The organism is Acetivibrio cellulolyticus CD2 (assembly GCF_000179595.2).
GTDB classification, from domain to species: domain Bacteria; phylum Bacillota; class Clostridia; order Acetivibrionales; family Acetivibrionaceae; genus Acetivibrio; species Acetivibrio cellulolyticus.
This window is the reverse complement of the sequence record NZ_JH556657.1, coordinates 532,288-647,630: the sequence shown is the minus strand read 5'-3', so window position 1 is coordinate 647,630 and position 115,343 is coordinate 532,288. Positions and strand designations below refer to the sequence as shown.

The 115,343-nt window shown below is 35.5% G+C and carries 59 protein-coding genes, 2 pseudogenes and 1 riboswitch (2 of these 62 only partly in view); of the genes and pseudogenes, 13 read left to right on the top strand and 48 right to left on the bottom strand.

Annotated features, from left to right (window positions below):
* Positions 1 to 728: the 3' portion of a sugar ABC transporter substrate-binding protein gene (locus tag ACECE_RS0214625; RefSeq protein WP_010248530.1), read on the top strand. Its footprint begins 343 nt before the window's first position; 728 of the gene's 1,071 nt are visible here — the last part of the coding sequence; its start codon lies beyond the left edge, outside the window; its stop codon occupies positions 726 to 728.
* Between the two features lie 173 nt (positions 729 to 901).
* Here the strand turns inward: ACECE_RS0214625 and ACECE_RS0214620 are convergent, their stop codons facing one another.
* From ACECE_RS0214620 to ACECE_RS0214560, 13 genes are all read right to left on the bottom strand, one after another.
* Positions 902 to 1,888, bottom strand: a complete 987-nt coding sequence (locus ACECE_RS0214620) for a Gfo/Idh/MocA family protein (RefSeq protein WP_010248528.1) — start codon at positions 1,886 to 1,888, stop codon at positions 902 to 904.
* A gap of 48 nt (positions 1,889 to 1,936) precedes the next feature.
* The gene (locus tag ACECE_RS27640; protein WP_010248526.1) at positions 1,937 to 13,027 is read right to left on the bottom strand and encodes a non-ribosomal peptide synthetase; all 11,091 of its coding nucleotides are present in this window, start codon (positions 13,025 to 13,027) and stop codon (positions 1,937 to 1,939) included.
* 26 nt (positions 13,028 to 13,053) lie between these two features.
* Complete coding sequence (locus ACECE_RS0214610; protein ID WP_010248524.1) at positions 13,054 to 14,214, bottom strand: Gfo/Idh/MocA family protein; 1,161 nt, start codon at positions 14,212 to 14,214, stop codon at positions 13,054 to 13,056.
* 151 nt (positions 14,215 to 14,365) lie between these two features.
* Positions 14,366 to 23,767 (bottom strand): non-ribosomal peptide synthetase, encoded by a 9,402-nt coding sequence (locus ACECE_RS27635; protein WP_010248522.1) that lies wholly within the window; start codon positions 23,765 to 23,767, stop codon positions 14,366 to 14,368.
* A gap of 82 nt (positions 23,768 to 23,849) precedes the next feature.
* Positions 23,850 to 25,562, bottom strand: a complete 1,713-nt coding sequence (locus ACECE_RS0214600; protein ID WP_010248520.1) for a B12-binding domain-containing radical SAM protein — start codon at positions 25,560 to 25,562, stop codon at positions 23,850 to 23,852.
* A 28-nt stretch (positions 25,563 to 25,590) separates the two neighbouring features.
* Entirely contained in the window at positions 25,591 to 33,990 is an 8,400-nt protein-coding gene (locus tag ACECE_RS0214595) for a non-ribosomal peptide synthetase (protein WP_010248518.1), read from the bottom strand.
* Positions 33,991 to 34,026: 36 nt separating this feature from the next.
* The gene (locus tag ACECE_RS0214590; RefSeq protein ID WP_010248516.1) at positions 34,027 to 35,733 is read right to left on the bottom strand and encodes a B12-binding domain-containing radical SAM protein; all 1,707 of its coding nucleotides are present in this window, start codon (positions 35,731 to 35,733) and stop codon (positions 34,027 to 34,029) included.
* A gap of 124 nt (positions 35,734 to 35,857) precedes the next feature.
* On the bottom strand, positions 35,858 to 48,163 hold the full coding sequence (locus ACECE_RS29455; RefSeq protein ID WP_010248513.1) for a non-ribosomal peptide synthetase: 12,306 nt from the start codon (positions 48,161 to 48,163) through the stop codon (positions 35,858 to 35,860).
* Between the two features lie 50 nt (positions 48,164 to 48,213).
* Complete coding sequence (locus ACECE_RS0214580) at positions 48,214 to 54,603, bottom strand: non-ribosomal peptide synthetase (protein ID WP_010248511.1); 6,390 nt, start codon at positions 54,601 to 54,603, stop codon at positions 48,214 to 48,216.
* A 38-nt stretch (positions 54,604 to 54,641) separates the two neighbouring features.
* Positions 54,642 to 55,388 (bottom strand): thioesterase II family protein, encoded by a 747-nt coding sequence (locus ACECE_RS0214575; RefSeq protein ID WP_010248509.1) that lies wholly within the window; start codon positions 55,386 to 55,388, stop codon positions 54,642 to 54,644.
* A gap of 60 nt (positions 55,389 to 55,448) precedes the next feature.
* Positions 55,449 to 57,062, bottom strand: coding sequence for a serine hydrolase (locus ACECE_RS27625; RefSeq protein WP_010248507.1), 1,614 nt, complete (start codon positions 57,060 to 57,062; stop codon positions 55,449 to 55,451).
* A gap of 32 nt (positions 57,063 to 57,094) precedes the next feature.
* On the bottom strand, positions 57,095 to 61,603 hold the full coding sequence (locus ACECE_RS0214565) for a non-ribosomal peptide synthetase (protein WP_010248504.1): 4,509 nt from the start codon (positions 61,601 to 61,603) through the stop codon (positions 57,095 to 57,097).
* A 252-nt stretch (positions 61,604 to 61,855) separates the two neighbouring features.
* The gene (locus tag ACECE_RS0214560) at positions 61,856 to 63,709 is read right to left on the bottom strand and encodes a sensor histidine kinase (RefSeq protein ID WP_010248502.1); all 1,854 of its coding nucleotides are present in this window, start codon (positions 63,707 to 63,709) and stop codon (positions 61,856 to 61,858) included.
* Between the two features lie 208 nt (positions 63,710 to 63,917).
* Between ACECE_RS0214560 and ACECE_RS0214555 the strand changes: the two genes are divergently transcribed.
* Positions 63,918 to 64,574: a response regulator transcription factor gene (locus ACECE_RS0214555; protein ID WP_010248501.1), complete on the top strand. Its 657-nt coding sequence runs from the start codon at positions 63,918 to 63,920 to the stop codon at positions 64,572 to 64,574.
* Positions 64,575 to 64,601: 27 nt separating this feature from the next.
* Here the strand turns inward: ACECE_RS0214555 and ACECE_RS0214550 are convergent, their stop codons facing one another.
* Both ACECE_RS0214550 and ACECE_RS0214545 read right to left on the bottom strand, forming a co-directional pair.
* Positions 64,602 to 65,228 carry a class I SAM-dependent methyltransferase gene (locus tag ACECE_RS0214550; protein ID WP_010248499.1) on the bottom strand — a complete coding sequence of 209 codons (627 nt, stop codon included), beginning with the start codon at positions 65,226 to 65,228 and terminating at the stop codon, positions 64,602 to 64,604.
* A gap of 89 nt (positions 65,229 to 65,317) precedes the next feature.
* Positions 65,318 to 65,500 carry a DUF6472 family protein gene (locus ACECE_RS0214545; RefSeq protein WP_010248497.1) on the bottom strand — a complete coding sequence of 61 codons (183 nt, stop codon included), beginning with the start codon at positions 65,498 to 65,500 and terminating at the stop codon, positions 65,318 to 65,320.
* A gap of 411 nt (positions 65,501 to 65,911) precedes the next feature.
* Here ACECE_RS0214545 and ACECE_RS0214540 point away from each other — a divergent pair, with 411 nt between their 5' ends.
* The 3 genes from ACECE_RS0214540 to ACECE_RS0214525 all read left to right on the top strand — a co-directional run bounded on the left by ACECE_RS0214540 (position 65,912) and on the right by ACECE_RS0214525 (position 68,335).
* A complete protein-coding gene (locus ACECE_RS0214540; protein WP_010248496.1) occupies positions 65,912 to 66,133 on the top strand; it encodes a hypothetical protein in 222 nt (73 codons plus the stop codon).
* A gap of 381 nt (positions 66,134 to 66,514) precedes the next feature.
* Entirely contained in the window at positions 66,515 to 67,810 is a 1,296-nt protein-coding gene (locus ACECE_RS0214530) for a 3-isopropylmalate dehydratase large subunit (protein ID WP_010248494.1), read from the top strand.
* Positions 67,811 to 68,335 (top strand): 3-isopropylmalate dehydratase small subunit, encoded by a 525-nt coding sequence (locus ACECE_RS0214525; RefSeq protein WP_010248492.1) that lies wholly within the window; start codon positions 67,811 to 67,813, stop codon positions 68,333 to 68,335.
* A 107-nt stretch (positions 68,336 to 68,442) separates the two neighbouring features.
* On the opposite strand, the gene ACECE_RS0214520 is transcribed toward ACECE_RS0214525, so the two are convergent.
* The 19 genes from ACECE_RS0214520 to ACECE_RS0214415 form a co-directional block, all read right to left on the bottom strand.
* Positions 68,443 to 69,972 carry a condensation domain-containing protein gene (locus tag ACECE_RS0214520; protein WP_010248490.1) on the bottom strand — a complete coding sequence of 510 codons (1,530 nt, stop codon included), beginning with the start codon at positions 69,970 to 69,972 and terminating at the stop codon, positions 68,443 to 68,445.
* A 137-nt stretch (positions 69,973 to 70,109) separates the two neighbouring features.
* Positions 70,110 to 72,509 carry a DNA translocase FtsK gene (locus ACECE_RS0214515; protein ID WP_117385853.1) on the bottom strand — a complete coding sequence of 800 codons (2,400 nt, stop codon included), beginning with the start codon at positions 72,507 to 72,509 and terminating at the stop codon, positions 70,110 to 70,112.
* 409 nt (positions 72,510 to 72,918) lie between these two features.
* The gene (locus ACECE_RS0214510) at positions 72,919 to 73,362 is read right to left on the bottom strand and encodes a GreA/GreB family elongation factor (protein WP_010248484.1); all 444 of its coding nucleotides are present in this window, start codon (positions 73,360 to 73,362) and stop codon (positions 72,919 to 72,921) included.
* Between the two features lie 581 nt (positions 73,363 to 73,943).
* Entirely contained in the window at positions 73,944 to 74,711 is a 768-nt protein-coding gene (locus ACECE_RS0214505) for an MEDS domain-containing protein (protein WP_010248482.1), read from the bottom strand.
* Between the two features lie 222 nt (positions 74,712 to 74,933).
* Positions 74,934 to 75,461: a hypothetical protein gene (locus ACECE_RS0214500; RefSeq protein ID WP_010248478.1), complete on the bottom strand. Its 528-nt coding sequence runs from the start codon at positions 75,459 to 75,461 to the stop codon at positions 74,934 to 74,936.
* Between the two features lie 539 nt (positions 75,462 to 76,000).
* On the bottom strand, positions 76,001 to 76,861 hold the full coding sequence (locus ACECE_RS0214490; RefSeq protein WP_010248474.1) for a hypothetical protein: 861 nt from the start codon (positions 76,859 to 76,861) through the stop codon (positions 76,001 to 76,003).
* Between the two features lie 29 nt (positions 76,862 to 76,890).
* On the bottom strand, positions 76,891 to 77,040 hold the full coding sequence (locus tag ACECE_RS30220) for a hypothetical protein (protein ID WP_162862549.1): 150 nt from the start codon (positions 77,038 to 77,040) through the stop codon (positions 76,891 to 76,893).
* 788 nt (positions 77,041 to 77,828) lie between these two features.
* Positions 77,829 to 78,275 carry a DUF5104 domain-containing protein gene (locus ACECE_RS0214485; protein ID WP_235715952.1) on the bottom strand — a complete coding sequence of 149 codons (447 nt, stop codon included), beginning with the start codon at positions 78,273 to 78,275 and terminating at the stop codon, positions 77,829 to 77,831.
* A gap of 379 nt (positions 78,276 to 78,654) precedes the next feature.
* Positions 78,655 to 79,512, bottom strand: coding sequence for a hypothetical protein (locus tag ACECE_RS0214475; protein ID WP_010248472.1), 858 nt, complete (start codon positions 79,510 to 79,512; stop codon positions 78,655 to 78,657).
* A gap of 255 nt (positions 79,513 to 79,767) precedes the next feature.
* Positions 79,768 to 81,591: a glutamine--fructose-6-phosphate transaminase (isomerizing) gene (gene glmS / locus ACECE_RS0214470; RefSeq protein WP_010248471.1), complete on the bottom strand. Its 1,824-nt coding sequence runs from the start codon at positions 81,589 to 81,591 to the stop codon at positions 79,768 to 79,770.
* Positions 81,592 to 82,342: 751 nt separating this feature from the next.
* A complete protein-coding gene (gene glmM, locus ACECE_RS0214465) occupies positions 82,343 to 83,692 on the bottom strand; it encodes a phosphoglucosamine mutase (protein ID WP_010248469.1) in 1,350 nt (449 codons plus the stop codon).
* 171 nt (positions 83,693 to 83,863) lie between these two features.
* On the bottom strand, positions 83,864 to 85,447 hold the full coding sequence (locus ACECE_RS0214460; RefSeq protein ID WP_010248467.1) for an NAD(P)/FAD-dependent oxidoreductase: 1,584 nt from the start codon (positions 85,445 to 85,447) through the stop codon (positions 83,864 to 83,866).
* 14 nt (positions 85,448 to 85,461) lie between these two features.
* A complete protein-coding gene (locus ACECE_RS0214455) occupies positions 85,462 to 86,673 on the bottom strand; it encodes a CdaR family protein (RefSeq protein ID WP_010248466.1) in 1,212 nt (403 codons plus the stop codon).
* Positions 86,670 to 87,545 (bottom strand): diadenylate cyclase CdaA, encoded by an 876-nt coding sequence (gene cdaA / locus ACECE_RS0214450; protein WP_010248463.1) that lies wholly within the window; start codon positions 87,543 to 87,545, stop codon positions 86,670 to 86,672. Before cdaA ends, ACECE_RS0214455 begins: the two co-directional genes overlap by 4 nt.
* Positions 87,546 to 87,726: 181 nt before the next feature.
* The gene (amrS, locus tag ACECE_RS0214445) at positions 87,727 to 88,596 is read right to left on the bottom strand and encodes an AmmeMemoRadiSam system radical SAM enzyme (protein ID WP_010248461.1); all 870 of its coding nucleotides are present in this window, start codon (positions 88,594 to 88,596) and stop codon (positions 87,727 to 87,729) included.
* A gap of 36 nt (positions 88,597 to 88,632) precedes the next feature.
* Positions 88,633 to 90,033, bottom strand: coding sequence for an AmmeMemoRadiSam system protein A (gene amrA / locus ACECE_RS0214440; protein WP_010248459.1), 1,401 nt, complete (start codon positions 90,031 to 90,033; stop codon positions 88,633 to 88,635).
* Positions 90,034 to 90,631: 598 nt separating this feature from the next.
* Positions 90,632 to 90,726: riboswitch (cyclic di-GMP riboswitch) on the top strand.
* Between the two features lie 167 nt (positions 90,727 to 90,893).
* Positions 90,894 to 92,021 carry a serine hydrolase gene (locus tag ACECE_RS0214425; protein ID WP_010248457.1) on the bottom strand — a complete coding sequence of 376 codons (1,128 nt, stop codon included), beginning with the start codon at positions 92,019 to 92,021 and terminating at the stop codon, positions 90,894 to 90,896.
* Between the two features lie 74 nt (positions 92,022 to 92,095).
* On the bottom strand, positions 92,096 to 92,425 hold the full coding sequence (locus tag ACECE_RS0214420; RefSeq protein ID WP_010248455.1) for a cyclic-di-AMP receptor: 330 nt from the start codon (positions 92,423 to 92,425) through the stop codon (positions 92,096 to 92,098).
* A 139-nt stretch (positions 92,426 to 92,564) separates the two neighbouring features.
* Positions 92,565 to 93,815, bottom strand: a complete 1,251-nt coding sequence (locus ACECE_RS0214415) for a D-alanyl-D-alanine carboxypeptidase family protein (protein WP_010248453.1) — start codon at positions 93,813 to 93,815, stop codon at positions 92,565 to 92,567.
* A gap of 327 nt (positions 93,816 to 94,142) precedes the next feature.
* On the opposite strand from ACECE_RS0214415, the gene ACECE_RS31165 reads away from it, so the two are divergent.
* Complete coding sequence (locus ACECE_RS31165; RefSeq protein ID WP_162862548.1) at positions 94,143 to 94,313, top strand: hypothetical protein; 171 nt, start codon at positions 94,143 to 94,145, stop codon at positions 94,311 to 94,313.
* A 123-nt stretch (positions 94,314 to 94,436) separates the two neighbouring features.
* On the opposite strand, the gene ACECE_RS0214405 is transcribed toward ACECE_RS31165, so the two are convergent.
* Positions 94,437 to 95,051 (bottom strand): PilZ domain-containing protein, encoded by a 615-nt coding sequence (locus ACECE_RS0214405; protein WP_010248451.1) that lies wholly within the window; start codon positions 95,049 to 95,051, stop codon positions 94,437 to 94,439.
* Between the two features lie 368 nt (positions 95,052 to 95,419).
* Here ACECE_RS0214405 and ACECE_RS0214400 point away from each other — a divergent pair, with 368 nt between their 5' ends.
* On the top strand, positions 95,420 to 96,244 hold the full coding sequence (locus tag ACECE_RS0214400; RefSeq protein WP_010248449.1) for an RMD1 family protein: 825 nt from the start codon (positions 95,420 to 95,422) through the stop codon (positions 96,242 to 96,244).
* Positions 96,245 to 96,257: 13 nt separating this feature from the next.
* Positions 96,258 to 97,121: an RMD1 family protein gene (locus ACECE_RS0214395; protein ID WP_010248446.1), complete on the top strand. Its 864-nt coding sequence runs from the start codon at positions 96,258 to 96,260 to the stop codon at positions 97,119 to 97,121.
* Between the two features lie 189 nt (positions 97,122 to 97,310).
* Here the strand turns inward: ACECE_RS0214395 and ACECE_RS0214390 are convergent, their stop codons facing one another.
* Positions 97,311 to 97,502, bottom strand: coding sequence for an H-type small acid-soluble spore protein (locus tag ACECE_RS0214390; RefSeq protein WP_010248445.1), 192 nt, complete (start codon positions 97,500 to 97,502; stop codon positions 97,311 to 97,313).
* A 1,535-nt stretch (positions 97,503 to 99,037) separates the two neighbouring features.
* Between ACECE_RS0214390 and ACECE_RS0214380 the strand changes: the two genes are divergently transcribed.
* Together ACECE_RS0214380 and ACECE_RS31160 are read left to right on the top strand one after the other, a co-directional pair.
* Positions 99,038 to 99,328 (top strand): CD3324 family protein, encoded by a 291-nt coding sequence (locus ACECE_RS0214380; RefSeq protein ID WP_010248443.1) that lies wholly within the window; start codon positions 99,038 to 99,040, stop codon positions 99,326 to 99,328.
* Between the two features lie 71 nt (positions 99,329 to 99,399).
* The gene (locus tag ACECE_RS31160; RefSeq protein WP_162862547.1) at positions 99,400 to 99,558 is read left to right on the top strand and encodes a hypothetical protein; all 159 of its coding nucleotides are present in this window, start codon (positions 99,400 to 99,402) and stop codon (positions 99,556 to 99,558) included.
* 70 nt (positions 99,559 to 99,628) lie between these two features.
* On the opposite strand, the gene ACECE_RS0214370 is transcribed toward ACECE_RS31160, so the two are convergent.
* Together ACECE_RS0214370 and ACECE_RS0214365 are read right to left on the bottom strand one after the other, a co-directional pair.
* Positions 99,629 to 100,021 (bottom strand): zinc-ribbon domain-containing protein, encoded by a 393-nt coding sequence (locus ACECE_RS0214370; RefSeq protein ID WP_010248441.1) that lies wholly within the window; start codon positions 100,019 to 100,021, stop codon positions 99,629 to 99,631.
* A gap of 433 nt (positions 100,022 to 100,454) precedes the next feature.
* On the bottom strand, positions 100,455 to 103,319 hold the full coding sequence (locus ACECE_RS0214365) for a glycoside hydrolase family 9 protein (protein WP_010248440.1): 2,865 nt from the start codon (positions 103,317 to 103,319) through the stop codon (positions 100,455 to 100,457).
* Between the two features lie 292 nt (positions 103,320 to 103,611).
* On the opposite strand from ACECE_RS0214365, the gene ACECE_RS0214360 reads away from it, so the two are divergent.
* Positions 103,612 to 104,535: a methylenetetrahydrofolate reductase gene (locus tag ACECE_RS0214360; protein WP_010248439.1), complete on the top strand. Its 924-nt coding sequence runs from the start codon at positions 103,612 to 103,614 to the stop codon at positions 104,533 to 104,535.
* Between the two features lie 134 nt (positions 104,536 to 104,669).
* On the opposite strand, the gene ACECE_RS0214355 is transcribed toward ACECE_RS0214360, so the two are convergent.
* Positions 104,670 to 105,944: a DUF6348 family protein gene (locus ACECE_RS0214355; RefSeq protein ID WP_010248437.1), complete on the bottom strand. Its 1,275-nt coding sequence runs from the start codon at positions 105,942 to 105,944 to the stop codon at positions 104,670 to 104,672.
* Positions 105,945 to 106,588: 644 nt separating this feature from the next.
* Positions 106,589 to 107,023, bottom strand: coding sequence for a DNA adenine methylase (locus ACECE_RS27620; RefSeq protein ID WP_010248435.1), 435 nt, complete (start codon positions 107,021 to 107,023; stop codon positions 106,589 to 106,591).
* A gap of 50 nt (positions 107,024 to 107,073) precedes the next feature.
* On the opposite strand from ACECE_RS27620, the gene ACECE_RS27615 reads away from it, so the two are divergent.
* Complete coding sequence (locus tag ACECE_RS27615) at positions 107,074 to 108,255, top strand: IS4 family transposase (protein WP_010248434.1); 1,182 nt, start codon at positions 107,074 to 107,076, stop codon at positions 108,253 to 108,255.
* Positions 108,256 to 108,563: 308 nt separating this feature from the next.
* Here the strand turns inward: ACECE_RS27615 and ACECE_RS0214340 are convergent, their stop codons facing one another.
* From ACECE_RS0214340 to ACECE_RS27590, 8 genes and pseudogenes are all read right to left on the bottom strand, one after another.
* Positions 108,564 to 108,989 carry a hypothetical protein gene (locus ACECE_RS0214340; protein WP_010248433.1) on the bottom strand — a complete coding sequence of 142 codons (426 nt, stop codon included), beginning with the start codon at positions 108,987 to 108,989 and terminating at the stop codon, positions 108,564 to 108,566.
* 185 nt (positions 108,990 to 109,174) lie between these two features.
* The gene (locus ACECE_RS0214335) at positions 109,175 to 110,056 is read right to left on the bottom strand and encodes a topoisomerase DNA-binding C4 zinc finger domain-containing protein (protein WP_010248432.1); all 882 of its coding nucleotides are present in this window, start codon (positions 110,054 to 110,056) and stop codon (positions 109,175 to 109,177) included.
* A gap of 286 nt (positions 110,057 to 110,342) precedes the next feature.
* Positions 110,343 to 110,930, bottom strand: coding sequence for a hypothetical protein (locus ACECE_RS29450; RefSeq protein WP_010248430.1), 588 nt, complete (start codon positions 110,928 to 110,930; stop codon positions 110,343 to 110,345).
* Positions 110,931 to 110,953: 23 nt separating this feature from the next.
* The gene (locus ACECE_RS29445; RefSeq protein WP_010248428.1) at positions 110,954 to 111,499 is read right to left on the bottom strand and encodes a zinc metalloprotease; all 546 of its coding nucleotides are present in this window, start codon (positions 111,497 to 111,499) and stop codon (positions 110,954 to 110,956) included.
* A 348-nt stretch (positions 111,500 to 111,847) separates the two neighbouring features.
* Positions 111,848 to 112,600, bottom strand: a pseudogene (istB, locus tag ACECE_RS27600) (IS21-like element helper ATPase IstB).
* Positions 112,601 to 112,610: 10 nt separating this feature from the next.
* Positions 112,611 to 113,542, bottom strand: a pseudogene (locus ACECE_RS31815) (Mu transposase domain-containing protein); the annotation flags it as partial.
* A 513-nt stretch (positions 113,543 to 114,055) separates the two neighbouring features.
* On the bottom strand, positions 114,056 to 114,412 hold the full coding sequence (locus tag ACECE_RS0214310) for a hypothetical protein (RefSeq protein ID WP_026073849.1): 357 nt from the start codon (positions 114,410 to 114,412) through the stop codon (positions 114,056 to 114,058).
* Positions 114,409 to 114,663, bottom strand: coding sequence for a hypothetical protein (locus ACECE_RS27590; protein WP_010248420.1), 255 nt, complete (start codon positions 114,661 to 114,663; stop codon positions 114,409 to 114,411). Before ACECE_RS27590 ends, ACECE_RS0214310 begins: the two co-directional genes overlap by 4 nt.
* Positions 114,664 to 114,933: 270 nt before the next feature.
* On the opposite strand from ACECE_RS27590, the gene ACECE_RS0214300 reads away from it, so the two are divergent.
* Positions 114,934 to 115,343, top strand: the 5' end (the start) of a protein-coding gene (locus ACECE_RS0214300; RefSeq protein ID WP_010248419.1) for a site-specific integrase. The gene runs 844 nt beyond the window's last position; the window shows 410 of its 1,254 coding nt (coding positions 1-410); the start codon lies at positions 114,934 to 114,936; the stop codon falls past the right edge of the window.

Below are 115,343 nucleotides of genomic sequence, written 5' to 3'. Positions count from 1 at the left end.
CTAAAAGCTCTGCTTCAATAGTAGACAAGGCGCATAAAGCTGGAATAAAAGTTATTTCTTACGATAGACTTGTAATGGGAACTGATGTGGATGTTTATCTTTCCTTTGACAATGTAAAAGTTGGTGAACTTCAAGGAGAATATATAACAAAACTGGTACCAAAGGGAAACTATGTAGTTCTTGCAGGGTCGCCATCTGATAACAATGCAACCTTGTTCAAAAAGGGAGCCATGAAGTACATACAACCTCTTGCTGATAAAGGCGATATAAAAATTGTATTGGAAGATGCAATAACTGATTGGCAGCCAAGTGAAGCTATGAAGAAGATGCAAACTGCATTGTCAGCTAATGGTAATAAGATTGATGCTGTACTGGCACCAAATGACGGAACTGCCGGGGGCTGTATTCAAGCTTTGGCTGAACAAAAGCTTGATGGAAAAATTCCTATTACAGGTCAAGATTCCGAATTGCAAGCTGCACAAAGAATTGTGCAAGGAACACAAACCATGACTATATTTAAAGATACAAGAGAATTAGGTAAGGAAGCTATCAAGATAGCGAAAAAAATACTGAATGGAGAAGATCTTGGAGCAACCCAAACAGTAAACAACGAAAAAATAGATGTTCCATCAATACTTCTTACTCCAGTAGTAGTTGATAAAAATAATATTGATGATGTTCTAATTAATAGCGGATATCTCAAGAAAGACGATGTCTACAAGAAGTAATTAAAAGTCTGACTTTTAGAGCAATTGGCTATTACAATTAAAGTTGCTATTTTATAGTCCAAGAAATTCCACTCAAAAAGGAAACTCTTCAAGTGGAACTTCTTGGACTTTTTACATATATCATAGAATAATACAAGCGTCAACCCGCATGTCTTTCATAAGTACACATGCTTTCAAAAATCATTTTCATTTGGATATGTCAAATAAGCTTCTCTTAAAGAATCCAAGATTTCCATTATTTTAAGGGTATCATAAAAGGTTTGCTTATCGCTCTGCGTCTTATTTTGAAGGATACACTCCATAACTTCTATTGCCTCGTAATTCTTCCCGTTTGACTCATAAGGCACACTAATAATTTCTTCAGTTTTACCGTTTTTCATTAATATAAGTTTTGCCGGAAAATAAAAGTTAGGAACCACAATTCGCCCTTTAGTACCGTATATTACAAAATCTATAGGTGCTGAATATGTACATGCTGAAGAAAGCAACGCTGTTTCACCTTTATCAAATTTCAAAAGGTAGTGCGATTCTTGATCCACACTAGTTTTTCCAATATTTAAGGTACCGGTTATTTCCACCGGGTATCTTTCAAGAATCATACAGGCAAATGTTATGGGATAAATCCCCAGATCCAAAAGAGACCCTCCTGCTAAATTAATATTATACAGTCTGTGTTTGGGGTCAAAAGGAACATCGATACAAAAATCTCCTTTTAGTGTTTTTATTTCTCCTATAACACCAGCTTTTATAACGCTTATTAATTTGGCAAGTGCAGGTGAAAATCTTGTCCACATAGCCTCCATCAAAAACAGCTTTTTTGATTTTGCTATTTCAATAAGCCTTGACGCCTGCTTTGCATTTAATGTAAACGCCTTTTCACAAAGTACATGCTTATTATTATTAAGGCACAGCATAGTATTTTCGTAGTGAAAATTGTGAGTTGTCGCCACATATACTACATCGATTTCTTCATTTCTTACAAACTCTTCATAATCATCATAATAATAAGCCAAATTAAAATCCTCTGCAAATTGTTTCGCTTTACCCGATTTTGAAGCTGCTGCTATTAAATTGGCACCCTCAACAGCTTTTAACGCATCTGCAAATTCCCTTGCTATACCACCGCAGCCCATAATTCCCCAGTTTATATTTTTAGTCATTCTTATCCCTCACATTTGGGTTATTTCCTTTTAATTTTATCATATTGGTTAGGAACTTTTTAAAATTTCATAAATCTCTCCCAATAAAACAGATTCTTTCTTTTTAGCAGCAATTATTGAGTCAACCATTTCACTAATGTTCCTAACCACTTCTTGAGGATCAATATTTCCCGAAGCATCAGATGCTATTGACTCAAACTCATACGCCTTTAAACGGATTTTATTTACCTGCTCAGCAAAAGCAACGTATTCATTATACAGAGTTACAATTCTACCTTCTAATCCAAACTTTGATATAATATATTCAAACCTCTTTGCAAGTACTTTTTTATGTTCAGCCAACAAATGAATTGCACGATAATCAACGGTAACCTTTCCATAAATAGCTTCTTTCAAATGCTTCGCAAGTTCATCATATACATCCATCCCGTAATGTACTTTTTCCTCGTTTTGAGCCCAGGCATAAATAACAGATCCATCGCCAACACAATTAATATAATTGCCCAGTTTATTCAAAAACCTTTCCATACTAAACGGATATGGCTGCTTAAAGCCTTTATGATAAAACAAGTGTACTGCAACCTCACGCGCCCATGGTGCTGCCTCTGCATAATACTGTTTTCCGTTTTCATAAGCTCTTTTAAAATCTTCATAGCTATAATGAATATTATTAAATATTCCCGATTCATCAAAGCCTACAGTTTTGAGCTTCCTCTCCAGATTATCATATCCATATACCAACACCTCATGTATATAATGAATTTTCTGATATTTTTGTTTTCCTGGGAGGTAGAATTCATCTACAGCAATATTCACATAATATTTTTTATCAAGCCTTTGAGTAATAAAGTTTATTATGTCTTTTTCATTTTCAATAATATCCGCTCCAAGTGATACTTCCCCTAAAACTGTAGAATAGTTAGCCCACAACTCAAGATAGTCCAGTGAAATAAGCCCGTTTCTGTTTGTAGAGGAATAAATATTTACATAGTTTTCAAAAAACCATGAGTGGAGTCCTGGATCTGAAAGCAATACACATAAAGGCAGCGACCGATACAAATATATCGTAACGTCCCTTTGCATTTCAATTTGGAGTTCCTTGACCTCCTCCGTATAAATCTCATAAAAATCTGGAATTTCTCTTAATTCCTCTACCTTAACTACTTTAGCTTCATGTGAACTCTCTGAAACTTGTTTATCCTTTTGGTTTTTTGACTTACTAATATTCTTTAATACATTCTCAATGGTTTTATATTTAAATATGTCCTGAACTGCCAGATCAATATTATGTTTTTTAGCTTCCGTTATAACTTTCAGCGCTTTCATTGAATCTCCGCCGGCATTTAAAAACTCATCATTTATACCGATTCTTTCTACCTGAAGAACATCCTCCCATATCTTTGCCAAAATAATCTCTTCACTCGTTCCAGGTGCTACATATTCAGCGCCGGTATTAATTTTCCCATCCGGCTCCGGCAATGATTTTTTATCAATTTTACCATTTGATGTTACCGGCATATTTTCAACCTGGATAAAGTATGCAGGTATCATATAATCCGGCAGCTCATTTGAAAGATGTTCCCTCAATTCAGCTACTGTAAGCTCTCGTTCTGCGGTAAAATACGCACATAAGTATCTATTTCCCCTTTTATCTTCTTTATCGCTTACAGCTGCTTCTTTCACTGATGCATGCTTTAATAGTTGAGTCTCAATTTCACCGATCTCAATTCTGTATCCCCTTATCTTCACCTGCTGATCTATTCTTCCCAAGAACTCTATATTACCATCAGGCAGCCACCTTACAAGGTCGCCGGTTTTATACAGTCTTTCTTTCGGATTAAACGGACATGTGATAAACTTCTCATGTGTCAGCTCTTCTCTATTCAAATATCCCCTTGCCAAGCCATCACCGCATATGCATAATTCTCCCGGGACGCCTTGTGGAACAAGATTATTATTCTCACCCAAAACATATATTTTGTTATTTGCTATCGGTTTGCCAATAACACTGGATTTCTCAGCTGTCAATCCAACTAATGATGTTGTTGTTATTGTGTTTTCAGTTGGTCCATATTCATTGATCAGTGTAGTGTGAGGCAGAACACTATTGCTTAAATTCAATAATTCTCTGTCTGATTTTTCTCCTGCCAGTATCACTGATTTTAATGAAGCCAAATCTTCTTTATCTGCACCCTCTAAAATTGATCTCAGCATTGCCGGCACAACACTCATATTTGTAACTTTGTGTTCTTTTATAATAGCTCTTATGCTACTGTAATCATAACGAACTTCAGCAGCGGGAAGTACAAGACATCCTCCACAAAGTAAACTGCTGTATAAATTGGCACCAAAGCCGTCAAAAGATACCGAAATAAGCTGTAGTATCTTATCCTTTGGTCCAATTTCATACCTTCTGATTCTCCACTCAATAAAATTAATCAAACTTCTATGTTCAACCATTACCCCTTTAGGATTTCCAGTAGAGCCAGACGTATATATTATATAAGCAAGATTCCTTGATGAATTTACGCATGGGAGATTTTCAACGTCTTCATCATCCCAAAGTAGGTTTTTGATGTCTATTATCTCACCTTCAAATCCAAGTTCCTCACCTGGGTCTATTGTCGTGAGCAATATTTTTGAGCCACTATCGTTTAGCATATATCTGATTCTGTCATCTGGATAGTCCGGATCAATAGGCAAATATGCTCCTCCCGACTTCAATACTGCCATTATGCTTATAATCATTTCAATAGAAGGCTGGGCCATTAAAGCTACAATACTGTCAGGCTTTACTCCTTTTTCTCTCAATACTTTTGCAAGTAAATTAGCTTTATTGTTTAGTTCATTGTATGTAATCTGATCCTCGTTAAATATAACTGCCGTATTATCCTTAAACTTCCGAACTTGCTCTTCAAACAACTCATGAATAGTTTTGTCGTTTGAATAGCTGCTTTTCGTTTCATTAAACTCAAATATCAGCTGCCTCTTTTCATCTTCTGACAGCATTTCAATTTCTGACAGCTTTGTATTAGGATTCTTTGTTAACTCCTTTAATAAATTGATAAAATGCTTAGCCATTCCCTCTATAGTCTGCTTTGTGAAGAGCTTTGTACAGTACTCCAGCCTGAAATACATCCTGTCCTTACCTTCAGCTGAAGTCAGTGAAAGATCATATTTAGACACCTTATTTTCTGTCCTGTATGGTTCTATCGAAAGACCTTCAAGCTCTATAACTTCACTTCCGGCATTCTGTGGTATCAGCATTACGTCAAACAGAGGATTTCTGCTGGTATCCCTCTTGATATCAAGCTTTTCAATCAGTTCTTCAAACTGGTAATCTTGATTTTCATAGGCACCTAACGCATTTTCCTTAACTTCGTAAAGGAATTCTTTAAATGTCTTCTCTGCTTTTGGTCTGTTTCTCATTGCAAGAGTATTGACAAACATACCTACCATGCTTTCGAGATCTGCATGAGGTCTTCCGGCTATTGGCGATCCGACAATTATGTCATCTTGACCTGTGTATTTCATCAAAAACACATTGAATGCTGCCAGCATTACCATGTATATAGTTGCTCCGGTTTCCCCTGCTATTTTATCTATACTCTTCTTTAATTCAATGTCTGTATCAAATTCCAAACTATCTCCTTCAAAACTTTGTAATACCGGCCTTATAAAGTCAGTATGGAGATTTAGAACCGGAATTTCTTCCTTGAAGGTTTCCTTCCAGAACTCTTCCTGTTTCTTTATTACACCTTCCTCAAACAACCTTTTCTGCCATAGAGTGTAGTCACGATACTGGATTCTCAATTGTGGGAGCTCTTTTCCCCTGTAAAGCTCAGCGAACTCCCTGGTTATAACATTCAAGGATACACCGTCAGATATTATATGATGCATATCGTACAACATAATATGTTTGTCTTCCTTCACCTTAACAAGTGCAACCCTGAAAAGAGGGGCTTTTCTTAAGTCAAATGGCTTTAACAACCCACTAATTATTTCTTTAGCACCCTCTTCATAAGCTTCATAGTACTCTACATGGAACTCAACATTTTGATGGATTTTTTGTACCGGTTCACCGTCTATTATGTCAAAGGAAGTCCTCAGTGTCTCATGCCTTTCAATTAATTTAACAAATGCACTTTCAAACTGTTCTCTATCCATTTTCCCTTTAAATACAACTGTCCCCGGCAAGTTATAGGCGATAGAGTCCTCATCCAACTGATTAAGAATAAACTGCCTCCTCTGCGCAGATGATAAAGGATAGTATTCTCTCTTAGCAGAAAGCTCAATAGAGGTATATATACTTTCCTCAGCCTCTTTTATATACTCTGCCAGACCTTTTACAGTAGGTCTTCCAAACACTGCTTTAAGCGGTATTTCTACACTCATTTCCTTATGGATCTTCGATACCAATATCGTTGCCTTTAGTGAATGTCCTCCAAGCTCAAAGAAGTTGTCGTTTATCCCAATTTTGTTTTTGCCAAGGACTTCCGACCAAATTGCTATAAGCCTTTCCTGTATCTCATTAGTAGGTGCTTCATATTCCGTTCCCACAAATGTACCATCCCATGGCTCGGGAAGTGCTTTTCTATCAAGCTTCCCATTTGATGTAAGAGGGAGTTTATCAAGCTGTACAAAACATGTTGGTATCATATATTCTGGTAGTTCTCTCGACAAATGCTCTCTTAAGCTGCTCACATTAATCTCTTCTCTCAAAACCATATATGCGCAAAGATATTTATCGCCAGAGTTATCCGTCCTATCAATTACAACAGCTTCTTTTACTGATGGATGTTTCATTAAAAGGGCTTCTATCTCTCCCAATTCAATTCTAAATCCTCTTATCTTGACCTGATGGTCCAATCTCCCCAAATACTCAATATTCCCATCAGGCAGCCATCTTGCAAGATCTCCCGTGCAGTAAATCCTTTCACCTTCAGCCCATGGGTTTGGTAAAAACTTCTCCGCTGATAATTCAGGCTTATTTAGATATCCCCTTGCGACCCCATCTCCCGATATCAGAAGTTCTCCAGGAATACCTACAGGCTGTAGATTTTTGTTCTTATCTGCAATGTAAAGTTTAATATTATCAATAGGCTTGCCTATAGGAACCATTTCCAAATCTTCATCCAAAGAGCAGTCAAAGTAAGATACATCCACGGTAGCTTCAGTTGGTCCATAAAGATTATGCAGCTTTGTATGATACTTTTTATAAAGCTTTTTGTTAAACATTTTTACCTGCTGCAGAGTCAAAGCTTCTCCACTTGCAAATACCTGCCTCAATGTTGACAAATTATCAATTCGCCTGTCATCTAAATAATGCAGAAATGTACTTAGCATTGATGGAACAAAATGAATTGTTGTAACCTTATGCTTTTCTATAGCATCTATTATATCTTTGGGATCTTTTTCCCCGCCTGCTTTGAGCAAACATACCTTTGCACCTGTTAATGACCACCAAAACAGTTCCCACAGTGAAACATCAAAAGTATAGGGGGTTTTCTGCAATATTACATCTTCTTCACTTAATTTGTATTGTTTCTGCATCCAGTTTAATCTGTTTATGAGGGAATAGTGTTCAATCATAACTCCTTTTGGCTTTCCTGTCGAACCGGATGTATATATGACATATGCAAGATTCTCAGGTCTATTAACGCAACCCGGATTTTTACTCTCTCCACTATACAGCGTATCATTATTAAGATCTATTATTTCCACTTCACCTTTAATACCTTTGCTGACACCACCCTGAGTAAGTAAAATAGCCGCCCCGCTGTCATCAATCATATATTGTATTCTATCATCCGGATAATCAGGATCTATTGGCAAGTATGCTCCTCCTGCCTTTAATATTCCCATTATACCAATCATCATCTCAAAAGAGCGTTTTACCATAATGCCCACTATGCCATCAGGTTTTACTCCCTTTTCTCTCAATACCCTAGCAAGTTGATTTGACTTTTCATTTAGCTCCCTGTAAGTCAGCTGATTGTCCTCAAAAACAACCGCAACATTATCAGGTGTCCTCAAAACCTGCTCTTCAAACAGTTGGTGAATTGTCTTGTCTTTTGGAAACTCTGATTTTGTATCATTAAATTCAAGTATTATTTTTTTCTTTTCTTCATCAGTTAATATATCCAACTCAGACATCTTTGTTTCTGGGTTTTTCAACACTTCTTCAAGTACTTTTTCAAAACGCGTTCCCAACTCTTTGATAGTCTCTTTTTTAAACAGTTTTGAAGCATACTCAATACTAAAATATATAGATTCCGATCCTTCCATTACATTTAATGAAAGGTCAAATTTTGATATCCCATTATTCATAACATATGGACTAAGTTTCAAATCTTCCAGTTCTATCTCACTGCTTCCCATATTTTGAAGTACCAACATAACATCAAAAATCGGATTTCTGCTCATATCCCTTTTTATTTCAAGCTTTTCCACAAGATCCTCAAAGGGGTAATCCTGATTTTCGTAGGCTCTTAGTGCATTTTCCTTCACTTCACACAGAAAATCCCTGAATGTTTTATTTCCACATGGATGATTTCTCATAGCAAGGGTATTAACAAACATCCCAATCATGTCTTTTAGGTCCGCATTATGCCTTCCTGCAATCGGTGAACCCACTACAATATCTTCCTGTCCTGTATATCTCATTAAAAGCGTATTAAAAGCTGCCAATAGTATCATGTAAGAAGTAGTTCCTGTTTCACGGGCAAGAGTATTCATACGCTCCTTTATTTCCCTGCCTGTTTCAAAACTCAGGCTATCACCTTCAAAGGATTGTACTGCAGGCCTTACATAGTCAAGTGGCAGGTTTAATAACGGTACATCTTCTTTAAATACCCTCATCCAATACTCTTCCTGTTTCTTGAGTATACCGTTTTCAAAAAGCTTGCCCTGCCATACACAATAGTCTTTGTATTGTATTCTCAATTGAGGAAGCTGCTTGCCATTATAAATTTCAGAGAACTCTCTTATTATCACATTCATAGATACACCATCGGATATTATGTGATGCATGCTATAAACCATTATATTCCTGTCTTCTTTTACTTTCACAATTGATACGTTAAGAAGAGGTGCTTTTTTTAAGTCAAATGGCCTTATAAGCTTTTGAATTGTTTTAAGGGCCTTCTCTTCTTCATCTTCAAAACATTCGATATAGAATTCAAAATCCTCACAAATTTTCTGTACCGGTTCATCATCAACTATTTCAAAGGACGTTCTTAATATTTCATGACGGGCAATAAGCTTCTTAAAAGCATCCTCAAACCTTGCTGTATCCAGCTTTCCTTCAAGCATTACTGTACCAACTATATTATATGCTGTACTGTCGGCTTCCAACTGATTAAGTATATACATCCTCTTTTGCGCTGATGACAACGGATAGTATTCCATGTCGCCGCTCCTGGCAATGGACATATAGTTACTCATTTCAGCTTCCATTATGTGCTCTGCCAAAGTTTTTACAGTTGGGATTTCAAACAAATCCATCAATAGTATCTCTACATTCATCTCTTTATGGATTGTTGACAGGAGTAATGTAGCATTTAATGAATGACCGCCAATCTCAAAGAAGTCATCGTTAATATCTACTTCTTCTAAACCTAGAACATTCCCCATTATATTTGCAATTTTCTTCTCCAAATCAGTGTAATTACCCGATCCACCCTTTAAAACCACATCCTGTTTCTTCGGCTCAGGGCTTATTTTAGCAGCTTTTTGCGGGATTATTTCTTCCTCTCGTGCCTCATTAGTACGATGCAAATACATAGAATCCTTATTACCTAATACTACATTGTTGTTTAATTGTCCAATTATGATCCTTGATACATCTTTATTCAATATAGTATCAAAAGCTTCTATCGCTTCAGCTGTCTTAAGCAACTTGAATATTCCCTCATCTTTTACTTCATGATCTGCAGCCATACCTGCATCTTTCCAACCTGTCCAGTTAACAGCCACAGTTCTCCTGTTCTTCTTCCCTCTATATGCCTGGTAAGAATCAAGATAAGAGTTTGCAGCAGTATAATCCCCCTGCCCAGGTGCACCTACAATAGACGCTAATGATGAAAACATGATAAAGAAATCCATCTCGTCATCCCTTGTCAGGTTATCCAAAACCCATGTTCCATTTACTTTAGGCAATAATACTTCCCTGAATTTCTTAAAATCCTTGTTAATTATAAATCCGTCTCCTACCACTCCTGCAGCATGTATAATTCCATTTATTTTGCCATACTTATCACGTAATTCCTTTAATATATGTCTCATCTGATTTTCATCTGAAACATCTGCACTCATGCAATTAACTTCAGATCCCGATTTTTCAATTTCAATTATTGATTTCAGTTTACTTGAAAGTTTTTTATTGTCTCCGTTTTCAATAATAGAGTTCCATTCGCATCTTTCAGGGAATTCTGACCTATTTATAAGTGCCAGGTTTACTCTAGCTTTCGAGGCTATATATTTACAAACTTCAATTCCAATTCCGCCTGTTCCACCTGTAATAATATAGACGCCATCTTCCTTGAAATCCAATTTTTTATCATCAAATTTTAAAATATTTACTTTATTAATCATTTCCACATATCGTTTACCATTACGATAAGCAATACAAGAAGTGTTGCTTGCTGCGCTGATTTCCTCAATTACATTATCGATATCAGTAGACCTGTCAATATCTATAGAACGGCAGGCAAGGACGGGATATTCCTTACTCACAGTTTTGCCCAACCCTAATAAAGTAGCATTTTCAGCATCAATGATTTCTTCATTTCCTGTTATATTATTAGCATTTTCCGATATTAGCACTATATCAAACTTTTTATCACTATTTTTTACAGCTGCCTTTACTATATTAAAAAGGCTATATACTCCTCTTTTTTGGCTTTCTTCCAATTCTTCAACAGTGTTTATGCTACATTTGTTTGAAAGTGTCATCAAATGCAGCAATTGAATGCTTTCATCAGCTTTTATGTCAGATAAAATCTTTAAATAATCGTCCTCATCTCCACCGATAATATATCTGCTTTTATCAACTTCCCTGTAGCCTTCACCAAGTTCAACCGTTATGACCTCTCTGCCACATTCTCTTAACCTGCCTGCAATTTGATTTCCTTTCCCAACCTGATCCATAAAAATCAGGACAGTTCTAAAATCTTTCTTCGCGGTATTCTCTGGTAGCTCTTCATTTTCCCAACGTACTTCATAAAATTTTTCTTTACCATCAGCAACATTCTTTGGTTCAATAGCTATTTCCTTTTCCGGTACATCAATCCAACATCTTATCCTCTCAAAGGGATAAGTAGGCAGAGAAATTCTATTATGCTTTTCTCCCCTATAAAACTCATTCCAGATTATATTTCCGCCCTTTGCATACAATCTGCATATTTCACTTAATAAGCCTTTGTCTTCTTTGCCTTCCCTGACAAATCGTTTCACAATAGGTTCTACTTGCTGGCATATTTGTTCGTCTGCATTTTTAATTTCACCATAGAATATTGCCTCATCATTGATATCCATAAGGTTAGAATCAATAAGACTTTGGAGTTTATTTCTTAAGTCGTCATTATCCATTGCTACAATTGCCAGCCTGTAGTTAAAGTGCCATCTGCCCGTATTTGCTGTATAGCAAATATCATCAAGCACAAGGTTTGGATCACACTCAACAAATCTGTAATATTGTTTTATTAAATTCTGAAGGGAGTTTTTGCTTTTTGCAGATAATGTTAATATATTGCACCTGTTACTCTGCAATTTTTTACTTATTTTTATGCCTGGTGCTTCCTCAAGAACCACATGACAGTTTGTACCGCTCAGTCCAAAAGAGCTTACACCACAGCGCCTTAGTCCATTTGACTCCCACTTCTGCAGTTTATCATTTACATATACTGGGGAATCCGCAAAATCTATCTTACTGTTTGGTTTGCTAAAATGTAGTGAAGCAGGTATTTCCCCATGTTTAAGTGACAGGATTACCTTTATCAGACCTGCTATTCCTGCCGCATTATCCAAATGGCCTATATTTGTTTTTACCGATCCGATGGGACAAAAATGCTTTTTATCGGTATATCTTGCAAAAGCACCCTGCAAACCTTCTATTTCTATAGGATCACCAAGTTTTGTGCCTGTTCCGTGAGTCTCTATATATGATATCGTTTGGGGATCGACTCCGGAATTTTTCCATGCCTTAACAATAACCTCTTCCTGAGCTTCAGGATTAGGTGCAGTAATTCCTACAGAAGTTCCATCCTGATTAATGGCACTTCCTTTGATTACTGCATATATATTATCATTATCTTCCAACGCCTTTGCCAAAGGTTTCAAAACTACTGACGCAACTCCTTCACCCCAGCCTGTCCCATCAGAACTGTCGTCAAAAGCTCTTGTCCTTCCATCGGAAGATTCAATACCTATACCGCCGCTAACCTTCATAGGTGAAAAAATTATTTTTACTCCGCCGGCTATTGCCAAATCGCATTCTCTGTTTCTTAGGCCCTGACATGCCATATGCAATGCTACAAGAGATGATGAACATGCGGTATCGAGCAATACACTCGGTCCCCTTAAATCCAAAATATAAGCTATTCTGCTTGCTATAATTGGAGCTAAATTACTGGAAATAACTGAGGCCGCAAATTGAGGTTCAAATGCCTTTACCAAATTGTAATAGTGTATCTCACCACCAAAACCCACATACACTCCGGTATTGGTACCTGCTATTTTTTCTCCGCCGTACCCGGAATCTTCAATAGCTTTCCATGCATTCTCCAAAAACAGTCTCTGATTTGGGTCCATTAGACTCGCTTCTTTTGGTGATAATCCAAAAAAGTTATAATCAAATTTATCAATCTCATCTAAATAAGCTATTTCCTTAAATTCCGCACCAACTAAATTCATATATGGAAGAAGCCTTTGCAAATCCTTCTTCCTGCCTTCAGGAATCTCTCTTACACAGTCAACACCCTTTCTCAAATTCTCCCAAAACTCCTTAACATCTTCTGCCATCGGTAGTTTTGCAGCCATTCCAATGATAGCTATATCTTTTATTGTATTTTCTACAGTACGCAATTTAATGCCGGTTTCTTTTGTTGTATTAACATCGTAATCCACTAATTTTTTCACATTTATACCCCCAAATAACTCTTATATCAAATTACGTCTTTTAAACTTTTTGATTCATTAAACGGCTCAAATGTTGTTTTCATTTTTTTAGGTCCGCTAAAAGGATTTGCATTTTGAATAACATCTGTTATTTCCATAACATGAAGCGCATGGTCCATATCCAAAAGACACCTTCTGTTATTTTTAATTGAGTCGGCAAGTTCTGCAACTCCTCTTCCCCAATCAACATCCCCGGCGGAAGCTTCCGTATCGCTTTTATACTTAAAATCTTCAGGCTTATCAAAATCGTATTCTTCCGGTTCTGTCAAATATACACCTGAATTCTTCCTTTGCTTTGAATAGGATTTTATGCGATGCTGAATATAGACCTTTTGCCGAAAATTCCAAAACAAATCTTTTGTTGAAATAACGCCATCCTCACCTACTATAGTGAGTGAATGGTTGCGTGGAGCTACCGAACCTAATGTAATCCTTCCTACCACTCCAGACTTAAACTCTAGAATTATCTCTGCATAATCAGGACCAATCTTTGCAGAATCATCTTTTATTTTATCCGGAACCAGACATTTGGTATATGCCTGAACCTGACTAACCGGCCCAAAGAGATAGGTCAACAAGCTCAGGCAATACCCTGAATGTTCCATTATACAGCCCATCTCAAACTCATTTTTGTACGGCCACATTGTACCTGTCTTGCTTATCCATGTCCAATACCTCATATTGTGTACTGCCCCATCATCAAGATTCGCATATACCAGAGCAACTTTTCCTATCTCCTCATCGGCAAGTGCTTTCGAAATGCCCATTGCATATTCACTCAAAATGTTGCTCGGAGAAGAGGCTATATAAAGCTTTTGCTGCCTTGCCAAATTAACCAGCTTGGAAGCTTCTTCGAAATTCAATCCCATGGGTTTTTCCGTATATACATATTTATTAGCCAGCAAAGCAGCTTTTGACACATCATAGTGGCTATTCGGATTTGTACAGTTTAAAACAATATCAATTGTATTATCATTCAAAAGATCTTTTAGTGTATTATACCGCTTGATATTGTAATACTCCGTAAACCTTTCAGCCCGCTCTTTATTTATATCCGTAGCACCTACTACTTCTAGTTGTGGATGATTTGGCATGGTAGATAAATAATAGTTTGCAATATATCCGCACCCGACTACTCCGATTTTCATCTAAATCAACCCTTTCTAATATTTAAAATTAAATTATTAAGGGATAACGAAAAAGCAACATCCTATTCTCATATTTTGAAAACATTATCAAATCAAGTTTTTCGTTATCCATAGTTAGAACTTATATTTTAGTTGTACCTAACTTCACAAATCATTGTAATTCCAGTTCCTGTATATACTTTCCAACCATCAGTTCTATCAGGTCAATATAAGACTGCATCAGTTTAGTTCCCTTTTCTTCACTGAGCCTGTTTGAAAGGCTGAATTCCATGTAAATACTCGCCTCAGCCTCATCAAACTTTAATAAAACATCTAAATAGTCCATAACTTCAATTTGGGAAGTCAGTAGATATTTTACGAAAAATGCGGGCAGTATGGAGAACTCATTTCTGTCTTTTACTGCTGATTTTAATTCTTTTACATTAAAAGTATCAATTCCATCCAAGCTTGGTTTCTTTTCTCCTACAGCTCTTATAAGGCTGTTGATACTATCTATGTCGCCAGTATCTATATTTAACGGGAAAACAGTATCATTCGTATTTACCATAGTCTGTATCATTATTTCTTCTTGACCCGATATATCTGCAAAAAGGTAAATATAAACAGCAAGCAGCACATCAACAGCATCTACTTTTTCAGTTTCCGCAATAAACCTGATTCCCTTAAGTATTTCTTTCTCAATAACAAAATCACAAATATGTTGTGAAACACCATGAATATCCCCACTAAAATAGTCCTCAGGTAATCTCACCGGTATCAATTTAATGTTTTCTTCAGGGTTTCTGGTCTTTTTTGTTATGAGTTCAGCGAGTTTCTTTACAGTAGGGTTTGAAAAAAGATCTGTAATCTTTAAAATTCCGGGATAGATTTTATCTAAATTACTATGAACCTTAATTAAACTCATTGAATTTCCGCCCAGATCAAAGAAATTGCTATTGGTACCAACTTTATTAAGGACTAGCACCTCTTCCCATATCTTAGATATTGTCTCCTCAATATCATTAACCGGTGCTTCATATAAAGTTCCTTCATCAAGACTGTTCATCGGTTCCGGTAATGCCTTAAGATCAACCTTTCCATTAGGCGTGAGCGGCAATTTTTCTATCCTGACGAAATATGCCGGTATCATATAGTAAGGTAGTTTAGCAGAAAGATATTCTTTAAGCTCACCAATTCCAAATTCAACATCCGAAATGAAATATGCACATAAGTTTTGAACATTATTGTCGTTTCTCGCAATTACCACTGCTTCGGTTATTTTTTCATGCTTTAACAGGGCTTCTTCAATTTCTCCTAACTCTATTCTGAATCCGCGTATTTTTACCTGTTGGTCTATTCTTCCGAAGAATTCCAATGTTCCGTCGGGCATCCATCTCGCCATATCCCCCGTACAGTACATTTTAGCTCCTTCTATATATGGGTTTGGTATGAATTTTTGAGAAGTTTGCTCAGGCTGGTTCAGGTATCCTCTTGCAAGACCATCTCCGGAAATACACAACTCTCCCCATACCCCAATAGGCTGGATTCTTTTGTATCCACTGTAATTATCCATTATAAACAATTTATTATTGGAAATGGCTGTTCCTATTATTGAAGTGTTATCCGGTTTTATGCCAATTAAAGCTGTCGTTGTAATACTGTTTTCTGTAGGGCCGTATTCATTTATAAGCTCAATGTGCGGATTTCTTGCCTGACTTTCCTCAATTATCTGCCTATCGCACTTTTCACCTGCAAGCACAACGAATCGCAGAGTATCGAGGTCATCTTTCCCTGAATATTCCAAAATTGCACTGTACATCGATGGTACAATACTCATATTGGTTACTTTGTGCTGGCGGATAATTGTATTAATGTATTGTGGGTCCATTCCAAATTCATTTGCCGTTATAACTACCCTTCCACCAGACACCAGGGTGGGAAACAAATTAGCTCCAAAACCGTCAAATGAATAGGACAACATCTGAAGTGTCACATCATCCATCGTATATCCATATGCTTTAATTCTCCAAGTCGCAAAATTAACTACACTCCTATGTTCAATCATTACACCTTTGGGTTTACCTGTTGATCCCGAAGTATATATAATATACATAAGATCACTCGCTGTGGTCACCGGTTCAAGGTTTGTAGCTTCTCCCCTAAATATCTCTTCATCTTCTAAATCTATTACTTCAATATCACTTTCAAGGTCTTTTATCAGACTCTTTTGAGTCAATAATACCTTGATGGAGCTGTCACTTAGCATGTACTTTATTCTATCTTCAGGGTAATCGGCAGCTATTGGGAGGTATGCCCCACCAGCTTTTAATATTCCCATTATTCCAATTATCATCTCAATGGAGCGGTCAAGCATTATCCCAACTATGCTGTCAGGTTTTACCCCTTTATGGCGCAGCACTCTTGCAAGCTGGTTGGATTTCTCGTTTAGCTCACTATAGCTTAGCTGCTTTTCTTTATAAACTGCTGCAACATTTTCAGGAGTTCTTTCCACCTGCTCTTCAAACAGCACGTGCATACATTTTTCTTCAGGATATTCTTCCTCTGTGTTGTTAAAACCATTTAAAATAATGTGTTTCTCTTCCTCTGCAATCATATCTATGTCAGCTAGTTTTATTTTTACGTTGTCCAAAACAACTTCAAGTATTTTTTTGAAGTGAACCTTCATTCGTTCTATTGTTTCTTCCTTAAACAGCTTTGTACGGTACTCAAATCTGAAATGGATCCTATCTTTTCCCTCAAAAGCAATAATGGAAAGATCATACTTCGATACATTGTTTTCTGTCCTGTATGACCTGATTCTAAGGCCTTCAAGTTCTGTAGCTTCACCACCTGTATTCTGCAGCACAAACATCACATCAAACAGTGGATTTCTGCTTGTATCCCTCTTAATATCAAGTTTCTCAATAAGTTCTTCAAACTGATAGTCTTGATTTTCGTATGCTTTAAGAGCATTTTCCTTTACTTCATAAAGGAATTCCTCGAATGATTTTTCCGCACACGGCCTGTTTCTCATAGCCAGGGTGTTTACAAACATTCCAACCATGTTTTCCAGATCGGCATGGGGTCTTCCAGCTATAGGTGAACCTACTACTATGTCTTCCTGACCTGTGTATTTCATCAGAAATGTATTATATGCCGCCAGCAATATCATGTATACAGTTGTTCCAGTTTCCTTCGCTAAAGATTGTATCTTGTTATTTATCTGAGCACTCGTTTCAAATTCGAGACTGTTTCCTTCAAAGCTTTGAACTAAAGGCCTTTCGAAATCGGTTGGAAGATTTAATAAAGGTACTTCTTCCTTGAAGGTTTCCTTCCAATAGTCTTCCTGTTTTTTAATTACTCCCTCTTCAAACAACCTGTTCTGCCATAAAGTATAATCCCTATATTGCAATCTCAATTGCGGAAGTTCTTTTCCACTGTAAATTTCGGAGAATTCTCTTGTTATTATATTCATGGATACGCCGTCTGATATTATGTGGTGCATATCATAAAGCATAATGTGTTTGTCTTCCTCTACCTTTATGAGAGCAACCCTCATAAGCGGTGCTTTTTCTAAATCAAAGGGTTTTATCAATTCTTTGATTTTACCTGTTGCATTCGCTTCTTCCTCTTCATAGTATTCTACCTGAAAATCTGCATTTTCGTTGATTCTTTGCACAGGCTCCCCGTCAACAAGATCAAAGGATGTCCTCAGGGCCTCATGCCTTTCAATTAACTTTTTGAATGCTTCCTCAAACTGTACTCTGTCTATTCTTCCTTCAATTACTACTGTTCCTGGGAGGTTATATGAAATTCCTTCATCCCCAAGCTTATTTAGAATAAATAGCCTCCTCTGTGCCGATGACAGCGGATAATATTCTTTTTTCGCTGAAGGCTCAATTGAATTATATATACTGACCTCAGCCTCTTTTATGTAATCTGCCAGCTCTTTTACTGTCGGCCTGCTGAAGACTGCTTTTAAAGGAATTTTTATATCCATCTTCTTATGGAGCCTTGACGCCAGTATTGTTGCCTTTAATGAATGGCCTCCAAGCTCAAAGAAGTTATCGTTTATACCGATTTTTTCCCTCCCCAGCACTTCACTCCAGATCTTTGCAAGCTTCTCCTCTGTTTCGTTGGTGGGTGCAACGTATTCCGTCCCTGTGCTAAAGCTGCCACCAACTTCGGGCAGTTTCTTTCTATCCAGCTTGCCATTAGGCGTAAGCGGCAGTTTTTCCAACTGCACAAAATAAGATGGTATCATGTATTCAGGAAGTTCTTCAGATAAATACTTCCTCAAGCTGCTAATTTCAAGTTCTTCTTCCAACACGATATAGGCACAGAGATAACCGACTCCTAAGTTGTCTTTTCTATCAACTACCAAAGCCTCTTTAACTGCACGATGTTTTAATAAGCAAGTTTCTATTTCTCCAAGCTCAATCCTGTAGCCTCTTATCTTAACCTGGTTGTCAATCCTTCCGATGAATTCAATGCTTCCGTCAGACATCCATCTTGCAAGATCGCCTGTACGATACATCTTATCTCCTCGAACAAATGGGTTCTGAACGAATTTTTCATCGGACAATTCCAACCGATTCAAATATCCTCTTGCCAGCCCATCTCCCGCTATACACAATTCTCCCGGTATACCCACCGGCTGAATATTGTTATTCTTATCTATCATGTATATCATTGTATTTGCAATAGGTGTCCCTATATCTGTCTTTTTGGCATCAGTTAAATCACTAACCGCTGACCACACGGTAGTTTCTGTAGGGCCATACATGTTATAGATCTTAAAACTCTTTTGATTTCTCAATTTATTAAACAACACTTCATTGAATATTTCTCCGCCTATCATTATCTCTTTTACACTTTTCAAGAAATCCAGATTGTCATTTTCATTTATCAGTGTCTGCATCCTGGACGGAGTCATCTGAAGCATTTCGATTTTATTCTTTTGTATTAGCTCTTTAAGCTCATGGGGATTTGTCTGTTGATTTTTATTTGCAGTTACAACTTTTAACCCCTTTACCAAAGCCAATACGGTTTCTAAAACAAATATGTCAAATGAAATAGTAGTGACATTTAAAATTGTTTTTCCTTCATTGAATTCAATTTTATCTGTCATACCCTTTACAAAGTTATTTACCGCACCATGTTCTATCATTACGCCTTTAGGCCTGCCTGTAGATCCTGAGGTATAAATTACATATGCCAGATCCTTATGAGTATTAACCTGTGAAAGATTTGTACTTTCCAACTCATATATTGCCCTATCATCAAGCTCAATAATTTCTGCATCCGTCTTAATGTTTTTCAAAAGCTCTTTTTGAGTGAGAACAATTTTTGCACAACTATCTGTTAACATATAATTTATTCTCTCTTCAGGATAATCAGGATCCAGCGGAAGGTATGCTCCACCTGCTTTTAGAATTCCCAAAATTCCAATGAACATTTCAAAAGAACGCTCGACCATGATTCCAACAATACAATCCGGCTCAATACCTTTTTCTTTAAGCTTTCTTGCAAGCTGATTGGACTTTTCATTCAGTTCTCTGTAAGTCATATATTTATCTTCAAAAACCACAGCTGTCTTATCCGGTGTTCTCTCCACCTGCTCTTCAAACAACTGATTTATAGTTTTGTCTTTCGTATACTCAGCTTTTGTATCATTGAATTTATTTATTATTTGATCCTTTTCATCAAAAGACAACATATCTATCTGAGAAAGCTTGATATCAGGATTTTTTATTACCTCTTCCAGTATCCTGATATAATGATTGCCCATCCTTTGTATCGTTTCTTTTTTAAACAGCTTTGTTGCATATTCCACACTAAGTCTTATGGAATCGTTGGTTTCAACAGCATCAAAGGTCAGATCAAACTTTGATATACCACTGTCTGATGCATAGGATTTAAGTTTCAAGTCTTCAAGTTCAATATCTGCAGTTCCTGTGTTCTGCATTATCAGCATTACATCAAACAAAGGATTCCTGCTCATATCCCTCCTGATTCCGAGCTTCTCAACAAGCTCTTCAAATTGGTAATCCTGATTTGCATATGCCTTCAGTGCATTCTCTTTAACTTCATTTAGAAATGCCTTAAATGTCTTCTCGCCACAAGGCCTGTTCCTCATCGCAAGAGTATTGATAAAAATTCCTACCATGCTCTCAAGATCAGCATGAGGCCTTCCAGCTATAGGTGACCCGACTATTATATCTTCCTGCCCTGTATATTTCATAAGAAGTATATTATAGGCAGCCAGTAGTACCATAAACATTGTCGACCCCGATTCTCTTGCAAGAGAATTTACCTTTTGCTTGATTTCGAGCCCTGTTTCAAATTCCAATCGAGCTCCTTCAAAACTTTGAAGTGCAGGTCTTGAAAAATCAGCAGGCAGATTCAATACCGGCAATTCTCCATTTAAGAGCTCTCTCCAGTACTCTTCCTGCTTTTTCATTACGCCTTCTTCAAACATCTTGTTCTGCCATATGCTGTAGTCTTTGTATTGTATCCTCAATTGAGGCAATTCCTTGCCCCTGTAAAACTCTGCAAATTCCTGTATTATTATCTTCATGGAAGTACCGTCAGAAATAATATGATGCATATCATACATCATTATATGCTTGTCCTCTTTAACTTTAATAAGTGCTATTCTAAGAAGCGGTGCTTTGCTTAAGTCAAAGGGCTTTATCAATTTTTCGATAATTAGGGGTACATTATCTTCTTCATCTTCAAAATAATCAATATGAAACTCTGCTTTGTCATGAACTTGCTGCATTGGTTCATCATCTACAATGTGAAAGGTCGTCCTCAAAGTCTCATGTCTTTCTATTAATTTGATTAATGCACTCTCAACCCTTACCCTGTCCAAATTTCCTTCAATCATCACGGTTCCAGGCTTGTTATATGCCGTACTGTTCTCTTCAAGACAAGTCAGTATGTAAGTCCTCTTTTGTGCTGATGACAATGGATAGTAATCTCTTTTTTCACTCGGTGCAATGGATAAATATATACTTTTGTCTGCTTCCTTGATGAAAGCAGCCATTTCTTTGATGGTAGGTTTTCCGAACACCTCCATTATAGGTATCTCGATATTCATTTCCTTATGAATTCTAGATACCAATACTGTTGCCTTTAGCGAATGCCCTCCAAGATCAAAGAAGTTGTCGTTTATTCCTATCTTTTCAACACCAAGCACATCCTGCCAAATGGATGCAAACTTTTCTTCCAGTTCATTTGTCGGTGCCTCATACTCTGTATCCGTATATCCATTAGGTTCAGGCAATTTCCTTAAGTCAACTTTCCCATTAGGAGTAAGAGGAATCTTTTCTAATTGTACAAAGTAAGACGGTACCATGTAATCCGGCAAAACTTTTATTAACGCTTCTCTTATCGTACTTACCTTTATTTCCCCATGAGCTACAAAGTAGGCACACAGATATTTATCGCCTTTTCCATCATCCCCGAAAGTAACCAACGCCTCTTTTATTCCTTCAATTCCTGTCAGTTTGGATTGTATTTCAGACAGCTCAACCCTGAATCCGCGTATTTTTATCTGATTGTCTATTCTCCCAATAAACTCTATCGAACCATCAGGCATCCACCTTCCCAGATCGCCGGTACGATACATCCTATCCTCAGATATAGACGGCTCCCAAATAAATTTTTCAGCAGTTAATTCGTTAGAGTTTACATATCCCCTTGCAACCCCTTCACCTTCTATAACAATTTCACCAGGTACTCCAATTGGCAGAAGCTGCATAGATTTATTCAAAATGTGTATTTTCATATTGTTAATTGGTCTTCCTATAATTGAACGTCTCTCGAATGCCTGCAAATTATTTAGATCCAGCTTTGAAGCTATACACCCGATGGTTGTCTCGGTTGGTCCATAATGATTCATTATCTCTGTTTGAGGATAACTCTTATTGAATTTTCTGATATTCTCAAAACCTATTTTTTCACCGCCAAGTACCACCAATCTAAGTGAATCGCACAACATTGGTGAGCTAAATTTATCAGAATTCACAATTACATTGAAAAGGGATGGGGTAAGCTTGATATATGTTATTTTATTGTCCTTGATATAATTTAAAACCTCGTCTGGGTTTGAATAAGAATTTCTGTTCAGGATATGAAGTTCACACCCTTTGGAAAGTGCGGTGTAAACAGCTGTGTACCCCAAATCATAGCAAAATGATGACAAGAGTACTGTTTTATCTTCAATGCCTATATTGTTATATTCACTAAACCAGTTTATATAGTTAACCAGACTATGATTTTCTATTTGTACTCCTTTTGGCATACCCGTGGTGCCTGATGTATAGATTATATAGGCCATATCCATGTATTTGCCTGTCAGTTCAAGGTTTGACGTGCTTTCCTTATATATTTCAGCATCATTTATATCCAGTATTTTTCCCTTGAATAGAATTTTCTCAGCTAAAGACTGGTTTGACAAAAGAACCTCCATTCCACTATCCTCGATAATATACTGAAGTCTCTCCTTAGGAAGGGTTTGCTCTAGCGGCAAATAAGCTCCACCAGCCTTTAATACTCCTAATACACCTATAACCATATTTGCACACTGTTCCAAGTGTATTCCCACAACGCTATTTGGCTTAATTCCTAATCTTCTAAGGGTTCTGGCTATCTGGTTTGCCTTTTCACTTAACTCTTTGTAAGTCATTTTTTCTTCTCCCGATACCAGAACAGTTTTATCAGGATATTCTGCTGCCTGTTTTTCAAACAACTCTATAAATGTCATACTTCTAGGAAAATCCACCGATGTCTGATTAAAAGCCAGCATTTGCATTTTTTCTTCCTCAGAAAAAATATCTATACTGCCAACAAAAATATTTACATCCGCAACTACTTTTTGCATCAAGCAAAGCAGTCTGTCAGCAATACTCTCAACCGTACTGTTTTCATACAATATCGAATTGAACTCCAAAGTTCCTACTATACAGTCTTCCATCTTCTTAAACGAAACAATAAGATTTGGTCTTAGTTGTTTTATATAAGCTTTATCATGTATATTTTCCAACAGAACAACAGTATCAATTGTATATGAAGAATTTGAATCTGAATTTCCATCTAGTGTTTCAAGCAGCCTATCCAATGGAAAATTTGCATTTTCACATGCTTCCGCCACTGTTTTCTTTGTACTGATAAGTATATCTTTAAAAGTGCTTGTATGATTAAACTGGCTTCTTTGCACCAAAAACGTATTTACGAATTCGCCTTCTCTATCCTGTTTATGTATTGGAAATGCCGTAATAAAATCCATGTTCCCTGTATACCTGTATAACAGCGATGCTACACAAGCAGATAGGATTGCAAAAAGGTTATCCATTGATTTATTCGATAAGTTGTTCAGTTTTTCAAACAGATATCCTGAAATATCAAATTGAAGGCTTTGAGTCGTTTGCTTTTTCTCAATGCCAGGTATATTATCATAAGGGAAAGTACCTCTTACCAGGTCCCCTTCCAGCTTTTTTGTCCAATAACTCTTTTCTTTATTTGTCTTACCAACCTCATGAGCCAAATTCTGCATAGTTTCACTCATAACTTTTTTATCCCCTTCCAAACAAATTCTCTCTAATGTGTTAAGGAATATCTGAAATATTACTTCAGATTTTTAAGCATTCCTAAAAATTAAACTCAGTATCATCTGTCAATTGACTTTCAACCTGAAGTATTCTTTTCACATTCTTACACTCATCAATTGAAACTACTCCTTTTGCCAGATCGGTAATCATCGGAACCGCATTTTTATGAAGCCTTTTCCACCGTTCATCTGCTGCTTGTATTTCTTTTAACGAATAGGGATTGGGAATGCCCAATTCTTTGCACTTTTCTTTAAAACGGCACTGTCTGCTATATATTTCTTCTCTTCCGGGTTCTGCCTTTAGCACCCAGGTTTGAGTAAGAAGCATATCGGTTGCTTCCGCCGGGTATAAGTATTCATTTCCTATTTCATTTGCCCAGACATCAGCATTTACCTGTCCTGTATGAAAATATCTGAATGGGTCGCATTCTGCCTCATAAATATAATCCTGAAGCTCCTCAAGCAAGTCCAGAGTCTGCTGAAAATCCTCCTCTGTCTCACCGGGATGTCCTGAAAACCAATAAGTAGTCGTTTTGATACCCGCTGAGGCAAGACTTGTAATAGCAGCCCTGATCTCATCCAACGTGATTCTTTTATCTATCATATCCAATACTCTCTGCGAGCCGCTCTCTATACCCAGCCTTGCCCTGTAGAAGCCTCCCTTTCTCCACTTGATTGTGCATTCAGGGTTGCATACATTTTTATCAACTTTCAAATACACATCCCAATATAGCTGTAAATCTCTTTTAATAATTTCATCAACAAGGTTATTTACAAGCGGATTTATAACGCAATCTGTCAAAACGAAGAGACTCCTCCCATATTTTTCGTTTAAGGTTATAAACTCATCTACAACCTTTTTAGCCTCTTTTTTTCTGTATTTTTTCCAATATACTGTTTCAGCACAAAAGCTGCACCTGAAAGTACACCCTCTTGAGGTATATGTAGGTAGCAAAGGATAGTTGGATATCTCGAAATCCGAAAAATCCGGAAGGGGCATCTCATCAAGCTCCAGCAAGCCTTCCTTTATGTCCTCAATCATAAATACCTTTTGCTCCGCAGGCAGTTCACCATTTAGTATCTTCAAAAATATGAGTTCACCTTCACCTATTATCATTTTGTCTACATACGGTGCCCTTTCCATAAACCGATGGTAATTGGGTGAATTTACAAAGAGTTCCTGTGAAAAAATTGCTCCGCCCATAATGGTCAGTACGTCCGGATACATTTCCTTAACAGTTTTTAAGGCAAACAACGATGCCGGCAGAGTACCTCTATAAACTGACAAGCCTAAAACATCAGGCTTATGCTCACCAACAAGTCTTAAAATAAACGTTTTAAGTTCAATAAAAAAGTTTTGAACAATCATATTGAGTTCATCAATCTGTTCTTTATCAATTTGGACAAAGAAATTCTTTGCCACAATATCTTCAACCAAAATCTCATATTTTTGTTTATCTGTGTGGTTTGTGAATGCCATAAAGTGGTTATTTAAAACATCCAATCCTACGTTGAAAAAGTGACCCCTCTTTTTCTCAGGTATATAACTTTCCAATGTATCGAAATACGTGTAAGCCCATTCTCTCAGTGCAAGCTCATTCATTCCGTCAACTGTTGTAACATCATATCCATGAGGCTGAACAAACCCTTTAATACACGATATTCCCAGAGGTGGACATATCGGTGTCAGAAAAGGCAGTGTCAGCAGTAATACCTTTTTCTTTCTTTCCTGTTTGCTTTGAACTATATTCATACAATCTCCCCCAAAACCTTATTTGCTATTAGAAATTAAAATCCGTGTCTATATCCACTCTACTTTCAACTTTAAGTAAATTATCAAAAATGTCGATATCATTAATTCTGACATTCATATCGCTGCATATTCTTCTAAGAATTTCAACGAAGTTTTTTAACATCCCCTCAACCGTCGTCCTTTTATATACCGCTTTTGAATACCTGAATGTAACGTTTATTCTGTTATCAATTTGAGTTGCAAAAACAGTAAGGTCAAAACGTGCTATATCGTTATTTATTGGATAAGGCTTAAACTCAAGGTCATTTATTTTCATATCCACGCCTTTGTTATTTGTCACACTCAATACAACATCGAACAGCGGATTTTTCCCTGCTTTTCTCTTGATTTTAAGCTTTCTCACCAGTTCCTCAAACTGATATTCCTGGTTTTCAAATACATCCAGTGTATTAATTTTTATTTCACTTAGGAAATCCTTATAACTCACTTCGTTTCTCGGATGATTTCTCATAGGCAGCAGGTTTACAAACACCCCTATGGTATTGTCCAGATCAGTATGTTTCCTCCCTGAAACCGGAGAGCCGATTATGATATCCTCCTGGGTCGTGTATTTCAGAAGCAAAATATTAAACGCAGCGAGCATAACCATATATAATGTTGTATCCGTTGCAGCCATAATGTTATTAAGCCCTTCAACAATATCGAAATCCAGCTCGTATTCAATCCTATCACCCTCAATAGCCTGTGTAGGCGATGAAGGGTAGTCGGTACGAAGTGACAATTCGGGTATTTCTCCTGAAAATCTCTTTAACCAGTAATCTTCCTTTTCCTTCATTTTGCCTGCTTCAATCAACTTCTTTTCCCATGCTGCATAGTCCTTATACTGTATCCTTAAATCAGGTAAAGCATTTCCACTGTATAAGCTTATAAACTCACGAACAAATATGCTCATGGATGAATCATCTGAAATAATATGATGCATATCAAACAACAAAACATACTTTTGTTCATTGAGCTTAATGAGGCCCACCCTGAATAGCGGCGCAATACTTAAATCAAAAGGCCGTACAAAATTATTTATTATATCTTTTTCACAAGCCTTTTTCGCTTCATAAAACTCAATTTTAAAATCAATACTATCGTGAACCTTCTGCATCGGTTCATCATCAACCATATGGAAGGATGTTCTTAGTGTCTCATGCCTTACGATCAGTTTACCAAATACCTCTTCAAGCTTGTTCACAGCAAGGTTGCCTTCAACTAAAAACGCTGTAGGAAGATTATTTGCTGTATTGCTTTCAAACTTGCTCATTATATACAGCCTCTTTTGTTCCTGCGTCAGCAAATAATACTCCTGCTCTTCCAAAGGATCAATTTCTATGAATTCCGATGTATTGTTACTCTCAATAAATTGGGCTAATTCTTTAATACTCTGCTTTTCAAAAAGATGTTTTAATGGAACCTCAACACCCAGTTCCTTATGTATTTTTGAGGCCAACGATATTATTTTTAAGGAATGTCCACCCAGTTCAAAGAAGTTGTCATTAATTCCAATCCTCTCCAGACCTAAAAGCTCGCTCCAAATATTATGAAGCTTTTCCTGGATTGCGTTTAGTGGAGCTTCATATAAAGTTCCTGTAACGATACCTCCCTCAGGTTTTGGCAATGACTTCCTGTCAATTTTGCCGTTTGATGTCAATGGTAACCTGTCCAACTGGACAAAATACGATGGTATCATGTAATCAGGCAGAACTTTGGACAGTGTTTCTCTTATGAGAGCAGCCTTTATCTCTTCTTCTGATACGATATAAGCACACAAGAATTTACCACTATCATCATCTTCTCTAACTACAACAACAGCTTCTTTTATTTCCTCAAACTTTGCAAGCTGGGCTTCTATTTCTCCCAATTCAATCCTGTATCCGCGTATTTTCACCTGTTGGTCAACTCTGCCCATAAACTCTATATAACCTTCAGGCCACAAAATTCCCTGATCACCGGTTCTATAAATATAGCCAAGCTCCGGGTGATTAATAAACGCATTTGCTGTTTTTTCAGGGTCATTCATGTATCCCTTTGCTACGCCAACTCCACCAATATACAATTCTCCCAAAACACCTACAGGACATAATCTGCGGCAGCTGTCAAGCACGTAAAATTTCTGGTTTGCCAGTGGCATTCCATAAGGTATGCTTCTCCATGAATCTTCAACTGACTCAATAGGATAATGAATGGACCATATTGATGCCTCTGTAGCACCACCCAGACTATACATTTTTGCATTTGCAAAATGGTTTTTGATTTTCTCAGGCAGTTTTAGCGGTATCCAGTCACCACTCATCATAAAAAGACGTAAACTGCTATTTGAAAAGTCAGCTTCAACATTATCTACCAGCATCTCCATTATTGCAGGAACCGAGTTCCAGATAGTTATGCCACAGGCTTTAATTTTTTGGGTTAATTCCCTGCTGTCCCTCTGATCTTCTACTATCACCAGCGCAGCCCCTGTACTTAACGCTCCAAATATGTCATATACCGATAAGTCAAAACATAATGATGATAACCCGATTATCCTGTCGCATTCATTTACAGAAAACTTTTGATTTATATCTATAATCGTATTTACCGCCGCTTCATGAGTTATAATGACTCCCTTTGGCATTCCGGTACTTCCTGAAGTATATATAATATAGGCTATATCTGATGGACTGGTCTCTATATTCAGGTTATCTACAGAATAATTACAGCAATTGTTTTTTTGGTAACACTCAGGGTCCAGAACCAATTTGCATCGGCTGTTTTCCACTATATATTTCTTACGTTCTTCCGGGTATGAAGCATCTATAGGTATATAAGAAGCACCGGCTTTCAATATCGCCATGACATTTACAACAGTTTCTATTGTTCGGTTTCCCATTACCCCAACAAAATCATTTGGTTTTACTTCACATTCTACTAAATAGCGAGCCACCTGATTTGCCATTTCATTAAGCTCTTTATAGGTCAGTGTGGCCTTTCCGTTTATAACTGCTGTATTACCCGGAGTTCTTTCTACCTGTTCTTCAAACAGCTTATGCATGAACTTTTTATAATCATAGTTTTCAAAGGTATCATTGTATTTGTGTAGTATATATTCCTTCTCTTCTTCCGTCACAATATCCATATCTTCCAACAAAATCGAAGGATTTTGAGCTACCTTAAGCAATACCTTCCTGATATGACCTGCAGTTCTTTCCATCATCCCACTGTCATACACAGCACCGTTATAGTTCAGCTTTATATCCAATTTTTCGCCAAGTGCCACAATAACATTCAAATCATAATTAGACTGTTCAAATGCCTCATATTTTTGTATATCAAAACCAGTACCCTTTTCCTTACCAAGTTCCTTTTCTACAGGATAGTTTTCAAACACCAGTATGTGATCTATCAAACTCTGCTTTAAGTCTGAGCCCGACTGTATTTCCGCCAATGACATATACTCATAAGCTTTTGAGTTTAGAGACTCCTGCTGTATCTGTTTTAACAAGTCTGTGAATTTCTTCGCTCTGCTGCCTTGAACTCTCACCGGCACCGCATTTATAAACAAACCAACCATCTGCTCTATACCTTCAACTTCAGAAGGCCTTACCGATACAACAGATCCAAAAACAACATCCTCGGTATTGTTGTATCTTCTAAGTATTATCCCCCATACTGCCTGCATTAGAGTATTTATTGTCACGCTATTGTCATACCCTATTGCTTTTAATTTTTCCGTTATACTTTCTTCTATTGAAAAGTCGTATTCAGCTCTATAATAAGCACAATTTGCTTCTTCAGCACGTTTCCTGGGCAATACAGCTTGCTGTTCATAACCTTTTAAATAATCCTTCCAATACTTGGAAGCAGCATCTTTGTCCTGATTTCCAAGCCACTTTATATAATTTCCATAAGCATATGCTTCACCTAGAACCTCATCAAAGGCTTTCCAGCAAACTCCCATGCTGCTCTTTAAGAGTGAATACACCTTGAATATCTCTTTGGCTATTATTCCAAGACACCATCCGTCCATTATAATGTGGTGGAAACTCCAGATTATTGTCCACTCTTCTTTACCTGTTTTTATTACAGTTGCCCTCATTAATCTGTCCTTTGACAGGTCGAATCTTCTTTTACTGTCTTTTTCTTTTATTTCTTTAATTCTCTTTTCACATTCTTCATCATCTATTATATATTCAAACGCAACTTCGGCTTTCCGCTCTTTAAATACAACCTGTAACGGTTTTTTAAAGCCCTCATGCACAATTATTGTTCTTAATATGTCGTGCCTCTTAGTAACTATATTGAAGCTCTGCAAAAGCAGCTCCCGGTCTATATCCCCGCTAACTGTAAGTATACTCTGTTCAAAATACGCACCGCTTTCTCTGTTCATAAGGTTGTGAAATAACATACCTTCCTGCATAGGTGTAAGATAGTATATATCCTTTATTTCTCCATACGCAGATGCTTTTCTATATACTTCCACTGTTTCCTCAATGCTTATCCCTTCAGAACTCAAGTCACTTGGTGTAAGTTCACCTGTTTCTTTTGCAATACAATGTTCTGTTATCTCCCTAATAAATTTCATATACCTTACAGCAATCTGCTCTATTGTTGACTCTTTAAATTCTTCCTTGTCATAGTTTAACGATAATTTAAATTTTCCTTCTACCACAATTCCGTTTATCTCCAAAGCGTGATGCCTCTTTGTCTCCTGGCTTTGAGATGCTCCTGTACCAAGGTGAGACAACTCAAACAATTCATTGTTTATGTCACTGTCAAACTGGCCAAGATAATTAAACCCTATCTCAGGCTTAAAAGCCTTATTAATACTCTTCTGATCATGCTTTAGGTACTTTACTATGCCATAGCCTACACCTCTTTTGGGTATGCTTCTTAAGCCTTCCTTTACAAGCTTTATCTGATTTGGCATATCCTCAGTTTTACTCATGTTAAGCATTACAGGATATGCTGACGTAAACCAGCCTATCGTACGACTAATGTCAATTCCCTGCACCACATTTTCTCTTCCATGACCTTCAAGCTCAATAAATATCCTGTCTTCTCCGGTGTATTCTTTTAGTGAATATCCTAGAGCGGTAAGCAGTATATCATTAATCTCTGTATTGTAAGCCCTGTTTACACTGGTTAATAGCTTTTGTGTTTCATCTTTATCCAATTCAATCTCAAATATTAAGCTGTCTTTTATTCTGCCTTCCTTTTTACTGCCGTCTCTCTTTAAGCTTCTGATTTCTTCTTTACAAATTTTTTCCCAATAAGCATACTCTTCCTCTAGTTCATCACTATCTGCATATTCCAACAGCATATTTGCCCATTTCATATATGAATCGCTCTTGTCCTGAAACACGATTTCTTTTCCCTTATCAGCCACTTCATAGCCTGCTGCAAAGTCTTCAAGTATTATCCTCCATGATATCCCATCCACAACCAAATGGTGGATAGCTATCAACAGATGATCTCCTTCTGCTGTTTTTATCAGACCTAGCCTTACCAATGGCCCATTTGTAAGGTCCATGCTCTCCTGTATCCTGTTGGCATATTCCTCAGCCTTCTTAACATATTCACTCTCTTTTATCAGATCAATTACTTCCAAAGAGTATTGACCATCTTCAATCCCCCTATTGTATTGTACTATCTGATTTTCCTCAAACCGGTATACCATCCTTAATGCATCATGATGTTTTACAATCTGATTAAATACCTGCCTTATTTTACTTTCATCAAAACCTTCTTTTCTATAGAGCATTACTGCTTGATTGAAATGCTTCAAATCTTCTGTATTACTCTCAAAAAACCATTTCTGTACAGGAGTAAGAGGTATATTGCCTTCTACTATTCCCTGATCCTTTTTACAATCATCTTTCTTTATTCTCTTCACCAGTTCTTTAATGGTTTGAAGAGTAAAAATATCTTTTACTTCTACTTTCATTCCGTTTTTGCGTAGACGTGAAGATAGTTGTATCGCTTTTATAGAATCTCCGCCAAGCCTGAAAAAGTTATCATTGATACCAACCTTTTCGATTCTCAAAATTTCCTGCCATATCTCAGCAAGTTTTTCTTCCGCTTCATTGGTTGGCGCTGCATAATTTCTTTCAGCATCCATACTCTCATCCGGATCAGGCAGAGCATTCCGGTCTACTTTGCCACTGGTGTTAAGTGGAAGTTTTTCCAGCTGTACAAAATGTGCAGGCACCATATAATGAGGCAGTTTTCCTGATAAATATTCCCGAACGTTATTTAATTCAATTTCCTCATTTGAAACTATATATGCGCAAAGGTACTTGTTTCCGTTCTTATCTTTTCCATCTATAACAACAGCCTCTTTCACCTTTTCGTGTTTTAAGAGCTGTGCTTCTATTTCACCTGGTTCAATTCTATGGCCCATTATTTTAACCTGGTAATCTATTCTGCCAATAAACTCTATATTCCCATCTGGCAGCCATCTTGCCAAATCGCCTGTCTTATACATTCTTTCATCCATGCTGTAGGGATTTTGTAGAAACTTTTCGCTCGTGAGGTCAGGCCTGTTGAGATATCCCCTCGCAATCTTGCTTCCTGAAATACACATTTCACCTTCTGCCCCTACAGGAAGTACTTTTCCGTCATTATCCAGAATGTATATGCTTGTATTTGCAGGCTTTCCAATTGTTATCTTCTGATTTTCCTCAATATTTCTGCATATTGTAGATACTACCGTACATTCAGTTGGTCCATATTCATTGACAATCTCCAAAGACCTGCTTACTTTTTTACTCTTTCTGACTGTTTCACTGCTTAATTTATCACCCGCAAGAGTCACAATTCTAAGACTCTTAGCCTCCTCAACGCTTATACAATCAAGGATAGCTGAATATAGCAGAGGTATACAAATAAAATGTGTTATAGCCTGCTCTGAAATTTTACACTTAATAGCATCCGGGTTCTTAGAATCATTGTCCGTCAATAAAACAACTTTTGAACCGGAAATTATGGGCGTAAAGAAACTTGTGACAAAACCATCAAAAGAAAATGAGAATAATTGGAGTACACTGTCATCAGCATTTAGCCCGTACTCATCCCTTCTCCATTGTATTGTCTCAGAGAAGCTTCCATGCTCAACCATTACACCTTTAGGGTTACCTGTTGTACCAGATGTATAAATCACGTATGCCAGATCTTTAGCACTATTTATCTTGTCTAAATTTGATCTATCCCTTATATATAAACCTTTATCGTTTAAATCTATTATTACGCCATCAAACAAAATACTTCCCGGTATACTGCATTGTGTTAAAATTACTGAAGCTTTGCTGTCTTCGAGCATATAGTTTATCCTATCTTCAGGGTAGTTAGGATCAATCGGAAGGTATGCACCTCCGGACTTTAGTACAGCCATAATACCTATTACCATCTCCAAAGACCGCTCTGCAACTATTCCGACTATACTCTCAGGACATACGCCTTTTTCTCGCAATATCTTTGCAATTTGATTGGATTTTTCGTTAAGTTGCTGATATGTCATCTGCTTGTCTTCATAAACCAACGCTATAGCATCCGGAGTTTTTAGAACCTGTTCTTCAAAAAGCTCACTGATTGTTTTCCCGCTTTCATAAATCCTTTTTGTATTATTAAAATCAAATAGGATTTGTTGTCTTTCTTCTTTTGATAAAAAATCTATCTCTTTAATACTGCAATCTATATTCTTCAAGCATTCACTTAAAAAGCTTATAAAATGAGAAGCAATCCTTGAAATAGTTTCTCTTTCATACAGCAAAGAATTGTATTCAATAGTTCCAAATATCTGCTCAGCAGTCTTTCCAAAAACAAAGAGCGTATTAACATCAATATGGCTTATGTATTCTCTATCATGCAAATTTTCAAGCATCAGCAAGCTGTCAAACAAAGGGAAACCTTCATTGGACACATTAATGTTAAGGTCTTCTATAAGCTTATTGATTGGATAGTTTTGATGAACCGAAGCCTTTTCAACTGCTTCTCTCACTGAATAAAGCAGTTCCTTATAAGTAGTACTGCCAGTTAGCTTATTTCTAATTGCAAGAACCGTATTTATAAACTCTCCTTCGACTGTCTGCTTATATATAGGTGTACCGATTATAATATCTCCATTCCCGGTATACTTGTATAATAAGCCTATTAATCCTGTCATCAAAACAACATAAAGGTTCCTGTCGTTTCCGCTGCTTAACTTGAGGAGTCTTTTAGAGAGATCTTCCGGCAATATAAAATTCAAAACATTGGTTTCACCCTTGCTGCCCTTTGATGTTTTACAGTCATATGGAAAACTGGTTTTTATTAATTCGCCTGAAAGCTTATCCATCCAATATTTTTTTGCTTCTGCCAATTTGCCGGTTGTTAACAAGACATCCTTAAAAAAGTTATCCTTCACTAGAATTTCCACCCTTCTTTGCCTGCTTTAAGATCACTAAAATGTAAAATCTATATTATCCTGCTGAACAACTTCGGCTATTAAAGTCTTTTTTACAGACAGGTTTTCATTTATAAATTTACCTTCTTTTCTAAATTCCATCATGGCCGGCACAGCATTCTGATGCAGCCTTATCCAGCGCTCATCCGCATTTTGAATCTCATAAACGCTATAAGGGTTATACACACCTAAACGTTTGCAATGAGCGACAAACCTTGATATTCTTTCATAAGTCACCTGTCGTGTCGGTTCTGCATTAAGCATCCAGGTATTGCCCATCAGAAGTTTTTCTGCATATTGCGGATATAACAGACTGATTTCATTTTCATTTTTTAACTTATTGGAATCTACCTGTCCCGATATGAAGTAATTGTATGGATTACACTCCGCTTCATAGATATTATCCGCCAGCTCCTCAATCAGATTCAGCGTCTCCATAAAGTCCTCTTCAGTTTCACCGGGAAATCCGATTACCCAATACGTCGTTGTCTTAATTCCTGCATAAGCAAGACTTGAAATAGCTTCCTTGATTTGTTCAATCTTTGTCCTCTTATCCATCAGATTCAAGACCCTCTGCGATCCGCTTTCAACTCCTATCCTAGCCCGATAAAATCCTCCACGCCGCCATTTAAAAGTGTTTTCAGGATCACAGACGTGTTTATCCGCCCTCAAATAACCATCCCAATAGATGGATTCACCTCTTCTTATGTACTCATCAGCTAAGTCCTCAATAACCGGGTTAAGTAACGAATCCCCAAACAGGAACAGCTGACTGCCATGTTTTTTATATAACATCAATGTTTCATCAACAATCTGATTAGCATCCTTTTTCCTGTATTTACCCCACTGCACGGTTTCCGAGCAAAAGCTGCATTGAAAAGGACAACTTCTTGAAGCATATGCAGTGATCTGGGGATAACTATCCAATTTGAGATCGGAAAAGTCAGGAACTTCAACCCTTGACAAATCAAGTGTCTCTTCTCCCAAGTCCAAAAGGCTATACATTTTTTTATCCTGCCCCAAACTCCCCTCAAGGTATTTTGTAAATAAAATCTCACCCTCACCAACCATTATCTTATCTATGTAAGGAGTATTATTAATGAAATACTCCAGATTTGGAGACCCCTGTGAGAGCTGGTCTGCAAAAATGCCGCCTCCCATAACCGTTTGAATTTCGGGAAATAACCTTTTAGCAGTTTTAAATGTAAAAAGTGAAGACGCAAGTGTACCACTATATACAGAAAGCCCTAATACAGTAGGTTTTTCTTCTTTCAACCAATTACAGATATACTCCTCAAGCCTCGAATAATAATCTGCTACTATTTCATCCAATTTGTTTATCTGAGAATTATCAACATCCGTATAGTAGTACTTTGCAATAACTATTTTAATCAATTCCAAATATTCACTGTTTTCATCTCTGTTAAAATACGACATAAGGTGATTACTCAAAACATAATTTCCGGAGTTATTGAAATTTCCTCTCTTCTCAAGTGGAATATATGATCTTAATATATCAAAATAGTTCTTATATACTTCCATAAATTCCAGCTCTACATTTGCATCTACTGTTTTTGAGCAATATCCTCTTTTCCCCAGATAGCTCTTTAGACACGAAATGCCTAAAGGTGGAATTAGAGGTGTCCAAAATGGCAATAGCATAAACAGAATCTTTTCCTTTGCCGTATCCTTATTTTCCTGCATGTTTTCTCCTCCTATATAGGAATAACTGAATTATTACTTCGGATTTTTCACGTGGCCTATTTGGATCAAATAAGGCTTGAAGTGACATTATAGTCGAAGTTATATTTCAGCATTCCTTATCATCTCAAAAAGTAAAATCGACAGTATTTTCTTCTGTGTCACTTGCTATCAATATGTTATTGCTGATAGTAAAATCTTTAAGCTGCATGTCTTTGTTGTTTACAGCCTGCTCAAGTATTTCAATAAAGTTTTGTGTAATTCTTTCGGCAGTTGACCTTTTAAATAAATCTGTCGAATATTCCAATACAAACCTTATATCCTCATTCTCTTCATATGCATCAATCAAAATATCAAACTTAACCGAACCGAATTCCAACTCTTTTTGATAAAACTTTAATCCTTCGACCTCTACAAAATTTGAAACAGTATTTTGCATCGCAAAAACAACATCAAATAACGGATTCCTATTTGAATTCCTATTCAAGCTTCCTATTTCCAAAAGCTTTTCTATAAGCATCTCCAGCTGATAATCCTGGTTTTCGTATGCTTTTAGACAGTTGCCCTTAACACTGTCTATAAAATCAATAAATTTCATTTGCTCTTTTGGGAAATTCCTCATCGGAAGCATATTTACAAACATTCCGATAATGTTTTCAAGATCTGCGTGTTGTCTCCCGGCAATTGGAGATGCAACGATAACATCCTCCTTGCCCGTGTACTTTGATAGAAGCAGATTGTATGCAGACAGCAGCAGCATATAAAGTGTTGTTTCAGTTTCAATTGCAAAACTTCTGATCTTTTTATAGAGCTCTGTTCCCATTTTGAAATATATTCTGCTGCCTCTATAATTCATTACATCAGGCCTTTTGTAATCAGTAGGCAAATCAAGCTCTGGAATTTCACCTCTGTAAGTTTCCATCCAGTAATCTTCCTGCTTTTTCAGAACGCCTTCTCTAAAAAGCCTTTCCTGCCATAATGTATAGTCCCTGTATTGTATCCTTAATTGTGGCAGCTCTTTTCCAGCATAAAGCGCAAAAAATTCTCCTGTCAAAATGTCCATGGATACACCATCAGAAATAATATGATGCATATCGTACATCATCATATGCCTGTCTTCTTTGAGTTCAACAAGCACTACTCTAAATAGTGGCGCTTTACTTAAATCAAAAGGTCTTACTAATGTCTTTATCTTTTCATCAATGTCTTCTTCCTGCCATTTATAGTATTCAACATTAAATTCAACTTTTTCGTGGACTCTCTGTACCCCCTCCATATCTATCATTTCAAAGGATGTTCTAAGAGTCTCATGCCTTTCTAAAAGCATTTTCAAAGCATTCTCAAATTGAACTTTATCTATTTTGCCTTCAATTATTACCGCACCCGGGGAGTTATATGCCGTTCCATCTCCTTGAATCTGAGCCTGTATAAGCATTCTCTTCTGTGCAGAAGATAATGGATAGAAATCTTTTTTAGGAGTAGGTTCAATTGAAGTAAATATGCTTTTTGAAGCTTCTTTTATGAAAGAAGCCTGGGATTTCACCGTTGGCCTCACAAAAAACTCTTTAAGAGGCATTTCAATATTCATTTCCTTATGGATCTTAGACAACATTACAGCAGCTTTCAGTGAATGCCCCCCAAGCTCAAAGAAATTATCATTTATTCCTATATTTGGGGTTCCAAGCACTTCACTCCAAATACTTACAATTTTTTGTTCAAGTTCGTTGCCTAGTGCTTCGTACTCCATAGCCTTGTCTTTGCTTTTCACAGGTTCAGGTAATGCCTTTATATCAACTTTTCCGTTCGGAGTAATAGGTATTTTTGTTAGAACCACAAAGCATGACGGTATCATGTATTCGGGCAGTTCTTCCAATAGTTGTGTACGTATGCTGTTTTGATCAATTTCTTCTTGTGCAGCAATATATGCACACAGGCATTTATCTCCTCCATTATCCCCTCTTACAATTACAACTGCTTCTTTTACTTTGCTGTGCTGTAAAAGAAGTTTTTCTATTTCTCCTAATTCGATCCTATAACCTCTCAGCTTTACCTGATTATCCATTCTTCCTATAAACTCTATATTCCCATCAGGCCGCCATTTCGCCAGGTCACCGGTGTGATATATTTTTTCTCCGGTCTCAAATGGATTCTCTTTAAACTTTTGGGCTGTAAGTTCAGGCTGATTTAAATACCCTCTGGACAAACTATCTCCTGAGATACATAATTCACCCACTATTCCTATAGGAAGCAGTTGTCCCTTTCCATCAGCATCCAGAATATATACTTTGTTATTGGAAATCGGGGTTCCAATAATAGCTTCACAGTCACTTTTCATTCCAACTAATGCCGTTGTTGTAATAGTGTTTTCTGTCGGTCCATATTCGTTAATAAGCCTGATATTCGGACTTATTGAAAAGCTTTTTTCTACAAGCCATTTATCACATTTCTCCCCTGCAAGAACTATGAACCTTATTGAATTCAAGTCCTCCGCCTGTGAACTTTCAAGAATTGCGCCATACATTGACGGTACAATACTCATATTAGTTACTTTTCTCTGCTTTATAAGACCTTTAATATGTGTAAAGTTCATTTTGTGGATGTTATTTGGTATAACAACACTACCTCCCGCCAATAAAGCAGGATACAGGTTTGTTCCAAAACCATCAAAAGAAAATGACAGCATCTGTAAACTTACATCGCCAGAAGAATAATTATAAGCGTTGTGTCTCCATTGAACAAAGTTAACCAGGCCTCTATGTTCGATCATAACTCCCTTTGGTTTTCCAGTGGAACCTGAAGTATATATTACATATGCAAGGTCATTTGGAGTATTAACGGACTTTGGGTTTTCAACTGCTTCCTTGCAGATCGCTTCATCGTCAAGGTCTATTATCTCACCCATAAATTTGATTTCTTTATTTTGCCCGCCATACTTTAAAAGAAGCTCTGTTTTGCTGTCTTCAAGCATATATTTTATTCTGTCCTCGGGATATTCTGGGTCTATAGGCAAATAAGCTCCACCTGCCTTGAGTATCCCCATAATACCTGCTACCATATGGAGTGACGGTTCAGCCATTATTGCTATTATGCTCTCACGTTTTACTCCCTTTTTGCGCAATATACCTGCAAGTTGGTTTGCCCTCTCATTAAGTTCCCTATAAGTAAGCTGCTCATCTTCACAAATAACCGCTAAATTGTCAGGTGTATTCTCTACCTGCTCTTCAAACAGCTGTTGTATTGTTTTATCTTTTGAGTACACTGCTTCTGTGTTATTAAATTCGCAAATAAGCTTCTTCTCATAATCAGTAATCATCTCTAGATCAGAAAGCTTTCTTTCAGGATTTTTCAGTACCTCTTCAAGGATTTTTATATAATGCAAAGACATGCGAGCTATGGTATCCTTATTGAAAAGTTCTGAAGCATACTCAATACAGAAAAGTATTGAATCCTTCTTTTCCTCAACATTAAAAGCAAGATCAAATTTGGATATCCCGGTATCTGCCTTATAAGGCTTCATAACCAAACCCTGAACCTCAAGGTTCTCACTGTCCATATTTTGAAGAATTAACATGACATCAAACAATGGATTCCTGCTCATGTCTCTTCTTAAATCAAGCTTTTCAACAAGGTCTTCTAAAGGATACTCCTGGTTTTCAAATGCTTTCAACGAATTCTCTTTCACTTCATACAAAAACTCTATAAATGTTTTATCCTTGCCCGGATAATTTCTCATAGCAAGTGTATTTACAAACATTCCCACAATATTTAGCAAATCGGCATGGGGTCTTCCCGCTACAGGCGAGCCGACTATTATATCTTCCTGACCTGTGTATTTCATCAAAAAGGTATTGTAAAGAGCCAAAAGCACCATGTATAAAGTAGTTCCTGTTTCTTTTGTCAGGATATTTATTCTCTCTCTCAAATCCCCGCTTATCTCAAATTCAAAGTTGCTTCCTTCAAAGCTTTGCACAGCACCTCTTACACGGTCCGTCGGAAGATCGAGTACAGGTATTTCACCTTTGAACCTCTCCATCCAATACTCTTCCTGTTCCTTTAGTACACCTTCTTCAGCGAGCTTTTTCTGCCACATTGTATAGTCTTTGTACTGTATCCTCAATTGCGGAAGCTCTTTTCCGTTGTATATTTCAGAAAACTCTCTTATTATAATGTTCAAAGATGTACCATCGGAAATTATATGGTGCATATCCAAAAGCATTATATGCCTGTCTTCCCTAACCTTTATCAGCACTGCTCTAAGTAGAGGTGCTTTGCTTAAATCAAAAGGCTTAATCAATTCCCTGATTTTTTCGGTGACCAGCTCTTCTAGGAGTTCAAAGTACTCTATATTGAACTCTACATTTTCATGTATCCTTTGAACTGGCTCACCAGCAATAATTTCAAAGGAAGTTCTGAATGATTCATGTCTTTGTGCCAATTTTCTAAATGTATTCTCAAATCGAACCCTGTCAATAGATCCATCCAAAATTACCATACCAGGTACATTGTAAACCGTACCTTTGCCTTCCAGCCTGTTTAATACATACATTCTCTTCTGAGCCGGTGACAAGGGATAAAAGTCCATTTTCTCAGCACACTCAATAACTTCAAACACTTCTCTTTCTGACCTTTTTATTTGGTCAGCAAGCCCTTTCACTGTAGGATTGGCAAATACATCTTTCAGCGATATCTCTGCATTTATTTCTTTACGTATTCTTGATATAAGAATTGCAGCTCTCAGTGAATGTCCGCCCATTTCAAAGAAGTTATCATTAGTGCCTATCCCATCTACTCCGAGAATTTCCTGCCAAATACCCACAAGCTTTATTTCAGTATCATTAGCCGGAGCATCATATAATGCTGCTTTATTAATATTCACTTCCGGCTTTGGCAGAGACTTATGGTCTATCTTACCGTTAATTGTCAGCGGCAGCCTGTCCAACTGAATAAAATATGACGGTATCATATAGTCAGGAAGTTTTGCACAAAGGAATTCACGTATTTCATTAACTTTCAGTTCTTCGTCTGCTACAAAATATGCAATCAGGTATTTTATATCACTTAGGTCTTTATTCGAAGTAACCATTGCTTCTTTTATTAATTTGTGCCTTAATATCTGCTCCTCTATTTCACCAATCTCAATACGGAAACCCCTGATCTTTACCTGATTATCTTTCCTCCCTAAAAACTCAATGTTTCCATCAGGAAGCCACCTTGCAGAATCGCCGGTTAGATACATTCTGCCGCCTTTTAAAAAGGGATCTGAAACAAATTTTTCTTGCGTTCTCTCCTGCTGGTTTATATAACCCCTGCCTACACCATCTCCACCAACACACAGCTCTCCTTCAACACCTATAGGCTGTAATTTACGGTTTTTGTCCAGAATGTATGCAGTTGAATTGCTTATAGGCTTACCGATCGGTATGTTCTGCTCGTAACTGTCATTTATCTCAAAGCAAACAGAAAATGTAGTATTTTCAGTAGGTCCGTAACCATTTATAATTCTTAAATCCTTATACATCTCTCTTACTCTGTTTATATGCTTAGGAGATAACACATCTCCACCTACCAACAGATTCTTAAGGCTACTGAACAGCTCAATTCGCTGCTGTGATAACTGATTAAACAGAGGTGATGTCAGCCATAAAGTTGTTATTTGATATTCTTTTAAAGCACTCTCAAGCTTAATCGGGTCAATTATTGTACTTTCATCTACCAGATAAAGTCTTAAACCATTTAACAGAGCACCCCAAATTTCAAATGTAGAAGCATCAAATACCAGGGCGCCTGTCTTCAATATTCTGTCATTCTGTTTAAACTCAATATAGTTTGTATTTTTCACAAGTCTTATAACATTTTTGTGTTCAACCATAACACCCTTAGGTTTTCCTGTTGAACCTGAGGTGTAAATTATATAAGCCAAATCATCTGGGGTATTTACATTATCGATACTTATATGATCTTCGGAATATGAGTCAAGGGCATCAAGGTCTAGTATTTCTCCCTTGAAACCAAACCTGTCCTGCAAGTGATTTTGCACAAGCATTATATTGGCACCACTGTCCCCAATCATGTACCCTATCCTGTCAGCAGGATAATCAGGGTCAATCGGAAGGTATGCCCCTCCCGCTTTTAATATGCCAATGATTCCAATGGCCATCTCTATAGAACTCTCTGCCATAATCCCAACAATACTTTCTCGTACTACTCCCTTAATTCTGAGTACTTTTGCCAGTTGGTTGGACTTTTTGCTTAATTCTCCGTAAGTTAATTGCCTGTTTCCACATACTAAAGCAATATTATTGGGTGCTTTCCTACACTCTTCCTCAAATATTTGGTGTATCGTTTTATCAGCAGGGTATTCAGTTCCTGTGTCATTAAAATTTCCAAGTATAAGCTGCTTTTCCTCTTCTAAAATCATTTCAATATCAGAAAGCTTTATTTCAGGCTGACTTACTATTACATCCAAAATATTTAGATAATGCTTTGCCATTCTTGCCACTGTTTCTTTTCTAAAAAGCTCTGTGCAGAATTCAAATGAACAGGATAAAGCATCATTACTTGCTATGATATGCAGCACAATGTCAAAATTAGTTGTCATTTTCCCATATTCATAAGGTATAAGCCTCAGACCAGCCATTTCAACTTCTGTGCTCTTAACTGTCTGGAAATCAAACATTATATCAAATAAGGGATTTCTGGACATATCTCTTTCTATATCTAATACATCAACCAATTTGTCAAATTGATAGTCTTGATTCGCGTAGGCATTTAATGAGTTTTCCTTTACTTCCTTCAGTAATTGTTCAAAAGTTTTATCAGCTTTAGGATAGTTTCTTAATGCAAGGGTATTAACAAACATACCTGCGAGGTTGTCCAAATCCTTATGTTTCCTGCCTTCGACAGGAGAACCGATTATTATATCTTCCTGTCCGGTGTACTTATGTAATAAAACATTAAACGCAGAAATCATGTACATAAACAAAGTAGTCCCTGCTTCTGCAGATCTTTTGTTTAAATTATCAAATAAAGTCCTGTCCAGCTTAAAGTCAACCTTATCTCCACAAAAACTCTGTACAAGAGGTCTGTAATAATCAGTAGGCAAGTTCAAAGCTGGAATACCGTTTTTAAATATTTCCAACCAGTATTTCTCCTGCTTTTTCAATGCTTCCGTATTGAAAAAATCATTCTGCCATATGGAAAAATCCTTATATTGAACCTTAAGCTCCGGAATATCCATTCCCCTGTATAAATCAGTCAATTCTTTTGTCAGTATTCCTATGGATGTTCCATCCGAAATAATGTGGTGGATGTCAAAAATCATAAGATATTCTTCCATGGATATCCTGATGAGCCCCACCCGCAACAATGGCAGTGTACCCAAATCAAACGGCCTGATAAAAGCATCAATATTTTCTTTTATGTCTTCATAAGATACATAACCATTCTCATCCTTGCTGTATAAATCCACTTCACTGATATTGAAATCAATGCTGTCATGCACTTTTTGCACAAGGTTTTGGTCCACAACTGAGAAAGATGTCCTCAATATTTCATGCCGCTCTATAAGCTTTTTAAATGCCGTCTCAAATCTCTTAATATCAATGTTTCCTATGATTTTCATTACTTTTGTAATGTTATAAGCAGTGCTCCCTATATCAAATTGGTTTAGAATATATAGTCTGCTCTGAGCAGCCGAAGCACTGTAATACTCCGCTTTAGGAACAGGTAAAATGGCATCCTCTTCAGCTTTGTTATTTGAACTGATTTTTACTAGATACTCATCATCAATATATTTTGCAAACTCTTTTACAGTAGTGTTATCAAATAAATCTATAACATCCGATTTAATATTGAGCTTTTTATTAATTGTGTTTATAATCTTCATTGCTATAATTGAGTCCCCGCCCAAATCATAGAAATCATCGTAGATGTTAACTTCTTTTAGCCCCAACACCTCACTGTATACATATGCCAAACTTATTTCCGTACTTGTATAATTTTGATTTGCTTCTCCAGCTATCAGAATATCCGTTTCTTTATTTGGATTTAAATCTGCATTTGTATTTTTCTGTACTTCATCTTTATTTACCTGTACTTGAGCCAACTGTTCTTTATCGTCCACAAATTTGCTTATAATTTCTTTTGACAGCTTTATAAAAGGAAACTTTTGCTGATCAAAGGATTGATTTCTGAAATTTATTTCTCCTATAAAAACCCTTTCAATATCCCTGTTTAAAACCTGGCCAAAGGCATAGATAGCTTTCTGAGTTGGCAGCACCTTGAAAAAGCCATCAGAGTTAACACCATAATTGAAAGCCATACCTGTCTCTTTCCACGCAGACCATTTAATAGTCAATGACTTTCTGCCCTTCTTGTTTCTATAAGCTGCATATGAATCCAGGTATGCATTCGCAGCAGTATAATCACCCTGCCCAACTATGCCCGCAAGTGTAGTGGATGATGAAAACAATACAAAGAAATCCAACTCATCCGTGTCCGTTAATTTATCTAAAATCCAAGTACCTTCTACTTTTGGTGCTAACACGCTGTCAAAAACTTTCTCATTCTTATTAATTAAGAACCCTTCTCCTGCCTGTCCTGCAGAATGAATAACTCCGTTGATTCTTCCAAACTTCTGTCTTGTTTTTTCAACAACTTCAGACATTTTCTTAATGTCAGAAACATCTGCTCTAAAAATGGTTACATTGGACCCTTTAGCTTCTATTCTTCTAATAACATTAATTTTATTTATAATTTTCAAATCATTTCCAAGACCAACTATGTCATCCCATGCTGACCTTTCAGGCATATCTGTACGACCGATCAACACCAAATTGACTTTGCTTTTTGATGAAAGATATTGGGCAACTTCAAGAGCTATCCCTCCCAAACCGCCTGTGATAATATACGCACCTTCTTCGTGCAGCATGATTTCTCTCTTTTTAATATTTTCAATATCAAATTCACCAAGCTCCTCAATATATCTTTTACCCTGACGGTATGCCACAGCAGAGGAGCCACCATCACACATCAATTCCGGGAATATGTCATCTAACCTTGTATAGTTGTCTATATCAATACATCTAAAGCTCACTTTCGGGTTCTCACTGTCAACAACCTTTGCCAATCCAAACAAAGCCGCATTTTCAGGCTTAATTATTTTCTCGTTGCCGGAAACTTCGTTTACATAATCCGAAATCACAACAATATCCAGATGCTTATCCAAATTAATATTTTGAACAGCCTTTGCAAGACGGAACAAACTCCCAACACCTCTTGCCATGCTCTCCTTCAGCACTGAAATATCACTTGCTTCCTCATCTGCTAAAGTCATAGCATGGATGATTTTGGATATCCCCTTAAGCTTTATTTGGGATACAACCTTTTTATAATCTTCAATATTACTGCCAACCATATATCTTTCACTACAGATTTCTTCATAAGCATTACCCGAAAAAACCTCAATAACGCTGCAACCACCTTGTCTTAATCTATCAACCATTTCACATTCCAATCGGGATTTACTGCTAAAGACCAATATGTTTTCCTTTTTTATAAATCTATCTTTAGTTTCAATTTCACAGTTAATCCATCTGGTTTGATGAAAAAGCTTATCGTTACTCTGTTGAAGTCCTTTCGCACTGCGCATTTTTTTTAGTGAATAGTTCTCAATTTCAACCAATACTTCACCTGACATATCAATAAGAGAAATGTTAAAGCTAACAGTCTGAGAATCTTCTGAAATATTGCTTATTGATGTTACATGGCTGTAAAACTTTGAAGGTAAGGCCCTGTAAACTTTAATAAGCCCATAGGAAAATGGCAGGAATATGCTGTCTTCCAAATTGGAAGAACTGTTTTTTAAGCTTCTCCTAATTAAAGGTATTGTTGTGAGCGCATTATCTAAAAGAGATGGGTATAGTGTATAGTCTTCTAATTCACTCTCAAATTCCCCATCCAATTCAATATGAGATAGCAGCTGATTTTCTCCTACATAAATTTTACGTATGCTGCCCCAACGTAGACCGAGCTCGAAAACCGTCTTGTCATTATAGTCGTTTATATTAGGAGTTATAACCTCTTCATTGCAGCTCTTTTTTATTTCATCAACATCGCATAAAAGAGCTCTGCAGCTCTTTAAAGCACTAGCCCTGCCTTCAATGTGTTTTGACCAGTTTTCGTTTTCTGCATCACAATTGCTCACCGCTGTAAATTTGTAGTTTTCATCTTCTTTATTTATTATAAGCTGTACTTCTCTCTTTTCATGGCTGTTCATAACCAAAGGTGTGAGAAATACAATATCTTTCATTTCAATAGGGCATCCTTTATTGCTTTTTCCAAAGGTCTGCATTACCATTTCCAAATAAGCAGTTCCAACCAATACGTTGTTGCCTGAGATCTTATGCTCTTTAAGTATCCAATTTCTTTCGCTGTCAAATTCTTTGGAAAACACCTCAAGATTCATAGATTTCAACCTGCAGCAGTCAACCAAAGCGCCAATACTATTTTTTTCGTCATTAATTTTTACATTTTTAGCAACTTCGATCCAACAACGGCTCCGTTCAAACGGGTAAACAGGCAACCCTACTCGTGATCTCAATTCATCTTTATATAGCTTTTCAAATTCTACATCTGCACCCTTTACATACAAACAACATATTTTTTCTAACAGACCTACGTTTTTTCTGTCAGATATAAACTCACTAATTTCACTCGATACCTTTGTGCTGATTTCCTTTTGCACACTATCAGTGATTTCCCAATCAGCCTTATTTTCTTTGATTTCCGAAACTATTTTGTGATATGCGTAATATATATTTTTTGCTTCATCTGTTTTAAGTGCAGCACTGCCCAGTTTTTGCTTTAATTCTTCCAGACTTTCAAATATCACTGCAAGTCTATAGTTATAATGACCTCTGCCTGTATTTGCAGTAAAACAGATATCAGCAATATCTACATTGACTTCTTTCTCTAAAAATGCCTTATATCTCTCAATCAAGTTTACTAAGCAAGATTGACTTTTTGCAGACAGCGCCAGAAAGTACAAATCTCGTTTCTCAGTTCCCTTTGTTATTTTGCTTACAGGGGCTTCCTCAAGAATCAAATGACAGTTTGTACCACTAAAACCAAAAGAGCTTATGCCACACCTTTTTGGATACTCTTCAGTTTTCCATTCCTTCAACTTGTCGTTTACAAATACAGGAGAATCGGCAAAATCTATTTTACTGTTTGGAGTCTTGAAGTGTATACTTGGAGGTATCTCAGCATATTTTAAAGCCAGGACACACTTTATCAGCCCAGCTATCCCTGCTGCATTATCAAGATGTCCGATATTTGTTTTGACAGAACCTATAGGCACGAACTGCTTTTTATCTGTATATCTTCTGAAAGCCCTTCTTATTCCATCAACTTCAATAGGATCTCCAAGTTTTGTTCCCGTTCCGTGTGCCTCTATATAAGATATGGACAAAGGATCTATTCCTGCATCTTTCCATGCACTGACAATAACATCCTCCTGTGCCAATACATTTGGGGCAGTTATGCCAATGGATCTTCCATCCTGGTTTACAGCGCTTCCTTTTATTACGGCGTAAATGTTATCCCTATCCCTTATTGCTGCACTTAATGGCTTCAACAGTACAGCAGCAGTACCCTCTCCGCTGCCAGTCCCATCAGAGCTGTCATCAAAAGCTTTTGTCCTCCCGTCGGATGACTCAATACCCAGTTTGAATTGTGCCTGTGCAGGCAAAATATTTATTCTCACACTTCCAGCTATAGCCATCTCGCACTCACCGTTTCTTATTGCTCTTATGGCAGTGTGAATAGCCACAAGCGCTGAAGAACATGCAGTATCAATTGACATACTTGGGCCTTTCAAGTCAAGGAGATACGCAATTCTGCTTGCAATAATAGGTGTCAAATTTCCTGGCACAGCCAGTGGTATTGAGGATGGATCCAATTCTTCAATAAACCTTTTATAATCAACAGGGGCATCAGCTTCAAATCCTATGTAGACTCCAGTCTTACTTCCATTTAGCTTGTTACCGCCATATCCTGCATCCTCTATAGTTTTCCATGCAGTTTCAAGAAACAATCTTTGATTAGGGCTCATTAAAGCCGCTTCTTTAGGTGATAAACGAAAAAACGTGTAATCAAACTTATCTACCTCATCAAGAAATGCACCTTCTTGATACTCTGTTTTATCCATATTCATACTTCTTAAGAAATCGTCAGTATCCAATCTCCTCACATCTGGAAATTCCCGTACCAAATCTACCCCAGCCCTTAGATTGGCCCAAAACTCATCAGCATTTTTTGCTGAACCGAATTCACAAGCCATACCTATAATTGCTATATCCTTTGAAGATATTTCTTCAATGTCAGAATATTTATTCATGTTAACTTTACCAAGCTTAATACTGCTAAAATCCATTAAAACTGCCCCCCATATATTTAAGGAATGATATATTACTTTACAATTCCTTATTTAAACTCATAATCATCAGCTAGTGTTCCTACAAGCTCCAAATACCCACTTAGAAGCTCCTTTATTTTTTCTCTTTTGAGCCTACTACTGTCAAACTCACACGCAACTGACATATTCTCAAAATCAATTTCAAATATAACATCGTAAACATCTACCAGCTTAGCTTTTTCAGTCAAAAGCTTTGCATCATATATAAACGGTATAATTTCATATTTACTTTTGCTTACTTTAATATTCTTTAAATCTTTTTGTGAATATTTTTCTTTTGATCCGCTTTCATTATTTGCAGCTCCTACTACTTTGAATAAGTCTCTGAAACCCTTTAGTTCATTCAAATTTATTGGTATTTGATATATGTTATTATCAATAACTGCATTTACAGTTATATTTGTTTTTTGCGTAATTTCAGAAATCAGATACGCATACATTCCAATGAATACATCATATACACGGACCTTTTCATATTCTGAAATTCTTTTGATTTTCTCAAAAATACTTTCTTTAAGGCTAGCTTTGAAAACAGCACCGTCCTGAGACTCTTTTGCATCTACAAAGTATCCATCTGGAAATGTTATTGTCTTAATCTCAATATCCCTTATATCTTCTTCGCTTCCCCTTATAAGTTCAGACAATTTCTCAATTGTTGTATGCGCAAAAATGTCTGTCATTGATACTTTTCCAGGATATTGTTTATCAATCTTTGAATGCATTTGTATAAGCAAAATAGAATTTCCGCCGATATCAAAGAAATTATCCTTTATACCAACACGGTCAACTCCCAAAATATTCTTCCATATATCTACCAAATGCTCCTCTGTCTCATTTGTAGGTTCGATATACTCAGAGCCCAAATTTACGTCTGTATCTGGTTCAGGAAGCAGTCTTTTATCTATTTTCCCATTCAGTGTCAAAGGCAGGTTCTCAAGTCTGACAAAATAGGAAGGTACCATATATGATGGTAGCTCTTTAGATATATTCTCCTTTAACTCCGCTGCATTCAATTCTTTATCTGAGACATAGTATGCACACATATATTTGGTATCTAGATTTTTGCTTTCCGTTATCTTTTCAACACCAATCCTATTTAAGAAATTATCCACTGCGTGTTCGCTTACAGAGCAGTGCAAGTCTTCCTCTAAATTATCCTTAGTTATATGGCCCATCCTTCTTTCCCAACATGTTGCACTGCCATAATAGTGGTAGCCCTTTGCAGTTAAGTGATGCTTGTCCCCTATTTGCTTAATGGAGCAATTCGTCGAATATATGGCATAATTTTTTCTGCTTTCCCAGTAAGGATCTTTTTCATTTAAGAACGTCAGCATTGCCTCATTTGAAATGTCACAATACCTGTAAAAATCAACTGTTTTTACAGCATCATAAACAGATTTGTCATTAATTACATCGATGTTTATACGATCAAATATATTTCTATCTATCTCCACAGATGTCTTTTGGAGGCTTTTCAATCCACTTTCGACCTCTTTCACATCAGAAATTCCCTGCTTAAAGAACATGATAAGCTTATTTTCAATTATTTGTCCGCGAGATAGTGTTGCACCTACGACCAATTTAATACCATTTTTATATGCATACTCCAATGCTAGAGATGATGACGTATGAAAACATCCCCTGCACACTGTTTTGGCAAAATTGATACTCTCCTTAAGAATTTCATCTGTATTCTCATGTTTTAGTACAACATGATCTACGCCAAGCTTGGAAGTAATCATTTTTATATTTTCCATATCCGTTTTGCTGAAATACCCGTTATCATATGTAACAGCCAATACGTTATAACCCTTCTGTACTAAAGTATATAGGGCATAGGCCGAACCTTTTCCACCGCTGTATAAAAGCAGGCAATCATACTTACTGCTGCCTTCTTCTCTGGCATTAATTATAATGTTATTCAAATCCTCAAGAGTTCCAAAATACTTGTCCATATACTTTTTATAGACACTAAAGTCACGGCAAACATCACAAATTCCATCTTCATCTATTGTAATACCTGGATATGAAGAGACAGCTCCACATTTTTTGCATACTCTGGTTTCCTGTATCGATTTTTTGCTGTCCTTAATCGCTACAACACATTCTTTAATTGAATCATTTTTGAGTAAAACCGATTCAATTTCACCCAATTCAATACGGTATCCCCTTATTTTGACCTGCTCATCAACCCTGCCCATTATTTCAATGTTTCCATCATCAAGCCACCTTCCAAGGTCGCCTGTCTTATAAAGCTTCCCCTTACCAAAAGGATTTTCAAGAAAACTCTCTGATGTTTTTTGGGCATTATTAATGTATCCCCTGGCAACACTATCGCCTGCAATATATATTTCTCCTACAGCTTTTAGCGGCATAAGGTTAGAGTTTTTAGAGAGGACATACAATTGATTGTTATCTACTGGCCTTCCTATTGGAACGATTCTTCTTTTGTCATCCCTGTCAATGCAGTAATATGTGTTGTTTATTGTACATTCTGTAGGTCCATATGTATTTACTATTCTACCTTCAAAGTAAGAATAAAAGCTTTTTACCGTATCCATACTTATAGGCTCTGCGCCAATAATAAGCCATGGCATTTTCAACTTTTGCTTTTCATTTGTTGAATTTAAAAGGTAGGTCATACCTGTTACCAGAGAAGCCGGACAATACATCATTGTCAAGTCATCTTCCCCCATCAAACTCATTAGATACTGGGCATCTCTGCTTTGATCGTAGGTAATCAGTTTTACGCTAGCCCCAACATAAAGAGGCCAGAAAAGCTCCCAAACAGAAGGATCAAAAGACAGATTGGTCCTCTGAACAATAATATCTTGAGCTTTCAGCCTGAACTCCTTCTGCATCCAAAGTATACAATTATTTACCTGTCTGTGTTCAACCATAACACCTTTTGGCTTTCCAGTTGAACCGGATGTATACATAACATAGGCTAAATTATTAGCCCCAACAGTTTGAGCCAGATTGTTTTTATCTTCATTCCCAATGACTTCCGTCAATTGGTCTAGAACCAGCACTTCCCTTGATTTGTCCTCATCCTGACTTTTGGATTTATCCAGGAAAGCTATCCCCTTGATTTTTTGCAGAACCTCGTTGGACGGAATACTAAACCCATTCTCAAACATTCTTTCTACAAGCTCTGAAAGGGTATATTCTCCTTCACCAAGAATAACCAAATCCACGTTTTTATCTTTCAAAATAGTATCATAATCACTTGAACCATAAGGTCCTCCAGTTATAATCGGAACCTTAATTCCCCATTGCCTTAAAAGCATGACAGTCTCATGGAAAAACTCTTTAAAATATGTTAAAGTCCTTATTCCTATCATGTCGGGTTTATATTCATCTACTAAAGCTTTTAGCTCTGTAAAGCTATCAAAGTCTATACCTGATTTATAAATACGTCCGTCAATCCTGTCACCAAATACTTGTTTTAAGTACGTCAAAAGATAGATATGCCCGATAGGCTGTTCCGCTACTTTATAAAGCATGCTGCGAGAACTAAAATGCTGCGACAGATCAAGGAATAAAACCTTTTTTGCATTCAAAGGAGTTTTTCTTTCCGCATGTTTTCTGTCAAAAATTGTTATTCTATCTGTATCAACCCTGTCATTCTGTAATTCAATACTATCTATACCTGCAAATTTAAAAATATCCTCTACTGTTCTTATTTCAACAGGCAAATATGCATCATATTTTTGAATTAGCGCTTGCTCATCAAGTATCTTCATTTGTACAGGTAGCACCTTGTTAAGACGTTCCTTGGACAAGAAATATTCATTCATAAAGTCAGCCTGATATTTTCTCGTAAAGCTCTTTGGAAAAGGCAGAGTTTCAGGCAGTTCATGGAATGCCCTATCTTTGGACTTCAAAATATCCTGCTTTGAAACGCCATATTCCAGCGCAAATTCTTCCATCTCCGTATTTGGAAATATCTTAAGAATATGCACATATGGAAAGTGAAGCCACTTAATATCTTTTATAAAATTCAAGGTCATCATAGCTTCTTCCTCAGTTTCTGTAGGAAAACCATGCATAGTAGCCATCTCTAATATTATATTGGAATGCTGGGATGCAAAATAATCTACAACACCTTTAAATTTATCCAGGTCAAGGTCCTTCTTCAAGAGTTTCTGCAGCCTTGGCGAAGCAGTTTCAAGAGAAAGGTTAACTCCTCGTGTTCCGGCTTCAACCATCAAATCAATATAATCTGGGGTTAATATATCTCCCCTCAAGCCATTTGGAAAAAACAACTGAATTCTTAGTTTATTCTTAATTATCAGCTTGAACAGTTCACGGCTGTTAGTCATATCAAGGTTAAAGCAATCATCAATAACTGCAAAATTGCTAACACCGTTCCTGTAATAGTATTCTATTTCATCAAAAATGCTCTGTGCAGTTCTTCGAACATGAAACTTAGACCATATTTTATGGCAGTACAAACATTTATACGGGCATCCTCTGGTAGTTTGAATCGATATGCAGTTATTTACACTTGCCATACCGATTTTGCCTTTATATTTATTAATATTAATAAGAGATCTATCCGGCACCGGAAGGCTTTGGAAATCCTCAATGTGACCTCTTGGGCTTGTAAGTATTATATTAATATCACTATTAGCCCCGAAATTCTGAAGCGCAGTTAATTGAAAATGTGCCGAAGCTTTGCTGTCTGTTATAAGAGCTATGGCACCTGAATCTTCAAGCATGTATGTTATCCTCTCGGCAGGAAGGTTAAGATCAATCGGAAGATAAGCTCCTCCAGCCTTAAGTATTGCCATGAGCGCAACAGCCATATCAAGAGACCGTTCCATCATTATCCCTACAACCTTTTCAACACCAACACCCTTTTCCCTCAAAAACCTTGCAAGCTGATTAGATTTTTCATTGAGCTCTTTATAGGTCAAGCATTGGTTATTAAACCTAACTGCGATATTATCCGGTGTCCTCAATACCTGATTCTCAAAATATTCTACTATCGTCTTATTGATATCATAATGATTTGTAAAATTATTAAAGTCAAACAGAATCTGTTCTTTTTCTTTCTGTGATAAGAATTCCATACTGTCCACAGGACTTTCCGGACTATTCACCATATTTTGCACTATGTTTATAAATTGTTTTGTAAGTCTTTCTATGGTATCAGCGTTAAATTTGTCTCCATCATAAATAAAACGTATACCAAACTGATCAAAAGTAGAAATAACCAGTGTCAGATCATAATTGGTCATTTCAAATATTGAGCTTAAAGTCATTTCAATTTCGCTCTGATTATCTTTCAGTGCCTCATCTAAAGGATAGTTCTCAACTACAACAATAGAATCAAAAAGGCTCTCTTTTCTGTCAACGCCGGATTGATTTTTTATTTCAGTCAAAGACGAAAGTTCAAATTCCACCCTTTCAAGAAGCATTTCGTCTACTCTGGCAAGCAGGTCAGTAACACTATCATTCTCACAAGTTTTGATTCTCAAAGGCGGCGTGTTAATGAACAAACCAACAATATTTTCAATTCCTCTGATTTGAGCAGTTCTTCCCGAAACTGTCGTACCAAAGACAACATCCCTGCTGTCGTTATAAACTTTAAGCAGTAGCCCCCATGCACTGTAAAGAATTGAAGCAGTGGTAATATTCCTGCTTTTTGAAAGCTCTTTTATCTTGTCTGATACTTCTTGTGGAATTGTGTCTATATAATTCTGTGTACTTGTACAAAACTCATCACTTTTTTTATCTAATGGAAGCACTGTCTTTGAAGTAAAATCCCCAATGTAATTGCTCCAGTATTCAATTTCCCTGGCTTTGTCATTTCCGGCAACCCGTTTTACAAACTCTTTATACTTAGTTTTAGACGGTCTTTCAGGTACTCTGCCATTTGACAGGCTACAGTATGCTTCAACAAACTCCTTTAGAATTATCCCATTACTCCAACCATCAAAAATGATATGGAAACTACTCAGAATCATTTCATACTCATTTTCATTGATTTTGCAAAGTATAATCCTGCATGGTGCACTGCTTATATCTATTTTTTCTTTTCTGTCTTCTTCCCGAACCTTATCTATCATCACTTGCTGTTGGCCATTACAATTTGAAAAATCAAATTCTCTTATTGGCATGTTGTGCGTTTTAAGAACAATCTGCAACGGCTTTTCAAGCATTTCCCACCTAAAAACAGTCCTTAGCATTTCATTTGTTTCAACAACATGATCCCAGGCTTTTTTTAATATTTCCATGTTTATTTTTCCAACTAGCCTGAAGCTAAGCTGCTCAAAGTATAATTCACTTGATGGTTGATTCAAATAGTGAAAGAGCATCCCTTCCTGCACGGGAGTAAGAGCTAAAATATCTTCAACATTTTGTTTGTCAAGTTTTTGAGTTGTACTCATAATAATATTTACACCCACCTTAAATTAGATCGATCCCTTTAGTCGAACAAAATTCTGTATATGTCTTCTATACTGTTCTTCTTACTGCCCAATGTAGAATTTATGATCTTTACAATATCTTCAATATAGTCATTTATAAAAAAATGTCCGCCTTCAAACTCATATACTCTGCAGTCTCCATTTGTGTACTTATACCATTGCCTTAAGTCCACAGCTGAAACTTCACTGTCATATCTTCCGCCTAACACCGATATGTCGAAATCATATACTACCTGGGTTTGTTGAGCCCTGTAGTTGTCTAGTATCTTGTAATCAGCCCTTAAAACAGGCAGAAAAATTTCAAGTAACTCTTTATTATCAAACAGTCCCTTAGGAGTACCTCCATAACTTTCAATTTCTGCTATAAATTCATCATCAGGCAAGTCATGGAGTACTTTTCTCCGCTTATCAGCATGTGGGGGATATCTTCCAGAAAAGAAAATATGTAACGGATCCCGCTGCTTTTCTCTTTTTATCTGGTTTACCAGTTCATATGCAAGTATTGTCCCCATACTATGTCCAAAGAAAGCGAATTGCGAATTAACTATTTCCGGTTCAATTATCTTATATAAATCTTCAACAGCTTCCTTAATGCTTAAGTAAAACGGCTCATTAAACCTTTTCCCTCTTCCTTTTAGTTCTAAAGCCCATATTTCAATAAAGCTGTGTAAATAATCTTTCCATTTTCTATAGGTAACTGCTGAACCGCCGGCAAACGGCAAACAAAACAACTTAATTTTATCCATCTTAATCTCCCTATAATAAACCTTTAGGAATGCTGAAAATATGACTTCGGCTATTCCTTATTATGTTTTAGCTTTGGATTTTGGGAAAAGCGTTGTCAATACAATAAATATGCCCAGTAATATAAGCATGCCAAATATGGAATAAACCGCCGGCAAAATACTCATAGGGCCCCATACATTTATAAAGCCCCATGGAAGACCTCCAAATAATATATTTGGCGCATTGTACAGGTTATATCCGATAATAATGATAACAGTGAGAGAAGGAATAAGGATTAGTAATTTCTTTATAATGCTGCCACTATAACTCCTTCTTTTCTTAATAAGCTGCATAACTGCAATGGCTAAAAGACAAATTACGAGAATCAAAATGCCACTTGATACGAAAAATATAACTGTTACAGTCTTATCAAGGCCTAAATAATTATCAAAATGTGAGTGTGCAGAATCTTTGCTTCTAAGTATGTTCATAACGCCTTGACCTATAGCACGGGTATAAACAGAGTTTCTGTTAGCCAATACTATAATTCCAAGATTTTCGCCAGGACTAAATGATATATATGATGAAAAATTCGGATTACCTCCATCATGGATAAATTCACCATATCCATCCGGATAAAATGCCCATCCGGCAGCATAAAAAGCTCCATCCTCTGCTTTAGGAACTGTACTGTTATGAACGTGAGACTTATCTATAATTGATTTTTGAAGCTCTGTTGTACTAGCTGCTCCCAATTGAATTCCAAGCCATTTTCCCATATCCTCTGCATTGGATATTATATATCCAGCTGGCGTATTGCCTCTATATTCAGGCGCATCATAACGGAGTACTTTGGTAAAGCCAAGCTTGTACCCATAAGACATTCCTTTATCCATTGCCTCTTCCCTTGACATGTAAGTGTTATTAAGTCCAAACAACTGCAAAATATTATTTCTCATATATTCTTCATAGGAAACACCTGATACTTGTTGAATAACTAAACCTAATACATCATAATTTAATGAAGCATAGAAAAAATTTTTTCCAGGCTCATTAATAAGTTCTTTGTTTATCAAAACCCGCACCGTATATTCCAATGCCTTTTCAGAATCTGAAACAGGAATTTCACATGCAGTTTCAAAAGGAATACCGCTGGTTTGATGTAAAAATTGTTCTAAAGTAACATCTACTTCTTTGCCATTGTATTTAAGTTTTAACCATGGGATATATTTACTGACAGGGTCATTTATTTTCAGCTTTCCTTCTTCCTCAAGCTTTAAAATTGCAAGTCCGGTAAATGCCTTGCTTACAGAACCCAACTCAAACAAAGTATCAGTAGTAACTGCTTCTTTTGATTTTAGGTCTGAATAACCAAAACCATTGCTATATATCTCTTTATCACCATTTACAACAGCAATTGATATTCCGGGAAGCTTACCTACTTCCATCTGCTGTTTTATAAAGGTCTCTATTTCTTGTATTGCAGAAGCATTAATACCATTACTATCAAATCTATATACTGTTTCTCCCTGGTCTGAAGACTCAACACTTCCACCATGTTCATCCTCCTCGTGTCCATGTTCCTCATGAGAATGTCCTGTATGTTCAACATTTGACTGTGCACAGCCAGTTAAAGACATAAGAGATACCATACATGCGAAAAAAATTGCACCTGCTTTTCTAAACATTTTCATACAATTTGCCTCCATAAAATTAAAATTATCAGTTAGCTAAATAAGCCATCCAGATCAGCTTGTAATATTTCAACGGCATCAAAATCTGACGGCGTAAAGTCCCTGCTCTCTTTATTACAGCAATGCTCTATTAATAATACGATATGGCTTAAATATTTCTCAGAAAAATCAAGCATGGTCCGTTCCTTAAAACAATTTCCGTTGTAGCTAATCCTTATTTCCAGCTTTTTATTTACAATGATTGCATTTATATCAACAAGGCAGGTCATTTGATTATTTACACTTATATCATTTCCGCACTTTTCATTGGAAACTGAAAAAAAGCTGCCATCAAAGGTATTATCAAAATCGCCCAGATAGTTGAATCTTATATATTTTCTCTCTAGATTTTCAAGAGTTTCAGATAAATACTTCAGAATACCAAACCCAACCCCTTTATTGGGAATTTTCCTAAGCTGTTCTTTTACAGATTTGATTGTCGCTTCAATAGAGTTTTCTACACCCCTTAAAGCAACAGGGTACATACTTGTAAACCATCCAACTGTTCTGGAAATATCAATATTGTCTACAGGAATCTGACGTCCATGTCCTTCCAATTCAATTATAATTTCTTCTTCCCCCGTAAATTCGCATACTGCCATTACAAGTGCTGCAACCAAAATATCCACGGTTTCTGTACCATATGAAATATTTGCACTTGTTAACAAATTTTCTGTTTTATCTCTTGTAAGATCTTTAACTAAAGAAGCAACCTTTTCTATAGATCTGTCTATAGGGTTAAAGTCCAATGGAAATGTAAAATTCCTTTGTAATATTGAATTCCAATACTCGGTTTCTTTTAGAACTTCACCCATGCTATATTCTTTTAATGTTTCCGCCCACTTTTGCATGGAATGGGTTTTTAGCGGGAGCATGTCCTCTGAAAAATTATTCTGGCACTCGAGGATTCTTTGCAGATCATCCAAAATAATTCTCCATGAAACTCCATCTATAACTAAATGATGTGCCGTAACTAATAACCGTTTCCCGCTTTTTCCAAGATTAAATACACACGCCTTTATTAAAATTCCTCTTGCAATATTAAAACTTGATTTAAGCTTCTCACCCATTTCATTCATCATCATTGTTTGCATTTCATCTGAGTATATTGATAAATCGAATTCTTCAATATCAAATTCATTTTTTAGATATGAATTGTTGTAGAACAATTTTCTCTCAACTGTATCAAAATTAAGCCTTAACGAATCATGATGCCTGACTAACTGTTCAAACGCACCTTTAAGCCGCTCAGTATGTACTTCCTGGTTAAACTTTAGTAAAACAGATTGGTTGTAATGATCTGCATTTTTAAAATTACTTGCCAAGAACCAAGATGAAACAGGTGTTTTTTCAACAATTCCTTCACAAAGTCCCTGCTCGGCACTATTGAGTCCAGTACATACTTCAATACGCACCGCCATATCTTCAATTACAGGATTAGACAATATATCTTTAACTGTAATTTTCAGACCCGCTTCATTAAGTCTTGACGCGATTTGAATTGCTTTAATTGAGTCTCCTCCTATATGGAAGAAATTATGCCTAAGACCTATATTCTTAATTCCAAGTACAGCTTCTATTGATTCTACAAGCTTGATCTCATATTCATTAACAGGCACCCTATATTCTGTTTTATTAACATTTCTTTGAGGCTGCCTAAGAAACTTTCTGTCTACCTTCCCATTGGAACTCAACGGAATTTCGTCTATTTGATTGATATATGTTGGAACCATATAGTCAGGTAAAAACCTGGAAAGATATTGGCGTATTTCACTTTCACAGATACTTTTTGAGCTTACCACATAAGCACAAAGGTATGTTGAGCTATCCTCATATTGCTGATCAATAACTACTGCATTATCAATAGAGTCATACTTCAAAAGGTATTCTTCTATTTCACCAAGTTCTATACGATAGCCGCGTATCTTCACCTGGTGATCGGCTCTCCCCACATACTCAATTACACCGCTGTCAAGGTATCTTGCAAGGTCACCTGTCCTGTACATTCTTTTATCTTCTAAAAATGGATTGGCTACAAATCTTTGATTTGTCAGGTCTGTTCTGTTTAAATATCCACGCGCAACTCCATCACCTGAAATATACATTTCACCTGTTTTTCCTTTAGAAACAGGATTCAAGTCTTCATCCAGTATATATATTTGTACGTTATCCGCCGGAATACCAATAGGAACAGATACGCGCCTGTCTTTTTCATAGTCATACTTGTAAATCATACAACCTACCACAGTCTCGGTAGGTCCATATTCATTATATATTTCAATATTTCCATTAAAGCTTTTATATACACTCTCTGCCAAACTAACTTTTAAGTCTTCGCCTCCTACAATAAAACGCTTTACTGAAGAATTTGAATTATCCAATTCCGTAATTAAGGATAAATGAGAAGGTGTAAGCTTAATAATATTCACCTTGTTTTCACTCATAACTCTATATAAAACATATTTCCCTTCATTCTGGCTGTACACAACTATTCTGTTACCGTTTATAAGCGGTGTAAATACAGACGTAACCGTTAAATCAAACGACAAGGATGAATACAACGCAAATATATCTTCGTCATCTTTTACATACATTTTCCTTGCCCACCAGATATAATTTACAAGCCCCTGATGTTCAATTATTACTCCTTTTGGTTTTCCTGTAGAACCTGATGTATATATTACATACACAGCATCACTGGGGTGATTTTGTGTATAAGGGTTTGATTTAAGCTGATGGGTTATATTATAATCATTAAGTTTTACAATCTGACCATTAAACTCAATTTCATTATCTATTTTACAGTTTGTAAGCAGCAAGGATGCCCCTGAATCATTCAGCATATAGCTGATACGCTCAGAAGGATATTCAGAATCAATAGGAAGATATGCCCCTCCAGCCTTTATAACAGCTAATATTCCAACAACCATTTCCAGTGAATGAGTTACCATTAATCCGACTATTTTTCCATTGCAAACCCCTTTTTCCCTCAAAAAATGTGCTGTTTGATTTGACCTTTCATTTAACTCCTCATACGTCAGATTTATTTTTCCAAAACTAACAGCAATCCTGTTGGGAGTTTTTTCAACCTGTTCTTCAAAAAGTTGGACAATTGTTTTACTTTTTGGATAATCCTTCTCAGTAGAATTAAAAGAATAAACAAGCTCATTTTTCTCTTGTTCACTTAAAAGAGTAAGGCCACTTAATTGCATATCAGGATTTACTAAAATCCACTCTATAATTTTCATCATACATGAATACATTTCTTCAATTTGCTCATTTGTATAATCGCTTATCTTATAGTCAAAATCCAAAGTCAAACTATTTGAATCAGACCAATCCTTAACTACAAGTTGAAGAGAATAGGTCTGGTTTCCATTATAAAACTCATTATTTTCTATGCGCAAACCATTAAGTTCACTATTAAGCTTTGTATTATAATAATTTACACAAACCTGAAAAAGGCTTTGAATACCTCTTTGTGCGAGCTGTAAGTCCTGCACCAAAAGATCATAAGGATACTTCTGGTTGAAAAAACAGCTTGTAAGCTCGCTGTTAACCATTTTAACCATATCCAATATGGTCCTCTTATTGTCTACACAAATCCTCAATGGCATAGTACTGGTAAACATACCAAATATGTTTTTTTCTTTTTTCCCCGATCTGTTAAGCACCGGAGTACCAATAATAATGTCTTTTTGTGGTGTAGTCTTACTTATATAAAGAATCATTAAGGAAACGAAAAACGTATTTATCGAAAATCTGTTTTGAGCTGCAAATTCCTTTATTCTTATAGAAAGGCTTTCATCAAGTTCATAAGTCTTCCTCATACCTTTTAGACTATTTGAATTATAATTTATAAAATTACTTTCTACATCCTCGAATTTATCATTCCAGAAATGGCCATTTTTTATAAACTTCTCTGATTTTAAGTACCCTTGCTCATTTTTCACATAATCAATATATGTTCCTTTTAAATCAGTATCGATATCTTCCCCGTGAAAAAGCTTCATATAGGTATCACAGATTTGGTTTGTCATAAGATTTACTGACCAGCCGTCACAGATTATATGATGAAACTTGGCAAAGTACCCATAATCGCTATCACTTATCTTAAAGATACAAAAATAATACAGATCACTGTTTTTAATCTTAAAGGGTTTGGTGCATTCACACTGCACCCATTTTTCCAACTCCATTTCTGCTTCTTCATACAGACTGAAATCAAAATATTCGATTTCTATTTCTTCATACTCCTTAACGTATTGGAAAACTTCACCATTGATTTCTGTGAGATTCAATCTTAGTGCAGCATTTGTTCTAATCAGATTATTTATAGATTGGCATAATAATTTGGTATTTACTTCCCCTTTAATTCTTATGGTACCTCCAATATTTCCAACAGAGGTATCAGGCTGAATCTCCTCAATATACCAGACTCTTTTTTGAGGGTGAGTTAATTGAAATAACTCATTATCCTTTTCAATTGATTTTATAAACATGCTTACTACCCCTTAAATAAACATATAATAGCGTTGATGTTTGTATAACTCTCAAAAGACAAATCAAATAAAGGAAAGATATTTCCCCAAATTGCCCAATATTTCTTCCTTTTATGCTATTTTATTCCCATTGGATTTTTACCTCAAGATAATGTCCGTCACTTTTTAATGACTTTTTGTAATGATTTTAAGTGTGACATATGTCATACATAAGTATTACACTTATCACATTTCTGATATTTTTAACCCTTTTTAAGAAAAGACTTCATCATCGCTGTTAACACAGACAGGAAGTTCCACTGTGATATTAAATCCGTTATTGGCTCTAGATAACACTGAAAGGCTTCCATTTAGTTCTTCAATCCTTTGCTTCATTCCCATAAGTCCCATTCCTAGCTTTATATCTGAGCATCCTACCCCATTATCAAAAACATATAGCTTAACACTTGATTCAAAAACCTTTAAAACAAAACTCATTTTAGTTGCTTTTCCATGCTTTATGGAATTTGTTATAGACTCCTGACAAATCCTGAAAATAACTCGTGAAACTTTTGCACTTATATTTTCAATTCCTTCATCCACTGAAAAATCAATCTTAATTCCGGTAATTTCATATTCCATAATTAAACTTTCCAGCTTTTCCATAAGAGACTCTTCAGTACTTTCTTCCACCAGGTTTTTGAGGGACTTTCTTATTTCATTGAGCCCATTTCGTGCAGTATAAATTGCTTTTTCAAGAATCTTATCCGTTTTTGGCCCATCATTCAAAACCGATAGGCGGCTGGCTTCTAAAAGCGCAATTAAAATAACCATGGAATGCCCCAATGTGTCATGGACATCTCGTGCAAAACGGTTTCTTTCTTTTATAAGCGTAAGTTCGCGAACTGCTTCAGCATATTCTTTTATTTTTTTATTTGAATCTACTAAATTTAAATTCATTACAAATAATTCATTATTAAGAATACTCAGTTCATCATTTTTGCTGTTGAGATCTTCAAGGAGCAGCTTGTGTTCTGAAATGTCGCTAAATGATATTATTCTACCGATAAATATATCATTATGGTACATTGGACGGATTATAAGTGTATAATGTCTTTTAAACTCATTTATAACACAAATTTCCTCAACAACTTCTTCTTCAGGCTTATCCAAGATTGCCTGAAGAACTTTTCTCTTCACTGCCAAATCTTCAATTACTTCTTCAAAATATTCTACAAAATAATTTAAACTCTTCTGATTCACTGAATCTATAAATCCCGGAAAATTATCTTCAAATGATTTGTTAATGGAAATTATATTATTATTTTCATCAATAACCATAATAGATTCACTAATGTTCCTGAAAACATGACTCATTGCAATAGGTTTAATATTCAATAATCTATATCTAAAAAAGGCTATGGTAAAGATAACCATAGTAATCATAAAACTTGCTGAAGATAAATCAAAATTCTCCCTTACAAAGTCTGCAAATACTATATCAAATTTTATCCATCCCAATACCTTCACCGTCGTCAATGTCACTGGCAGAAAAAACGAGAGAATCAACATATTGGACAGTACTCTGGAATTAAGCTTACGTTTAATTGAATATTTAAATAATAAAATTACACCTGCTAATGCATAAGTTATAAACACTACAAAATGCATCTTAAAGAAAATTCCATATTCCCTATTTTCATCAACAAAATAGGTAAATTGCTTATGGAAATCATTAGTTAATACACACAAATAGAAGAATGCAGGCAAGATAATAAGAAAATAGATATTTCTTTTTTTATCCAACAGCTTATTTTCTACGTACCGAAGGCAAAAAAGCAGCCAGACTAGAGCTCCAAAACATACAGCTGAGTATTCCAATAAAAATATAGGACCTGACTCTTGTTTCCCAAAATACAACTCAAATAGCTGACCACTGCACCAAAAAATTGGGAAAAGCATACACATAAGGAACGTATAATAGATTCTTGAAGTCCTGATCCTCATTACTTTTCTTCCCTGTATTGTGAAATACAAAAGAAGAAATATACCTGCAGCTATTGCAGAAATCAAAAAAAATGATACAATACATAATGGAATTTTTAAAGTTAATACTAATAAAGCCATGCAACAACCCCTAAGCTAAGTCTGCGTTTACAATATATAACCCATTATATAAAAAAAGTACTATCAATACAAACATTTAACATTTGTTTTCTTCAATTATTCAATTTTTTGTGATAAAATTGTATTAATTCAAAGAAAAAGTGACATTAGTATGTATCATGTTTACATTTAATTACATTTATTTTATTTTGGGAGGGCTTTTATCTAAATGACAAAGGTAATAATAGTAGATGATGAAGAAATCTTTAGAGAAGGAATAAAGTTTATTTTAGAGCAAGACAAAGACATTGAGGTTGTTGGCGAAGCACAAAACGGTATTGAAGGAATAAAAAAATGCGAAGCTTTATCACCGGACTTAATTTTGATGGATATTGTCATGCCAGAATGTGATGGAATTGAAGCAACCCGAATTATTAAATCCAAATTCGAAAACATTAAAATCATTATGCTTACCACATTTAATGATGAAGATAACATTGCCCAAGCTATTAGTAATGGTGCAGACAGTTATATTTTGAAAGATGTAGCCGCACCTGATTTACTTATGGCTATCAGAAGCTGCACAAAGGGCTTTAACGTAATTCAGAATAAAGCCTTCTCAAATATGCCCAAATGCTTTGGAAGATGCCCTCAAAAAATTTCAATTATAAAAAAGGACACACTCAATACTGCCAATCTCACACACAAACAAAAAGAATTGATAAGACTAATCGTCGAAGGAAAAGAAAATAAAGAAATCGCGTCTGAACTATATCTTTCAGAGGGCACTGTACGAAATTCAATCTCCAAACTCCTAAAAAAACTCAACTTAAAAGATCGTATACAGCTAGCTGTATATGCAGTTAAGAATGGTATATATGAATAATCAACTTTTAACTCCATTAAACATATATCAATCTGTCATTTTCTGCGATACCAATATAAATTGCTCATACCGCCTTATGTTTCCTTCCACATCAGGCTTTTCCACAGTATAATATTTGTACAAACTTGTTACGGTAAATCCCCCACCATTGAACATTTTTTTGATCTCACTCAAATTGAATCCGCAATGTGCCACCCTTTCTTCACCGTGGAAGCTGCCGTCTTCTTCAACTAAATCGCCGATAATCAAATATCCGTTATCTTTTATAATAGTAAAGCAAGCCTTCAGTACCTCAGGTATGTTCTCTATATGGTGTAGTGTCATAAGAGAAAATACCACATCAAAACTTGATTCCTTTAAATCTAAATCAGTTATATTACCTTCCAATATTTTAACATTATGAATATTACCCGATAAAACCTTGTCCTGTAAGACTGAAAGCATTGCCGGCGATGTATCAACCATGAAAACAGAATTAACTGAGGAAGAAAAATTCAGGCCTGCCAATCCAGTACCGCATCCAAATTCCATAATGTCGAAGTCCTTGCTCATATTTACGTTTTTAAGCATCTCTATTTGAAAAGCATTTGACATGCTGACAATAACAGGATTTTTATCCCAGTTAATGGCCTTTTCTTTAAAATTGTCCACCATTAATCATTCATCTCCTTTTACCATTGTTATAATATAATTAATGTCAAAAATACCTCTATGACAAATCAATTGAATAGTCTCAATTATGCTCATTTCTGTTTCCTAACAATTTTATATTCATCATTGAACTGGAAATATGGACAATTATCATATGATTTTCCCATAAATCTCACCATTTCGTCCTCGTCCAAATCAACTTGGCATCCATAGCAGTTGTATTCCTCGTCAAAAATGTAATTTATGCAACAATTGCAATTTGTTTTTTCTTTCATTTCACGTATCCTCCACATCCCCTCATATATAGGAGATTCCAAACTTTGATTTCAATATTTTACTATAATCCACTAAGCTTAGCAATAAATATATTAAGTGTCAATGTAGAGATATTGTAGCCTCTAGAGTTTACAACCAATTTATCTGATGCAAAATTTAACTTCGTCTATAATTTAACTTCAGGCTATATTCTCTCGCTAGCATACACCAAAACAAAATCTATATGTTTTAATATTGCATAGAACAAAAGCAGTGTTTGAGTTGACACTAAATATTTTTATTGCTATGATAAATTAAATGTTAAATTTTACATAGGTGAAGCACGTACTAAGGTGCACAGCAGTTATATATAGTGAAATTTACTTTTATTACTTAGTTTAACGTAAATGGTAAAGGGTGGAGAATGTAATATGGATAGTTTAGACAGAGATGGTTTGGTTGATTTAGTAAAAAGAATCAGAAATGGTGAAGGTAGTGATAAAGAATTTCATAACTGGCTGCAAGAAATTAAACATAGTGTTATGCATCCGGAAGTATTTAATGTCATAATAAGAAATACAGAAGGATTAAATGCTGAAGAGATTGTCGATGAGCTAATGAATTTTAGAGCGGTTAGAGTGCCCTCATTATAATAGTATATACCTATCATATTTTGCTTCTATTTTATAGTTCAAAGATGTATTGAGTAGAAATGATACCTGTAAGATTACTAATAGTCTTACAGGTATTTTATTTAGCCTCTTGGAGTGAAATGAAAGAGGCAAAAACGGAGGGACTCGATGTCCCAGAGTTTTTTTAATATAGTAATAATTGAAACAAGTCAAAAATCATTAAAAAAATCATTATTTCTAGGCAAATTACAGGAAGTATATAAATTATAGAGGTGTATAATAGAATCATAAGTTGCATATCAAATTAATAAATACTATAATGTTCTTCTTAAAAGTATTTATATAACAGCAATCCAATTTAGATACGATATATTTAATTATAAAGATAGGAGTTGATATAATATGAAATATACATTAGCAGAAAAAATCTTCAATGCTCATAGAGTTAATATGCCTTTTGAAGATACTCACGTATTAAAGCTTGATGCAGTATTTTGTCATGAAATCACAACCCCGATTGCTATAACAGACCTACAGGCAAGAGGAATGGATAGGGTGTTTGACCCTAATAAAATAAAAGCGGTAATAGACCATGTAACACCTGCGAAGGACAGTAAAACTGCCGAACAGGGTAAAATTCTCCGTGATTGGGCTAAAAAACATGGTATAAAGGATTTCTTTGATATTGGTAGAAATGGTGTATGTCATGCCATTTTCCCAGAAAAAGGGTTCGTAAGACCTGGATATACGATTATAATGGGTGACTCTCACACATGTACCCACGGAGCTTTTGGAGCTTTTGCCGCAGGTGTTGGAACAACTGACCTTGAAGTTGGTATTCTAAAAGGAGTTTGTGCTTTTCATTTTCCAAAAACAATTAAAATTGTTTTAAATGGAAAACTGAAGCCAGGAGTATTTGCAAAAGATGTTATATTGTTTGTTATAAAAGAATTAACAGTTAACGGTGCAACAAATATGGTAATGGAATTTACTGGTTCTATCGTAGATGAAATGAGTATGGAAGCTAGAATGACATTGTGTAACATGGCCATTGAAGCTGGTGGAACATGTGGTGTTTGCTATCCTGATATGACAACAGTAGAATACCTCTGTGATTATATAAAGGACGAATTTGAGTCAAAGGAAGCAGCTCTGAAGGAATATTCAAAATGGATTTCAGACGAAGGTGCGACTTATGAAAAGGTTTATGAGTTTGATTTGTCAAACTTAGAGCCAATGGTTACTTTCGGGTTTAAACCTGACCAGGTTAAAACAGTAAGAGAAATGACAGGTACAAAAATAAATCAAATATATATCGGAAGCTGTACAAATGGCCGTATTGAAGACTTAAGAGTGGCTGCCCAATTACTTAAGGGTAAGAAGATAAGTGATGAGGTACGCGGTATTGTAAGCCCCGCAACTCCTGCAATTTACAGTCAGGCGTTAAAAGAAGGTATTATCGAAATCTTCCAGGATGCAGGCTTTTGTGTTACAAATCCTACCTGTGGAGCTTGCCTCGGCATGAGTAACGGAGTATTGGCAGGCGGAGAATCATGTGCTTCAACTACAAACAGAAACTTCAACGGGCGTATGGGTAAAGGCGGAATGGTTCACTTAATGAGTCCTGCTACTGCTGCTGCATCAGCAATTGAAGGTAAAATTGTCAATTCGAATTTATTTGAGCAGGAGGGAAAGTAGATGAAAACATTTAGCGGAAAAGTCTTATTTTTAGATAGAAGTGATATTAACACGGATGAAATAATCCCTGCAAAATATCTTACTGAAATAACCAAAGAGGCGCTTAAGCCTTATGTTTTGGAAGATTTGATACTTGAAAGCTTTGATCCTAAAAAAGATATTTCGGGCAAATCCGTAGTAATAACGCGTGAAAATTTTGGATGCGGTTCATCAAGAGAACATGCTCCCTGGGCTTTGGAGGTAAACGATATTAACGTTGTAATTGCCCAGAGTTTTGCAAGAATCTTTAGACAGAATATGTACAACTGCGGAATGTTTGCAATCGAGCTTCCGAAAGATAAAATTGACTATCTTTTTGACACATACAGCAAAAAGGATGTTACCTTAACTGTAGATGTTGATAGAGACAAGATAATTGTTGAATCACAAGGTAAATCAGAAGAAATCGATTTTAAAGTTGGAGATTTTGATAAGACTTTGGTAAAGGAAGGCGGCTGGGTAGGCTACGCAGATAAAAACTACTAAGGAATAGCTGAAATAGTACTTCGGATTTTTCACATGGCGGGCCGTTTAGCTTCTCTCCACTGCTCGCCATGCAACCTCCTAATATAAACAGATAAAATATTTAGCATTTATAATTTACAGACTTCAATAAGTTCATTCTTAACTCTATTAACTAGCCTTTCAATATCTTCTTGAGGTATTGAACCTTCATAGATACCTGTTGTCAGAGTCAATATTCCATTGTAAGTACTTGCCATGAGTAGTAACCCCGGCATCTTAACAACAGGTGGAATTATATAAGCATCCGTCACGATCTTTCCACCAAAGCTAATCAATGTATTGGATATTTCCCCTACATTTGACAACACCGGTAAGCATTTATCCGGGCAAAACAAAGGCCAGTTTGATATACCATTATAGTAAGCCAGAATATCACTAAAGCGCATTTTTTCAAGCCGCTCCAGGCCAATAGCACTTTGTAATGCAGGTCGACTATTTTTTATTTTATTCATCATAGACACTACCCTAGATAATGTCTCCTCATAGGATTCATTTGGCATCAATACAATTCCTGTGGTTTCTGCGCCTGAAAAATTCCGTATTGCTTCTGTCTTGCGGTCAGTAAGATACCTCCTTAAATCAACTGTAACTTGTATTTCTCTTGTTTCGCCATAAATAGCCTCACTTATTTCAGTCATCGATCGGTAATAGGCTGTAAGAATCAGATCATTAATTGTCACTCTCCTGGACTTTGAATAATGTACTATTTTCTCAAATTGCTCCTGTGAAATTCTGTTGACTACAATCTGATATTTATCGAATCTTGCCTGTTGCCATGGAAACGGCCAAGTAGCATTTGTAATTTCCGAGCCTGGAACCCATTCTGCTTCCGGATCGTTTATACCCAAACTACTAAACAACCTATCCTGATCATTTCTAGTACGTTTGACCGTGTTAAATGCTGATACATTAAAATATTGATCAACCAGGGTATAATTCTCTGAAAGCAGCTGGATAAACTCCTTTGTTCCGGTTACATCGCAACAGGCATGGCTTATTTTTATGCACAAAGTGTCATTTAGGCCAAAACGTAGGAGTTTTAATTTGACCATCGGATCTATATCTATATCTAAAGGACTTTCCAAAAATTTCTTAACAGCTTCATCCAAGTTATCTGTCTCTTCAAAGGAACAAAATGCTACCCCGTCAATATTATCCAGTCGCCTCCAATAAGGCTTATCCCCTTCAATAAACTTGCATCCGAAAATAGGTTGCTCGTCGACCAATAGCCTTACTGCTCTCAGTAACTTTTGTGTATCCAAATACCCATCAAACCTTAAAACAGCCTGTATCTGGCAGTTAGCCAGCCCATAACGAGCAACGTAATTATAAATGTCGTGCCCGTTAGCATGCAGAATCTTTACATTATCCGGAGTTATTTCACTGCCTGACTTTTTTATTTTCAAATACTCTTCAAATTCCTTATTAACTCCCTTATAGTAATGCATTAAGTCTGAGCTTAGCTTTTCGAACATCTTTTCGTAATATTCCATATAAGGATTCTGAGGTGTCCATGATGGATCTTGTGTAGGGTTAAAATCCTCTGGTTTGCCTTCATAGGAAACTTTAATGTCACCAAATACAAATTCTATTTTCATATTCATTCACTCCATAAAATTTATACAAGTACAAACAATCCACCAAACCAAGTTTACACAATTAAAGTCCCGTTTGACGCAACAATTGCTATACCATATTATGGAGCTCTCAATATAAGTGTTACATATCACATACCTTATGCGTTCAACTCATCCCACTCCTGCCTGGTTATCAAAATTTGCCTTGGTCTGCTGCTGCCATCCGATGCACTAACTACTCCCCACGACTCCATTTGGTCCAAAATCCTTGCAGCCCGTGAATATCCAACTTTGAATTTTCGTTGTATCAATGAGGCGGAAGCCTGTCCTAATTCCAAAACCGTTACAATAGCTTGTGGAAGTAGTTCGTCATCTCCACTAGCGTCTGGTTTTGGCTGTTCAGTCTGGTTATCAATTTTTTGTAATATCTCCTCATCATACTCTGCACACTGTAACGATTTGATATGTGTTACTATTTTATCTACTTCCTTATCAGAAATAAAGCTTCCCTGTACTCGCAACGGCTTTGGCTGACCAAGCGGATAAAATAGCATATCTCCCCTGCCCAAAAGTTTTTCTGCTCCAGCCATATCCAATATGGTTCTAGAGTCTATTTGGGAGGAAACAGCAAATGAAATTCTGGAAGGAATATTGGCTTTTATAACACCGGTAATTACATTAACCGAAGGCCTCTGTGTCGCAATAACCAAATGCATACCTGCTGCCCTTGCCATTTGCGCCAATCGGCAAATGGAATCCTCCACCTCACCAGGAGCCACCATCATCAAATCTGCAAGTTCATCAATAATGATAACGATTTGGGGCAATGTCTCCCCTTCTCCCCGTTCCTTTATCAGCGCATTATAACCGCTTAAATCTCTAACATTATTTTCTGCAAAAATCCGGTAACGGTTTGTCATTTCAATTACTGCCCATGTAAGTGCTCCTGCTGCTTTTTTGGGATCAGTAACCACTGGAATCAATAGATGCGGAATACCATTATAAATACCAAGTTCAACCACTTTCGGATCTACCATGAGAAGACGTACTTCCGCCGGAGACGCCTTATATAAAATACTGACGATCAGAGTATTGATACAAACACTCTTTCCGGAGCCAGTAGCACCTGCAATTAAGAGGTGCGGCATTTTTGCAATGTCACCAACCACAACATTTCCTGCAATATCCTTTCCGACTGCAAAGGCCAGCTTGGAGGGATGATTCTTAAATACTTCCGAATCAATAACATCCCTAAGAAAAACAGGCACATTATTCTTATTGGGTATTTCAATTCCAACAGCCGCTTTACCGGGAATAGGTGCTTCTATCCTCACGCCAGTCGCTGCAAGATTTAGTGCAATATCATCAGCCAAATTTATTATTTTACTGACCTTAACGCCTGCATTAGGCTGTAGCTCATAGCGTGTAACTGTAGGTCCCTTGCTCACATTTAGTACTCTAGCACCGACCCCAAAACTTGCTAATGTATCAATCAATTTATGTGAGTTGTATTCGATATAAGCCTCAGTTTCTTCATCATAGTTCAATACTTCATTTTTTTTAAGCAGTTCAACCGGAGGTTCATATTCAGCTATATTCAATAGCATCTTGCCAGATTGAACCAGCTTAAAATCAGTTTGTACTTTCTTATTCACTTCGTTGAATGGCATAGGCTTTTTGTCTTCAAATCCAACATTATTAACTTCTTGATTTATTTGTCCATGGAAAGTTCCTATCTTCTCTTCATGCACTGAAATAGGTGATGGCTCTACATCATAACTCACTTCTTCTGCCATTATAAAATTAGTGTTCTCATTACCTTCACTATACTCATACAAGTTATCTTCAAATTTTAACTCCAATGTATCCGACTGTTTATTGCACTCCATTTGCAATTCCGGCATATTTTCGTCTATATTTTGCTCTATACTCGCTTCTATAATTTCTTCTATATTCTCTTCTTTAGATTGATTAAGTTCAACTTTAATATCTTCAGTATCCGGCACATTAACATCTAGAAGTTCACTTGCTTTATCTGTCTCAACCTTTTGTTCTTCCACCTTTGGTCGAATGGGGTCAAAAGGTGAGCGATATGGTACAAATTTTTTAATTTCTTCTCCAGAAACACTTTTTTTAGAGTCATTTACGGAACTATATCCATAAACCATCACTTTTGATGTTTCAGTGTTTTTATTCAGTGCATTTGAAGTATAGTCGGAAGAAGACATAGGTTTCTGCTCTGGACTACGCTTTGAAATCTCCCAGTTAAAATTATTTCTACCCACTCTTCTTGATGCTCTTGGTTCACTCTCCTCAACTATTCTCCGCGTGTTACTTTCCACCTTATTATATACTTCCTTAGAATGTATACTTTTCTTCTTACGTTTTTTATTAGACTGCTTTGCTAGAAAATAATATATAAAAGTGAAATATGCTGTTATTTCTAAAGCAATAAAAATAATAAATTTTACCCAAGAACCCCAGGCAAGACACATCAAAAGTAATATCATGATACCTTGAAAAATAAAGAAGTTGCGATTGATCCTAAAATTATTCATTCTTCCCTTTGAACGTTTCCTCATTCGTATATACATACCCTTCTTCGTTAGAATTATTATTCAATTTAATATAACATATTTTCGACAAATTTTAAATTGACCTTAACCTAATAAAACTCAATAAAATATAGTATTCTCAAGTATATCAGTTCTTTTGCCAAATCAGGTATCTTTTACTATATACTCTAATTCGACATACTACTTGTAAGTATCATTTGATAAGCAACAATCTCTAAAAGATATTTAATTATTTGATACAATACAAAAATTCAATGTTGATGATGTTGATTCTCCTTATTATAACACCTGGCATCAATTAGCTTCTGATATTGTTCAAAAATTATATTATAAAACCCTTTAACAACCATGGAGGTCATTAAAGGGTCTTAATATAAATTATGGTTAGGGTTTATTGTAATTTTATTGATTTAATTCTATATCGGTATACTCCAGACGGTGTATTAACCGAAACAGTTTCACCATCTTTCTTGCATAGCAAAGCTTTTCCCATTGGGGATAGAATAGTAATACAGTTAGTTCCGTAATCGTTAGCTTCAGGAAGAATTAACATGTAATTAAATGTTTCAGTGTTTTCAACGTCTTCAACCTCAATTACACTGTTCAGACACACAAATGGAAAATCATTGCCCGATTTGTCTGAAAATGATACGTTTCTTACAACATCATCCAAAGCACTTATATAATCGTCAATAAGTACCTCAAACTCTACCCTTTGACTGTTATACTCTGGGAAATACAACATGATAATATGCTTTCTCCTTTCTTCAAAATCAACCAAATGAGCAAGTAGATTCTCATAGGCTTGCTGGGTAAGTGTGAGTTTTTTTTGCATGAAATTACCTCCATTCTACAAGTAATTAAATGGTATTTACCTTATTAAAAATGAATGGCACTTTGCCAAAAGGCAAAGCACCATCTATTATATCATACCATAATTGTCGTGCTATGTCAAAACAGTTCAAGTTGATTCCATAGCTGAAACATGAATGTTTTGAAAGGTAGAACTCATTTAGTAGCTTCTCTGTGGCCTCAGTGCACCCTCTCTTTGTTAAACATCGTACCAGATATTCTTTGTGTTTTAAATTTACAACCTTTTCTAAGTATTTAATATTATAGGTATAAGCTTCTTATCTTCCGTATGTATTGCTCTTACATCTTCAAACGTCTTAAAGCTATATCCATAAGAATTTAAGTCTTTAGGAACTCATTCTCATCGATTTTTTCCACCTTAATCCTTTTCTCCTTTCTAATTATTTTAAAATCTTTGTCATTATAATAATGATGAGTTTTATATCATGGTTAAATGTGATTAACTATTAAGGAGTAGAATACAGGAATGATATCTTGTCTATGAGTACAGAATTAATTGGCGCAAAACTAGATTTGCTCATTAATATAGATGTCATTAGGCCTTTATGAGCTTTTCTTCCTAATTGAAGTAAATTTATCCCCCACTTTAGATGAACCTCTGAAAATAACATTGGAGTGTAAATTAACCGACTCTTCTATAATATCTTCTTCAATAAATGTTGATTCATTTATGTAGTCATAATAATCATACAAACATACCCCGGAAACATTAGTTCCTTTAATTGCATCCGAAACTGTTCTGTCAAACTTAAGAAAGTCCAATTTGCATGTTAAACTAATTGCATAAGAACACTGCCCAATAAGTCTTACACTACTAAAGCCTTCTTCTTCAGTCATGCTTTGGATCTCCAGTACTTCATTTCTAAATATATGGAAGTTTTCATTTCCAAAAACCTTCATCACTTTATCAACCGAAAAATATCGGACATACCTAGTTGGAATATTATTTTTTATTAGATATTCTAGTAGTAATTCATACCAATCTGGTTGAAGAAATACATAACATAATTCATTCTTTCCAATTCCTTGCTCAATATATTGCATAAGGCTTACCAACAGGTGCGTCTTACAATAATAAAAGAACATAGAATGCTTCCCTGCTTTACTCCTAATATCTAAAATGTTAATTATCTTACTTGCACTACTGCATTTCATGCATTTAAAAAGCAAGCAATCCAGACTTTGACTATGTTTAATAACATTCCTCTCAAGAAGATTTGAAAAATCCTTTGCAAGATCTTGTTCTAATGAACTTCTAATACTCTCCATATTGTCTCTAATTCTACAAAACTCTTGTATACAATTTGCCAAAATTAGCGCCTCCAATGTGTATTAGTATCAATAAAACATAATTAAGCTTCTATAAACTTTTGAGAAGGTACAGTTCCCTTGTTTATTGCAGTATTTCCCATATTCGGAAACTTTACTGCAGGATGTAATTATTCATACGATTAAAACGGTAAACTTTGGTTATATTTTAACATTTACATATCATTTCCCAAGTCTCAATTTGTTCAAATCTTTAATATTAGTTTATTTAATATAACTAATAGGTATTAGCTTTGACCAGCTTAAATCCTTAAAGAACTTCTTTTCAGTATGCACATAAACAGCACAAGCTTTATCAATCGCAATTAATTCGCTATTATCATCAGATTCAAAATAAATTTTGCACTTATATTTACCAGCCTTGTATGGAATATTAAAACCATATAAGTTTCTTTTATTATTACTAACATCCATATACTGACTTGACAACAATTTATTTATAGCCATTTTCTCTGATTTACCATCTGATCCCAATGATGGTATAGTAAAATCATCACTTAAAACAACCATTCCTCCCAAACTTTCTGCATAAGGAAATAAAATATCATTTCCGTCATCAAATTTTGTTATTTCTAATTCCATTACATATTCTTTTTTTGGTAATTCATTACCATTATTATGCCTAATTTCGCCAGTTATTTCAATATCCCTTTCAGAAGAAGATATTACAAAACTAAATACAATTACAACAACTAATATTATCGCGCAAGCAATCACTAATATTTTTTTCATATAAACCTCAATACTCGCTGCCGCCGGCGACATAATTAGTAATAAAAAACGGTGTGCGGCTTACCGTTTTACAACAATTTATTTGAGCTCATTTATCGTATTAGTATCTATTTTATCAGGCGTAGTTTCTCTTTTCCTTTAGCCATAAAAGTAAATCCATCCTTTCATGTAAATTATACCATAAAAAGGATGGATTATTGCAATCTGTTTTATTATTTGTAACTTTAAAAAACAGATTGGAATTTTTCACACTTGAAACCATTGCAAATACGTTGTATTATTTTACCTTTTTAAAAAAACAGATTGGAATTAAAATTCATAGCAAACTATCTGTTAAAATATGTATTATAAAACAAATCGGAGTAAATATTAACATTATGTATACTTCATTTCTTCTTTTCCCTTATAATCATTATAAAATAAAACATTTTCAATTAGAATATAAGTTTATTTTGGAAGGCAAAAGAAAACCCCGGCTACCATTTTATTGAATCACCGGGTATAAAGATTATTTTGTTATTTTGTACACGGAACAATACCTATTTCCAAATAAATGCTGGTACGGCATGATTGCCTTTAATAAGAAGTGATTTATTATTGTTTACAAAATCAAGCGCATAAATTTCATATTGTGGGTTATGTACTATATCAGTTTTTTGTAAACCATATGCGATATATTTTCCATCTGGGGAAAATTCTAACCTTGTTGTAGGGTCAACCAAGTTTGTTGTACATACCCATTTCTTATTTGTTAATAAATCAACCACAACAATCTCACTATCAGTAGAAACATATGCTATCACATTATTATCTTTTGAATAAACAGGTGAATAACCTCTCCCATAAATCTTCTTCTGCTTTGTTTTTAAATCATATTCAACTACATCACCCCAAGCGTAAAGAAGCTTTCTTCCATCTTTGCTCCAATTATATGAGTTGATCTCATCAAAAAACATGGTTTTCTGTTTTTTTTCTGTATCGAATAGATATAGCTTATTTTCGTTTATATAACTTATTTCTTTTGTATTTGGCACATATTTCACACATTCCATATTTGGTTCATTTTTATCGTAATCCATTATTGGAACAATTTTATTATCAGATAAGTTAAACTCAAAGATTGTGACATTGCTTTCTTCTCTTATTGGTCTTGAACAAAGTAGTTTTTCATTATCTCTACTGATATCAAGTTCGTTTATATAGTCTCCTTTCAAAATTACTTTAAAGCTATTATTTTTAAGTGATAATTTCGATATACCTGTATCTTTGTATGTCGTGGAACAAGTAAGTACTAACTGTTGAGATACATCTGTAGAATTATTTTCTAAATTGCTTTCACATGATGTTAATAAAAATATCAGAATGCCCAAAAATATAATTTTACTAATTGTTTTTTGCATAAAGTAGATTCCTCCTATTCCTCCTAAAACTATTTAAATGGGTTAATGTCATACTTGAATTTATATCCCATAAACGAAATCTCGTCTGTTGTCATTACGATGTTTTCTCCTGTAATAGGATCTGAAGGATGTTCTATACCCAATTCATCTGCAATTGCAATAGTTTGCTCGATAGGCAAAAGAGGATATTGTTCTTGTATATCTTTAACTTTATCAGAAAATTCTGCAATATATAAAAAACTTCATTCAAGGTCTGAAAACAAATCATGTTGTCTATCAATCTTTATTCCTTGAAGCCTAGTTTCTCTTCCCATGGACGGTACATCTTGTATTTTCAACCAAGGGTTATACTCTTTTCCGATTCCTTGCCAACAGCCTTTAGCAATCTTTTTATCTATCTTGTCAAGTGTAGTTTTTCTTTTCCTTTAGCCATAAAAGAAAATCCATCCTTTCATGTAAATTATACCATAAAAAGGATGGATTATTACAATCCGTTTTTCTAAATTCCAGTCTGGTGTAACTTTAAAAAACGGATTGTAATTTTTAGTCTTTGAAACCATTGAAACTTCATCATACAAAAACTAATTTTTTAAAAACCGGTTTGTAATAAAAATATATGATTGGCATTCTGGAAATATATGTTTTATAAAACCGTTTGTAATAATCAACTCCATTATTATGTATACTTTAATCCTGTTGTACAATTTGCAATCAATAACAGACTGTCTGTTGTACACATAGTAGGAAGTAGTAACCTTATTATTTATTATGCCTCGTTACGGTTACATTGTTACGTTTCGCACATCGCACAGGGAATTTCATGGAAAGAGAAAGGCGGTCATCGTGTAGATAACCGTCAAAAAATTATTGTGTAAGCATTAATACCTCATGATATTAATAGGTGTTAATCATTTATTAAATAACCGCCCATTGGCTAAAAGCTGATTGGTGGCTATTTCTATCTTTTTTATTCTTTCGGTTTATAAATACCTGCGCAACGAGTATTTGGGCCACCACCATCGAATTGTGTTTCTTTATCTTCTGCTTTTATGACCTGAAGCATATACACACCTACGTTTTCAGGATGGTCTGTGTCAATTGTGTTATCCAAAAAGAAGAATAAGTACTTCTGTTTATCTGTATTAACATAATACCATGAACTTGATTTTTTGATTCTACTTCCATGATTAATAGATTCATAGGCATTACCATGCACAATTGTTTCCCATGATTCAATGTTTCCTTGGACAAAATCAAACAAATAATCCATACGTCCGTTAAGGTCTTCTGCTTCATTAAGCGCCTGTTCGGAAAAGATCTTCTTTAAAGAATCTTTATCCTTGCTTTTTATAGCTTCAATAATTTGTTCCAACCTAGCATCTGCTTTTCCTTCGTCATTATTTTTGTTTAACATTTGTGCTCTTGATCCCCCTAACGAACATGAACATAAAATTATCATACTTGCTATTAATAGCAAAACCATTATCTTTTTAATCATTAAGAACTCTTCCCTTCTCTAGAACTCAAATTTTGCAGTATTATTTTTCATCAAATACCATCTATTACCTGCACAGTCACTAAAACCGTTCCATGTATTATAAAATGCACTAAACATACTGGTTTTCTCCTTAAAAGCAATTGGTTTCAAATTAAGCCCTTCATTGCAACTTTCCTGACCATGTGTTGTTTAGGCGATGGATCATGGACCATCAATATGAATGTTTCATCAACTCCACCTTCTTTAAGGAGCTATATAACCGCATTTCACCAATACCAACAACTCCTATAAAGGTTTAGAATGTTATAGTCTCATATGTACTAACACGTTTACCATTCTCAATAATTTTAACTTCATAATATACTATAACTTCATTTGTTTTTTCTAATTGCCCTATAGAAAATTGTATTAGTTTTATTGACGTATTTTTATCAAATTCAGATATGTCATTTAAATCAATATTCGATTCTTCTAATTCCCAAGAATGGCCATTCCACCTACCTGTTACTTTTTGATCATCAGAAGAATCAATCGTTCCTTTATAAGTACATATTCCGTAATCAGTGGATATAGTATTATTGGTAAGATCCAACACAATATTATTGATTAACCTTAATCCATTTATATTTTTTATTTCTATTTTGTTCTTATCATCTGTTTCAATACTTATTGTTCCTGTACCTTTTTTTACCATAGTCGTACTTTCAGCGAGTATCTTATACTCTTCAAACTCCTCTTTTGTCATCCCTAAATTAGGGTGATAAGGCATTTCAGCGCCTGGCGCTATAGATTTTGAATATTCTAAAAACCATGATGGATTTGCTTGAGCTCCCGTCTGAAATTTCATAGTAAGTTCATATAATCTTTTTTCCTTTTCTTCTTCTGGAAATCCTAAGGCCATTATATTAACGTTTTTGGAGCCGTCCTGCAAAAGATGTTTAATATAATTTTCGATTTGGCTCTGATTATATATTTCGCAGCACTCTGGTGTACTTAAGGATGTAGGATTTATGTTTTCTGTGTTACTTGCTTTTTCTTTATATTCACGCATATTTTTCACTGAGTATTTACTACAACCTACAAAAACAAAAATTATTATAAATAATAAACCTATTCCTTTTATAAATATCCTCATGTATCCGTATTTTCTCACAAAAAGCATCTCCTCACCTTAAACTCTTCAAAAAATTTACTTGAGTTTTAAAATATATTTACAAATAAATTTTAACCTTTTTAAAGACAAAAATAAACACAAATAAGATGTCTATATTATTTGAGGCGTAGTTTCTTTTTTCCTTTAGCCATAAAAGTAAATCCATCCTTTCATGTGAATTATACCATAAAAAGGATGGATTATTGCAATCTGTTTTTTTAAAGTCACATCTGTTTTTATAAAGTCACAAACTCCCTACTCTACAGTAACACTCTTGGCTAAATTCCTTGGCTTATCAACATCGCAGCCTTTCTGTATCGCCATGTAGTACGCAAACAACTGGAGCGGTGTAACCGCAGCAATCGGAGCAATCAACGAATCAACATCCGGAATAGTCACAACTACATCTGCAACCTTCTCCACCTGCTGGTTACTTTCCTTCGTAATCGCCAGAACTGTTGCACCTCTTGCCTTAACTTCCCTGATATTGCTGATCATCTTATCCATTAGGTTATCCTGGGTCATCGGGCATATAACTAAGGTACCTTCCTCAATAAGTGCAATTGTACCATGCTTTAACTCACCACCAGCATACGCTTCTGAGTGAATATATGAAATCTCCTTGAGTTTAAGTGAACCCTCCATGGAAAGTGCATAATCAAGGCCTCTTCCAATAAAGAATATGCTCTTTGCATTATAATGCTCTGATGCAAACCTCTGGATTACCTCTTTATTTGCCAGAACACTTTCTATAACCTGGGGAATGTTTTTCAAATCTTCTATAAACTTTTTGTAAAACCCTTCCTCAATATGCCCCTTCTTCATTGCAAAATCCATTGCTACCAGATATAATGCAGAAAGCTGCGTGTTGTATGCTTTTGTCGATGCAACAGCTATTTCAGGACCTGCCCAGGTATATAATACGTCATCAGATTCCCTTGAAATGGAGCTTCCTACGACGTTTACAATTGACAATACCCTTGCTCCCTTTTTCTTTGCTTCCCTTAGCGCAAACAACGTATCCAGAGTTTCACCCGATTGGCTAATTATTATAACCAGGTTTTTATTGGTTATAAGTGGATCCCTGTAGCGGAACTCTGATGCAACGTCTACCTCAACAGGAATCCTTGCCAGTTTTTCAATTACATATTTGCCTACAACTCCTGCATGATAGGCTGTACCACATGCAACTATATAAATTTTTTCGATCTTCTCCAAATCTTCTGAAGTTATGTTGATATTGTCAAGAGATATACTTCCATCCTTTATTCTTGGACTTATCGTATCCCTTATAACCTTAGGCTCTTCGAACATTTCCTTCATCATAAAATGCTCATAACCGGATTTCTCTGCTGCACTGACATCCCAGTTTACCTTGAATATCTCTTTCTTAACCTCTGCCCCATGGTTATTGAATACTTTTACGTTATCACTGCTAAGTACAACTACCTCTTTATCTTCAAGTATATATACATCTCTTGTATATTCTAAAATTGCAGGAATATCCGATGCTATGAAGTTTTCATTTTTTCCAAGACCTACAACCAACGGACTGTCCTTCCTTGCTGCTACAAACTTATCATCACAGTCTTTACATATTACACCTAGTGCATAGGAGCCTTCAACTTCGTTAATGGACTCAATAACAGCTTCAACAATATCTCCCTTGTAATGATAGTCTATCAGATGTGCAACTACTTCAGTATCGGTCTCAGAAACAAATTTGTATCCCTCCGACTGAAGAAATTCCTTTAACTCTATATAGTTCTCGATAATGCCGTTATGTACAACGGCAATTTTACCCGAATGACTGATGTGAGGATGTGAGTTCAAATCATTTGGCTCTCCGTGTGTTGCCCATCTCGTATGACCTATGCCTATTAAACCTTTTGGCATATCTTTATTTACTTTCTCTTCCAATATTGCGAGTCTGCCCTTGCTTTTAATAACTTTAAGATCATTATCCTCAAAAATCGCAACACCTGCCGAATCATATCCTCTATATTCAAGCTTTTTCAATCCATTTATCAAAATCGGTGCAGCCATATTGCTGCCTATATATCCAACTATACCACACATTTAGACCTCTCCTTTACATTTTCAATTTTTATAAATATGCGAACACTATTAATAGCCTTGAAATATGTCATGCTAATAGACAGCGCTTTTTAACACAACTAGTCTTTATTTTTCAAGTGTTAAAAATGCACTTTACTGATTTGTGTCTGGCCAAATGAAACACATAATAAACCATACACCACTCGATAATACGTTTATAAATTATTTATTAGAAATTAACAAATTAGACATGCATTCAAGCAAACCAAAAGTTGTAAAAACATGCAACCAAAGAAAGCATATGTAATGTATATTTATTATTACAATGCCTGAAAAATGCTTGAATTGCATAACTTTGAACAGGATTAGTCACTTGGACCCAATTTTGCGCTACAGTTACCTGTAGTTTTTGTTTGGATCCTTTCGATCATGACAGACCGGAAGGTTTCCGCCGAATATTTCGATAACTCATCGGATGAGAATTTCCGATGACCTCCTTCTCCTCGTCCACGTATGTATAAATACGTGCAGGCGCTTTTTTATTCTATACGAAGCGCTATTATATACTACCTCCTTTACTACGCTTGCGTGTATACTATAATTAACCCTGTAGCCTTTCTCTTTCTCACCTCCTTCACAGAGTAATAACATAAGGCTTACGTATCACAAACTGTTCGAGAAAAATAGTACTTCACTTAATACTATTATATAACAACTTCGAGCAATTTGTGATAGTAATTTTACCCTTCTAAACTCTATAGTCCAATATAAATTAACCCAATCTTTCTTCAATAACCTTTGCAAGCTCAATTGCTCTGCTGGTAATATACTCCTGGTCCTTACCTTCAATCATCACTCTGACAAGAGGCTCAGTACCTGATGGTCTGATAAGCACTCTTCCCTCACCTTTAAACTCATCCTCAAGATCCCTGCACATATTGCATACTAAAGGATCATCAAGGTATTTATTCTTATTTTCATTTTTTACCTTTGCATTTTTTAGTACTTGAGGAAGAACTTGCATTACTGAAGATAGTTCAGACAGCTTTTTACCGGTAGTCTTTAATACTTTGAGCAGTTGAACTCCTGTCAGCAGTCCATCTCCTGTAGTATTATGTTCGAGGAAAATAATATGTCCAGACTGCTCACCACCAAGCACATATCCATTGCTCAGCATGTTTTCCAACACATATCTGTCTCCAACTTTTGTCTTTTCTATATTAAGTCCTTGTTTTTTGGCCATAATGTCAAATCCGAGATTGCTCATAACAGTAGCGACTACAGTGTCCTTTTCCAACTTGTTGTTTTTCTTAAGCTCAAGTGCAATAATAGCCATAATCTGGTCACCATCAACCAACGTACCGGTTTCATCAACTGCAAGCATTCTGTCAGCATCACCGTCAAAAGCAAGACCTATATCAGCACCTCTTTCAACCACAAACTTCTGAAGTTCTTCAATATGAGTAGAACCGCACTTGCTATTTATGTTTACACCGTCAGGTTCATTATTTATTACATATACTTCAGCACCAAGTTCAAACAGTGCTATGGGTGCTGCTTCATATGCCGCACCATTGGCGCAGTCAATTGCTACCTTTAAGCCTTTAAGATCACCATTTATGGATTTTTTAACAAAATCAACGTAATCATCTACAGGTGACTCAACCTCACTTTTTCTGCCTACTTTTCCTCCTGTCGGCATGGTTATTTCTTCTGCCCCATCTAAAATAATTGCTTCAATTCTATCTTCTAAAGCATCCGAAAGCTTGTAGCCCTTGTTATTAAAGAACTTTATTCCGTTAAATTCGAAAGGATTGTGTGATGCTGAAATAACAACACCCGCATCCGCATTATACAGCCTGGTAAGGTAAGCTACTGCAGGCGTTGGGATTATTCCAAGAGATACAACCTCAGCTCCAACAGAGCATAATCCTGCTGTAAGAGCAGCTTCCAGCATATCCCCTGATATTCTTGTATCCATACCCACTAAAATCTTTGGAGTATGTTTTGTTTCAGCAGTTAAAACATACGCTCCAGCCTGCCCCAATTTATATGCAAGTTCACCGGTTAATTCACGGTTCGCAATTCCTCTAACTCCATCTGTTCCAAATAATCGACCCAAATTACTCATCCTCCTACAATTTATGTACCTTTTTGTCAATACATATATTCGATAAACATAGACAATTTCTGACGTATTACATTATAAACTAAATACATTTAATAAAACAAGTGACTAAAATATCATTTTCATATTTAGAGTATTAAAATGCAGTTATATCTTATTCCAAGCCTACACTGAATATGTCTTAATTATTTGTTCTGCCACCCTGATTCCGTCAACAGCTGCACTTACTATTCCTCCAGCATACCCTGCACCTTCACCGGTCGGATACAATCCACTCACCCTTGTGGCCTCAAGAGTATCAGTCCGTGGAATTCTCACAGGTGACGAGGTTCTTGTTTCAACACCGGTAAGCAGTGCATCCTTGCTCCCAAAGCCTTTGAGCCTGTCATCAAAGTATTTGATTGATTCCTTCATAGGAGCTGTTACAAAACCCGGAAGGCATGTATTTATATCTGCATTTCTTGTCTCTCCTGTATAACTTGGACAAACAGCTCCAAATTTGCTGGAAACCCTTCCGTCAATAAAATCTTCAAGTCTTTGAACAGGCGCTGCATTAGAACTTCCTCCAGCACCAAAAGCCAATCTTTCCCACATTCTCTGAAATTCAATACCTGCCAGCGGGTGGCTGCCTCCAAAATCCCCAGGTCCTACTGAAACTACAAGCGCACTATTTGCATTTTTCCTGTCCCTGGCGAACTCACTCATACCATTTGTTACTATCATATTCGGCTCGGATGCAGATGCTACTACTATTCCTCCGGGACACATGCAAAATGAATAAACTGTCCTGTCGGAAGTTTTGTAAAAAAGCTGATAATCAGCAGCACCAAGCCTGGGATGGATTGAAGCCTCGCCATATTGAGCTTTGTTTATTAGCTCTTGAGGGTGTTCAATTCTTACCCCAACTGAAAAAGGTTTTTGTACAAACTCTATCCCGCTTTCAAAAAGACTACTGTATGTATCCCTTGCACTGTGACCTGTTGCAAGAATCACAACTTCAGTGTCAATGTTCTCACTGTTATTAACCACAACACCAGTAACTTTACCAGCTTTAACACAAACAGAAGTGACCTTTGAGTTGAATCTGACTTCTCCTCCCAAGTCAATTATCCTTTTTCTCATATTTACAACTACTTTTTTAAGCACATCAGTACCTATATGGGGCTTCGCTTTGTATAGAATCTCCTCTTGTGCGCCGGATGCATAAAACTCTTGAAGCACCTTTGTGCACCTTCTGTCATTAATCCTTGTAGTAAGCTTGCCGTCAGAAAACGTTCCCGCACCGCCTTCTCCAAACTGCACATTAGTCTCAGGATTGAGTTCTCCGCCTTTCCAGAAGCTGTTAACTATTTCAGTCCTTTTCTCAACGCATTCACCGCGTTCAAGCACCAAAGGCTTGTAGCCATTCTGTGAAAGAATAAGCGCTGCAAAAAGGCCTGCAGGTCCCGTTCCTATTACTACAGGTCTTAAGCTAAGTTTTTTATCTCCATGAGTTAAAGGCTCCTCTAAATTGTCCTCAAGAACCCTAATATCATTATTATCTGCTATTTTTAAATTTCTTGCTGTTTCAACCATAACAGAATATATCAGGTTTATATCTGGCTTTTTTCTGGCATCAATAGATTCCTTTACAATCTTGAAATCTATAAAGTCCTTAGAATCTACCTTTAGTTTTTTTGAGGCAATACGCTTCAAAGCGTTTATGTCATCATCTAAAGACAACTTTATATTGTGTATAATCAGCTTCATTTAAAAACCTCTATTTATTCTTCATTCTTCTCAATAACCAGTTCCAATTCTACATTTTCAGAAAGCTGAACAGTACCTGGCAATACTACTTTTAGCGATCTTTTAAATGTTCCTTCTCCAAGACCTCTTACATCAATTGATGGTTTTAATCCGCTCTCTATTATCTTATCCAGTTCCTCACTTGTGCCTTTAATGTTTATATTAATATCTGTATTCATTATTTTGTAAGTTAATGAACCATCAATCAATTCATTCTCCAATATTATGTCTTCTGGTGTAAATTTAAAGTTCTTAACCGCAAGCGGCTCTATTACTATACTCACATTTACAGTCTTCTGCGTATTTACAAGGCTTACGCCATTAGGTACAACTATATTTGCAGTCTTGATTGTGCTTTCACTAAGATTCTCAATATCTATAGGTTCAGTTTTGAGGTTGTCAATCTGATCAAGAACATCAGAAGCACCTGATATCAATGCTTTATCCTGAACTACTTTGTGAACACCATCAACAAAGTCCTTAGCTGGCCTTCCTTTTACGACAGGTATAACAGGAACTTCCTTTGCAACTTCAACTTTGACTTCTACACCAAACTTATTGTCAAACTGTGGCATTTCTTTGCCTTCCTTATCATAAACCTTGCACATCAGGTTTAATACGCTATCATCCTTAATATCTGTAATATCCACAAAAGCTTTTACCTGACCAATAGAATTTATAACAGAATCAGTAGCCTCAATTGATACAGTCTGGGGTGAAACACCTACACCAACTACCTTATACTTTTCTTTAGCCTCACCTGTAGTCACGATTTCAACAGGATAAGGGTTTTCACCTATCTTTTCAAGCTCAAAGTTTACTACCCTTGGTGTAACACTTTCAAATGAAACACCAGCTGGGATGCCATAAACCTCTACATACAAAAATTTAGTAGTCACATCACTAACCTTAGATAAATCTACAACTGCCTCTGTCTCCGCAGAATTAACACGGCTTATTTTATCTTTTCTCCCCCTTAAACTTATTGTAACGTTTTTAGGAAAATTTGCATTTTTTATAACAATATTTTTTCCCTTGAGAACAGCCTCATTCTCAACCCTTAGTGAAATATTCATGTCAGTAGAAATAGTAGGGTTTGTGCTGTCCAAGACAAAAAACCAGAGAAATATTGCAAACAGAACCGATATAATTTTTACAGTTGAATCTCTCTTTAACAAATCGCTCATTTCGTCTTCACCTTCCACAGACCCAGCTTTTTATTTGGAGCACCTTTTTCCAAAAGGTTTTTGCTTAGGGCCTTTCTAAGCGTGTCTGATGTAAGGTTCCTAGTCAGTCCTCCATTTAAGGCAACAGATATCTTTCCTGATTCCTCTGAAGCTACTACAACTATAGCATCTGAAACCTCACTGATTCCTAAAGCAGCTCTGTGTCTTGTACCAAGCTCCTTGCTTAAGTTAGGGTTTTCTGTCAGTGGCAAAAAACATGCTGCGGCCTTGATTTTATCACCTCTGATAACAACAGCTCCATCATGCAGTGGAGTGTTTGGCGTAAAAATATTAATCAACAGTTCAGAGGTAATATTTGAATCTATCTGAATTCCTGAATTTATTATCTCACCTATTTTTGTTTCTCTCTCAATTACAATCAAAGCACCTGTAAAGGTCTTTGACATTTCAAAAACAGCCTTGATTATCTCCTCAATATCGGATTTGACCTTAATAGTATAGCCCTCATCCTCAAAGTTGAAGAAATTTTTAAATCTGCTCCTTCCAATCTGTTCAAGACCTCTTCTGAGCTCCGGCTGGAATAGCACTACCAAAGCTATCGCCAAGTATTGGATTATCATTTTAAGTATAAAGGAAATAGTTCTAAGCCCTAAGACCTCACTAAGCTTGGAAGCAATCAATATAAATAAAATACCTTTTATCAGCTGCCATGCCCTTGTTTCCCTAACAAGCTTTGTCATCTTGTATATGACATAAGATACAATACTTATATCAACAATAGTTTTTACAATATCCCAAGGTCCTTTAATACTCAAATTATCGGATAGAAAACTTATAATTCCCCAAAAATTAATGTTATCTATAAAATCCATCGAAAACCCCACGTTCTTAAAGTTAATCATCAGTATAAAACATTATACCTTATATATCACAAAAAAACTTTACAATAAGTGCGCCAAATAAAAAGGCACCTGTATAACTCACTATTTTAACACTAATGCCTTCATACGTTAATAGACTTTTTAATAATTTAATGAAATATTAATATTATTATTACCAAACGTTGCCAAGGTAAACATATTCAAGGTACTTAAGCGCTTCTTCCCTGCACTTCACAAGTGTTTCCTTTGGCGTAGGAGGTATATGTTGCATATTATAGTTTGGGAAATATCTTGATAAATGCAACGGTATTTTAGGTGACAGAGAAGAGATCCACTTTGACATATCTGAAATTTCAGTTAACGCATCGTTAAGTGTCGGAATTACAAGAGTTGTAATCTCAACATGACAGCGATCGTATACCAACTCAACAGTTTCTTTAACATTGTCAAGGGTTCCCTTACAAATCTCATTATAGAATGATGCAGTGTATGCCTTTACATCTATATTCATTGCATCAATAAACGGTAATAGATCATTCATTGCTTCCTTTCCTATGAATCCGTTTGTAACCAGAACATTAGATAGCCCGGCTTCCTTTGCAAGCTTTGAAGTGGCATATACAAATTCGTACCATATTGATGGTTCGTTATAGGTGTATGCAATTCCTATATTACCGTCATGCTCAAGCTCCCTTGCCTTTGCAACAAGACTTTCGGGAGTCATCATATAAGTATCTGGATGCTCATGGGCAATTGACCAATTCTGGCAGAAAGAACATTTAAGATTGCACCCAAACGTACCTGCCGACAATATCATAGAACCCGGCTTAAATTGATACAACGGCTTCTTTTCAATCGGGTCAAGTGCAATAGAAGTTATCTTACCATAGTTAAGCGAATAAAGATCTCCTTCAATATTTTTACGTGCCCTGCAAGCCCCAAGTTTTCCAGGATTAATCACACAGTTATGAGGACAGAGATAGCAGTGCACCTTTAAATCCTCAATTTTTTTATAGTACATTGCCATTTTTGCTGCGTCCATTTTATCTCCCACGTCTTTCAATATGTGCTTAACAATTTATACATTATAGGCGCTATGCCTTATCACTTCAAACCTCTGCATTGAATACTCTTCATTTTTCCTTATTCCGGCTTTCTGAAGTGCTATATCTACCTGCTCCTCTGGTGTATTTACACCTTCAAGATTCGGTAACAGCAATCCCGAACGATATCCTGATCTTACAATTACTCCGTATTTTATAACATCCAACTCATGCATGGAGTTGATTGGTTCAGGCTTCATCAGTACATCTACAGAGTAAACTAAACTCTCAAGTTCACTTGATTCTACAGGAAAAAATCGTGGATCTTCTGTTCCGCTGCTGATCGCATTATATATAATTTCTCCGGCAATATTTTCTCTTGTTGGAACTATTGTCCCAATACATCCACGCAGCTGGCCATCTTTCTTGATTGATACAAAAACTCCAGCCCTGTCCGTCTTCATTTCTTTAGGAAGTCCGTCAGGTATTTCAATCATCTTACCTTCTCTTACAAATGACTCAAGAGAGGATCTGGCAAGGGCAACATATTCATCCTCATTCTTACGAATTTCTTCAATCCTTTTATCCATAACTTTTCTATTGTTATCCTCTCTACCAACACCAATCTTTGCTATACAATACCCAACACCAAATGGGCCTTCATAAGAGTATACCTCTGGCTTAATTTCATATCCATCCAAAGCTCCATACATAATCACAAAGGATCTAAGACCACACTGTGCTGCGCTTTCACAAAATTCCTCGTCAATGCCAAGAAGCTTTTGAACATTGCTTTCTCTGATGCTGTCTACCACCATTTCATCAAACTTACTGCCATGTTCACTATATCCATAGGGACCTTCATGGGTCAGCTTGTGCGAGAGGTCGCCGCTTGCAACAAAAACAACATCTTCATCTGAATCTTCAACTGCCTTCTTTATACACATTCCAAATCTATAGAGTTCTTCCATGCTAAGGTAAGATATTGAAATGTGTACAAGTTTAAAATTGCTGTATTCCTTTGTGATAAAGTACAAAGGAACCAAAGCACCATGGTCAAGCTCATTTTCCAAACCATATCTTGCAGCTGTCGCCCTGTCTATTCCTCCAGCACTTAAACCCTCATTTCCAGCATAGGAAATAATTTGTTTTACCAGACTCAAATTGTTTTCAAAACTTAAGCCCACATCTTTTCTTCCGAACTTTCCAAAGTTGCCCTTAAGAACCTTATCATCCGAAACAAAAACATAATCTTCAAATACTGGTGCATGAGGTGTTGTCACAATAATAGTAGTTGGCTTTTGGCTTTTTATTTCTTTTGACGCTTTTATTGCTGCATTTATAGTGTTTATGGCATCATTCTCTTCACCTTTTCCAACTTCAGGAACAATTATCGGTGGATGAGGAAAAATATATGTGCTCACAATTTTTCCCAAATAATCACTACCTTCCCCAAAATGCTGAAAATGTTATCAATCCAACTGATGTAATAAAAAGCAAAATAGCTGTTGTTAATGCAATAATACGCACTGTTTTAGGTTTCATTTGTATTCTCACTTCCTTATTTATTTTCTTTAAGACACATACTAATTATACATTTTTTATCTCTATTCTATAATAAAAAATGCATATTGAAAAACATATTTTATTTTGATGACAATAAAAATAATTATTTTTCTCTTCTTGAAGGATTTCTAAAAAAAATGTAGAAATATTATATATAAGATAAATGAACGTCGTCTTCAATTTAATATCCTACATCTCTACAAAAAACACTAGTATGGAACGTATCTCCCCTGTTGCATAGTAGTGTTTTTCTCGTTCTTTGAGAGTAATTCTTATTTTTACTTTATGCGAAAAATGGTGAAAATCAACGAAATATATAACCATTTTAATCATAACCTAATTCAATAGACTAAAAAGCTGTAATATATTCAAAAAACGAAATGTACAGTAATTTTTTACTATGTTATAATAATATTGTACATTATACTCCCCTTTATATTTGGGTATAAGGAGATATAAATAGTGACTTATGAAACAGGGCAAAGTTGTCGAAAGGCAATGACGCAAAGCCTTGGGTCTAAAGCTGAGACGAAAGTCAAAGCTAAGATAGCCGGGTTGCCATTAAAAGTTCTGTTTATACTCTGAATATCACGTTCGAGGAAATAGGTCCTAAATATTTCCTTATACCAATTTTATTTTAGCCGGAGTATATGGTAACTAAAAAAATTACAGCAATAATAAAGTCCCCTGCAAAAGAGGACTTTTTATTTTGTCAAAATACTATTGTTTATTATCTATCCTTTACTACATCGTAAACCTTCTTGGAAATCTCTGCAATAACGTTACACGCTTCTTCCTCGCTAACTATACCTTTAGACATAACAGTAAGCACATAAGGCTTATCGGTATAAATAATTCCCACATCATGCACAGCTTCGATCTGATTGCCAACTTTATGTGCAACTTTCACTTCTTTAGGTAATAGCTTTGGCAGCCTATCATTAAACACCGTGTTACATAAGTTATGCTTAAACTCTTCACCTAATTCACCATTACTATTACAAAATTCATATACGTCTTTCATATAAATTGCCATGTCTTTTGGGCAGGACACATTCTTATTGTCTTTTACAACGGTTCCTCCAAGGGACCTCATATAGTTCTTAAGATTTTTTCTTCCAAAATGTCTTAATAGCATATTTGTTGCTATATTGTCGCTGTGTGTAATAGATAACTCCATCAAATATTTTATAGTAAAAGATTTTCCAGCCAGTTTCTTATTTTGAAGAATACCTGTGCCACCCTCAAAGTCGCCCTCAGTATAAGTTAAAGTTTTTTTAGGGTCAACCTCTCCCGCAGCTATCTTTTTATATACGAAATAGTTAAGAGGCACCTTTACTGTACTTGCAGCTATATATTCATTTGTATCATTTATTCCAAACTCATAATTATTCTCAAGATCAATATAATGTATCCCATACTGGCCTGCAAATTTAGATATATATTGTCCAAGATCGCTCTTTAGTTTATCATAATTTACTTTTCCCTGAGCACTACTACTTACCTCCAAACTGTTTTCCCCTTTTGCATCATTTTCAGCCGAATTTGCTGGAGAAGCATTTACATTGTCTCCGTTAGTTTCTTCTGGAGTAGTTGAAACACTTGATGCCACACCTACACTAGCAGGAAAAGCTGTCGGAGTAGACTCAACTGCAGCTGTAATCTGAATAGTACTTTGTGCAGGCTCTTTATCAGAAAATACTGGATCCTCCCCGTCATGCCCCAAAGCATTATTGATAACAAAATATGTCATAATGCTGATTAGTAAAAAACATAGAACTATAAAAAATCTTTTCCTTTTTTGTTTTCTTCTCTTTTGTATCCTTTCCTTAATGGAAAGCTTCCTATCAAAGCCCATATACACCTCTACACTTACTGGTATAATTACACCAAATTACTCGCTATCATATAATTATTACAGAAAATATTAATTTATACTTTTTCAAATCTTTCTACATCAACAATAAAAATTGTCGCACCACCTACAACAACTTCAACCGCATTACTCAAAAAAACACTTCCTACATCGATGGGTGCAATAGGTGAGTTAATAACCTGTTTTCTACTTTTGGATTTGCTCTTAATGATCTCTATAACCTGATCAACTTTGTCTTGATCTACCCCTACAAGTAGAGTCGTATTACCCGCCTTCAAAAAACCACCTGTTGAGCATAGCTTCGTAACACTAAATCCATTGCTATTTAGTTCTTTCATGACTTTATTCCCGTCTTCATCATGTACTATAGCAAAAACAAGTTTCATTATATGCCTCCACATTTATTTCTTGTAATATTGAATATAATACACTTACAAAAAATATTTCTGTAAATATTTCTGTCTTAATAATTTTACATCTTGGCGCTGTCTTTTTCAATAGATTTCCAAGTTTTATATAAACCACCTATATTTTTGATCTTGATAATACTTTTGTTAAAGCATTTTTTAACCCCTTGAATATTTTTACTAAAACAAGAATAACTTCTATTCCAACCAAAATAAACAGCAAAATTGTAATATCTCTATATTCAATCATATATTTAACCATAGAAGAGAACATGTCTACAGACGAATAAACATTAGCTGCAGGATACAAATCTATACCAATTTCGGTATTATCCTTAAGTATATACTTCATAGTTCCTGCAACCTCAGTTTTGAGGACAGGTAGTTCGATACCCTCTTTAAGCTTTAGATCAATGGCCTTTATATAGTCTTCTCCTATCGGAAAAGTATAATAGACATCTATAGGACTAATCAAGTCTATAGGTTTATCTCCTACAGATATGCTTTTCAATGTTTGATCCTTTTTAACCAGAACACCTGTCTTATAATTGTTAAATCCATAGTCAAGCAGTTTTGTTGAATCGTCATATACACTCTTCTCCGGAGAATCCAATACAATACTTATAACTCTCAAATTATCTCTTGTAGCCGTAGTTATAGCGGTTTGACGCTCCACTTCATTGTATCCTGTTTTACCACCGTCAATACCATTATAACTCCAGAAAAGATTATTGCTGTTTGTGATAACCTCTACCTTTCCCTGATTGGTCCATAACTTAGCCTGAGAAGAAAACATATGCTCAAAGTATGGATTTGATAATGCAAACCTGGTTAAGACAGCAAGATCATAAGCAGTAGTATATTGTGCTTCATCATACAATCCAGTAGGATTTGTAAAATTGGTATCTGTCATTTTAAGTTCACGGGCTTTATCATTCATAATATTTACAAATGACTGAAAATCTCCCCCAACATACTCAGCCAGAGCTGTTGCCGAATCATTTGCAGACGTAAGTATTACAGTGTAGACCAAATCCTGAATAGAATATTTTCCTCCCACTTCTAAATTCAGTATAGACCCTTGGGCTGCTGCGGCATTTTTACTAATAGTTACGGGTGTATCAATCTTTGAACCAACTTTCTCCAATGCCAACAGAGCTGTCATCATTTTATTTGCACTTGATATATGAAGCCTGCTTTTAGACTCCTTTTCAAATAATACCTGTCCCCTTTTAGATTCAACAAGTATTGCGGATACACCCTTAATTTCGGGTGCTTCACTCACAGCAAATACCGAAATCCCATTAATTAAAACTATTATGATCAATACTAAAAAACACTGTACCTTAATTAGAATTCTATTCGCCATAGCAAACCTCATCCAGTTATACCAATATTATCAAAAGATTGCAACAATGATATTTGAACTTTTTTGTAATTATTTTACCTAAAAACAGATTTCATGCATAAACAACAAAATATCGTCTCTAATTCCGAGATTTATTGCCATTAAACAATTTCATTATAACAAACCAATTTAAAATATTCACTAGATATCATTAATTATTATAGTATTTTAATTAAACCTTTACAACTCCGTCATTTATAAAATTTCCTAAGTAAACCAACTTTATTTTTTGTATTTCTTTTAAATAAACAGGAAAACTATTAACAATAAAAATAGGAGGTGATTTTTATGTCCAGTAAAAAAGATGTTGCTAAAAATAAGAACACCAAGCCATCTATTGAAAACCCATCAGGCCTGTATGAGTTTGCCAACGATCAACTTGGGGAAAACAGGGATCCAGCATTTAAAGATTTAGGCGCTAAGGCAAACAACAAGAATATGCCTGGCAAAAAGAAATAGTAGGTAATTAATGCACATACCTAAAAGTAAGAAACAAACAAGAAAAGAGATTCTGACAAAAACCCCTTTCTTGTTTGTTTCCTTTTGGAACAATTACATAATTTATATATTATATATTCACTTTTACTCTTTCAAAAGCATTATAGCCTTCTCCTGTTCATTTTTCAAAATATTCATGTAAAGCTTTAGTGAATTCTTTGTATTAAAATCCTGGTAAATTATCTTTATACCATACTGAAAATTACCAGAGATCTTTTCCTTCCATATTACACTTCCTGACAGCCTTAAAATCCGCTTATCTATATATATATCAAAATCTATCGTATCCTCTTCAAAAAACTCATTTCTCGATACCATAGCCAGCCCATCCAAACTTATATTACTGATACATGCAATTTTTCTGTTCCCATCCTCATGCGTTCTTATATCTGCATATAGAGATACTGGAAATCTCTCAAAAATCCTTTTCTCCTTAACAAATTCTATATTATCAACTTTTAGTGCTATACTACTGTCTTTAACATTGATAATCCTAATAGAACATTCTGCCGCATATATTTCCAAACCAGCCCGAAACCCTAAAACTACTGGATCATTTTCAAATAGATTGTAAATAGAAAACTTTTTTGGAAGATTCAATAAAACTTCATTCTCTACCACATCAAGAACTATGCTCTGAAAAGAAGTATCTTCTGAATAATGCGCTACTGATACAATATCACCTGGTTTTAACTCCATACTGTACCTCCATTTTGTAGTTTTTGTTTGAGGAATTTGCAAAGCAAATGTCCTAAAGTCGAAATGAAATATATGCCTTTTTATTATAAATTGAACTCTAAATATATTTCTATACGAGCATCAAAAATTCCTTCTTTTACTATTCATCTTAAAAAGTTTTTAGAAAACTTAAAAATGTAATAAAATAATTACTTTTTAGATAAGCTATGATAGAATAGAAGCGTAGATATACAAAATAATCTATAAAATTGTATTTATAAAAGTTGTAAAAAACTTTTCAAGAAGAATATTATTTCTTAACTTTAATATCCTTGTAAAATAACAATAATATAATTATAATTCTATACCCTGAAAGCTGGTGAATATTTTTGAACAGAATAGTATTTAAAGCCTATGCGATAACAAACGAAATTGAACTAAACAAAATCGCTGATCAATGCCATATTCCTAAGAAATACACATGGGAAGAGCCACTTGTACTCTTCGGGGGTATACTAAGCTCAATTCTGGGAAGATCTTTAGAAGATGGACAGAAAGTAATGGTGTTTTCCTTCGGAAGCATTGTATTTATTAACTGCACAACTAGCGACGAGTTGTCCTTCATGGAGTATTTAAAACGCAATAAAGCGGATATTGATATAAAAGGTTATGAAAAATACAGCGATGACTATGAATTAGAAGTCCGTGCCAATTCAAAAATCGAGCTTACAGATAAATATGTTCTGGTACCAAAGTTCGAAGAATTTTACCCCGAACTTATTTCAACAGTCATAGCAAAATCTGTTGCCTTGGAAAAAACTGAAGAGCAACTCGGCAAAATCGTCGATAAACTTGAAACAATGATTGACAAATTGGAAAAAGGGAAGCTAAATGTGGGTAATAAAGAAATCGCAAATACTACTTCAAAAATTGTCAGGCATGAGTATAATACATTGGCATATATAATGATTCTAGATAAGCCAGATATAACTTGGGGAAGTATTCAGGCAGAAGAATTCTACAACCAGATGGCAGAGTTCTTCGAGTTGAATGATCGTTATATAATACTTAAGGAAAAAACGAATATTTTAAATAGCCTTATCGAAGGTTTTTCCTCTATTTCTCATTCCATAAGAGGCTTGTTTGTAGAATGGGTTATAGTTTTATTGATCGTTATAGAGATTGTTCTTATGGTTTTAGACTTAATAAAGTAGAGGGTTATATAAAATGGAAAGCATAAAGATTAAAAGCGTTAAGGTTGCACCTGTTCTTCCATTGGATAAAATCGTAGAGCTTCTTGGCACTCCCATGAAATTCAGATGGGATGAATATATTACTTTAAGTGGAAACGAACTGGATTTGGTCTTAAAATACAATACCGAAAACAAACATGTCTATATATTTAAATATGGATGTATTTCCTTTGCCAATTTTGAAGATGATGAAATCTATACTTTTATTAAGTACATTGAATCTTTTGGCAGTAAGATTAACTACTCTTTATTGTATAAATACTATGAAATCCACTATATAAAAGTTCTTCCAAACCAAAAAATCAACCTCTGGCAAAACAGCAATGTTGAATATGATTATAGCGATACTCTTATACATGTCACTTCGATAATTCTTGCAAAGTCTACAGAGCTCTCCAGTTTTGAATCGGACTTAAACATGCTTCTGGATGATGCCGAAAAGTTCATTACATATTTGCAAAAAGGCCGTCTTGGATTTTACAGAAAGAAATCCTCTGTTTTGATTTCCAAAATGCTGCGCTTTGAATATGACAGTATCCATAGTATTAGAATTCTGGATAGGCCAGGCTTTGTGGAGCAAACTTCAGAACTTAGGGATATATATGATATTATTTCAAAGTATTACGAACTAGATGAACGCTTAAGTGTTGTAAATGGCAAAATAGATAGTCTGCATGATTTATTGGATCTCTACTCAAATTTAAGCTTTAAACAAACAGAAAACAGGCTCATATTATTTGAAATATTTTTATTGGCTCTTTTTCCCGTATTTCATTTATTTGAGCATATATTAGAAACCGGAACTTCACTTGGTTTTCTCACAAATTTATTAAAATAACAGTTTAAAAAAGGAGCTGATACCAAACTAACTAATTCAGCTAGTTTGGTATCAGCTCACTACCTAATTATCATATTTTAAGTGATGCTAAAATTCACTTAATTAAGGGTTTAATTCATGCGTTATTAATAATAAAGCATAAAACATTTATTATCAATATAATATTTCTGCCTCTATTAGTATTGTTTTCTATATATTGTGCGGCAAATCTTTTTCTACAAGCATATATGCAGGAACATCCTTTTTATCATTCGTTTGGATATTAGATACCTGAACAGTATTATTATCCAAAACATTTTCTATCCAAACCGGAGATCCCTGATATAAAACTTCTATAACTCCATTTGATTCCATTATCTTTTTAGCCCTATTACTATCCATATTAATATCATCTCCAAACAATTTTTATTATTATAACCAGTTTGTCTTGTACTTATGAGCAAAACATGCCTCCTATCAACATTTTATGTCACCTTAATATTTTATTGTATAAAAAGAATTTTATTATCTTCAATTCGATTTTTTTCTGCTGTATAATAAAAACATAAGGCAAACATAAATGCTCTTACACTTTATTTAAAAAGTATCTTATTTCTTATCTTTGTTAACTTATAATATAAACATAAATCAAATTTTATCGGAAGGAGGCGTCAGAAAGTTAATTAACTTTCTTCACAAAATTCTGATCATAGGTTTTGACACAAGTTTATGTCTATTAATTCTTTAGTCTAATTCTTTGTTATTTGCTTTAGGGGAGATTTTTATGAATAATAAAAATAGAATTTTTTACGAATCGGGGAGAATTTTAAGGTCTTAGGGGAGATAAAGTACTTTAGAGAGATAATTTTAGTTTTAGATTATAAAATTTAGAAATTTAGATTTTAATACATATAAAATAAATGTAAAGACTAGAGACTAATAGATTTAGAGATTTTAACCAGAACTATAGAAATTATAGAATTATAATTTTAGAGATTTTTGATTTCATTTTGTGATTGTGCGCTTCTAAGATAAAAATAGCGCAATCTATTTATTGGGAGGTAAAATACTTAAAAATATCAAGTCTAGGTTAGTATTTGGTTTGATTATTGGAACAGCTATAGCTACACAGCTTATAACTGTTTGCCAAGCATCTTGGTACAGATTTAGATAATTAAAAATATTTAAAACATTATGTCTTAAGCACCCTTACAGGGTGCTCTTTTATTTAGCCTCTTGGAGTAAAATGAAAGAGGCAAAGCAAATATTTATATAACCATTCTTTCCCTTTCAATCTTTTATCAATGGTGAGATAATTAACTTAGCCGGCTAAATCCTCATGAAAGGAGATGGTTAATTTGAAAAGTATAGGGTGGTTTAACACCTAGAAAAAACTTGTACGTGAAGGTTACGGCCTTCACGTACAGGCAAATTCATACAAATCAAACTCAGTTTGACATACATTTTCCATTGTAATATAATAATTGTATGTATCTAAATTCAGGTGATTGGAGTGTTAAATTGGTGATAGCTATTATTAATATTTATAAGGTGACTTCAATATAATTTAATACTGGATTGGAAGATTGCATATTAATTTAGTTTTATGCCATTTATCCCGTTTTCTTCTGATCAACCTTTATGCTTTTGAGCATAAGATATAACCATCACCTAAGTTATTTATATAACAAGCTTTGTGAAAAGATTAAAAACATCTAACACGGTAAGGTTATCGTGTTTTTTTAATGGTTCAATCACATTTTCTACGCATTCTAAAGATAAGATTTTAAATCCATGGTGGTTATTATTCCATGGATTTTTTATTAATCCAACAAACAAAAATACAAAAATAAAAAAATTGAAAGGAGGTGGCACGATGAGGACTATAGCAATTACAAATAATTTTATATCCAACACAAGGGAGGTTTTCATCGTTGATGTACAAAAATGGGGAGGTTATCCTTCCACCTAAACTTTTGCATGAGCTACAAAAATATATTCAGGGTGAAATAATATATATACCGAAAAAAGACAAAAAAAGGGCTGGCTGGGGTGAATTAAACGGTACAAAGTTTCTCATACTCAAACGCAATACCGAAATATTTAATAAATATGAAAAAGGACACACCACAAAAGACCTGGCGGCTTCATATCATCTATCAGAAGACAGCATAAAAAAAATTGTGCGTTCATTTAAAAGTAAAGACAGAATGTATCAGATCAGCTGATTTTTAGAACTATAAATTTAAGACAAAATAGGTAAGGACTTTTTGAAACACCATTAAAGGAGCATTATGAAATGAAAAAGAAAAAAAGTAATATTGAATTAATGAAAGAAATCAGAGGCACCTGGAAGCTGAACCCAGTAACAAGGGTACATGATAATGATAATAAGAAAAATATTAAAAAAGAACGCCGAGAAGCAAAGAATTTATGCAAATCACAGGAAAATCTGTGACCTCATTTTGTAAAAACACTTATGGTAGCTTCAGGTGGAAATTTGGCTCCACCTGAAGCAAAAGTTATTATCACTCATTTGAGCTATTTCTTTTTTCCCGCTCCATTTCAATTTCCTTCATTTGCCTTATAAAGTTTAATTGAGTTTCCGTACGGTATATTGCGCCGCTTTCAGTAATGTAGCCGTCAGATGAAAGCAATTGGTTTTCTGATTCTTTCTGGCTTTGAATTAGATCTACATAATCAAGAAATTCTGAACTATCAATTTCCTCATAATTTTTACAAATAGGGCATACCAGAAGGTAGTTTGTTCTATATGGTATTATAGGAATGGAAAACAGTGTAAACCAGGTTGACAACTTTTGTAACTGAAATGTTGATTCATTACAGCAATTATTGCATCGTTCTCTCTTAACCGGACCATAATTCTTAACCTTCCTATAGTCCCTTCCAAAAATACTCATAAGAATACCTCCTAAACATTTTTAACCAAACCGGCACCATCTATTTGTGTAAATAACATTCTTCACTATATATTATAATAATTTGCCAAATATAGTTCCGCAGTTTTATCCAGCACAAATCCCAAGCCATTGATGACAGTTATCACTGCGATATAAATAAATTTTACCTATTGCAATTAAAAATAGTGAATCTGGCGGCAAGACTGCTGTAATAAGCTCTTTTTGCTAAAATTACTTAAGCATCAGATAAAACAAAACTTTTGAATAGAAGAAACAAAAATACAAAAGATTATATACCAATATTTTACTACATTTTTCGTCATAATACAAGCGAAAATTTTATATATCACTCTCCGATCAACTGCAAATACGATGATTAAGAAAGCGAAAAGACATCACCCTCTACAAGATGATGCCTTTTGTAGCAGGTTTATTACTTTTGTACCGGAAACTTTGAGATAATGCCCAGCATATATTGTCTCATATAAGCAAAATCCAGCGAATTGAACATACCATTTCCGTCAACGTCTCCAGCTTTCAAACCATTTTCATAAGAGAACTCTTTTATCATTCCAAGCAAATACTTCCTCATAACTCCAAAATCTATTGAGTTTAGCGAACCATCGCCATTTACATCACCATATACGTATTGTGCAGGTGTTGGAGTTGGAGTAGTCACTCCATCAGGTTCTATGCCATAAACCAGTTCCGAATTAACGTATACCGTTATCTTGGAATTTTCAATATACCCTTCCGCATCAGCATTAAATGAATAATCGTTTGACAGTGAATATGGTAACCCTTGTTGGGAAATTCTGAACTGAATTTCTCCGCTATCAGAACCAGGGCCAATTACACCTGCTCCATCTTTGAAACTTATGTCAAAGTAACTATCAGCAGTGTCAACTGGTTTTGAAATTTCAACAAAATTTCCTTCAACCTTCTCAGCATCAACTTTAATGTAATCAAATACATAATCTTGCGATGAATTTGAATCCTTTGTATACCAGTAACGAATTGAAACTGTTGATAAGTCAACAGGCTTCTTGCCGTTATTTAATACCTTTATTATTCCTTTTACATCACCAACGCCTTCAATACCATCATCAGCATATCCATATTTGTACATAACCTTAAGTGATGGCTTCTCTTGAGGAGTAGGTGTAGCATTAGGATCAGGCGTTGCAGTTGGTGTAGCTACTCCCTTGGGAGGTTCTGATCCAAATACCAGCTCACCATTGTTATACACTGGTATATATTTGCTTTTTACAAATTCTTCTGTTATCCCCTGTCTGCTCCAATCGTTGGTAGGATCCCAGTGGAACTTATAATTTGAGTCTTGTGCTCCAATAAGCGCGAACTGAATATTACGTGTGCCGTAAACTTCATAATCCGACCAGTCAAACTCTACATAATATACTCCAGTATCATCCCATTTGAACGGCCCACTGTATTTAATAGGTCCTCCGTAGCTTGAATCGTTCTCATCATACATAATCTGCAATTCAACATCATCAACCGTCTGTCCGGCATCAAGCATTTCGTCTATATCAAAGTAATAACGTACTTTCATGTCTCCTTCTCTATGTGGAGGATGAACAGACTCATTGTATAGTTTAATTGTTACCTGAGTCCTCTCTTTATTTTCCTGTTCAAGCATTGCCTCAGTATAATATACATCAACCGGGTCTTCTTTTGGAGGAAAATCTTTTAGTATTTCCTGATCCTGTCCAAAGTATGTGCAAAGCCCTGCCAACGCACCTACAAATCCAGCGTTATAGTCTATAGCAACCTCATTATACACATAATCTGTTGTGATATCCTCATGTACATCCTCAGCATCAGGACCTCCTACCAAAGCTCCCCACAACGTATGTCGATGCTCTGTAGGCACCTCCATACTATTTGTTTTTGAACCATGAGCAGCACGATGATGTGGGTGTTTAGCTGAATTTTCGGCATATCCTACTATGTAACACCTGTTTAGAGGGTTATTACCCATTATGTATTCCATTTGGCCTTTTGCCCACTCGGAAAAATCCTCACGGCCAGTATACTTTCTATATACAAGACAGCAAAGCTGTGCTGCACAATTGTATCTTGCAGACCCCCATGTATTTACTACTTTGAAACCTGCAGGTGATGGTTTAAGATATGCTGTATCGCTTGCATTTTCATGCTGTATACTTGCCCAGTACTCATTATTCCATCTAAAAATATACCAATCTCTATCAGTATTAGTTATAGGTGCAAGTTTTGCAAAAACGCCACCCCAAACTACATCCCATGAATGTACCCAAATGTTCTGCCAGTGATTCTGCTCATTGACTATAATCTTCTTCATATAACCTGTATATTTTCCATCTTTAACAGAAACTATATCATCTATGTATTGTTTATTTCCAGTTGCAATATTTAACCAAACAGCTGCCCATGACATTTCGTCATCATCATAGGCTGATCCGTAGTAACCGCCGGAATAACCCGTTCCCCTATATTTTTTTGCAAATTCATAAAGGGCTTTTGCTGTTGTAAGGCACTTCTCTGCATATTCCTTATCAGAGTCTTTAAAATTCAGATAGCTGATTGATAACGCTGCTGATACATTCGCACACTGATCGGCAGCAGGATTTTCTGAAGTAGCAAAGAATGCAGGTCTTACTTGCTGCTGAAGTTCGGGTGGACCCCAGTAGGAATGGTCAACATCTCCATTTCCAACCTGATAACAAAACGCAATTACATTCCCATCTGCATCCATATATGTAGACTTTAAGAAATAATCTGTGAACCATCTTAAAATCTCAATCATATGATCTTCTAAGCCTTTATCGATAAAAGCTTGACGGAATTCATAAAATCCCCATTCAAGGGTTGATGCAGCATATCCTTGAGGAAGGCCAAACTTTACATGGTCACCTGCATCATGCATTCCTCCGCCTTGATCCAACGTTCCATTGTTATCTGGGTCAAGAAACTCTCTGTATTTGTCAATAAATGCTTGTGACATGTTTGTACCAGGACTTTCTTTTGATTCCATTGGTATTAGCGGAACCGCCTCATCCTCGAGGTGGCAGTCACCCCTCCACTCAAGCCTTCCATCTGTTATACCTCTACCACATTTTTCTGCATCGTAAAAATATAAAGACATTTGAAGTGCTTTGGCAAAATTGTAATCATTTACAGTTGTAGCATCTGTTGTTGTAGTTTCTGAATAAGCAGGCGCTGTGAACAACGTGCCAAAAATACAAATCGCCAAAAATACTGCTTGTACCTTTCTTATTTTTGATCCCTTTTTCATTACCATACCTCCCCTTCAATATTTATATTATATTTGAAAATATTATTAACTTTTATCTAATAATAAATATTATATATTACAAAATAGACATTCGACTATAGTCGATTTTTTGGTACAATCATCAACTTTTACGAAATTCTTAAATTAAGATAGAATTTTGTTATGATTAGTACAAATAATCATAACTATTTACCTATTTGCATTATCAAAAAAGTATGCAATAGATCCGAAGATGATGCTATAATAAAATAAAATGTTGGCTATTACCTATAACCTTCAAAAGGAGATTATGATGTTAAAAGAGAAAATTTTAAATAGAAGACCTGGTATTGTTACTTATGGATTGACCCCTCCAAAAGCGGTCAACTCACAGGAAAAAATTAAAGAAATATCAGAAAAGCAAACTGAGAGAATAAAGGATCTCGATATAGATGGTTTAGTTATCTATGATATACAGGACGAAAAGGACAGAATTGAAGATAGCAGACCCTTCCCATTTTTAGAAACCATTGATCCATTAATATATAGCAACGAGTATCTTAAGAATTTAGCGGTGCCTAAAATAATTTACAGATGCGTAGGCAAATATTCGCACAGTCAATTCAGCCAACTTATCAAATCAGATGCAGGGAAGGATATGTTTTCTGTTTTCGTTGGAGCAGCGTCTAGAAATCAAAAGGTTCCGCTGCGTTTATCGCAAGCATATGAAATCTGCAAGGCTACTAACCCAAATCTTATTTTAGGCGGAGTTGCCATTCCGGAAAGGCATATGAAAAATAGAGAAGAGCATATAAGAATAATAAGTAAGTTGGAAAGCGGTTGTAAATACTTTATTTCTCAAGCCGTTTATAATATTGAAGCAGCCAAAGATTTTCTATCGGATTATTACTATTACTGTAAGAGTAACCATATAGAAATGGTTCCTATTCTCTTTACTTTTTCGCCATGCGGTTCTTTAAAAACGCTCGAATTCATGAAGTGGCTGGGAATCAGCATACCGAGGTGGCTTGAAAATGATTTGATGAATTCTGAAGATATTCTGAATAAATACGTTTCACTTTCAAAGGCTATTTTCAGTGAGCTTCTGGATTTTTCAATAGAAAAAGAAATTCCTATCGGATGCAATATTGAAAGTGTTTCGGTAAGAAAAGTGGAGATAGAAGCTTCTATCAACCTGGTAAATGACATAAAGTCCATAATTGCATCCAGGATTTAAAATCCCCCACCCAATATTCCATAGAACAAAAAATATAAATTCCCTTAACATTAAAAAAGGTGGCATAAAGATTTCCATCCCAATGCCACCTTTTTTATATTATAAAATATCAGAAATTAGTTACGTTAAAAGTACTAGTCCTTTACAACATAACTCAAAGGTGCCATCAAAACCATTGGAACCGCCTGAAGGTCCTGAGGCCTGCTTCCACCCGCTAACGCCTGTTGTAACGCCTTAAATTCGTCTGATAGGAATAATACCTTTTGAAATTTTTCTTGATTTTGATTCGTCTGAATTCTTTGAAGTACGACGTCAACCCCAATTACATAAGACTCAAAATCATAGAGCTTCTTATATATTTTCCTATCGTCAGGCAACACCAATACGACCGTATCTGAGTATTTTGGCCCTCCTAATAAAACACGGCAATATATAGCCGGGATAAACCAATAAAATTCCCATGCCATGTTAATGTCCTTTGTAAACTCTGCAATTTTATTTATAAGCCCCTCAACATTATCATCCGGGCTGTAGTCCTCAAATACACTAATTGCATATTCAGCACACTTTTTATCAAAGTTTTCCTTTTCTATATCCTTTTCTCTGCTCTCATTCCATGATTTGTCCGACTGCCGGATTACTATATATTGCATTTCTGCCATATAACTATTACTTGCAGGCCAACCTTTTATGTATTCTTCAATAATTCTTTCTGCCTCCAAAAAAGGCTTGTTGTTCAAAAGACATTGATAAGCCAGCTTTCCATTCACTTGTTTTGACGCAAAGACCTTTATCCAATAATACCTCTTATTATTCAAGCGCTTTATTATTAAATCCTTCAAAAGGTTATAAATACGATCATTACTTTGACCTGTTAAATCTTCAAAGCCCTGTGCCAATATAGGCCCCACATGCGGATGCCATATTCTTTCAAGGCCGTTTGAAGTAGTTTCTATATCCAGGTTTGGGTTATGGTTGTCTTGCAAAGATTCGGAAACAGCTTTAAAAACGCTAACCATAAAGGCATCCAAGCAATTGCCTATAGCCGATTCTAAATTATTTCCCTTTCCAATGCCTGCTAGAGACTCAAATATTCCTTCGTCTCCAAATTCATTATTGGAAATGCTAAAATCTATATGAATTATAATACCATTTTCCTGTTGATTTTTGCCTCTTATTGCAGCCTTGATTGATGTGCCAATTGCAGGAATTACAGCCATTTCTTTATTGTCGTCTACCTGAAAACTTATTTGTGAAAGCTTTTTCTTCAAAAGCTTTATAACTAATTCATTCTCATCTGTTATTTTAACTTCCTCTTCTTTTCCCTCTTCTTTTCTCTCTTCAGTCTGTACTTCTTTCAATTCTTCTTGATCTTTTTTTGAACCAAACAACTTATCCATAAAACCCATATTAAAATCTCCTCTAAAAAATCTTATGTATTTTAAGAATTGGCTGCATTTACTCAAATGGGCACAAATTCATCAATAACAGCTTTTGAAAACTGATTATAAGTACAATGCAAATTCTTATATAATGATTATACAACAGAAATGAGCTAAATGAAACAGGGCTTTAAATCAAAATACTACTACAAACAAAAAAGCCCGAAACCCGTTAAGTTTCAGACTTTTAGTGTGGAGCCACTGGAGGGAATCGAACCCTCGACCTATTCATTACGAGTGAATTGCTCTACTTATTGTAAACTTGGGTAAAGTGTTGCACTCGTTCATATTACTACATCTGCAACTTTTGCCCATTTTTATTATTTAGTAACTTTTACTGATTTTTTGCTACTAAGTTCCGCATTCGTTCCGCACTAAAAACGAGCCTCAATGGCACTGAAGTCAGCAACAATAAATCCGTTTTCCTTTGTAAGGGTATTCTGTATTCAAAAAGGCATATCTATTTCTGAATATATTCACATATCATTTAAAATCTTTCTGAACACAAAATAAATACTCTTTCGTCACTTTTAAAATCAACCAAAAATGTATACCTTTGTAAATTTCAACTAACCATATAAATTTCCTCGAGAAAGCGGCATTTATAATATTTACATTACAGTCTCTATTTCATTATCTTGAGCTATTGGAGGTATGGTAAGATTAGAGATTAGCAATTCCTTTCCCTTTTTTGATGTTTTTACAGAATAGTCCATATATAAATTGATACAAGAACTTCTTTCATATATATTTCTGATTTCATCAACATCATCATAACTAATCAGCCATGGAAATAATTTGGGCTTTATAAATTTTGCTAGCTCAACATGTTGTTTGTGAGTAAAGTAGAATCGGTAAAGTCCTGGACCTTCTTTGTAATAAGGTGGATCAATATATGCAAATATACTTTTATTTCTTTTATATTTTAAATTAGCCTTCATCATTAATGTTGCATAAAGTTTTTTTAAAAATTTCAACCCATACTTTCTGGTTGAAGTAATAATATTTACCTGTAGAAAATATGAAAGCCCCTCTGTTAATATCAAGTGGGTTCGCGACCAAGCAACCACATCCATTAACAAAGGAGCTAACAAACATGGCTGATTGTACTACAATTTTTGAAACATTAACAGGCTTTTTACCAAAGAACATTTTGGAAAAGGCTATTACTGAAACAGGTGCTGAACATGGTACCAAAAAGTTCACTGTTCTTCGGCAACTTAATACGATGATGTATGCTCATCTGACTGGAACTACCTGTCTTAGGGATATTGAAGCAGGCATAGTAGCAGACAAAAGACTTCAGGAGTACACAGGAACTATCAGCGCTTCACAAATATCTCGTGCAAATAGAGCACGTGACACAGTAATTTTTAAACAGATATTTGAGGCTTCTCTTGCTAAGCTGAAGAAGCATAACGGAATACGAATCATCCCAGGAAGTTGGGGAATGCTTAAGGCACTTGACTCAACTACTGTAAGTCTTTGCATATCTTTATTTCCCTGGGCAGAATATCGAGATAAAACTGCGGCAGTTAAGATTCATACTCTCTACGATATACTTCTTGGATGCCCCGAAAGTATTGTTATGACTGAAGGTATTATTCATGACAAAGAGAAAATGAAAAACTTTGTCAAAGAACCAGGCATAACATACCTTTTTGACCGAGCATACCTTGACTACAAAGAATTTGATAGGTACTGCAGGGAAGGAATCTTCTTTGTATCAAGGCTTAAGAAAAACGCCATCATGAAGGTTATGAATGAGAACGCTGTTCTTAAAGGTGGGTCTATTTTATCTGACAAAGAAGTTATCCTTGGGGGTCAAAGTACTCAAATGCATCATCCTATCAGGGCTATCCAAGTAATTGACTCATCAAACGGTGAATTATTTTATATAATTACAAACCGTTTTGATCTCACTGCGGAAGAAATCGCCCAGATATACCGTTTAAGGTGGACTATAGAAACCTTCTTCAAGTGGATCAAACAGCACCTTAAAATCAAGAAGTTCTTTGGAAGCAGCTTTAATGCTGTACTTAACCAGGTTTACTCAGCACTTACACTTTATTGCTTATTGCTACTAATGCATATCCTAGTAGGTACTAAACATGACTTTCTAAAGACAGTAAGGCTTATTGCCAAAGGACCTTGGAATACTCTTATACAGCTTCAAGAGGACTTGAGCCCTAAAAGGCCACCGCCTAAAGTTAAGCAAAAGAGGTTCAATTGGAAACAAGAATTTGAAGCTGTGCTACGCAGATATAAAGTCAGTTAATCGTATTAAGTTTTTTGATTTTTTATTGCTTGGGCTTAGGTGGTCACTCCCCTTTTCTCTAGCATGTGGCAGAATTCCCTTCTATGTGAAGGCTATGCCAGCAAATTATTTACATTGACTTTTTATTATAGATTTAATGCAACGCTAATGTATTAATCAGTCTATTGACATGAAAGTCTATGCTTACTGGACGATTTTAACTTAACATTCAACTACTCAAAATGCACTTTTATACATGTTAGCTCTATAACAATTTCCTTTATCGTCCTAAATACTAATATTAAATAAGTTCTATTCACAGCGTGAATCTAGGTCTTAGCATTATTATGGACTTTTTTGAATTCTACAAAGCCATCCTTTAAACCATCCAAAAATTCTTCAGGAGGTATAAGTTTCTCTAATGCTTCAAAATCGTCTTCTTCTATTGCTATATAAAACTTTTCGTTATATTCCTTCTTTATAAGTTGAAATGTTACTTTAGCATAAGCATCTCTCTCTTTTTGGAGTTCTTTAATTTTGATTTGGAATTGCTTATTATCGGATCTTTGAATTCGAATAATAGAAGCAAAGATTAATACAACTACAGTAATTCCAGCAATTGAACCTAATCCTTGTGATTTTGTTATAGTGCCTATATGATTAAAAACAAACTTAAAAATAGTTCCGCACCCTACTGATATGCAAAAGTACGAAATACCTCCAGAGAATTTTTCAAAATTTGAATATTGGCTCATTTTGACACCCACCACCACTTAATTACTAATTTCTTAAATGTTTTGGCGCTTCAATAATTATGATACCTAGATATTAATTCTTTGTTTGTTTCCAAAGGATCCCTGTTCCGTCTCCTAAATGCACTCTTTCAATTAAATTTACTTCTTTACCCTCTAAATTAATAGGTGGTTTTCGTTAATAATGATCAAACTGCTTTTTGGGTATGTTTACAGTCTGGATAGTTTGAGCAACCCCAAAATGTACCGTATTGCCCCTTGCGATACACCAATCTGCCGCTATTGCATGATGGGCATTTTCGTGCTTCATCCTTAATCTTTTCGCCGTACGTTCTTTCGATTTCGGACAAAAATATTGACTTCTTATCCTTAATGGCTACAAACCAAACAAATTTCCTTGCGCGTATCATAGCAACATAGAACAAGCGGCGTTCTTCCGCGTGGGAGTATTCTTCCTTCTTCTCCAGAACCAATTCGAGCAGTCTATCATCCTGTATGTTACTGGGAAATCCAAGACGTTCATTCCGATTGTTGATAATAAAGACATAGTCGGCTTGAAGTCCTTTCGATTTGTGTGCAGACATGAACTCGATCTGCAGGTCTTTACGCTGTGAATATGTTATGATTCTTCTTTCTGTATGTATGTCGTTGCGAATCTGAAGATCGTCAGATAAGAACGGGGTGATATCCTGATTATACCGACCTATGAGAAATACACTGCTTCCGGGGGGAAGTACGCCCAGTTTTGCTTTAAGATCTGTTCCAACAAAGCGGTCACTGTTGCTTTGGATGATGGCAAAACAGAAGCTATCATTGCTACTTACAGTACGAAGCTTCTTTTCGACCTGTGCAGTGTTCTTCAAAACAAAGGTACTGCTAACATCGACGATGCTGCGGGGAAGACGGTATGTTGTTTCAATGAGTGAACGTTCTGTCGGACCCCAGTAAGCCTCGAAGTTGGTAAAAAAACTAATATCACTACCTGCAAACCGCTCCAAACTAATATAACTTGCAAAGGTGAATGAAAACATGAATATGCAATGAAGTACAATACTTGCTCCAACTGTCATCCTCCAGAACGAGTCGACCCCCCAAAACAAAAAACTTTGAAAGCGTTGCCTTATAAATCCATGATCTCAAAAATCATACCTATGCAGAATTCAAATAGTGCTGAGTAAGGGCACTTAATGTTCTACTTACAAGTTTTAGATACTCAAAAAACACCGCTCTACAAATTATTTAACTTGTAAAGCGATGTTTCTGTTCAAAGTAGAATAGAATAAATACCCATATCAGAAACTATTATAAAGAGATGAACCAAAGTAAAAATATTTACATTATGAATTCATAATGTTGCTACTTTTTGTTCGTTTTTGCCTTTATATGGTTTACTAATTCATCTTTATCTATTCCGTCTTTGAAAATATTATTTTCTTTATTTACTTTTGACTTATTGCCATTAATTTCTATTTGCCCAAGAGCTGGAGTTAGTGTTTCATATGGTGTACCAGGTAAAATATCTTCAAAACTTGCTAGGAAAAATAAAAATTGGCTTCCTTTTTTATAATATCCACCATTATTTAAAACTTCTCTATTGCCTATACCATCTTTATCACCAAGTTGCTTAATCTGGATAACATCTCCAACTTTAACATTACCCTTGATTACTTCGCTTACTTTTACATCAGATACAGTATATATTACAAGGTCATCTTCTTTTTCTTTCTCAGTTCGATTCTTATTTGGGTTAATGTTTATTTTTTGGGCCTTATTCTCTTTAACTACTTCTCCCAAAACGATTATATCAGCCGTATTAATTATCGCATCTTCATCTGCATACATAGGATAACTTGCGCTTGATTGCTCCATAGAACAACCTGTTAACTGCAATGCAAGAACAAAACTGCAGAGTATTGCGAAAACTATATATATCCTGTATTTCATATTAAAAATCCTCCTTCTAAAATTTAATAAGTAGCATTTACTCCCGTTATATCATCTGCGCGCGGAGTATAATTTTGTCTATTAGATCCATAATTCATTATTGAAGCATCTGGAGTAGTCGTATTTGAAGGATTATCCCCTAAAGTAAGTGCATGTCCTAGTTCATGAACCATTGTCCATGTCTTTTCGTTTGAGGTACAACTCACCAAATATTTACGGTTCAATTCAATTTTAAATTTTGTAGCTCTGCCAAATACTATATACTGTAAATTTACAGGTGTATATAGAGCCTGCCAAGTTGTAGCATAAAGATTGTCAATCATCCAGTTATTACCAGAACCAGGAACGGTATAAATATATGCGGGTGTCGAAGTTCCATTCCACGCACTAATTGCAGTATCAAATTCGCTATACGAAACACGATTTTCAATTGGAATTGTCGAACTTATATAACCATTGGAATAGTAAATATAAGTTGCCGCAAACGCCATAAAACTAGAACAACAAGCTATTACTAGAGCAATTATACTACTAACTACTTTTTTATTATGTTTTAATCTTACGCTCATAATATGCCCTCCTAAAATTTTCAAACTTTCTTGATCTCAGGGGATGAATAGTATTAATTATCTTTTCCTCCTTTTTCAGTTCTCCCTTCACAAACATCCCACGGAGGAGTATAATCAATACATCCTACCATTTGTGTAGGGGCTTGGGATTCCCATGAGACAGGTGTCCTGCCAAAAACAATCTGTCTCGTGGGATTATTTATTAGCTATGTTACCATATTTGTTGTTCATAATCAACCATATTTTACATTATTTTTCTTGTAATTTACGTTATATGGTGTAAAATATTGTCGAATTTTGTATCGTGAGGATTGTAATTGTCTTGACCGGTAGTCTTTTATCAGGATATCACTTGTTTTTATCCTGCAAGCCCTTCTTTTCCCGCATGGATACCTTACCATCAATATGGATTGTATATGAATCATGTACAATTCTATCCAATATTGCATCAGCAAGAGTATCTTCGCCAATCTTTTCATGCCAACCACCCGGAGCAAACTGGGAACAGAAAATTGTCGAACCAACTTGATGTCGTGCCTCTATTATTTCCAGCAAGTCTCTGGCTTCAACGCCTCTTAACGGCACAAGCAGCCATTCATCGAGAATTAAAAGGCTTACGCTTTTATACTGTTGAATAGCCTTCTTGAAAATTCCTTCCCCTCTAGCTATAGCAAGTTCGTCCAAGAGTTCCGACAGTCTTACATATTTGACTGTATAATAATTTCGACAAGCGGCTATACCCAAAGCTCAGCCTATGTATGACTTTCCGTTTCCTGAAGCTCCCATGATTATTACATTGTGTTTTTCCTGAATGTAGTTGCAGGTTGAAAGTTTTGTTATCAGTGCCTTATCAAGCTTTCTATCAGCATGATATTCAATATCTTCTATCGAGGCATTGTTAAATCTGAAGCTTGAACTCTTTATCAGCTTTATAAGTCGGTTGCTTTTTCTTCTTGACCATTCTAGGTCAACGATAAGGCCGAACCTTTCTTCAAAACTTAACTCATGGATAGATGTGTCTTTGAACTGATCTCTGAAGGAATCAGCCATCCCAGTAAGACTCATTTCATATAATTTTGAAACCGTTGTGTTATTTGTCATTCGCCTTACCTCAGTAATATCCTGCTCCCCTTGTAAATCCATACTGTGCGGCATTTTCGTTCTTAGATTTTCGTTCTTAGATTTTAGATCTTCCTTTTCCTGCTTTATTTTATCCTGGCCTGTCAGTAAAATGGTTTGAACACTTTTGTAGCTTGGATTGGGGGTGTAGGATAAAACTTTCTTACAGGCTTCCTCCACTCGGATTACCGAATATTTGTCAGCAAGCTTCAAGAGCGCAACGCAGGACTTATATCCTTGCTGTTCGATTTTATGCGACAAAAGTATTGATTTAACTACTGTGACAGTATTTATTCCTATACTTTCTGCCCAAGAAATAAATCTTTCAGAATTCCATGCAACATAATTCTGCTGGTTCGGCGGCATATGCTCTGGGAAAGTGCTGTATTGTCCAGGAATTCCGTAAAGCCTGACATGAGAAGCAATACGAAGGTTATTGTAAAAGACCTTAATTATTTTTCTTGTAATCCTGATATCCACTTCATGCTTTAAATATTCATATGGAACTGAATAGTGCATTTTATCCGTAGTTATGTGATAATTGAACTGTACGGTAGCTGTTTTCCAATATGCTAATTCGTATGGGGTTGCGGGCAGTGGCAGCAGTGCGTTTTTTTCTTCTTCGATAAAGACACTTAGCCTGCATCCCGGTTTTTTCTGGAAAGGCTTGCTGTTGAACTCTTCCAGTTTTTCTCTGATGGCTTCATTCAGTTCTTTTAATGAAAAGAATTTATGATTCCTCAAAGCTGCAATTATCCAAGTGGAAATAACTCCAACAGCACCTTCGGCATTTGGCTTATCTTTTGGCTTCCTTACTCTAGCAGGAATTACTGCAGTTCCGTAATGTTCAGCCATTTCATGATATGTTTTATTAATTGTTGGTGAAAACCATGATGCTTTAACCACACCTGTTTTAAGATTATCATAATTATACTGTATTCGGCATAATTTCGGATTATGCCGTAGAAATGATTATCGGTGATGCATACAGCAAAGCCGCCTGAAATCTGCACACTTTTTAAAAAGTACGGAATAATTTGACTAAAGCTTGGCGATACTTTCGTATATGATGCTAAAACGGAAGTGATAATATGCATCAAATATCTGACCATATAAATCTATCGAAAGAGCTGAAAAGTATCCCTATTTCAGAACTAATTAAGAAAGGAAAATTGCTGGTCAAAGCAAAAGGTTACTCTCAGTCTACAATATGGCATTACAATGAAAGGTTCCGCGATCTGCAACATGAAGCAGCGCTATTTGACATAGAAAAACTCTCAGAAGAGTTTATTGCTCAATATATTAAAGAAGGAAAGCAAAAGAGTCCAAAGCTCACTTGTAACTGTGTCCAAAGAAAAGCGCTTCTTAATTTGATTGCATCAGCAGCTAATACTGCCCATATTTTCGTAATCAAAAATGAAGCAGATAATATCCAAATTAAGTCTCTTCGGGAAAATCTACATTCCTATGAACAGCATCTTGGAGAGCAAGAAAAAAGGAATGATACGATAAAATCATATCTTCAGTTAGCAACAAAATTCTTGCATTCTCATATTCACATACTGCAATCCCTGTAGAACCTTTATTAACATATCTTCCAACTCTATTCCATATAGCTGTTGGTGCAAGCATTGTTACATTTGGATTCTGAGCAAATATAAGCAGCGTGTTATCAAAACTATATTTATATAATGTTGCTGCAAACCTTAGATAATCTCGCCAACTGTTTTCATTTCTTGTGATATGTAGAGCAATAGTTTCATAGATCGTCTTTAACTTTTCATCTTTTCTCAAAATGAATTAACCTCCTTCCTTTCAGGATGCATTTCAAAATACAGTTCAAGTGCTTCTTCCACCACCTTTTCAATTTCATTCGATTTAGCATCTGGAGAAAAAAACTTCGAATAAACCTTATGTTTTATTTTAATTGGTGGATTTGTTGATTTTGGCTTTTTATTTATCTCACCAGATAAAATTTGATATATGGCTTTTTCATTTAATTTGCTATCATTTGAATAACTTCTTAGCATTTGTGTCTTCTTCATATCCACTTTAAACTCTTTTTGAGATAGCACCTGTTCAATTTCTTTCTGCTCATTTTCTTTTTCTGTAGCTTATTTTCAATTGGCTATATTAATGACAACCAAAGGTTTTAAGGGTGTCAGATTCTGTGACATGTGTAAAGACCTCTTTGAAATTGGACACGCAAGTACAAAGATATGTAATAACTGTAAAAGGGAGTACCATCGCACTAAAACACAAGAATGTAGGCAAAAAAAGAAAACTAAAAAGTAATTATAGGAGGTAAAAATACAATGGCAAGTATTGAAAAACGCGGTAATAACAGCTACCGTATAACAGTAACCAACGGAACCGACTATACTGGAAAGAAAGATAAAAAACGTAAGTCAATCACATTGGATCCAGGAATGACGCCCAAACAAATTGAGAAGGAACTGCAGCGACAAGCAACACTTTTTGAAGATGAAGTTAAAAACGGTACATACTTAGACACTGGTAAGATAACCTTTAAAGAGTTCATTGATCGCTGGGTTATTGATTATGCAGAAAAGCAACTTGAACCCAAAAAACTACACTGTTATAAAATCATGTTGAATAACCGAATCATACCGACTTTAGGTCATCTAAAGCTTGATAGAATTCAGCCGAACCACTTAATAGAATTTTATAACAACTTAGCAGAGCCTGGCATAAGGCAAGATGG

Bases quoted from the DNA above. Each gene is read 5' to 3' on its own strand.
- ACECE_RS0214420 (WP_010248455.1), bottom strand. From the start codon at position 92,425: ATGAAACTTGTTTTTGCTATAGTACATGATGAAGACGGGAATAAAGTC.
- ACECE_RS0214530 (WP_010248494.1), top strand. From the start codon at position 66,515: ATGAAATATACATTAGCAGAAAAAATCTTCAATGCTCATAGAGTTAAT.
- ACECE_RS31160 (WP_162862547.1), top strand. From the start codon at position 99,400: ATGAAAAAGAAAAAAAGTAATATTGAATTAATGAAAGAAATCAGAGGC.
- ACECE_RS0214490 (WP_010248474.1), bottom strand. From the start codon at position 76,861: ATGCAAAAAACAATTAGTAAAATTATATTTTTGGGCATTCTGATATTT.
- ACECE_RS0214405 (WP_010248451.1), bottom strand. From the start codon at position 95,051: ATGGAGTTAAAACCAGGTGATATTGTATCAGTAGCGCATTATTCAGAA.
- ACECE_RS0214580 (WP_010248511.1), bottom strand. From the start codon at position 54,603: ATGAGTACAACTCAAAAACTTGACAAACAAAATGTTGAAGATATTTTA.
- ACECE_RS0214620 (WP_010248528.1), bottom strand. From the start codon at position 1,888: ATGACTAAAAATATAAACTGGGGAATTATGGGCTGCGGTGGTATAGCA.
- ACECE_RS0214545 (WP_010248497.1), bottom strand. From the start codon at position 65,500: ATGAAAGAAAAAACAAATTGCAATTGTTGCATAAATTACATTTTTGAC.
- ACECE_RS29450 (WP_010248430.1), bottom strand. From the start codon at position 110,930: ATGAAATACAGGATATATATAGTTTTCGCAATACTCTGCAGTTTTGTT.
- cdaA (WP_010248463.1), bottom strand. From the start codon at position 87,545: ATGGATTTTATAGATAACATTAATTTTTGGGGAATTATAAGTTTTCTA.
- ACECE_RS0214540 (WP_010248496.1), top strand. From the start codon at position 65,912: ATGGATAGTTTAGACAGAGATGGTTTGGTTGATTTAGTAAAAAGAATC.
- ACECE_RS0214590 (WP_010248516.1), bottom strand. From the start codon at position 35,733: ATGCAGGAAAATAAGGATACGGCAAAGGAAAAGATTCTGTTTATGCTA.
- ACECE_RS0214355 (WP_010248437.1), bottom strand. From the start codon at position 105,944: ATGGGTTTTATGGATAAGTTGTTTGGTTCAAAAAAAGATCAAGAAGAA.
- ACECE_RS0214610 (WP_010248524.1), bottom strand. From the start codon at position 14,214: ATGAAAATCGGAGTAGTCGGGTGCGGATATATTGCAAACTATTATTTA.
- ACECE_RS0214525 (WP_010248492.1), top strand. From the start codon at position 67,811: ATGAAAACATTTAGCGGAAAAGTCTTATTTTTAGATAGAAGTGATATT.
- ACECE_RS31165 (WP_162862548.1), top strand. From the start codon at position 94,143: ATGTCCAGTAAAAAAGATGTTGCTAAAAATAAGAACACCAAGCCATCT.
- ACECE_RS0214550 (WP_010248499.1), bottom strand. From the start codon at position 65,228: ATGGTGGACAATTTTAAAGAAAAGGCCATTAACTGGGATAAAAATCCT.
- ACECE_RS27625 (WP_010248507.1), bottom strand. From the start codon at position 57,062: ATGAAAATGTTTAGAAAAGCAGGTGCAATTTTTTTCGCATGTATGGTA.
- ACECE_RS0214395 (WP_010248446.1), top strand. From the start codon at position 96,258: ATGGAAAGCATAAAGATTAAAAGCGTTAAGGTTGCACCTGTTCTTCCA.
- ACECE_RS0214340 (WP_010248433.1), bottom strand. From the start codon at position 108,989: ATGAGCCAATATTCAAATTTTGAAAAATTCTCTGGAGGTATTTCGTAC.
- ACECE_RS0214515 (WP_117385853.1), bottom strand. From the start codon at position 72,509: ATGAATAATTTTAGGATCAATCGCAACTTCTTTATTTTTCAAGGTATC.
- ACECE_RS0214560 (WP_010248502.1), bottom strand. From the start codon at position 63,709: ATGGCTTTATTAGTATTAACTTTAAAAATTCCATTATGTATTGTATCA.
- ACECE_RS0214555 (WP_010248501.1), top strand. From the start codon at position 63,918: ATGACAAAGGTAATAATAGTAGATGATGAAGAAATCTTTAGAGAAGGA.
- amrS (WP_010248461.1), bottom strand. From the start codon at position 88,596: ATGGACGCAGCAAAAATGGCAATGTACTATAAAAAAATTGAGGATTTA.
- ACECE_RS0214575 (WP_010248509.1), bottom strand. From the start codon at position 55,388: ATGGATAAAATTAAGTTGTTTTGTTTGCCGTTTGCCGGCGGTTCAGCA.
- ACECE_RS0214390 (WP_010248445.1), bottom strand. From the start codon at position 97,502: ATGGATAGTAATAGGGCTAAAAAGATAATGGAATCAAATGGAGTTATA.
- ACECE_RS27635 (WP_010248522.1), bottom strand. From the start codon at position 23,767: ATGAGTGAAACTATGCAGAATTTGGCTCATGAGGTTGGTAAGACAAAT.
- glmS (WP_010248471.1), bottom strand. From the start codon at position 81,591: ATGTGTGGTATAGTTGGATATATAGGCAGCAATATGGCTGCACCGATT.
- ACECE_RS0214500 (WP_010248478.1), bottom strand. From the start codon at position 75,461: ATGAAAAAAATATTAGTGATTGCTTGCGCGATAATATTAGTTGTTGTA.
- ACECE_RS0214365 (WP_010248440.1), bottom strand. From the start codon at position 103,319: ATGAAAAAGGGATCAAAAATAAGAAAGGTACAAGCAGTATTTTTGGCG.
- ACECE_RS0214380 (WP_010248443.1), top strand. From the start codon at position 99,038: ATGTACAAAAATGGGGAGGTTATCCTTCCACCTAAACTTTTGCATGAG.
- ACECE_RS27590 (WP_010248420.1), bottom strand. From the start codon at position 114,663: ATGAAGAAGACACAAATGCTAAGAAGTTATTCAAATGATAGCAAATTA.
- ACECE_RS0214425 (WP_010248457.1), bottom strand. From the start codon at position 92,021: ATGGGCTTTGATAGGAAGCTTTCCATTAAGGAAAGGATACAAAAGAGA.
- ACECE_RS0214455 (WP_010248466.1), bottom strand. From the start codon at position 86,673: ATGAGCGATTTGTTAAAGAGAGATTCAACTGTAAAAATTATATCGGTT.
- ACECE_RS0214485 (WP_235715952.1), bottom strand. From the start codon at position 78,275: ATGTTAAACAAAAATAATGACGAAGGAAAAGCAGATGCTAGGTTGGAA.
- ACECE_RS0214510 (WP_010248484.1), bottom strand. From the start codon at position 73,362: ATGCAAAAAAAACTCACACTTACCCAGCAAGCCTATGAGAATCTACTT.
- ACECE_RS0214565 (WP_010248504.1), bottom strand. From the start codon at position 61,603: ATGTTTATAAAATCAATTGAAAAGGATAATGAGTTATTTCAATTAACT.
- ACECE_RS29455 (WP_010248513.1), bottom strand. From the start codon at position 48,163: ATGGATTTTAGCAGTATTAAGCTTGGTAAAGTTAACATGAATAAATAT.
- ACECE_RS0214335 (WP_010248432.1), bottom strand. From the start codon at position 110,056: ATGACAGTTGGAGCAAGTATTGTACTTCATTGCATATTCATGTTTTCA.
- ACECE_RS0214600 (WP_010248520.1), bottom strand. From the start codon at position 25,562: ATGAATATAGTTCAAAGCAAACAGGAAAGAAAGAAAAAGGTATTACTG.
- ACECE_RS0214360 (WP_010248439.1), top strand. From the start codon at position 103,612: ATGTTAAAAGAGAAAATTTTAAATAGAAGACCTGGTATTGTTACTTAT.
- ACECE_RS0214460 (WP_010248467.1), bottom strand. From the start codon at position 85,447: ATGAAGCTGATTATACACAATATAAAGTTGTCTTTAGATGATGACATA.
- ACECE_RS0214415 (WP_010248453.1), bottom strand. From the start codon at position 93,815: ATGGCGAATAGAATTCTAATTAAGGTACAGTGTTTTTTAGTATTGATC.
- ACECE_RS0214520 (WP_010248490.1), bottom strand. From the start codon at position 69,972: ATGAAAATAGAATTTGTATTTGGTGACATTAAAGTTTCCTATGAAGGC.
- ACECE_RS0214370 (WP_010248441.1), bottom strand. From the start codon at position 100,021: ATGAGTATTTTTGGAAGGGACTATAGGAAGGTTAAGAATTATGGTCCG.
- ACECE_RS29445 (WP_010248428.1), bottom strand. From the start codon at position 111,499: ATGAGCGTAAGATTAAAACATAATAAAAAAGTAGTTAGTAGTATAATT.
- ACECE_RS27615 (WP_010248434.1), top strand. From the start codon at position 107,074: ATGGCTGATTGTACTACAATTTTTGAAACATTAACAGGCTTTTTACCA.